Origin of the sequence: Flavobacterium agrisoli (assembly GCF_016522065.1) — a bacterium.
Lineage (GTDB): Bacteria > Bacteroidota > Bacteroidia > Flavobacteriales > Flavobacteriaceae > Flavobacterium > Flavobacterium agrisoli.
Genome location: NZ_JAEHFV010000002.1, coordinates 115343 through 230685, shown reverse-complemented (window position 1 = coordinate 230685; position 115343 = coordinate 115343). Strand labels below are relative to the sequence as shown.

The window sequence follows — 115343 nt, the reverse complement described above, 5'->3', positions numbered from 1 at the left end:
AAATAAAAGAGGCTGTAGATGAATTTAATTAAATCGGGAAAATTAAAAGGAATTCCAGCAAAAGATTTATTAAATGAGCTATAATATTCTTGCCCTTCCCTTGAAATCTATTCTAAATCATTTTTCCCACCCCACATTAAATACTCCATAATTTGTCTAAAACATTGGAACAAATAAACAGCACAATATAATAATGATATAGGTAATGTTATTACGCAAAACCATGGTAGTACCATCCAATAACAATTACCTTCATGACATGAATTTCCTGTCATAGTTTTCAACAACCATGCTCCTGTCAGCCCCATAAATGCTGGAGACAATCCTAAGCTGATAATTATTAATAGCCCAATAGGTATTAAAATTATATCCCGTTTTTTATTAATTTCAGGACCAAAAACAAGGCTCTTGACAAATTGATTTATAGTCATATTTTTAGAAAATCAAATTTCAAGAAAGATATTAATTTATCATATACACTTTGAAGATTATAAATAAGAATATAAAAAACTATAGGCAATCTTTATAATCCTATTACTTATATTTTAAAATATAAAGAATTCTCGAAACTACTTTTTAAATTGCTCTACACGCTTTGTGTATAAATTTCTACCAAAAATAAAAGTTCCTGTGATAAACCCAGCAAAAGGAGATAACTGCCAAAACAGACTTTTATTCTCTTCTAGCCCCAAAGTTGCTATTTCATAAAGCCCCATACCAATGAAAAACAAACAAACTAGAAAAAGTAAAAACTGAATTTTATAATTGATCTTAATCATGATTAATTGTTTAAAAAGCTATTTAATTAACTCTAAATATAAATGATTAAAAAGGATTTTTTTAATCCTATCATCAAAAATCCATTTCATTTTAAAAACAAACTATCTCCTCATTTCTTTAACCCATAAACAAAACCTCACCCTACTCTTTTTTCACCACTTCAAAAGGTGTCGCTGGCAAATTTTCACTCGAAAATAAGTTAGCTTTATCAGGGTTATCTGCCCAAGCATAACGCACGGCAATTGGATTTTTAATTTCAGGATGCCAAACTTTTATTTGATTATTTCTAATAATTTCAGCTTTTGCCCAAACAAAATGTTGCCCATCCTTAGAAATAGCAAATTCATGCAATTCGGATCCTTTTGAAATTTTCAATCCCTTGTCACAATCTTTAAAATCAATAGTGACATTTTCGGTTCCAAAAATGCTGCTTTTAGGAGAAGGTCCAGCAGCAACTAATTTTGTTTCGCCATAAGCCAATTTTCGGGCTTGCAAGGCCAACCTGTCGCCAACCGCTTTTTTATTTAAAGGATGAATGTCGTTCCATTCGCCTACATCAATCGTAACGGCCATGCCCGTATTGGAAATCGAAAGTGTTTGGCGTTGTGCCTCGCGTAAAGCCGCCCAATTGCTATCTGTAGGATTGGGTTTGGCCTCCATAAAATTGCTCAATTGCAAAAAAGAAACGGAAAATCACCTAGGCTCCAGTTTTTTCGCCAATCCAAAATCAGGCTGGAAAAAGCGCGTTGATATTCACTAGGATTTCCCGTATTGGATTCGCCTTGGTACCAAAGAACTCCCTTAATGCGGTAGGATAATAAAGGCGCAATCATGGCATTGTACAAGCCTTCGGGTTTCCAACGGATAAAAGTAGGTCCCGCCAAAGAAGGCATTTTAGCTCCAACATGATAGTTCCATTTTCCTTTTAAATTAATAGTATCATTGCCAATAGCTAAATAATAGGGTTTGTCTAACACAAATCCGCCTTTTCCAGTTGAGTTTATTAATCGCACGGTAATGGTGTTTTTTCCTTCTTTTAATAATGATGGTGCCACTTCGTAACGTCGGGGTGGATATTGATAACCAGTAGTTCCGATGAAATTTTCGTTTAGATACACATAATCCTGATCGACTAATCGGCCTAAGAATAATTTGGCAGGTTTACTTGCCATTGTTTTGGGAACCTCAATTTCTTTTTGAAACCAAATTACCCCATTCAAATTACCTAAACTAGTTTGCTCCGCCCAATAACCTGGAATATTCATTTCTTCTGATTGAGTGGGGAAATTCGTCAACCAAATCGGTTTGTTGTTTTGCAAACCCGCATCTTTTTGATTCAATTCGGCATACCAAGCGTCACTTTTTTTTTGCTCAGATTGCGTAATGTCTTCAATTAAAGCTTCATTTTTAAATTTTTCTGCTTCTTGAAGTGCTTCAGGAAAGGGTTGTAAGGCTTTTTTACTCATCCAAGATTCAACTGGCGAACCTCCTAAGGCAGTATTGATTAAACCAATGGGAATCGGATATTTTTCGGTGATGGCTTTTGCGAAAAAATAACCTACGGCGGTAAAATCAAGCACTTCTTTAGGTGTACATGCCATCCAATTGCCCGAATCAAAATCGGTATTTTCTTTCTTGAAATCGTATTTGTCGAGAACTAGAAATTGTCTGATATTGGTGTTAGTTGCACTCGCAATTTCCTTTCCGTATTTTTCTTTAACACGTTCCATGGGTAATTCCATGTTCGATTGTCCTGAGCATACCCAAACATCCCCAAACAAAATATCCGAAAGGGTTATAGTATTACGGCCTTTAAAAACCATTTCGTAAGGGCCACCGGCTTTTTGTTTGGGCAACAAAATCATCCAATTACCTTGAGCGTCTGCTTTGGTTTTGTAGGTTTTGGTTTTGAACTGGATTTCGACCGATTCGTTGGCAGAAGCCCAACCCCAAATTTTCAATTTGGTTTCGCGTTGTAGAACCATTCCGTTACTAATTAAACGGGGTAATTTAATTTGAGCCTGTAAGCAAATAGTCAAAAGACTAAAAACCAATAAAAGGATACCGTTGCTTTTTTTCATTCTGTTATATTTTAAAAAAATGGATTTTATTTTACCAAGATTACGGTTTCGGCCATTTTGGGAGCACCGAGTTCCAAGCTTTTTTTAACTGGACTTGAACCGCCAACGTAAATTTTAAATTCACCCGATTCGATTGTGCGTTTCCCTTCGTTTGTTACCATTTCATAATTTTTAGGGGTTAATTCAAAAGAAACATTTTGAGATTCGCCTGCTTTTAAATGTAAGCGTTGCATACCAATTAACTGAAAATTCGGCACTGCTACACTGGCTTTTATATCCGAAATATAACATTGCACCACTTCATCCGAGTTGAATTTTCCGGTATTGGAAACGGTTACTGTAATGTAGCAATTTTGTTTTTTACTGATTTTTGGGGAGGCCACTTTTATAGTATCATATTTAAATTGGGTATAACTCAAACCAAATCCAAACGGATACAAAGGCTCCTCATTCATATAACGATACGTTCGTCCCTTCATACTGTAATCTTCATAATCGGGCAGTTGTTCTAATGATTTTGGAAACGTTACGGGTAATTTTCCCGATGGTGACACATCGCCAAATAGAACATCGGCTACAGCATTTCCGCCTTCTTCGCCAGGGTACCAAACCAACAAAACAGCATCGGAAAGTAGCTGTACTTCGGCTAAATTCATTGGACTTCCGCCTGTAACTACCGTGATTATGGGTTTGGGATTGGCTTTGTCTTGGGTCGCTATTTTCTTTAATTTTTTTAGATAATCAAGCTGATTTTGCGGAATGTTGTAATCCAGTCGATCACCTGCTGTGGGCGAGGCTAACGATTCGCCTTCTTCTCCTTCTAGTAAACCCGAAATTCCCAACACGACAATGGTGGCATCGCTCTTTCCAGCATTACCACTCGCCCAATCAATGGGGTTAATTCCAGATTGATTGAACATGGTACCCATTTGATAGTGTAACTGACTCGCCGGACTTACCTTGGCGGCAATTCCTTCTAAAATGGTAACTAAATTAGCATTTATACCATGGTAATTGCCTAGTAAAACATCTATATTGGCTGCATTTGGGCCTGTAACAAAGTATTTTGACAGCTTTTTCGAAAGGGGTAATGCGCCATTATTCGAAAGTAAAACGGCGCTTTTTTGAGCTACTTCACGAGCCAAATCGCGATGAGCTTTGCTGTCAATTATTTCTGCAGCAATATTATCATTCGGATTGCTTCCTTCTGGATCGAATAATCCCAACTTAAAGCGTGTTTGTAATAAAAGGGCTAATTCAGTATTCAGTTCTTTTTCCGTAAGTAAACCTTTCTGGATAGCTTCTGGTAATGCTTCGTAAGTGCCGCCACAATTTAAGCTGATACCTCTTTTTACGGCTAAGGCAGCCGCTTCGGCTTGTGTTAAAACTAATCCATGTCCGTTTTTATTTTTAGGGGTATACAAATCACGAAGGGCGCCGCAATCACTAACGACATGGCCTTTAAAATGCCATTTTTTACGCAATATATCCGTAATTAAAAAACTACTCGAACAGCAAGGCTCGCCATTTGTACTATTGTATGCACACATTACAGCTTCTACTTTATTTTTTACTAGAGCTTCAAATGCTGGTAAATAGGTTTCTTCTAAATCTTTTGGTGACGCAGCCGCATTAAATTCATGGCGTAGTTTTTCTGGGCCACTGTGTACAGCAAAATGTTTGGCACATGCAGCGGTTTTCAAATAGTTCGGATTTTCTCCTTGTAAGCCTTTTACAAAGGAAACCCCAATAGTAGCCGTTAAAAAGGGATCTTCTCCATAAGTTTCTTGTCCACGACCCCAACGCGGATCGCGAAAAATATTAATATTGGGTGTCCAAAAAGTCAAACCAGCATATTGTTTGAAATAACCTGCTTTTTTGGTGTTATTATAAGAAGCTCGTGCTTCATCTGATATGGCGGTTGCTACTCGTTTAGCCAAATCGGCATCAAAGGTGGCTCCCAAAGCTATTGCCTGAGGAAAAACAGTAGCTGTGGTAGAACGGGCTATACCGTGTAAGGCTTCGTTCCAATAACTAAAAGGCAAAATTCCCAAATGCGGAATGGCAGGCGTATTATGCATCATTTGGGATGCTTTTTCGTCGAGATTTAAGCGCGAAATTAAATCGGCAATTCGTTCTTCAGTGTTCAATTTCGGATTTTGAAATGGAAAAGTGGGAACGACTGTATTTTCATTTTGTGCAAAAGCGATTATAGTGCACAACAAAAGGATTGCGATAGGAATTAATTTTATTTTTTTCATAAAAGGAATCTTTCAAATTGATAAAAAGTAAAATTTATTTTTTTGTTCAATTACAAAGCTATATTTTTACGCAACCGATTGCAAATAAAAATTTAGTTATTTTGTTTAAAATTATAGTATTCGTTTTTTTAGGGAAGAATGAAGGTGAAATAAATAATAAAAGCATTTAAATATTGAATTGATGAAATCTATCTTTTTCAGAAAATGGTATTTTTGGATGTGTGTTTTGAGCACATACTTTTCGTTGTACGCCCAAAAAGATTATAAATTATGGTTACAATATACACCTATAACAAATCCTGAAACTGTTGCTAACTATTGGGAAAATGTACAAAACGTGATTTCCACTGAAAATTCAGAAACCTTGAACATTGCACGTTCCGAATTAAAAGAAGGATTAAAAAGTATGTTAGGAGATCATTTTGATATATCTAAAAAAGCTGACAATATTATTGTATTAGGCTCTTTTAAATCATTAAATGAAAAGATGAAAAACCAACTAAAATATGATTTTGATAAAATTAAGAAAGACGGCTTCATTATAAAAACTTTAATTGAAAAAGATTTAAAAACCACTGTAATCACAGCAAAAAATGATATTGGGGTTTTATACGGTGTTTTTAATTTTTTGAGATTAATACAAACGAATAAATCCATTGAAAAATTAAATATAATAGATTCACCCAAAACAGATATTAGAATCTTAAACCATTGGGATAATTTAGACGGAACTGTAGAGCGAGGTTATGCAGGTTCTTCTATCTGGAATTGGCAAAAATTACCCGAATTTATTGATCAACGTTATATTGATTATGCTCGTGCAAATGCTTCGATCGGAATTAACGGAACGGTATTAAATAACGTAAATGCCAATGCCTTGATTCTCACACCGCATTATATAGAAAAAGTAGCTGCTTTAGCCGATACATTTCGGTCTTACGGAATTAAAGTGTATCTAACAGCACGCTTTTCGGCTCCTATTGAAATTGGTGGACTAAAAACGGCTGATCCATCCAATCCAGAGGTAATAAAATGGTGGAAAGAAAAAGCAAATGAGCTTTATAAAGCAATTCCTGATTTTGGTGGTTTTGTGGTAAAAGCCAATTCCGAAGGACAACCCGGGCCTCAAAATTATGGTAAAAATCATGTTGATGGCGCTAATATGTTAGCTGATGTTTTAGCTCCTCATGGCGGAATTGTAATGTGGCGCGCCTTTGTATATTCGGAGCACGATGCTAACGACAGAGCAAAACAAGCCTACTCTGAATTTGTACCTTATGATGGAAAATTTAAAGAAAATGTCTTGGTACAGGTAAAAAATGGACCCATTGATTTTCAGCCAAGAGAACCCTTTCACCCTATGTTTGGAGCCATGACTAAAACGCCGTTAATGATTGAATTTCAAATCACACAAGAATATTTAGGATTTAGTACGCATTTGGTTTTTTTACCGAAACTGTATGAAGAAGTATTACAATCGGATACTTTTTCGGAAGGTAAAGGTGCTACTGTTGCTAAAATTGTTTCGGGCAAAATTAACGATCATGTCTTAAGTGGTATGGCGGGTGTGGCTAATATTGGGAGTGATTTAAATTGGTGCGGACATCCTTTTGCGCAAGCCAATTGGTACGGGTTTGGGCGTTTGGCTTGGAATCCCGATTTGAGTGCCGATTCAATTGCAAATGAATGGCTTCGCATGACTTTTAGCAACGAGGAAAATTTTGTAAAACCAATTCAAAAACTGATGTTGCAATCACGCGAGACGGTGGTAAATTATATGACTCCACTAGGATTACACCACATCATGGCCACCAATCACCATTACGGACCAGGACCTTGGGTAAGCAACCTATCTCGACCCGAATGGAATCCAACCTATTATCATAAAGCAGATGCTAACGGTATTGGTTTTGATCGTTCGGATACAGGGAGTAGAGCAACCGCTCAATATTTTCCAGAAATAGCCAAACAATTTAATGATATAAAAAAATGTCCCGAAACCTATTTGCTTTGGTTTCATCATCTGCCTTGGGATTATGAATTAAAAAATGGGAAAACACTCTGGAATGGTTTGGCCTTGCAATACCAGCAAGGGGTTAACGAAGTTCACGACATGCAGGCGACGTGGAATAGAATGCAAGCTTATGTGGATGAAACACGTTTTAAAGAAGTACAAATGCTTTTGAAAATTCAGTATGAAGAAGCAAAATGGTGGCGGGATGCTTGTTTGTTGTATTTTCAGCAATTTTCGAAAAAAACTTTGCCAGATGGAGTTGAAAAAGCAGCTCATAACTTAAACTATTATCAATCGTTGCAATTTCCTTTTGCTCCTGGAATTTAAAAAAATCAAATTATGAAAAAACTTGCTTTTACCACTGCCGCTTTAACTTTACTGCTTTTGGGATTTATTTCGGCCTCGAAGCAGCCTTTAGATAATAATTTGAAAACGGTTTTTAAAGATGCGTTTTATATAGGCACAGCACTTAATGTGGCGCAAATCGAAGAAAAAGATAAAATAGAGGTCACATTAATTCAGAAACAATTCAACAGTATAACGGCCGAAAATTGTATGAAATCGATGTTTGTGCAACCTAAAAAAGGTGTTTTTGATTTTTCCTTATCGGATAAATTTGTAGCTTTTGGGCAAAAAAATAAAATGTTTATTCATGGACATACGTTGATATGGCACAGTCAATTAGCACCTTGGATGGAAAAAATAACCACGAAAGAAGAAATGGCCGATTTTATAAAAAACCACATTACGACTATTGTAACGCATCACAAAGGCAAAATAAATTCATGGGATGTGGTAAATGAAGCAGTAAATGATGACGGAAGTTTACGCAATTCAGTTTTTCTCAAAACAATGGGAGAATCGTATTTGCAAGAAGCTTTTCGTTTGGCAGCTGCGGCCGACCCAAATGTCGATTTGTATTATAATGATTATAGCATGACCAATCCTGCCAAAAGAGCTGGTGTTATAAAAATGGTGCAAAACATTCAGGCAAAAGGAATCAAAATTGATGGAATAGGCATGCAAGGACATTGGCAGCTTGAGTCACCTTCTATAGACGAAATAGAAACCAGTATTGTAGCTTATGCTAAGTTAGGAGTGAAAGTAGCCATAACTGAATTGGATATTTCGGTTTTACCCAATCCGTGGGAATTGCAAGGGGCTGAAATTAGCCAACGTTTTGAAAATTCGCCCAAAATGAATCCCTATCCAAAAAGCCTGCCCGATTCTATCCAAGATAAATTAGCAAAACGGTATGCACAAATTTTTCAGTTGTTTGAAAAACATAAAGACAAAATAAGCCGCGTTACATTTTGGGGAGTGCACGACCAACAATCATGGCTGAACGATTGGCCAATAAAAGGGCGTACCAATTACCCTTTATTGTTTGATATAAATTTAAAACCTAAAAAGGCGTATTTTGAAGTTTTAAAAACCAAAATTACCCAAAAATAACCCTTACAGCTTTTTTTTGTTATAAATCAACCACAATTGTTAGAAAAAAATCAAATTAAATTTCAAGATTAATAAGAATTTTACATTAAAATTGAATTTGTAAATGTTTTGAATTCAGATAATTAGTTTTTTATTTAGAATAAATTAATATAATTTTGTTTGCTAAGTTATTCAGAATTACTTTTGCGCTATCAAAAACAATTCTAAATAAAGATGAAATTATTTGTAAAAATTTTATGTTTGACATTCTTTATGTCAACAGCTACTTGGGCGCAACAAGCAGCCTCCATCATAGGTACCGTGAGTACAACAGACAACAAACAAGCTTCTTCTATTTCGGTAGTTTTAAAAGGAACTAAAATCGGAACAGTAACCAACGATGTGGGTGCTTACGAAATCAAAAACCTTAAGCCCGGAAATTATACGTTACGTGTGAGTTCGGTTGGATATGCTTCGAAAGAAAAAAATATCACCATTGTAAGCAACGAAGTGATTACTGAGAATTTTGTTTTAATTGCCACTTCAGAGCAATTAGACGAAATCGTAATTGAAGGTGCTAAAACCAATCATTTTGCAAAAAAAGAAAACGTGCAAATTTCGCGTTTACCACTTAAAAATATTGAAAATCCACAAGTTTATACCACTATTTCGGCAGAATTATTGAAAGATCAGGTGGTAACTAACTTTGATGATGCTTTGAAAAATGCACCGGGTGTTCAACCACTTTGGGCTTCAACAGGTCGTGGTTCCGATGGAGGAGCTTACTTTTCATTGCGTGGATTTGCAGTGCAACCTAGAGCACTTAACGGATTACCTGCAATTTCTAACGGAAGTTTGGATCCAGCCAATGTGGACAGAATTGAAGTTATAAAAGGACCATCGGGAACCTTGTTTGGTAGTTCGATTGTTTCTTACGGTGGTTTAATCAATATTACAACGAAAACGCCTTACGATCATTTTGGAGGTGAAGTAAATTATACAGCCGGTTCATACGGACTTAATCGTGTAACGGCCGATGTAAACACACCATTAAACGAAGATAAAACGGTAACTTTCAGAATCAATACGGCGTATCATACTGAAAATAGTTTTCAAGATGCTGGTTTTAGAAAGTCACTTTTTGTAGCACCTTCGTTATCGTACAAAGCTTCCGATAGACTTTCGTTTTTATTCAATACCGAATTTTTGAGTAGCGAATCTACGAATGCAATGCAATTGTTCTTGACTCGTTCGGCGCCATTACGCGTTCATAATATGGATGAATTGGGTTATGATAACAAACGTTCGTATACGAGCAACAACTTGTCTATTAAAACACCTTCATTTAACTTACAAGGGCAAATGTTTTATAAGATAAAGGATAACTGGACTTCGCAAACGGCGGTTTCTAGAACTTCGGCTAAATCAGAAGGATATTACAGTTATTTATTTGAAGGAACAACTTCTTTTCCTGATATTACCGAAGGTGTTGTTTTCGGGCGTTACATCAACTACCAAAACTCCACTACTTTAGCTATAGATATTCAACAAAATTTCATTGGCGATTTTAAAATTGGAAAAATGAGAAACCGAATTGTAGCCGGTGTTGATTATTTTAACCGTCAAATTATTGATAACGGAACAGGATATGTTGTAAACGGAATGGTTTATATTGGCGATGATAGCCTTCAAACAGTAAACGAAAAAGTATTCGGAATTACCAATCCGGCTCAATACATTACAACTGGTGACAGCGGAAAATTGAGTCAAGAAGCCACCGATGCTTTATTGGCAACGGCTGCCGTTAACAACAGCAAACAAAAACAAGAAGTGTACAGTGCATATGTTTCGGATGTAATTAACTTTTTACCAAATTTATCGGCTATGGCAAGTTTGCGTGTAGACCGTTTTATGAATGCACAAAATGGTGCGTATAACCAAACAGCACTTTCGCCTAAATTTGGAGTAGTGTACCAACCTATTTTAGATAAAGTGTCTCTTTTTGCCAACTACATGAACGGATTTACCAATGTTGCTCCTGGAGAAGATATTAACGGGACTACTAGAACGCCTCGTGTTTTTGATCCAGAACATGCTGATCAATTGGAGTTTGGAACTAAATTGAATTTGTTTAGCGATAAATTATATGCCACTTTTAGTTATTACGATATTAAAGTTACCGATCGTGTTTACAACATTCGTAATTCGGCAACCGATGTTACGTATTACCAAGATGGAGCGCAAGAAAATAAAGGTTTTGAAGCCGAAATTATTGCCAATCCAATTGCAGGTTTAAACATTGTGGCAGGTTATAGTTATGTAGATTCTGGAACAACTAAAGGAGATTTAAATACCATTGGTTTGCGTCCAACTAGTGCAGGAGCTTATAATTCGGCTAATCTTTGGGCAAGCTACCGTTTTCCTGAAGGTGACTTAAAAGGTTTTGGTCTTGGATTTGGAGGAAATTATGTGGGTGAAAATAAAATCACAAATAGCATTGTTACCGGAGCATTTACTTTGCCAGAATATACGGTGATCAATTCTTCTATTTTCTACGGAAATGAAAAATTCAATTTAACATTGAAAATAGATAACATTGCCAACGTAGATACTTACGATGGATGGTCGACCATTCACCCAAGAAATATGAGAGCCGCTTCAGCTAGTTTCTCTTACAAATTCTAAAAAAAAAACAAATTATTAAATCAACCCTTTCTGAGTAATCAGGAAGGGTTTTTTTGTGGAAATGACACTGAAATTCTTTGTTTTTTATTTAGAACAAATTAAAATAATTTTGGAATATTAGTCGGAACAGGCTACATTTGCACAATCCAAAACAATTCTAAATAATCGGTAAACAAATAAGAAATGGTTACAATTGCAAGCTTATTGGTTTTTATAGCGTTTTATGCCTATTACAATACATCAAAAAGAGCACCTTTGCACGAAGGTACCAATGTAGAACAATGGTTGCGAAGTAAACCAAAGCAAGCCCGACGTATAGCCTTGTGTTTTTTAGTCCTGAGTTTTACGCTTTTATTATCGCAAAAAGCAATTGGTTCTAGCAGTCTTATTTTTATGATTCAATTAATGACCATTGGAAGTTTGGTAGTGGTTTTGGCCCCTTTAAAAGTCATCAACCCTAAAATCATTGCCGGCGTTTTTACCCTTTCTCTTTTTTTAGAATTTATCTACTAACTCATGCCTGCTAATCCAAAATACTTAACGCAATCGGTAGGGGGGCGAATTCTGAAAATTTCTGCTGCTATTTTAGGAGGTTATTTCGTTTCTGTTTCTTTTCATTTGGCACTTGCTAGTTGGTTTAACCGTGAAAACATTGTAATTACCACTGCTTTTACAGGTTTTATTTTGTGGGTGGCCTTAATGATTTTGGCTTTTTTGGCCAAAAGTGGTTGGAAAATTTGGTTGTATTACCTCTTACTAACGGGTCTTTTTGCTGGACTTGCTTATTTAGGACAAATGGTTAACCCTCTTACATAAATTATGAATATCCGAAATTATAATATTTTTTTTCATACGCATACCGTTAGCGGAATCGTAATTAGTGTGGTTTTATTTGTCATTTTTTTTGCGGGTTCTTTTTCTTTTTTTAGAGATGAAATTGCGAGTTGGGAACGAGGCGAATCGGCAGTAGCCACGAACGATATTCAGCTTGATTACAATAAAGCGCTTCATGTTTTAGATACGGCTTACGATTTGCGTGGTCGCGACCTTCATATTTACCAACCCCATGCCGAGAATAAAGTCGCCATCAGTTTAGAGCCTACCAAAGATTCGCTAGCAACTAAAAAAGCACGTAGTTCTCAATTTTTATATTTAGATAATAAAACGTTTAAAACAACGACCTATGTTGAATCGTATTCCTTAGGTGAATTTTTATATCGTTTGCACTTTTTAGCGCAAATTCCGTATCCTGTAGGTTATTATACTTCTGGCTTTGTGGCGTTGTTTTTTCTGTTTGCCATTATCACAGGAGTCTTATTGCATTGGGACAAAATTGTAACTAATTTTTTTGTTTTTAGGCCTAAGGAAAAATTAAAAACCTTATGGACCGATGCGCATACCGCATTAGGGATGTTGGGATTGCCATTTCAGTTTGTATATGCTGTAACGGGTGCTTTTTTCATGATTAAGCTTTTAATCGTAGCGCCCGCAGTACTTTATTTGTATCAAGGCGATGAAGAAAAAATGTATAAAAAGCTCGAATATACAGGAGCGCACCATGAGTTTCAAAATGTTTGGAACAACCAGACAGTGAATTTGAATGATTTGGTAAATAGAACAAAACAGAAATGGAGCGATTTTGAAGTGACACAAGTTGAAGTGCAGAATTACGGCGATGCTAACATGCACGTGGTTGTAGAAGGAGCTTTGTTATATGATAAAAAATTTACAGCGGTTGGAAAAGTGGTGTATAAAGTGGCAACCAACGCTATAGTCGCCGAGAAAAATCCGATGAACCAAAATACGTATTTGGATGCCGTTAAAAATGTTTTATACCGAATTCATTTTGGCGATTACGGTGGTTATGGTTTAAAAATAATCAGTTTTGTATTGGGAATTATAAGCTGTTTCGTAATTATTTCGGGCGTTATGATTTGGCTGGTGGCTCGTGATAAAAAGAACGTTCCTGAAAAGAAAAAACGATTCAATGAGCGTGTGGTTCGGATTTATTTGGCCATTTGCTTGAGCATGTACCCTATAACGGCGTTGAGTTTCATTGTTGCCAAATGTTGTCATCCTTTAGGTCAGGATAATTTGTATCGTTTTTACTTTATTGGTTGGTTGATTCTTACGATCTTTTTTATATGGAAAAAAGACAACGCATTTACCAATTATTTTTGCTTGCTTTCCGGAAGTATTATCGGAATTTGCATTCCGTTAGTAAACGGAATTACCACAGGCAAATGGTTTTGGATTTCCTTTGCTAATCAACAATTTCAACTCTTTTTTATAGATGTTTTTTGGCTGGTTTTAGTATTAATAACTTTTGTAGTGAGTCTTAAAATTAAAGACCATGGTAATCATACAAAAAAGTAAAATCGGTTTAATCAGTATGTTTTATAATAAAAAGCTATCGTTTCAATTTGAATCGATAGCTTTTTTGTATAAAAAAATCCTCCTATTTTTGCATACGGAGGATTCTTTACAATGGTATTTTTTTTCTTTTTTCTAATTAGTTTTTTAAGTCTTTAATTACTTTAAAAGCAACGTCAACTTGTTCTTCGCCTACCAAAATTGTGAATTCGTTTGAAGTTGAAATTACTTCGTTAATGATGATTCCTTCCCAAGCCAAACGTTGGAAAATAAAATAATAAATGCCAGGAACCACTATATTTTCTTTTGGTAATTTAACTGTGATTGAAGCCAAATTATCTAATTTCTGAATTAATTTTTCGCGTGAAAAGTGTTTTTCAACCAAATGATTCACGCTACTACTTACTACAATATTGGTCTCGTTAACGCCTCTAGATGAAGTATAAAAAATATCTGATAAGGCATTGATATCCGAAATTAAATCGGCTTGTTTGTTTAAAACGGTTTCTGAAGCAGCAAAAGTGTAATCGGTAAGTTCTGATCGAACGGTGATTTCACCAATATTTTTAATGACTTTGTTGATTTTGTGATTTAATTTAAAGTCTAATTCTTCTGTCAATCTTTTCAAAGACATTACCACAGCACCTTGTTTTACCTCTTTGCCAAATTCACTTTCTAATTCGGTCATAATATTTCGAGATAACGAAGTCAAATTAATTATCCCCAAAGAGAGCGCATTGAGTAAAAAAGGTTTTGTTTTGATGTAGTTTTCTACAATCGAAGAAACAGTTTTCATGGTTTTTAATTTTTTTTTAATTTTTAAGTTTGGTTCATTTGGTTGTGATTTATTGTTATAAATCTTCGCAAAGATAAATTAAAAAACAATTTGTTACAAATATAACAATGAAAAAAAATGTTAAAAATAAAAAAAAGCATCTTCAATATGTTCAATGCTAGTACTTTCGGTGGTTTTCAAGACAGCGACGATATCAAAACGGATTTCAAAATCAATTTCCCTATCGGATACGTAGGAATTTACGGCGCTCAAAAGCTGTTTTATTTTTTTTGAATTGACAAAATCTTGCGGTAATCCAAAATCGGCACTCGAACGTGTTTTAACTTCTACTACCGCTAAAATTTCATTTTTAGAAGCTAAAATGTCAATTTCGGCTTTTTGAAAACGCCAATTTCGTTCTAAAATCTGGTAGCCATTTTGAACCAAAAAATCAACTGCAAGTTCTTCCCCTAATTTTCCTAATTCGTTATGCTCGGCCATGATTGCTTAGGGTTCAAAAGCCAACGTACTTCCTTGAGGCGTTACCGAAATAGTAACTTGGCTGCCCATAATCAGCGCACGGTTGTCTCTAATATGGCCCGCTGGAAAATTAAAAATCATGGGTATGTTGTATTTTTTGGTAATCTCATCCACAATTTCTAAAGCATCTTTTCCCCAAGGAATGTCATTATCGTTCATACGGGTCATCGATCCGACTACTATTCCCTTCAAACTTTCCAAACAACCATTTCGTTTCAAATTCATCATCATTCGGTCAATATGGTACAAATATTCGTCTAAATCTTCGATAAATAAAATCTTGTCCTGACAATCAATTGCCGATGGTGAACCTAATAAACTATACAAAATAGATAAATTACCACCAACTAATTCGCCAGTTGCAGTGCCCATTCTGTTTTTAGGATCGGGACCAATTTCATAGCTTAGTTTTTCGCCAAAAAGAGCTTTGTGCATGGAACTAATTGCTTCGGGAGTAGCACGCGGAATGGTTACTGGCATTAGGCCGTGAATGGATTGGAAGCCCATCGTATTCAAATGATTGTGTAAAACCGTTACATCGCTAAAGCCAACAATCCATTTTGGTGCTTTTTTAAATGCTGTAAAATCCAACAAATCAATCATTTTTACCGTACCGTAACCGCCTCGTACACACCAAATTGCTTTGATGTTTGGATTGTCTAATTGATGCTGAAAATCGGCAGCACGTTGCGCATCGGTTCCTGCCAATTGGTTTTGATCCAAGCCAATGGTAGAACCAATCACCACTTCAAGTCCCCAACTGTGCAACAAGTCGATAGTAGGTTGTAAATTATTATCGATGTTTTTACGAGCCGTGGCAACCAAAGCCACTGTATCGCCTTTTTTTAAATACGAAGGTGTAATCATTTTAAATTGGGTTTGCGCATGAGTAATAAAACTAAGAAAGAAAAAAACCAGCAAAAAACGGTTTAATCCTCGATTTGTTATGGTTTTGCAAGCGCTAAATTGGTAAATAAATTTCACTAATAGAGGGATGTGCTAGGTTTATATTGCGTAACAAATATAAGAATTTAACGCAAAACCGGTTCATGGAAGTTGGAATTAAGTATATTTGAATTATAAGAAATATCTTGTTTAATTATATGAGTAAAAAAGCTTTTTGTATCAGTTTGCTGTTGTTTTTAACGTGCCAGGTTTTTTGGGGACAAGAAAAGAAATTCAGAATTCATACCGTGGCTTTTTACAATTTCGAAAATTTATTCGATACCATTAACAATCCGACAGTAATGGACGATGAATGGACACCCAAAGGGAATCAAAATTGGACAGCCGAAAAATACCATCAAAAACTGCAAAACCTAGCTCGGGTATTAAGCGAAATTGGAACGCCAGAAAATTTGCAACCACCCACTTTGATTGGAGGAGCCGAAATTGAAAACAGGATGGTTTTGGAAGATTTAATTCAGCAACCGGCACTTCAAAAAAACCAATACGGAATCATACATTTTGATTCGCCCGACAATCGAGGTATCGATGTGGCTTTGTTGTATCAAAAAAAGTTTTTTCGTCCCGTTTCCTACAGTGCCGTTCCGTTGGTTATTCGAAAAGAAAATAAATTACGAAATGCAAAGGTAACGCCATTAGAAACAGAAATTGAAACGGAAAACGAACCCGAATTCGCAGAACGAATATTTACACGAGATCAATTAGTGGTAAGTGGTTTTTTAGATAACGAGCTCATTCACATCATCGTGAACCACTGGCCTTCACGTTCTGGGGGTGAACAAAAAACAAGTGCTTTTCGAGAAGCTGCGGGGATTTTAAACCGAAAAATTATCGATTCGCTACAGCGATTAGACTCAAAAGCAAAAATTATCACTATGGGCGATTTGAACGATTCTCCTTTTAATAAAAGCGTAAAAAAGGCACTAAACGCCAAAGGAAATCCAGAAGAAGTTGAACCAAATGGGTTATTTAATCCTTTTGAAAACAAAGCCAAAAAAGGCTTTGGCACCATTGCGTATCGGGATGCGTGGGACATTTTCGATCAAATTTTGGTTACAGAGACCTTGTTGCATAAAGAATATTCGGGGTATCAATTTTGGAAAGCAGGTATTTTTAGTCCGCCCTATGTTATTCAAACTAGCGGAGCTTATAAAGGATATCCCTTGCGGCACTCGGCTACCGAAGTAGGATTTAGCGACCATTTTGCCGTGTATATTTACCTTATTAAAGCGCATTTTTAGACCAGACTGCGACTGAATAGTTTTTAGTACCTTTGCAACTTTATATCCAAATTTATGATACAATCAATGACGGGTTTTGGCAAAGCAACTTTGCAATTGCCAACAAAAAAAATTACAGTTGAAGTAAAATCCTTAAACAGCAAAGGACTTGATTTAAACGTTCGAATGCCTTCTGTTTACCGTGAAATGGAGTTGGGCTTGCGTAATCAAATTGCCACGCAACTCGAACGCGGAAAAATTGATTTTGCTATTTATGTAGAAAATACTACCGAACAAACTTCGACTAAAGTAAACGGCCCGATTGTAAAAAATTACATTGCGCAACTGAAAGAAGTAACGCCAAATGCAGATGAAACCGAATTGATGAAAATGGCCGTTCGTATGCCCGATGCCTTAAAAACCGAGCGCGAAGAAATTGATGAAAATGACTGGGAAGAAATTCAAAAGACAATAGGCGAAGCCTTGCAAAATATCCAAAATTTCAGAAAAGATGAAGGCGCATCACTCGAAAAAGAATTCAATCTTCGTATTTCGAATATCCGAAAATTTATGGAAGAAGCCTTAGTGCTTGATCCTGAAAGAATTCAATCCATAAAAGAACGCTTGCAAACCGCTATTTCCGAATTGGCCGTAAATGTAGACGAAAATCGATTTGAACAAGAGTTGATTTACTATCTCGAAAAACTAGATATTACTGAAGAAAAAGTACGTCTTAATAACCATTTGGATTATTTTTTACAAACCATTACCGGAACCGAAGCAAACGGTCGAAAACTGGGATTCATTACCCAAGAAATGGGTCGCGAAATCAATACAATGGGTTCAAAATCCAATCATGCGCAAATGCAAAAATTGGTGGTAATGATGAAAGATGAACTCGAAAAAATTAAAGAACAAGTTTTAAACGTGTTATAAAATACAAGGGCTGCGTTTAGCGCTTAAAGCCAAAAGCATAAAATAATGAAAAAAGGTAAATTAATTGTTTTTTCGGCGCCATCTGGTTCTGGAAAAACCACTATAGTGCGGCATTTATTACAACAAACCGATTTGAATTTAGAATTCTCTATTTCTGCCGCCACTCGCGAAGCTAGAGGAGAAGAAATCAATGGCAAAGATTATTATTTTATTTCGTTAGAAGAATTTAAAAGCCATATAAAAAATGAGGATTTTGTTGAATGGGAAGAGGTTTACCGCGATAATTTTTACGGTACTTTAAAAAGTGAAGTCGAGCGCATTTGGGCTTTAGGAAAAAACGTAATTTTTGATATTGATGTGGCGGGAGGATTGCGAATTAAGCATAAATTTCCTGAAGAGACTTTAGCTGTTTTTGTAAAACCACCGAGTGTAGACGAACTAAAAAGACGTCTTAAAGAACGCTCTACCGAAAGTGAGGAGAAAATTAACATGCGAATTGCAAAAGCACATGTTGAGCTAGCAACCGCCCCGCAATTTGATGTTATTATCAAAAACTATGATCTGGAAATTGCTTTAGAAGAAGCGCATCAATTAGTGGCCGATTTCGTTAAAAAGTAGGGAACTGAACGAATTGACTATTGTAAAAACCAGAAAGTTTTAATCTTTAAATTACTTCATTTTTATCTATTTAAATAAAATTAATGAAAATCGGACTGTATTTTGGCACTTTTAATCCCATTCATGTTGGTCATTTAATTATTGCCAATCACATGGCCGAACATTCTGATTTAGACGAAGTTTGGATGATGGTTACGCCTCATAATCCGCTAAAAAAGAAAAATACGTTGCTAGAAGACCACCATCGTTTGGAAATGGTATATCTGGCCACACAAAATTACCCTAAAATAAAACCTTCCGATTTCGAATTTAAATTGCCTCAGCCCAATTATACGGTGAATACCTTGGTTTATTTGGAAGAAAAATATCCGCAACACGAATTTGCATTGATCATGGGGGAAGACAATTTGAAAAGCCTTCCGAAATGGAAAAATTATGAGGTTCTTTTACAAAATTATACCCTATATGTTTATCCGCGCATCACTTCAGATCTAGAAAAATCTAATTTAATCGAACATCCAAATGTGCATTTGATTGATGCGCCTATTGTAGAAATTTCGGCGACTTTTATTCGAAATAATATTAAAATCGGGAAAAACATACAACCTCTTATTCCCGAAAAGGTTTGGCAGTACATCGATCATAATTTATTTTACAAAAAATAGGTTTACAGCAAATTTTGTAATCGTTTCAGAATGAGGTTAAATGCCGATTGCAAAGCCTCATTTTTACCCGAAAGTAAAAAAATATCTTCTGCTGGCATACTGGGTGCGTTCCAAAGTAATTGCAATTTATTAGACGCAATCAAGCTTTTAGCATTGCAATGATAGGTGAGTGCCACGCCATTATGTTGACTCAAAGCGCAAAGCATTTCGTATTCATTTGGGATAATATAGTTGGGCTGTAAAGAAGGTCGTTTTTTGTTAAAAACATGCAACCAAAAAAGTTTTACATGCGGAATTCGGGCATCGTGACTAAACCATTTGAATTGATTTAAATGCGCTTCGATGGTGTACAAATCCATTCGTTGAATGTGTTTTTGTGTCATCGTAATATCCAAATTAGGCGAGGCAACCATCACTAATTTGGTACTTCCTACTTTTTTGATAAGCGTGTCAAAAGTATCAAAACGCTTGCTAACAATGGCAAAATCTATTTTTTTTGAATTTACCAGTTCAAAAAGTGCATCGTTATCATTAAAACTAAAATCTATAAAATCAAATTCCGAAAGTAAGGCACTTCCCAAACTCGAAAACAAATGTTTCGAAACTCCAACCGAAATCAACCGATTGGCATCGGAAGCTTTTGCTCTAAAACCTTGCTCCACATTTTCTAAGCGATCCAATGCATCGATGATTAAATTGTTGAGTAATTTGGCATATTCCGTTGGCTCAACTCCTTTTGATTTTCGATTGAAAAGTTTGTAACCCACATGGGCTTCTAACATTACAATTTGCTGACTAACGGCGGGTTGGCTAATGAAAAGTTCTTTTGCGGCTAACGAAAAATTCCCGTTTTTATAAACCGACTTAAAAGTCCGATACCATTCTAAATTCACCATGATATAAATATATTTATTACAAACATAATTTATTTTATTTTTACTAATATCATTAATGACGTAATTTAGCAAGAAATGTTCTGCAAAGAGCTAAAAAAGAATTTCTTATAAATGGTTTGAACAAGACAAAGCAGTTTTTGAACAAACGCAATTAAAAATATAAAAAGATGAAAAAAGTAGTATTCGTGCTTACAAGTCACGACCAATTAGGAGATACAGGAAAAAAAACAGGATTTTGGGTAGAAGAATTTGCGGCGCCCTATTATGCGCTAACCGACAATGGTTTTGAGGTTACTATAGCAAGTCCGTTGGGAGGTCAGCCACCTATTGATCCCAAAAGTGACGATCCCGATGCGGCAACCGAAGATACCAAACGTTTTGATTCGGACAAAGCTCTTCAAGAAAAACTAAAAAACACGGTAAAATTAGCCGATATAAATCAAGCAGATTTTGATGCAGTTTTTTATCCAGGTGGACATGGCCCTTTGTGGGATTTGGCAAATGATCAAAATTCGATTGCTTTAATAGAATCTTTTTATAACCATAATAAACCAGTAAGTTTTGTTTGTCATGCACCAGCAGCGCTTAAAAACGTGAAAGTTAATGGTGATTATTTAGTTTCAGGAAAAAAAGTAACTGGATTTTCTAATTCAGAAGAAGAAGCTGTTGGTCTTTTTAATGTGGTACCGTTTTTACTAGAAGATGTATTACAAGAAAAAGGCGGAATTTATTCTAAAGGAACCGATTGGGGAGTTTATGCTGTAGAAGACGGCTTGTTAATCACGGGTCAAAATCCTGCTTCATCTAAATTAGTTGCCGAAAAACTAATGGCTCAACTTAAAAACTAAATAAACATGTTAAATTTTGAATTATACAATCCGACGAATTTAATTTTCGGAAAAGGACAAATGGAAAAATTATCGTCTTTAGTGCCAGCAGGATCCAAGATTCTTTTGGCGTATGGAGGCGGAAGCATCTTTAAAAACGGCATTTACGATCAAGTAATGACTAACTTGAAGGGATTTGAAATAGTCGAATTTGGTGGGATTGAGCCAAATCCGCATTACGAAACGTTGATGAAAGCCGTTGAAATTATTCGAGCTGAGAAGATTGATTTTATTTTAGCCGTGGGTGGCGGATCGGTGATAGATGGGGTGAAATTCATATCGGCCGCTGTTCATTTTGAAGGCAATCCGATGGATATTTTGCAAAAAAGGCTTTTGATTAAAGAAAATGCCTTACCATTCGGAACTGTTTTAACTTTACCAGCAACCGGAAGTGAAATGAATTCGGGTTCGGTGGTCACTATCAAAGCGACAGAAGAAAAATTAGCTTTTGGTGGATCGGCAATGTTTCCTAAATTTTCTATTTGCGATCCTACGGTGATTGTGTCTTTACCCAAAAGACAAATTCAAAATGGAGTAGTCGATGCGTATACCCATGTTTTGGAGCAATATTTAACGTATCCGCACAACGCACTTTTGCAAGACCGTTTTGCTGAAGGTATTTTGCAAACTCTAGTTGAAGTTGGACCTGAAGTAGTCGAAAATCCTGCCGATTATACGTTGGCATCTAATTTTATGTGGTGCTGTACGATGGCGCTTAACGGACTAATTCAAAAAGGTGTTCCTAGTGATTGGGCTACACACATGATCGGTCACGAGTTAACGGCTTTGTACGGCATAGATCATGCTAGAACTTTAGCAATTATTGGCCCTAATTTGTACCGTGTGATGTTTGAAACCAAAAAAGGCAAATTAGCACAATACGGAAAAAGAATCTTTAATTTAGAAGGAACCGAAGATGAAATTGCTGAAAAAGCCATTGAAGCAACAGTGGCCTTTTTTCATAAAATGGGAATGCAAACCAAGCTTTCGGATTATACTGAAGGGTATGAAAACACAGCATCTTTTATAGTTAATCGCTTTGATGACAGAGGCTGGAAAGGCTTGGGAGAAAATCAATTGGTTACTTTGGAGAAAGTTAAAGATATTGTAGAGATGAGTTATTAGTATCGAAATAAATAAAAAAAAGAAAAGGCGTTCTCAATTAAAATTAAGGACGCCTTTTCACATTACTAAAACAAAACTAACTAACTCAATTTGCATTTTTCCATTAAAGGATTTATTCATAATGAGTTACAACGCATCTGTTTCTTATTTATTGTGCAAAATCCTAAAAAAATTAAAATTTTTATATTTTTTTTCTTAATTCTTTGCTAAGCGTCTTGTTTTATACATTTCTTCACACTCTTTTTTTGCATGATTAGCACTTAATTAAGTACTTTTGCCTTAAATTTTTAAAATAAATGAGCGAAAATTTAAAATTTGCTGTTATTGGGGGTGGAAGCTGGGCTACAGCGATTGCTAAAATGCTGTGTGTAAATATGGATGAAATTCATTGGTACATGCGAAATGATGCCGCCATAGAGCACATAATCAACCACAAACACAATCCAAATTACTTAAGTTCGGTTGAATTTGATACTTCTAAATTAAAATTAACCAACAATATAAACGAGGCTATTACCAATGCTGATTATTTGATTTTTGCCATTCCATCGGCTTTTTTAAGTGTAGAACTCGAAAAATTAGAGGTTTCTTTAGAAAATAAAATCATTTTTTCGGCCATTAAAGGAATTGTTCCCGAGACAAGTTTAATTGTGGGTGAGCATTTTCATGTGCAATACGATATTCCGTACTACAATATTGGCGTAATTACGGGGCCTTGTCATGCCGAGGAGGTGGCATTGGAGCGTTTGTCGTATTTAACGATTGCGTGTGGTGACGAAGAAAAAGCGCAAAATGTAGCCGATAGACTTTCGGGAAATTACATAAAAACCAAAATCACCGACGATATTATTGGTACTGAATACGCTGCGATGCTAAAAAATATTTATGCTGTAGCTGCCGGAATAGCGCATGGTTTGGGTTATGGTGATAATTTTCAGTCTGTTTTGATGAGTAATGCCATTCGCGAAATGAAACAATTCATCAAAAAAGTCCATAAAATGAAACGAAATATTAACGACTCGGCTTATTTAGGGGATTTATTGGTTACCGGATATTCTATTTTTTCCAGAAACCGAACTTTCGGAAATATGATTGGAAAAGGTTACACTGTAAAATCGGCCATGATGGAAATGAATATGGTCGCCGAAGGATATTATGCAACCAAAAGCGCTTACAAACTTAATCAAGGCTATGGTGCCGAAACGCCTATTATTGATGCGGTTTATGCCGTTTTATACGAAGGAAAAGAACCGAAAAAAACATTTAAAAAACTCTGTGAGTTTTTAGATTAGACAATGCTATATTTTGTTCTAAATAAAGAAGGCAACGTTTCAAAAACGTTGCCTTATCTTTTTAACTCGTATTTTTTCTAAAAAATAGTGTATCCTAATTTTAAGGAAGCCGATTTAAAATTGGAATTCCACATAGTGTATTTACTCGAAATATCTCTTTTGTTATACCATCGCGCTTCAATACTTATTTTGTCGTATAATTTGTAACCAAGCCCAAAAGTGAAGTTGTTTCCGCCAGAAAAGTCCACCATTTGTACCGTTTTATTATCGGCAGTTATGTATTTTACTGAAGAATCTCCCAAACTCATAGCAAGTACAAATCCAGCGTTTAAAAATATTTTAGAATTCGGAGAAAGGAAAAAATAATGTCTTACTCCCAAAGGAAATTCAAGGGCATTGTATTTTGCTTGAGCGGTTAATACACCCCAGCCCGAAATCCCCGTTTTGGGGTCGGTAATTTCTTGACTAAAATTTTGATAAGTGGGTTCTAAAAATAGAGACCATTTGTTTTTATTTATATTGAGGAAAAATTCGGCTTCAACTCCAAATCCAATAGTTGTTTTTTTACCAAAATCAGTATCTAATATTTCAGTCACATCATTAAAAGCTGTTAACGAAGCGTTGTTTAAATTAACTTTTACGCTTAAATTAAATTGGTCTTTTTTGTTTTGCTTTTCATAATTTATAGTTGTAGCATTTTGGCAGGTATTATACGAAATAAAAAAATCAATTAAGTTGCTTTTTTTGTACGGTAATTTAACCAAGTCATCTTGTTTAAAATCAGTACATTTTAAATTCTCCCAAAGTTGTTTTTTGTATTGATTGTTTTCAGCAACTTGATTAAAAGTGTTTTTATACCTTTTATAAATTAAGGGTTCTATTGCATTTTGATCGGTTTTAAAATAGTATTTTTTAGTGTTTCCATATTCATATAAATTGGCTTTACCTTCTACCAAAACGGTCAAAAAAACAGTTTTCTGAATAAAAACGGGATCCGCTTCTCTGGATAAAGTATTAATGTTAGTGCTTGAATTTTCAATTTGAATTGTGCTTCTTACAAATTTGGCACTGTTATAAATTCCAAATTCTGCAACCGATTTAATAGTGAGGATGTTTACTTCTTCTTTTTCTGAAATTTTATATTTAAAATCAATAGGGCTATTAATTCCTTCTGTATTTTTTATCAAACACTCGGTTTTTTTTCCTGAATTGTCAATATAATAGCCTTTTTCAAAAGAAATTTGAGCGTAGGTATGTAAGCTAAAAAAAATAGCTAAAAGGGGTAAAAGTTTTTTCATAAAATGGTTAAGGTTTTGGTTAGTGGTTATTCGAAAGGATATAATAAAATTAAAAACTCGCCAAATGTAAAAAAAATATATACGGTTTTTTAAAAATAAAAAAGAGTTTGCATTTACTATGAATACAAACTCTTTTGGCTTTTACAATGTATTTGATTACCTTACGATAACCCCCTCTTTCCATAAAATAGGTACTTCTTCGGTATTGCTTTCGGCTATGGAATTGGCTTCAAAAATAAATTTTTTGTCGTATAAAGTGTTACCAATAAAAAAGGAAACCAGGAATTCATTTTGTAAAGGCAAAAGACTTTTTTCAATCATTTCGATTTTAGCAACAGAAACGGAGGGTAATTCAGGAACTGAATGTCGTAAAACGGATGTTTTTTTCATTTCACCATTTAAAATCCCGTGTGCTTTAGAAACGATAATAACATTTTCTAATACAAAATCACTGTCGTTTACCAAATGTGCAAACCAAACTTTTTCCATGAAATCGTCGCTCCATTCTTGTACTGCGGCTATAAAAACATTTTCTACAACCGGAATGATAATATCTTTTTTCATACTATTTCTACATTTAAAAAATAAAAAGTCGAAAGTTTCAAACTGTGAAACTTTCGACTTTTTGACTATTTATAAAAATTAAATACTAGATTTAAATTGCTCTAAGAAACGAACGTCATTTTCGTAAAACATTCTAATATCGCCAATTTGGTACAACAACATTGCAATGCGTTCTACACCCATTCCAAAGGCAAAACCGTTGTATTCGTCGGGGTTTATGTCGCAATTTTTTAAAACATTTGGGTCAACCATTCCGCAACCACCAATTTCCAACCAACCGGTTCCTTTTGTAATGCGGTAATCGGTTTCGGTTTTTAATCCCCAATAAATATCAATTTCGGCACTTGGTTCGGTGAAGGGAAAATAAGACGGGCGCAAACGAATTTTTGATTTTCCAAACATTTCTTTAGTAAAATAAAGCAAAGTTTGTTTTAAGTCGGCAAACGAAACGTCTTTATCAATATACAATCCTTCTACCTGATGAAAAATGCAGTGCGAGCGTGAAGAAATAGCTTCGTTACGAAAAACACGTCCTGGAGAAATTGTACGGATAGGCGGTTTGTGATTTTCCATATAACGTACTTGTACCGATGAGGTATGCGTACGCAATAAAACATCGGGATTGGTTTGTATGAAAAAAGTATCTTGCATATCACGTGCCGGATGGTATTCGGGCAAGTTTAATGCGGTAAAATTATGCCAGTCGTCTTCAATTTCGGGACCTTCGGAAACATTAAAACCAATGTTAGCAAAAATATCGATAATTTGATTTTTTACAATCGAAATAGGATGGCGTGAACCAATTAAAACCGGTTCGGCAGCTCGGGTTAAATCGCCAAAAACACCTTTTGTTTCTTCTTTGTTTTCTAAGGCTTCTACAATGCTTTTTACTTTGTCTTCGGCAGCAGTTTTAAGAGCATTAATAACTTGGCCAAATTCTTTTTTTTGCTCGTTAGGAACGTTTTTGAACTCGGCAAAAAAGTCATTCAAAACGCCTTTTTTTCCTAAAAATTTAATGCGAAATGCTTCTAATTCTTCTTTGTTTTCGGTAGAAAAAGCCTCTGCTTCGCCAATATATTCTTTAATTTTGTCTATCATTGTCATTCCGTAATTGAGTTTACAAATTTAATTTTTTTTAGCGAGTACCGAAATCGAATTGCTAAATAGTCGGTAAACTTTAACAAACAAAAGCCGTATGGTTGTAAATTCGTTTTCTTAATCAATTAATTGGCGTTCTATAAAATAGTGTACAATAGCTTCTTTCATTAAAACCGATTGTTCTCCGGCTTTTAAAGGCGGCAACTGTTCCTTTATCTTGTAGTGCGGCCAGCCTTCTTCGTCAAAAAAATCAAATTCATAGTAGCCATAAGGTTCGAGTAATCGGCAAATGGCAATGTGCATCAAATTTAGTTTTTCGTCTTTTTTAAATTCGCGGTGTAATTTTCCAAATTCTTGTAAGCCAATTAAATAAATAATGGCATCCAAATCCAAATCTTCACCTTGCGAAAATTGATTGGATAAGATTTCGACAAGTTTTTCCCAACGTTCTTTTAATTGTATATCTCTTGACATTTTTTGTAAAATTTATTTTTAGAATATATCCTATTGGTATTCTAATAAGGTAGCCTACAAAGATAAGAAGTTGGACTTGGACTTTACCGAAGATATTTGGTTTATATTTGTTTTAAAATTTAAAGTAACAAAGGTGTTGGTTTTTGATATTATTTTAGGTGTTTTATTGGTTTACGCATTATATAAAGGCATTCGAAATGGGCTTTTTGTAGAATTAGCTTCGTTTATTTCGTTGGTAGTAGGGATTTATTTTGCTATTAAATTCTCCTATTTTTTAAAAGGTTTAATTGCCAGCCGATTTTCTTGGAATCCCAATACCATTCAGGTTGTGGCTTTTGTTTTGACTTTTATTTTGGTAGTAATCGGTATTACGCTTTTGGCAAAAATACTCACCAAAATGGCGGATTTTGCTTATTTAGGTTGGATGAATGCCTTAGGAGGTGGTTGTTTTAGGCTTTTAAAAACGATTCTGATTTTAAGCGTGCTATTTGCTGTTTTCGAAAAAATCAATTTTGACAATACCTTTGCTAAAGAAAGTACATTAGATAATTCTATTTTTTATCGTCCAATACAAAAAGTAGCGCGTTTTGTGTATCCATCAATCGAAGAATTTTATGAGCAATTGCGAAAAGAGAAAAAGCAGGAAGAACCCATTTCTTAAAGGGTTAGGGTATTTTTTTACTCGATTCGCGAACCAGAACTTCGGTGTTTAAAAACGTGATTTCCCTTACATCTTCTTTTTTGGGCGATTTGATGTTTTTCAAAATAATCTCAGCCGATGCTTTTCCCATTTTCTCTGCAGGATGGGTTATGGTCGAAATGTTAGGGTCGATAATTTGCGAAATGGGATCGTTGTTAAAACCAATTACAGCCACATCATCAGGGACTTTAAAGCCTCTTTTTTTAGCAGTTTGCACCGCACTAACCGCAATGATATCACCCGAAGCAAAAATACCGTCGGGTTTGGTTTTTAAATCAAATAAGTGATTACTGGCTTTAACGCCTTCTTCGTAGGTTACTTTTTTTAAATTGATAATTAACGATTCGTCTGTTTCTAGGCCAAAATCTTTTAAAGCTTCCAAATAACCTCTTTTGCGTTCGTTGTACAGATTGCCAAATTCGGCACCCGCTGTAATGTGTGCAATACGCTTGCAACCTTGTTCGATAAGGTGCTTGGTGGCTTTGTAACCGGCAGCATAATTGTCAATAATTACTCTAAAAGTATTGTATTCTTTAGGTACGCGGTCTACAAAAACAAGCGGAATATTATTGGCTGTAAATTGGTCAAAATGCGAAGTGTCTCGCGTTTCCATTGCTAAAGAGCTAATGACACCGCTTACCCGATTGCTATATAAAGATTTGGTTAAATTGACTTCTTCCTCGTACGAATCGTGAGATTGCATGATGATAACTTGGTAACCTGATTTTTGAGCCGTGATTTCGATGCCGCTAATTAATGAAGATAAAAAAGGTTGCGTAATAGTCGGAATTAAAACACCAATGGTTTTGGTTTTGTTCCCTCGTAATCCTGCAGCCAACGTATTGGGAACATACCCCATTTTTTCGGACATTTCCTTTACTTTTTTGATGGTTTTTTTGCTGATAGTGGGGTGGTCTTGCAACGCTCTAGAAATAGTGGAGGTAGCTAGATTTAGTTTTTCGGCAATATCGTAAATGGTAACGTCTTTATTTTCTTCCATAATTTTGTAGCATCAGTAAAGCAAAGATATTTAATTTTGTTTTACCCTAATTTAAACTTCTTTAGAAACGGTATACAACTAAAAAAGCGAGGTTAATATAAAACTAACCTCGCTTTCTTTATTAGGATTTTAAAAAAAATTATTGAGCTTTTAAAATTCTTTGAGCTTCTTTATTAAGGTCTTCATAGCTTTGTTCGCTAATGTCAATTCCAACACCTAAGATTTCTCCGCCTTTAAATGTTCCAGGAGTTGTATATTGGCTACTAACAGCATCGCCACTATCAAAACCTACACAAAGACCGTCTCCAGATAAAGTAAATTTACCAGGTTGTGTTTTCATAGGACCTTTAGCCACTTCTTTACCATCAATGTATAGGTGACCTGTACCAATTTGTTCTCCATGTTCTCCAGTTTTTTCTCTGATAAATTCAAAACCAAGAGCATGTTTACCAGGAGTTAATGTTGATGATGACACAAAAGCCTGTTCTGGTTTAATTCCTAAGAAATTATAAACATAGTGCAGTTTTTTATCTTTAATGAAAAGTGAATGTCCACCAAAACGGGATCCGTGAGCAAAAATTACCCCTGAAGCATCAGACTTAATATCTACATCACCTACAATTTTGTATGAACGACCACGTACATTTACCGCTACACCTTCTGGTACAGCAGCAGTTCCTGGATAGTATACATAACGTGTTTTTGGTTTTTCTTGAGAAGGACGTTCTGCTCCAATGATTTCCATAGCTGAACGGTCATCTAATGGTAAAACTAAATTTTTATCAGCCTCAGAAAACCAGGCATCTACTAGTTCTTTTAATTTTTCTGGATTCTTTTTAGCTAAATTATTTGCCTCAGCTCTATCAACATCAGTATTGTATAATTCCCAAACATCTTTATCAAATTTACCCGTTCCTGTTAATGGAGCGTGAACCGCTACTGCTTTCCAACCGTCTTTCCAGATTGCTCTGGTTCCTAACATAGTGTAGTACTGAATTTTCTTTTGAGTTGGGCCATCAGGTTTTGCATCAAATGAATATTTCATAGAAACTCCTGATAATGGATATTGTTCAACACCATTAAAATTAGTTGGCATTGTAATACCACAAATGTCTAAAATTGTTGGAACAATATCTGTTGAGTGGTGGTATTGATTACGTACTTCACCTCTTGCTTTAATTCCTTTAGGCCAAGAAATAATTAAAGGATCGCAAGTTCCTCCTGCATAATTACTGTAACGTTTGAACATTTTGTAAGGAGCAGAGAAAGCAGCAGCCCATCCGGTAGGGTAATGCTCATAAGTATCAGGACCTCCTAATTTGTCAATGTATTGTAAGTTTTCTGATAATTCATCTGGATATCCGTTAAAGAATTTGTTCTCGTTTACAGATCCTGTAGGAGAACCTTCTCCAGATGCTCCATTATCAGCAGCATACATAACAACAGTATTTTCAAGTTGACCTGTTTTTTCTAAATAATCAATAACACGACCTACTTGAGCATCAGTATATTCAGAGAAACCAGCATATACTTCAGCTAGTTTGGTGAATAATTTTTTCTCGTCAGCGCTTAACTTATTCCAAGGTTTAACGTAATCGTCTGGATTAGATATATTTGGAGGTAAGAAGTTGAAAGGAGTGTTTTTAGTTCCAGCTGGTAAAATCCCTTTTGAAATCATTCTTGGTAAAACCCACTCGCGGTAAGCATCATATCCAGCATCAAATTTTCCTTTATATTTTGCAATATATTCTTCTGGTGCGTGGTGTGGCGCATGGTTAGCTCCAGGGCAATACCACATATACCAAGGTTTTGAAGGGTTGGTTGCTTTTTGGTCTTTAATATATTCAATAGCTTTATCGGCTAAATCTTTTGATAAGTGATAGCCTTCTTCAGGTGAATAAGGAGCCTCAATAAAATGATTGTCTTCTACTAAATCTGGATACCATTGGTTGGTTTCTCCTCCTAAGAATCCATAATAACGATCAAAGCCCATTTGCGTTGGCCATTGTGCTTTTGAACCTCCAGAAGATACATCTTGTTCTGGAACATTATGGTTTTTACCAATCCAAAACGTACTCCAACCAGCTTGCTGTAATACTTGTCCAATTGTAGCACACTGAGCTGGGATTTGTCCGTTAGCTCCAGGGAAACCATCTGCAGTTTCGGTGATAGAAGCCATTCCGTTAATGTGGTGGTTACGTCCTGTAAGTAAAGTAGAACGTGTTGGTGAACATAATGCCGTAGTATGCCATTGGGTATAGGTCACTCCATTGTCAGCAATTTTTTGTAATGTTGGCATGTTAATGGCACCACCATAAGGAGACCAAGCTGCTTGTCCCGTATCATCATATAAAATAAATAATACGTTTGGCGCCCCTTCTGGAGCCGATTTTCTAGTGTAGGCACTCCAGTCAGATTTAGAATTTCTAATGTCGAGTTCAATAACTCCTTTGAAATTCTTTTTTACATCTTCTCTTGGATCCGCCTGGGCCTGTACTTTAGTCAGTCCTGAGGAGAGGAGAAAAAGCAAGAATAACATGCTTTTTTTAGTGTTAGTGATTTTCATAGTATTTAATTTAAAATAGTTCAGATTTATGAATTTTGATTGAAAGATTTTTATCTGTTCTTCTATAATGCTTTTTTATGAGAAAATTTTGATTTAAAAAATCAAAAAGAGACCTTAAAATTAATAATTTTTTTCTGATACCCGAGTTTTAATCGTGCATATTTACGCACAGAAAACGATTTTTTAATGTTTAAAAAAAAAATAACATTAAGATTTTGCCTTGAAAACATAATATTTTATACTTTAGCATACCGGAACAGAACAGTACAATATGTCAGCAGAAAATTTAAGTTTTCAAATTAACCATGATAGCGATTTGCCTAAATACCAGCAATTGGTAGATGCTATTCATAACGCCATAGCCGAACATGTTCTAGACAAAGGAGATGCACTACCTTCGGTAAACAGCATTTGCAAATCGACCCAGCTTTCAAGAGATACGGTTTTTAAGGCGTATACTATTTTAAAAGAACAAAATGCAATAGAATCGGTTCCAAATAAGGGTTATTTTGTGGTGGGCGAAACCCGAAAAGTGTTGTTGGTTTTGGATACTTTTAAAGCCTATAAGGAAGTTTTGTACCATTCGTTCGTCAATAATTTGCCCGATAACATTATCACCGAGGTGCAGTTTCATCATTACAACATCGATAATTTTAAAACCATTATTAATAACAGCATGGGGAAATATTATAAGTACGTGATAATGACGTTTGATAATAAAGAAATCCCCAAAATAATTTCGGTAATTCCCAACGAAAAATTGCTGTTGATTGATTGGAATATTCATGCGAAAGCAAAAAATAATGTTATTTATCAGGATTTTGGTAAATCATTTTATGAAGCGCTTCAAAAGGGTGTTTCGCTTTTTAAAAAATACAAAGCGCTGCATTTTATTTATCCCACCTATACGTTTCATCCCAAAGAAACACTGGACTATTTCAAAAAGTTTTGTACCGACAAACATTTTGACTATGCCATTTTAAAACCGGCTAAATTTTTAGAAATTCAAAAAGAAATTGCCTATATCAGTGTGAGCGATCGCATTTTAGGTCAGTTTTTAGAGCAATGTCGGGAACAGAATTTAGAACCCGGAAAAGACGTTGGTTTTTTATCGTATAACGAAACGCCAATGAAAAAATTCATTTACAAAGGTATTTCGGTAGTATCGACCGACTTTAACGAAATGGGAACTAAAGCTGCGGCTTTTATCACGCACGAAGAAACAATGCAATGTCATGTTGCCACAAAATTAATAATAAGAGAATCATTATAAGTTATGTATTATATAGGATATGATATTGGCAGTTCTTCTGTAAAAGTTGCCGTTGTAGAAGCCGAAAGTGGCAAAAAAGTAATCGTTTTGAATGAACCACAAAACGAAATGGATATTTTGGCTGTACAACCCGATTGGGCCGAACAAGATCCAGATATGTGGTGGAATTACATTTGCATTGCTACCAAGAAAGCGATTAAAGAAGCCAATATTGATGCGTCAAAAATTAGCGGTATCGGGATTTCGTATCAAATGCACGGTTTAGTAATTGTAGACCAAGTGGGCAAGCCATTGCGCAATTCGATCATTTGGTGTGATAGTAGAGCGGTTGGAATTGGTAATAAAGCATTTTCTGATTTGGGAGCCGAAAAATGCATGACGCATTTATTGAATTCTCCTGGAAATTTCACCGCCTCAAAATTGAAATGGGTAAAAGAAAATGAACCTCAAGTGTACGCTAAGATTCATAAGTATATGTTGCCAGGTGATTATATCGCTTTGAAATTATCAGGTGAGGCAACCACAACTATAAATGGACTTTCTGAAGGAATGCTCTGGGATTATAAAGAAAACAAAGTTGCCGATTGGTTGTTGGATTATTATGGAATTGATACCGATTTTACACCAAGAATAGTGGCAAATTTCACTTCTCAATGTTTGGTTAATGAACAAGCGTCTCAGGAAACCGGATTGCCTGTTGGAATCCCAGTGGTGTATAGAGCAGGGGATCAACCCAATAATGCATTATCGCTAAATGTTTTGCGTCCGGGCGAAGTAGCAGCAACAGGAGGAACTTCGGGTGTTTTTTATGCGGTGACCGAAACGAATGAAGGGAAAAGTACCCGTGTGAATAACTTTGTTCATGTGAATTCTACAGAAAACAATCCAAGAGTCGGAAAATTGTTAAACATTAACGGTGCCGGAATTCAATACCGTTGGATGCGTAACAATACCGGAAATGAATCGTATGAAGCGATGAATGAAAAAGCTTCACAAGTAGCCATTGGTTCTGATGGTTTAATTATGATTCCATTTGGAAATGGTGCCGAGCGTATGTTTAACAATCAAAATATAGGTTCACATTTTTTAAATATTAATTTCAATATACATTCTAATGCGCATTTGTACCGCGCTTCTTTGGAGGCGATTGCTTTTTCATTTGTATATGGAATGGAATGTTTAAAAGAAGATAATGCTTCCATTGGAGTCATTCGTGCGGGGAATGATAATTTGTTCCGTTCCGAGATTTTCTCCAACACGGTGGCCACTTTAATTGGTCATGAAATTGAAATTTACAATACCACTGGAGCGGTAGGAGCCGCAAGAGCTTGTGGCTTAACCGATGGCGATTTTGATAAGTTTGGTTCAAATATTACCAAAAATGATCACGTTATGACGTTTTTACCACTGCAAAACAAAGAACCGTATCAGGCGGCTTACGAAAATTGGAAAAAAGAATTAGAATTAATAATCACTCAAAAAAAATAAGAAATGATAACTTTAGGAGAAAAAGAATACTACAAAGGTATTGGTCAAATTAAATTTGAAGGAAAAGAGTCAGATAATCCTTTGGCATTTAAATATTATAATCCGGAGCAGGTAGTTGCCGGAAAAACAATGCGTGAGCACTTTAAATTTGCCATTGCCTATTGGCATACTTTCTGCGGGCAAGGAAGCGACCCATTTGGCCCTGGGACGCAACAGTTTGCTTGGGATCAATCTTCGGATTCGTATCAAGCTGCTAAAGACAAAGCAGATGCCGCTTTTGAATTTATCAGCAAAATGGGATTCGATTATTTCTGTTTTCACGATTATGATTTGATTAACGAAGGCCCCACTTTCGCTGAATCGGAAAAACGTTTGGCATTCATCACCGATTATTTGAAACAGAAAAAAGCCGAGTCTGGAATTAAATTACTTTGGGGAACTTCCAACTGTTTCTCCAATCCAAGATTCATGAACGGTGCTGCTACAAATCCAGATTTTAATGTGGTAGCAAGAGCTGGAGGACAAGTTAAATTGGCTTTGGACGCGACAATCGCTTTAGGTGGAGAAAACTACGTATTTTGGGGAGGCCGTGAAGGGTATATGTCTCTGCTTAATACGGATATGGGAAGAGAATTAGACCACATGGCGCAATTCTTAACCATGTCTAGAGACTATGCAAGAGCGCAAGGTTTTAAAGGAACTTTCTTTATTGAACCAAAACCAATGGAACCCTCTAAACACCAATACGATTTTGATTCGGCTACGGCAATTGGTTTCTTAAAAGAGTATGGTTTAGACAAAGATTTCAAAATCAATATTGAAGTAAATCACGCTACTTTGGCGCAACACACCTTCCAACACGAGTTAGAAGTGGCAGCCAAAGCCGGAATGTTAGGAAGCATTGATGCCAACAGAGGTGATTACCAAAACGGATGGGATACGGATCAGTTTCCAAATAACATTCAGGAAACAACCGAAGCGATGTTGGTATTCTTAAAAGCGGGTGGATTACAAGGCGGTGGAGTAAATTTTGATGCTAAAATCAGAAGAAATTCAACCGATTTAGAAGATGTTTTCCATGCACACATTGGTGGAGCGGATACTTTTGCTAGAGCATTATTAACAGCTGACAAAATTATTACCTCTTCGTCTTATGAAAAATTAAGAACAGAAAGGTACAGCTCATTCGATGCTGGAAAAGGAAAATCATTTGAAGAAGGAAAATTAAATTTAACCGATTTATACAACATCGCTCACGAAAATGGCGAATTGCCATTGCAAAGTGGTAAACAAGAATTGTTTGAAAATATTATCAATCAATACATTTAATAACATGTTGGTTTATTTTTATTAGTCGTGCAGAGGGTTGTTAAATGTATTTTGACAACCCTTTGTTTTTTGGAACGGCCTATTTGGCTTATTTTTACAATACTAATGAGTTAGAATTATGAACAACGTAAAAGAAATAATAATAAGCAATACAAACGGAATGAAATTGACGATTTCTACCCGCGGCGCTACCATTATCCGTTTGCAAGTCCCGAATTCGAAACAAGAACTAATCGATGTGGTGGTAGGTTTGCAAAACGCGAACCGTTATTTAGAGGAACCTTATCTTAGTACTCCGTTGTATTTGGGTTCGAGTGTGGGGCGTTATGCGGGGCGTATTTCGGGAGGTTCTTTCACAATAGAAGGCATCGCTTATCCGGTTGAACATACCAATGGTGTGCATTTACATGGTGGTAAAAACGGTCTTTCTGAAAAAAATTGGAAGGTAAAAGAGGTAACATCTAATAAAATGGTTTTGACCTGTTTTAGTCCGCATTTAGAAGAGGGTTATCCAGGCAATTTAAATGTGGGAGTGACCTATTTCATTGATGACGAAAATCGTTTAAAAATTACCTATCAAGCCACTACAGATGCGGCAACAGTTATCAATTTAACAAACCATGCGTATTTTAATTTAGAAGGTTCAGGAACAATTTTAAATCACGAATTACAAATTAATAGCGATGCAATCTTGGAGGTAGACGAGCGCTTGATACCTTCTGGTAAATTAGTTTCGGTTTCGGATACTGTTTTTGATGTTCGCAAGCCGACTACTATAAACCGACCAGCATTTCAAGGTTATGACGATACTTTTGTATTGCAAAAAGACAGTCCCATAAAGGCCTCTCTAGCATCGGCTAAAACCAATATTCGCATGAATGTATATACCAATCAGCCCGCATCGGTAGTCTATACGCCAAAAGAATTTGGAAAATTACCTTTTATAGGCGGTACAGCATTTGAGACTTTTCCGGCGATTTGTTTTGAAACACAAAATTTTCCCGATGCACCAAATCACGAAAACTTTCCTTCGGCCCTACTTATACCCGGCGAAAAATATACAAACGAAAGTATTTTCGAGTTTACTTCGTTCTAATTTTTTATTTTCTAGAAAAAGAAATTCCACAATCGGTTGTTTATTCGGTTGTGGAATTTTTGTTTTTCCTGCTGTTTTTTTAATTTAATTTGAAATTGTTTTAAGTTAAATAGCGGTTTTTTCTTGCTAAAATATGTTTTTTATGATTCTGAGATACATATTCAGGTTTAGATGTTAATAATCATTCAAAATCAACATTTTGTGTTTTTTTTAAGAATGAACCCCTTCCAATATTAAATTGTTACAAGGGGTTGTTTTTTGTCATTTATTTTTATAGAATAATCAATAATACTATTTTAAAATTATGTACTATATATTTTAAACCTATTATTTTTTACTATATAACAAAAAAAATAAACACAACCGATTGCGTGTTTTGTTATTTTATTTATATTTGTTTTAGATGAAATTAACATTTCGTTGCTTTCAGCTAACTGTTAACAACAAACCAATTAATTCAAATTTTAAATCAACTGTTTATGACAAACTTTTTATTATTTAAAAAGAAACATAAAGTAAGATTAGGGTTTTTGCTTCTAATGTTTATGTTTTATGCGCATATAAATGGTCAAACCACCACAGTCTCCGGAATTGTATCGGATAAAAATGGACCATTGCCAGGTGCTACCATTTTGCTTAAAGGTTCATCCATTTCTACCATGACTGATTTTGATGGTTCCTTCAGTTTGGCTAACGTTCCAGCAAATGGGGTGTTGAGTTTTAGTTTTGTGGGCTATAAAACAGAAAATATTAATGTAGCAGGACAAACCTCATTTCAGATAATATTAAAAGAAGATTCTCAAGCTTTGAATGAAGTGGTGGTAGTAGGTTACGGAAAAATGAAACGTAGCGATTTAACCGGTTCGGTCGCATCGGTTTCTAGTAAAGCCATATCGCAATCGGTAACAACATCGGTGGAACAAGTTTTACAAGGTCGTGCTGCCGGTGTTCAAGTACAACAAAATAGCGGGACTCCAGGAGGAGCCTCATCGGTACGTATTCGAGGAATTAGTTCGTTAACAGCTTCGAACGAACCAATTTATGTGATTGACGGCGTTATTATTGATGGGACAACAAGTAATTCAAACACCAATCCCATTGCGGCAATTAATCCCTCAGATATTGTTTCGGTAGATATTTTAAAAGATGCTTCGGCAACCGCTATTTATGGTTCTAGAGCCGCAAATGGTGTTATCATTATCACCACAAAAAGAGGTAAAAAGGGAGAGTTATCTTTAAACTTTAATAGTTTTATTGGTTGGCAAGAAATTCCTAAAAAAATTCAGTTACTGAATTTACAAGAATATGCTATTTTAAAAAATACACGCTCCGATCTGGGTATTGTAGAACGCGACAATAATTTTATTCGTCCTGATTTGCTAGGGAAAGGAACCGACTGGCAAGACGAATTGTTTACGTCGGCTCTAATGCAAAATTATTATTTGTCTGCTTCTGGCGGTTCGGAAAAAAGTACCTATTATATGGGAATTGGTTATTTAGACCAAGATGGTATTGCAGTGGGCTCTTCTTTTAAAAGAATGAATTTAACTAGCAATGTTGATTCGCAAGTAAGGGATTACTTAAAGTTAGGTTTGAATTTTGCCTTAAATAACTCAGAGCAAAAAACAACAGTTACCGATCAAGCTTTGATTTTAACGGCACTAAAACAAACGCCAAATGTGGCAGTTCGAAACGCAGACGGTTCATTTGATGGACCCGATACCGATCAATTTGTACAAAACAATCCTATCGGATTAGCGATGATTAATGATAATCACAATGAAAATATCGGAATTAGAGCCAATACTTTTGCAGAAATTACCTTTTTTAAGGGGTTAACTTTTAAAACACAATATTCTTTAGATTACGGTTTTGGGAATATTTATACTTTTAATCCTTCCTATACTTTCGGAGCCATTTCAAATGATGTTAGACTAGGTACTCGCACCAAAAGTTTCAGTAAATTTTGGAGTTGGAATAATGTGCTGAACTACACACGTGACTTCGGAAAACATTCGATTAACGCCATGTTAGGTCAAGAAATGCAAGAATCGCATTGGGAAAATTTATTTGGTTCGCGTTTGGGGTATTTAACCAATGGTGCAACCGATTTAAATGCAGGTGATGCTACTACGGCCAAAAACTCAAATGCAAGTGTAACGAGTGCCTTAAAATCCTATTTTGGTCGTTTGTTTTATTCGTTTGATGATAAATATTTACTCACCACTACACTACGTCGTGATGGTTCTTCTAAATTCCATGAAGACAATCGTTGGGGTTGGTTTCCATCAGCCGCTTTTGCTTGGAAAATGTCTAATGAGAATTTTATGAAAGAAAGTAAAGTGGTCAACGACTTGAAACTTCGTTTGGGTTGGGGAGTAGTAGGAAATCAAAATGTTCCAAATTATGCTTATACTTCTACTTATGGAGCTACAGCCACCAATTGGGGTACCGGATTATTGGCTTCTAATACCGCCAACGAAGATTTGAAATGGGAGAGTACCTATTCTAGCAATATCGGTTTGAATGCGGGGTTTTTGAATAATCGTATCGAGTTAGTAGCCGATTTTTATTATAAAAAGACCAAAGATTTATTACTGCAATTGCCTTTACCTGCTTTTGTTGGTACAACGGGTCAAGGTGCAACATCTCCACCCTGGGTTAATGTGGGCTCTCTTGAAAACAAAGGGTTTGAAATTTCTTTGAATACGGTAAATATTGAGAATAAAGATTTCAGTTGGAATTCCAATGTCGTTTTTTCAGTAAACCGAAACAAAGTATTGTCTCTAAATACCGAAACAGGTGTTTTAAATCGAACTATCCAACAAGGATCGGATGTAACGGTAGTAACCCGAACGGCAGTAGGGCAACCTATTGGGCAATTTTATGGCTACAAAGTAATTGGCCGATTTGAAAAAGCAACCGATTTTTATTACAAAGATACCGACGGGAATGTGGTGCCGACGGCTTTGCCTAAAGACATGCAAATTGGCGAAAACGGCGTATGGATAGGCGATTATATGTTTGATGATGCTAATAAAGACGGTATAATCGATGAAAAAGATTTGCAATATATTGGTAATCCGAATCCCGATTTTACTTTCGGATTTAATAATACCTTTTCATACAAAGGTTTTGATATCAGTATTTTTATTGATGGATCTTATGGCAATGATGTGGTCAATTATCAGCGACGTTGGTTAGAAAACCCACGAGAAAATACCAATTTATACAAAAGTGCTTTGGGTTATGCGCAATTAGCCTTAATTAATCCAAATGGGCCTGTTGATTACAGAAATGTTGAAATAGTAGGTGGCGATCCCTATATGCCACGAATTGCTGCTTCCTCTGCCGCCTCAACCTCTAACTATCGCTTTAGTGACAAATTTGTGGAAGACGGTTCGTTTGTTCGAGTGCGAAACATTTCTGTTGGATACAATTTACCAAAATCATTTGTTGAGAAATTTCATTTGGCTGGAGTAAAAGTGTATTCGAATATGCAAAATGTACTTACGTTTAGTAAATACACTGGTTTTGATCCAGAAATAGGGTCACTTAATCAAGACGCTCTTTTGACAGGTATTGATAACGGTCGTTACCCAACACCGCTGATTTATACTTTTGGATTAAACGTTAATTTTTAATTAGAAACATCATGAAAAATAAATATATCAAGTATAGTTTTTGGGTAATAATTCTTGCCGTACTTACAAGCAGTTGTAATGATGATTTCCTTGAAGTAACTCCCGAAGATCAAATTACAAAAGAGAATTTTTACCAAACCGAAGCCGATTTTAGTGCGGCAACGGCACCTCTTTACAACAAAGTTTGGTTTGACTTTAATGACAAATTTTATTACGGTTTGGGCGATGGTCGCGCCTATAATTTATACGCTCCTTATTCGGATTATATTTATCCCTTTGCCGATTTGACCGAAACCGGGTTAACAGGACCCTTAGTGTCGGCTTGGGGATCTTTTTATAATGTAATTCAGCAATCCAATAATGTTATCATCGGAATTAACGGTAGTACAGTTAGCGAAACAATTAAAGCCAAATATATTGCCGAAGCACGTTTTATGCGAGGAACAGCTTATTGGTATTTGGCTTCGTTATGGGGCAATGCCATTATCAGCACCAATTCAATTGATTTAGTTAAAAATCCGATAGTAAATACCAGTCCACGAAAAGATGTTTTTGAATTTGCAATTCGCGATTTAGAATATGCTGCTAAATACCTTCCGGTTTCTGCAGGACAAGCGGGGCGTTTAACCAAATACAGTGCCTACGGTATGTTGTCTCGTTTGTACTTATCTGTTTCGGGTTTAAGTGATAATCCGAATAGTGGAAACCGAAATCAAGAGTATTTAGATTTAGCCAAAAAAGCAGCCGAAAAAGTAATCAATGAAAGTCCATATATACTGATGGACGATTACGCAAATTTGTTTAAAATTGATAACAACAATAATTCCGAATCGATGTTTGCTTTGCAGTGGGTTCCCAATGGTGATTTTGGTGTAAACAATACGCAGCAAGCTTATTTTGCACTAAGTTCAGATATTACAGGTGATGATGCTGCTTGGGGTTATTGGACTCGAGCTACAAATGACATTTTATATGCCTACGAAACCAAAGATAAACGTCGTAAAGCAACTTGGATGGCAGATGATGATTTTTATCCAGAAATTAATGTTTCGAACGGAGGATATACTGTAGACCATGCCAATACATTTGTGAATGTTAAAAAAGGAGTGGTTGGGTCTACAAAAGACAATAGCAAAATATCCAAACAAAACTCTGCCTTAAATACCTATATGCTACGTTTAGCCGAAGTATATTTAAATTATGCCGAAGCTACTTTAGGTAATAACGCAAGCACGGCTGATGCTAATGCCCTTTCGTATGTAAACAAATTACGTGTAAGAGCAGGGTTAGATCCAAAAACGACTTTAACTTATGATGATATCATTCGCGAACGGCGTGTTGAGTTGTGCATGGAAGGTCAATATTGGTACGATTTAGTTCGACGTTCGTATTACAAGCAACAAGAAGTGGTTAATTATATAACAGGCCAATCAAGAGGCATTATCGTTCCTATTACTTACGATGCAGCAACCAATACTGCAGCAGTAGATCCTACCCGTGATAATGCCGCAAGAGCTATAGGGGCTATTGATGAAAGTATTTTTTTATTGCCTTATCCGGAATCGGAAGTAATTCAAAACCCTTTATTAAATGAGCCGCCTGTACCGTATGTATTTACGGAAGAAAAAATAACCGATTTATTCAATTAATTAGATTTTCAGAAAAATGAAAAAGTATATAATAAATACAACATACAGCATGGTCATTATGGCATTTTTGGTGGTGCTGGGGTCTTTGTTATTTCAGTCATGTGATAGCAATGATAGTATGGAGGGAAGACAAATAATCATTAATCGTGTCTTTTTGGAAGATGTCAATTCAGCAGTTCCTGATAGAGAAGTTTCCTTTGCCCGTTTAGGGCAGTTGCTTCGTATTGAAGGTGCTGGTTTTACGGGGTTGCGAAAAGTGTATATCAACGGTTATGCCCAATATTTCAATCCGGTTTATGTATCAGATAATTCGATGTTAGTCGCTATTTCTGCAGATACGCCAGTTATTGATGCCGACCCTAGTGTGCGCAACACGATTAAATTTGAAAACACGGCGCATGAAACTGTTTTTGATTTCGAAATTCGTTCGGGTGCTCCGGCTATCACATCGATTTCCAATACACTTCCAAAAGTGGGCGAAATTATCACGGTTTACGGTTCGGGATTAACCGAGGTGAATAAAGTAATTTTTCCTGGAAATGTAGAAGTGACAACAGGTATTGTGTATGATGAAGACGGCGAATTTTTTACTGTGACCATGCCGTCGGGTGTTTCGCCAAACGGAGGTTCTCTTTTGGTGCAAAGTGCTAATGGAGGCGTTTATTCTCCGGCATATTTTAATTGTAAAAAAGGAGTTATTCTCGATTTTGACGGAAGTGGTACTCATGGATATTGGGGCACTTCTATTAGTATGATTCAAAATACCGATATTGAATCAGCTTTGATTGGAACTGGAAATGCATCACAAGGAAAATATGTGCCCCATCGACCTTCTAGAATTGCTTCTTTTGATGCAGCAAAAAACCGGTGCTCAGAAGTTTGGACGGCAGGAAATGGAGTAGACGATTGGCGAGGGCAACTTACACCATTCATTCCAGCAACCACTCCTCTAAATCAAGTGGCTTTGCAGTTTGATATTTATGTGCCGAATGTGTGGAATAATACCGGCTTTTTAAAAATTTGTTTAATTAATAATTTTAATGGAGGCGAATGGGCTGGTGCTACGTATAACTATGTTCCGTGGATTGCTGCCGACGGCACAAAAATTCCTTTTCAAACTACAGGATGGCAAACGGTAACTATTCCGCTAAACAAATTATATAGTTTTTCCAGCGGCGATTTCACTTTTGATGATGTCTTGAAATTCCGAGAAGCGGCAACATATAAAAATTTTGGTATTTACTTTGAAAACTCGGATATCAAATTAACCAATGTTACAGGTGCGCCCACCGAAACCGTATATGCCTCTGCTGCTACTTCGGTCAGTGTATTTACGGATAATTGGCGAATCGTGTCTTTGAACACGCCGACCTATAGTGATTTTCCTGAATAAAACCACGAACGAAAATTGAGCTAATCACGAAAGTAAATGTATCCTATTAAATAAAAAAGACATGAAATTTAAAAACATATTACCAGTTATAGCTTCCTCATTGGTTTTGTTTAGCGCATGCGATGAGCAAAAAATGGAATGGGGTAAAGATCCAAGTCATGGTGAAGTAGCTTCATCGGAACTGCCTTTAGCCTTGGCTGAAAAAATTACACGCTACGAGCCTTTAAAAACGTACGCAACTTCTCCTTTGGGAGTAGGAATCGGCGTAGATTTGTATTTGAGTGATCCGGTGTACCGTGCCATTGTCAACGAAAATTTTGATGAGGTGGTTCCGGGTTATGCTATGAAACATGCTGCCATGGTAAAGTCGAACGGAACAATTGATTATACAAAAATGGATGAATTTATCTCCCAAACCAAAGCGGCTGGTTTATCGGTTTTTGGACATACATTGATTTGGCATCAAAATCAAAATGCTTCTTATTTAAACGGACTTATTGCGCCCACTATTATTCCGGGAGCAAGTGGTGCCAATTCACTTAATATTGCTGGTTTAAAAGATGGAACATTTAGCGGAGGATGGGCTCGTAACAATCCGGGTGCTGGTATTTCGGTAGTGGATGGTGCCGGATTAACAGCCACTTCTAAAGCCTTGAAACTGATTTCGAGTGCTACTTCTTCTCAAAATTATAATTTGCAACTCACCTCTCCAAATGTTTCCATCGTAACAGGACACAATTATGAAATTTCTTTTTTTATAAAATCGGAACAAGATGGAAAAGGACGTTTATCTTTTACCGGATTGGTTAATAATTACCCTTGGAAAGATTGGTTTGCAAATGGCGCTTCGTGGACCGAAGCTTTTGTCACTTCTTCGCAATGGAAACAAGTCAAAATAAAATTGGCTCCCGCTGATTTTGTAACAAGTGGCACAAGTTTTAAATTCAATTTAGATTTGGGTTATTTACCCAATGTGACCTATTATATTGATGTAAACACGTTAAATGTAGTCGATTTAGATGCGCCGGCAACGGTAGCTAATTTGGTTAGTAATGGTGATTTTGAAGGGAATACATTAAATCCGTGGAGCGGTTATGGAAACAGTTCAACACGTGCTGTTTCTGCTAATGGACAAGGTTATAATAACAAAGGATATGCAATGGTTTTAACAAATCCTACTGCAGCAAATAATTATAGTGCGCAACAGGTATATACATTTGCCTCTGCCTTAACAAAGGATAAAGAATATACTTGTACTTTTTGGGCCAAAGCAAGTGTACCGATTAGTCTTCAACTCGAATTGCAAAATGCAGCCTATAGCGGCGATTATTATTCCGGTATTACCATAGGGACATCTTGGACACAAGTTACCAGAACTTTAAAGCCAAGCACAGCCGATCGAACCAAATTTGTTTTCGATTTTGGTGAAACTGCTGCTACATTGTGGATAGACGATGTTGTAATTACCGAAGCAGGTGCTACATCTGGACCTTCGGGACCGGTAACGGTTGAGAAAACAGAAGCACAAAAAACACAAATAATCGAAGCAGCAATGACTGATTGGATTTCGAAAATGATTACACATTATAAAAATGATGTTAAAGCATGGGATGTAGTAAACGAACCCATGAAAGAAGGCGGCTCTTTACGAGATGGAGTCGTAACCGAAATGGCTAGCGATGAGTTTTACTGGGTGAAATATTTGGGTAAAGAGTATGCAGTGAAAGCCTTTAAACTGGCCCGTCAATACGGGAATGCTTCTGATAAATTGTTTATTAATGATTATAATTTAGAAAGTTCATTAGCTAAATGTGATGGTCTTATTGATTACGTAAAATACATAGAAAGTCAAGGAGCTACAGTAGACGGAATAGGAACTCAAATGCACATTTCCTTAACAACAAACAAAGATCAAATAGTACAAATGTTCCAAAAATTGGCTGCAACAGGGAAATTTATAAAAGTATCGGAGCTCGATATTCGTTTAGGAACCAAAACGCCAACAGCTGTACAAATGGCCGATCAATCAGCTATGTATCAGTTTGTAATTGATTCGTACAACCAGTATATTCCAAAAGCACAACAATACGGAATTACTATTTGGGGTGTTTCGGATAGCGAAAAAGAACACGAAAATTGGTTGCCTGATGAGTCTCCAAATCTTTGGGATGCTAGCTACCAACGCAAACATGCCTACAAAGGAGTGTCTGACGGATTAGCTGGAAAAGATGTGAGTAAAGATTTTTCTGGAGACTTAATTATTGGAGATTAAGGATCTCTAAATTAAACTGTAGTAATCATCCCTCGATTGTATTTTAGAATAAGTCGAGGGATTTTATTTTCAATCAAGTATAGGTTTAATTAGAAGGAAAACTTTAAAACCAATAGTTTTAAACGTATTTTAATAATTTACTTAGGTGACTTGAATGGTTTTTTGATGAACAGTGGAAAAGGATTTACTACTATTTTAAAGATTTAACAAACAAAAGTTGTCTTATTTTATAGGAATTGAAATACGGGTTTTTTCTAAATTTTCAGAAGAAATTCGAAGCTTAATAATGCCTTTTTGATCTTTTTTTGCCCGAACTATAACCAAAGCTAATCCGTTAAAAGCATTTCTTTCAAAGGAACTAAAAGCGGTTAAATCGGATGGATTTCCATTATCTGTCGCCACAATTTCGCCAGGACCTTCAATAGAAAAAATTAGTTTGTTTTGAGCATTCGGAACCAATCGATCTTTTTTATCCATCACTTTTACGGTAATGAAAGCCAAATCTTCTCCGTTAGCTTGAAGCGTTTTAGTATCACAACTAAGCATTATTTTATTAGGATCGTCTGTAGTCTCAATGGTTTCACTTGCCCATTTCTTGTCTTTTCTGAAACTTACAACTTCTAACTTACCGGGTTGATACACTACATCATCCCAACGCAAGCGGTACTCAAAAGCTTGCTTTTTCTTTCTACCTAAAGATTTTCCATTCAAAAATAATTCGGCTTCATCACCAGAAGTAAAAACATGTACTGGCGTTACTTTGCCTATTTGATCAGGCCAATTCCAGTGTGGTAAAATATGGGCTAGTGGCAAGTCGGGCCGCCATCTTGATTGATACAAATAAAAGCGGTCTTTTTTAAAACCAGCCAAATCAATAATGCCGCAATAAGAACTTTTAGCCGAATAATACGGGGTAGGCTCACCTAAATAATCCCAACCGCTCCAAACAAATTCACCGGCTACGAAAGGATGTTTGTCTTGTGTAGCAAATACTTTATCCGGCGAAGAACCAAACTGAGCTGTATACAATTCGTAGGCACTCACTTCTTTTGTTTTCGGATTACCACCTGTTGTATCGCTAACTGGTGCCGAATTTTCAGTTGTAACCGGAAAAATATAAGAACCTCTGCTGCTCAACGCCGAAGCGGTTTCGCTACTCACAATTATTTTGTGGGGGAAAGTTTGATGAAAAGCATCATAGAGTGGTTTGGTTCGAATGCCATTTGTTAAATGAGCATAGGCTGGTGCATTTCGAATGCCTTCGCCTTGATAATTTAAACTGATAAAATCCATTTCATTCGAAAAAGGCATATCGGGTTTGGCAAAATTTTGCGAAGCAGAAGCCGGGCGCGTGGGGTCTTCTTCATGAACGATATTGTGAAGTTTTTTTGCAATTTTTGCCCCCTCTTTATCGGTGTATTGTTCGCCAACTTCATTGCCAAAACTCCAAGCGATTACAGATGGGTGGTTACGATCCCTACGCACGAATGAACGTGTATCCGCTTCATGCCAATCATCAAAAATTAAGTGAAAATCAAGTGGCGTTTTTTTGCGTTGCCAGCTATCAAATATTTCGTTAATAACCAAAAAGCCCATTTTGTCGGTTAATTCTAAAAATTCGGGAGCAGGTGGATTATGCGCTAATCGAATAGCATTACAGCCTAATTCGCGTAAAAGTTCCAATTGTCTTTGGGCAGCTTTAACATTAAAAGCAGCACCCAAAGCACCCAAATCATGATGTTGATTGACTCCTTGAATTTTAATTTTTTCTCCGTTTACGATCAGGCCTAGGTTGGCATCAAACTCGATTTTCCGAATTCCAAATTTTGTTTCATAAGTATCAACTAAAGTGTTGTTTTGAAACAATTCGGTATAAGCTAGGTACAAATTTTGTTTTTGCTTCGGAAACACGCCCCATAATTTGGGATTTTCTAAAGTTAGTTGAACGTTACTTGTGTTATTGGTGTTTTTTTCGATTTCGAAAGTTTGGATTGGAAAAGAGTCTATTTTTTTTCCAATTTTTTTTCCATTGACATCGGTTTCATAAAGGGTCGTTTGGGCTCGAATAGTTTGTGCATTAGGGGTGTTGTTTTGCACTTTTAACTCGAAGTTTAGGATCGCTTTATTTGGACTTACTTCTGGAGTGGTAATAAAACTGCCCCAATGCGCAATATGAATGAGAGCGACTTTTGTAAGCCAAACATTTCGATACAGACCTCCACCAGGATACCAGCGTGCAGCATGATTAGGGTTGTCTAATCGAATAGCCAATTGATTCGGTTTATCGTAACGCAAATAAGGAGATAAATTCAAACGGAAAGAATTGTAGCCATAAGGCCAACCTCCAACCAAATGACCGTTGAGCCAAACCATTGCATACGACATTGCTCCATCTATATCCAGATAAATAATTTTGTTTTTATCGGAAGGATTTAATTCAATTTTTTTCCGATACCAAGCTACACCGTGGCTTGGTAATCTCCCCATGCCACCACCAACTTCTGGATTTTCTCCAGAATAAAATGGTCCCGTAATTGCCCAATCGTGAGGTAAATTGACCTCTTGCCATTGCGAATCGTTAAAATCATTTTGTACAAAGGGAAAATCCGAACCTGGGTTTCCTTCTGGGCGAAGGTGTTTTTTAGAATCTTCTTTAATGAATTCATTTGCCGTGGGTAAAATCCAATTTTTTAAGACATTTTGATTGGAAGCTACCACTATCGCTTCGGTTGGTTTTGAGTCGGCTACTTTTGCATCGTTGGTATCCTCAATTTTTGGGCGTACATCGTAAATTAAATCGTCCGGATTATCGGCATATTTCATAAACTGCCACGATTCGTTTAAAGAACTCACCTCACGGAAAATGGGCTGCGTTTTAGGCTCATTAGATTGTTGCGCCTGAATAGTAAATATATTCAAGAGCCAAATGAGAATTACAAATCCGATTTTGTGAAAGGCTGTTTTTTTCACGAAAATAAAAGTTTAGTTTGAAATTGATTTTACGCACCGTAAGGATTAATGGTTTGGATGCTACCGTCTTCGTTATGATGTAATTCGGTCATTTTCATTGAGCGCAAGTGGGTTATTCCTTCGGACAAACTCGAATCATGATAAAACAAAAACCACTTTCCCTTGACTTCACAAATTGAGTGGTGCGTTGTCCAACCTACTACTGGATTTAAAATTCGGCCTTGATAAGTAAAAGGGCCATAAGGCGAATTGCTTGTGGCATAACAAATAAAGTGGGTGTCACCAGTAGAGTAGGACAAATAGTATTTGTCTTTGAATTGATGCACCCAAGGTCCTTCAAAAAAGCGCCTTTCGTTATCACCGGCCAAGAGCGGAGCACCTTTTTCATCCAAAATTTGAATGGTTCTCGGACTTTCGGCTAACGTTTTCATATCATTAGTCAAACGCGCTACAATAGGACCTAAAGCCAATTCGTTTGGTTGCGGTTCTACATGATGTTCATCGAATATATTTTCGCGGTATTTTTGCAATTGACCACCCCAAATACCACCAAAGTACAAATAAAAAGAAGCTGTTTTTTTGTCTTCAAAAACGGCTGGATCTATGCTATAGGTGCCTTCAATAGGATTAGGTTCAGCTATAAAAGGACCAGTGGGAGAATTGCTGATGGCAACTCCTATTTTAAAAAATCCACTATAATCTTTCGCGGGGAAATACAAATAGTACATGCCGTTTTTGTAAGCTGCATCGGGTGCCCACATTTGTTTTGCTGCCCAAGGAACATCATTTACATGTAAAGCAATACCATGGTCGGTGACGTCAGATTCTGGGGATTCCATCGAAAAAACATGGTAATCTTCCATTCCAAAATGATCCCCATTATCATTAAACGAAATTCCAGCTTCGATATCATGTGAAGGATAAATATAAATTTTACCGTTAAAATAATGAGCGGATGGATCTGCGGTATATAGGTCTTTCACAAGTGGTTGCGAAATGGCTTTTTGGCGTAATGCAACAAAATCAATGTGTGCTATACTATCTTCTGGCATAATTATGTAGTTTAAAATCTGTGAGGTTATTTTCTTCTTTCATTAAGATCATTTTCAATTTGAATTTCCAATTGCTTGTTGATTTTATAGGCAAATAAAAGGACTACACCAAGCAAAAAAGGGACTGCAGGGAAAATACTAACCAAATATTTGATTCCCATAATGGCACTTTCGTTTTGCACCGCAGCGTTGGGAATGTACTTGTAGTGTCCTAAAATAGAGGTAGTGAGAGCACCACCAATGCTAAGGCCTGTTTTTAATCCGACCATCATGGCAGAAAAAATTATAGCTGTAGCACGACGGTTGTTTTTCCACTCCGAATAATCGGCAACGTCGGCAATCATCGCCCATAATATCGGAATCGTAATTCCATAAAAAAATCCGTGAAGTATTTGCGCCAAAAAAATCAAGGTAATCGATTCGGGTGCAAAAAAATAAAAGGCTATGATAAACAAAGTTGAAAGAAATAAGAACAGTCCGAAGATGTCTCTTTTCCCGTATTTGTCTGCTAATTTTTTTGAGCAGGTAATACCAATTATCATAAATATTATTCCGCCCGCATTGAATAATCCAAATCCAGCTGAAATAGGATCGTTACCAAAAACAGATAAGCCGATGCGGTCTAAAAAATATAAAACAGGAGCAACAAATGAGGTTAATTGGTCTTTATTAATGTAATTTTCAAAATAATACACATACGAACCGCCTTTCATAGCAAGTGTTATAAAAACCAATGTGGTTAATGCTAACATAATTACCCATGGACGGTTTTGTAACAAATCGGCAAGGTCTTCTTTTACACTTGATTTTTGTTCTGGTTTGGGAATGATACGTTCCTTGGTAGTTAAAAAAGTGACAATAAGCATTAGTGTTCCAACAATGGCCAGTGTGGTCATAACTTTTTCAATCCCAAGAGATTTATCACCGTTACCAGCACTTTTGATGATGGCTAACATGAAAACCTGAACAAAAAATTGCGCAAACATTACGGCAACAAATCGATAAGAAGATAAGCTATTACGCTCTTTCATATCACCTGTAATTACACCACTTAAAGCTGAATACGGTAAGTTGTTTCCGGCATAAAATAACAATAATAAAGTATAAGTTACTACAGCATATAGTAATTTACCTTGATACGAAAAGTTGGGGGTGGTAAAAGCAAGAATAGCAACTATCCCTAGCGGAATCGAAGTAAATAAGATCCAAGGCCTAAACTTTCCCCATTTGCTTTGGGTTCGGTCGGCTAAAGCCCCAATGATGGGGTTAAAAATAAAGGCAGCAATTAAACCGACTACCAACATGATAATAGAAGAATCTTGTGCAGACAAACCATAAATATCTGTATAAAAATAGGCCAAATAGGTCATAAGTGTTTGAAATACCAAATTGGCAGCTAAATCGCCTAGACTATATCCTATTTTTTCTTTTACAGATAATTTTTGAGAGCTTTGAGACATGTGTGGTAGTTTACTAGTTTAGTTTTGATGTATTACTTGTTATTTTAGGTTTTTATTATTTAAGAATGAATTTTAAATCTATTTTATTGTTAATTCAATTAAGACAATCGGTTGTGTAAATATAAGTAAAACTTTAAAAAAAACAAGAACAATCGGTTGTGTAAATTGTTTTTAAGAAAAATATGTTCTTTGGACTATTTTACAGTTGGTTTTTAAGTATTTGATAATAAAAAAGCCTGTTTCATAACGAAACAGGCTTTGCAATTTAAAATTAAATCTATAAACTAGTGATTATGCTTAGGCGTAAATCCATCCTCACTCATCTCAAGGTGTTCATAATCTGCTTTCATTTCGGCATCGTAATCCACTTTTTCGTTTTTACCCATTCTTCTTAAAATAGAATCAAACAATGAATATACAACCGGAACAATAATTAAAGTCAAGAATAATGACGAGGTCAAACCACCAATAATTACCCAAGCCAAACCGTTATTCATCTCGGCTCCAGCTCCTTTTGCAATCGCAATCGGAATCATACCAAAAATCATCGCAATGGTAGTCATCAAAATCGGACGAAGACGGGCGTGGTTTGCCTGAATCAAAGCATCATGTGTCGTCTCTCCTTCGGCTTTTCGCATGTTGGCAAAATCGACAATCATAATGGCATTCTTTGCCACCAGACCAATCAACATAATCATACCCAACATGGTAAAGATATTCAATGAATTTCCTGTCAAGGCTAGAATTACCATTACCCCGATTAATGCTAACGGAATAGAGAACAAGACCACAAACGGATAAACAAATGAATCATATAAAGAAACCATTACCAAATATACTAATACGATAGCCGCCATTAAAGCAATTCCTAAGGTACCAAAACCTTCTGTTTGGTTTTCCATATCACCACTCCAAATGTAGTTAACCCCAGCTGGTTTGGTTTTTTCGTTGTCCATAAACATGGCTGCCCATTCGTTAGCGACATCTCCTACCGGACGACCTACTACTTTCGATTTTACTTTTACAGAAGGTGCTTTATCTCTACGTTCTAACAAACTCGGACCAGAACCCATTTTTACATCGGCAAACTGACTCAAACGAATTTTTTCACCTTGAGGATTGGTAAACATTAAGTTTCTAACGTCTTCTATAGACTGTCTGCTGGCATCTCCAAAACGGATATTAATGTCATATTCATATTCACCCGCTCTAAATTTACCATCGGTATTTCCGCTGAAGGCAGTTTGCATAGTTTGTCCTACGCTAGCCAAGTTTAAACCTAAAGAAGCCATTTTATCTCTATCGATATTTACTTGAACTTCAGGGCTACCACCATCCGATGACAATTCAGCATCAACTGATCCCGGAACTTTTTTCAACAACTCCAAAATACGATTTGCTTCTTTATTCGCAGTTGCATTATCTGGACCCGTAACTACCATTTCAATTGGTGCTGCGTCCGCTCCCATTAATCCGATAGGCGCTGTTTTGAATTCAACTCCTGTGAATTTTTCTTCTAATGCTCTTTTTATCTTAGCCGATTTAATATCGGTACTTTCCGAACGCAATGATTTATCGACTAAATTTACTTGAATTTCAGATTGATACATAGTAGCTTGAGCTGCACCAAAACCTGTAGATTGCTGACCTACAGTGGTAATCATATCCACTACTTCTTTGTCATTTCTAAGATACTTTTCTACTTCTAAAGTTAATTGGTTGGTTTTCTCAACTGAAGCATCTTTAGTTAATTCCATTTGAACTAAAAACTGACCTCTATCTGTTTTAGGGAAGAATTCACCCCCAATAAATCCTCCTCCAAGTAATCCCATGGTAGTTACTATAAGAAGTAAGAATGTCAAAAATACACTCATCACTCTTCTTAAAGTAGTTTTCAAACACCATTCTAAAATTCCTGAAATCCAGTGTGTAAATACATCCAATTGTTTTTCGAACCAAAGAATAAATCTTTCAAAAGGATTTTTACCTGTTAAGTGTACCAATTTACCATATCTTGAAGACAACCAAGGAATAATAGTAAACGACGCCAATAATGAGAACATCGTAGCAATTACAACAGTTACACAGAATTGTGCCAAAATATCAGATACCAATCCAGAACTCATCGCAATTGGTAAGAACACCACCACGATTACCAAGGTAATAGCAGTTACTGTAAATCCAATTTCTGAAGCTCCGTCATAAGCTGCACGGATTCTGCTTTTACCCATCTCCATGTGACGGTAGACGTTTTCTAAAACCACAATCGCATCATCCACCAAGATACCAACTACCAATGAAAGTCCTAATAAACTCATTAAGTTTAAGGTATAGCCCATTAAATACATTCCGATTACGGTTGCGATTAATGATACTGGAATAGAAACCATTACGATGAACGCGTTTCTGACATTGTGAAGGAATAATAACATTACAACCGCCACCAAAATAATCGCCAAGAATAAATCGAAGATTACGTGATCGGCAGCTTCCAAAGTAAAGTCGGTTGTATTATCTACGATTTTTACTTTTACCGCTTGGGCTTTATAATCTGTTTCTACCTGAGCTACTGTTTTTTCAATTAACTCAGAAACCGTTACTGCATTTGCATCTGATTGCTTTTTAACCTGCATTAAGATGGTTGGTAACTGATTGTATCGTGCTACTTTTTCGGTATCTTTTTGCGAATCAAAAACGGTTGCAATATCTGAAAGGCGTACTTGTGCTCCGTTTTTATTAGAAACCACAAGATTATTCATTTCGGCAATATTTCGATATTTTCCAGCAAGACGAATCGTTGCTCTGGATGCTCTTGTTTTTAAAGCTCCCGTAGGAAAATCAAGGTTAGATGTTAAAATTGCTTGTTGTACATCGCCTATAGAAAGGCCGTATCCTTGCATTTTCTTTTCATCTAAATTCACCTGAATTTCTCTTTCCTGGCCTCCAACAAGATCAACCTGAGCCACTCCATTTACACGGGAGAATATTGGTTCAATTTTCTTATCTAATAAATCATATAATTCTTTATTATTCAATTTATCACTGGAAACACTCATAGTGATAATTGGCAAATCATCTAATGAGAATTTTTGAAGTGAAGGCGCCTCAGCATCATCAGGAAGATCTCCCAAAATGGCATTTACTTTTCTTTGCGCATCATTCATGGCGTAGTTCACGTCGGCACCAGTATTCAACTGAACCATTACGACGGATAAACTTTCATAAGAGGAAGCTTCAACTTTTTTTACATTTTCCAAAGCACCAACGGCATCTTCAATCTTACGGGTTACCGAAGTTTCTACCTCACTTGGCGAAGCTCCTGGATACACCGTCGAAATGGTTACCATGTTGGTTTCAAACTTCGGAATCAACTCATACCCCATTAGGGAGTAACTTAATAAACCGCCTAAAGTAAGAATCGTAAATAAAACGATTACTAAGGATGGTCTTTTAATCGATATTTCTGCTAACTTCATTTTTTGTTACTTTATGATGTTGATTTTAGAACCGTTTTCTAAATTGATTTGACCTGAAGTGACCACTTGTTGTCCTTCATCAAGTCCGCTTAAAATTTGAACTTTGTCTCCGTACACTTTTCCGGTTTGTACTTTTATTAAATTGGCAGTTCCGTTGTTTACTACAAATAATTGTCCTGAACTTACTCCGTTTACAAAAGCAGTTGCTGGTACGGTAAGCATGTTTTTAGTCTCAGCACCATTATTGGTTTTGAAAACAGCTGTAGCGTACATACCCGCTTTTAAATTTCCTTTATTTTGCACTTCAACTTCAACTGGGAAATTTAAGGACTCATCACTTTTAGGAGCAATGAAAGTGATTTTTCCGCTTAAAGCTTCATCAGGTAATACATTTACACTGATGTTAACTCGTTGTCCCAATGCAATTTTACCAATTTGACTTTCATCAACTAAAACCGAAAGTTTAAGGGTATTGATGTTCACGATTTCAAACAAAGGCGTTCCTGGAGCAACAACCATTCCGGGTTCCACCATTTTTTTGTTAATAGTACCGCTGATTCCCGCTTTGATTCGCGTGTCATTTACTCTAACACTTTGCGATTTTACGGCAGCTTCTGCATTTTTTAATTGTAATCTTGAGTCATCTAATTGTTGTTTGGTAACACCTCCTGTTTTATAGGCATTTTCAAAACGCTGGTTGGTAGTAATGGCGTTTTGCAAATTATTTTGAGCCTGAGTAACATCAACATCAATAGCATCTCTTTTGATGGTGGCTAAGGTTTGTCCGGCCGAAACTTTAGAGCCTTCTTTTATCATCACGCTCACAATACGTCCCGAAATTTCAGACGCTTGGTTCATTTCTTGCTTTGGTAAAAAGGTTCCGTTAGCCGAATAATCGGTATTGATATCCTCTGGAGTAACAGTGATAACATTTACGTTAATTTTATCTACTTGTTTGGCAACTTCGGCAACTTCTTGCTGTTGTTTTTCTTTATTACTTACAATTTTATATCCTGCTAAACCTACCAAAGCGGCAGCCACAATAATATATATTAAATTTTTTTTCATCTTAGTTATTTATTAATGTTTTAAGTTCTCCTTTTGATTTTATTAGTTGTACTTCGGCTAATTTGTATTCTAAAATGGCAGAGGTGTAATTGTTTTCGGCTTCGATATAGGCATTTTGTGCATCTAATAAATCGGTTAACGAAGCCAAACCTTGCATATAATTGTTCTTGGTATCTCTCATAATGGCATCTGCCAAGACTCTATTTTCTTCTTGTGATTTGATAGTACTCAAACTATTTTCAATTCGAACCAAGGCATTTTTATAATCCAAATCCAAGGCCAATTCGGTATCAATTAAATCTTGTTGTGCTGTTCTAATTTCAATATCGGCTTGGCGTACTCGAGCACGTGTTCCGAATCCGGTGAAAATAGGTACATTCAGGTTCAAGCCAATTGCCGAGAAATCCGACCAGTATACTCCTTTATCGGGTCTAGCAAACCAAGGAAATTCGGGACCTTGACCAATAAAATTATATCCGGCATTTAGCGATAAAGTTGGGTAATATTCGGCTTCAATGGATTTTTTATTAAAAACCAGTAATTCCTCTTGTTTTTTTACTACCATATATTCGTTTCGCGTTTTCATATTCGGAATTTCCGAAAGGTTTAGCGGCGTTACTTCAAATTCGCGCTGCGGAATAATAATTTCGGTAGCAATAGGCATTCCGATAAAAAACTTCAAGGTATTTTCTTGCAACTGCAAACTGTTTAAAACTTGCTGGCGTTGTGCATCAATGTTCGATAGTTTTACTGTTGTACGATCTAAATCAATTTTTTTAGCCAATCCATTATCATATTGTCCTTTAATAATATCAAGAACTTTAGCAGTGTTTACATAATTGCTATCCAAAAGATGCAAACGCAAACGTTGCACGTGAACCGAGTAAAAGTTGCTGGCTACTTTTTCAATTACTTGCTCATCAGTCAAATCTTTGTTAACTTGATAAAATTCGCGTGTGGTTTGTGCGGCTCTTAAACCAGTAAAAATAGCTTGATTAAAAATATTTTGGTTTAAGTTTACTCCCGCAGTTGAGGTCCATTTTTGTCCAAAAACGGCTTGAATAGTAGTGCCAGGTTGTCCAAATCCGGCTCCATCAATTACTTGGGTTTGTAAAATGGGATTGTAGGTTAAATTACCATTGGCAGCAATTTGTGGTAAGGCCATAGCGCGAATTTCCTGTATTTTATATTCGCTATTCTCTACCTGTAATTTTGCTTTAACAGCTTCGGCTTTGTTTTCAAGTGCATACTGTATCGCATCTTTTAAAGTAAGCACTTTCGCTTCTTGGGCAGTGGCCGTGATTCCAATGGCAAGCAGAAGCAGGGTTAGTACATTTTTCATAAATTCTCTTGTTGCAAAATAATGTTTAATTGTTTTTCTAGTTCTTGTATTCCGGTTTGAGTAGCCATGGCTCGGGTGTGGTATTCTAAGGCTAATAATTCTATTTTTCGAGCTTCGTTTTCCGATTTGGTATTTTCGTTGATGTTAAAAACCAAGGCATAATAAAAGTCGGCATAATGTTCAATTTCGATGTTTTCGCGATATAAACCTTCTGAAATTCCTTTAGAAATGTTGTTTTCGAAGCAAGTTTTACACTCCTTTATTTCCAAGTCTAAAATTCTGCGGTAAATATCGGGATAGTGTTTTTTGAGTTGGTACAAAGGCGAAGCATCCGTTGATTGAAACGTCTCTTTGAACATTTGTCTGATTTCAAAATTTTCTTTTATCGCGTTATAATTCTTCGCTACAATGGAGTTGATGATTTCCGTTACTTGTTCGTGCACCATGCGAGTGCTTTCTTCGATTAAAATTTCTTTGTTGCAAAAATATTTGTAAATCGTTTTTTTCGAAATACACATTTCGCACGCAATATCATCCATGGTAACACTTTTAAAACCTAGTTTTAAAAAGAGTTCACTTGCCTTTTCAATTATTTTATCTTTCATAATAGGTGAGAAAACCGCTCAAATTTAATTATAAATAACCATTCGGATACTTGCTTGTATGTTTTTAACAATCAGTGATTTACATCTTAAATTCGAAATTCCCGATAAAGTCAATGTCTTTTCCAAGGGTAAACCCATTTTTTTGTTTTAAAACATTATCCTGCAAACCAAAATCTTTTCGATTGATATTGCCCGTAATTTCAAAAGCTACTTTTTGCGTTCCATTATACAAGTCAGCATCAATATATTCTGCTTGCAATTCAACCACTTTGGTCACGTCTTTAATGGTTAAAGCGCCTTTAAAAAAATTGATGTTTTTGTTGATTTTTTGAAACGATGTCGACTTAAAGGTCAACACCGGAACTTCGGTAGTGTTGTAATGATGCAATAACTGTTGAAAATTTTTATCACTTTGATCCATTTGAAGCAAATCGTTTAGCGTCATCGAAAAAGACAGCGAAGCATCTTCAATGTCATTCCCGTTCAGGTTAACAAACCCGTCAAAATTAGTTTCGTTACCACCCATAAACCCAATGGTGGTGTGTCGGCTCTTCAACAATACATCCGACTGCGAGGCATTAATAGTCCATTTTGTTTTCATAAACTATGTGTTATAAATTAAAGTTTTCATTTGTTTAGTGTGCTATGTGCCATTACAAATTTAAACGCTGCAAATTTAGACAGGAAACTTTAAAAACCAAAAAAGTTTCCATGTTTTTTTAAATTTAAAATTTTGGGTAACTTTTAGATTCAAATTGTATATTTGAACGCCTAAATAAAATTATAGTTCATGCACACTATTTCTCAGTATCAGGATTCGTTTATAGCCTTTTTGAATGCCCAAATTATAGCCAAAGAACCTCAAAATTTATACAAACCCATTGACTATATTTTGAATTTGGGAGGCAAAAGAATGCGTCCGGTTTTAACCTTAATGGCAACCGAAGTTTTTGATGCGGATTATAAAAAAGGACTAGCAGCCGCTATGGCAGTCGAGGTTTTTCATAACTTTTCGTTGGTGCATGATGATATTATGGATGATGCTCCGTTGCGAAGAGGCAACCAAACGGTGCATGAAAAATGGGATTTGAATACCGGAATTCTTTCTGGCGATGCTATGCTCATTTTAGCCTATCAATATTTTGAACAATACGAACCGAATATATTTCGGGATTTGGCCAAACTTTTTAGCAAAACGGCATTAGAAGTATGCGAAGGCCAGCAATGGGATGTCGATTTTGAAACCCGAAACGACGTTACCATCGAAGAATATTTAAAAATGATCGAATTTAAAACGGCTGTTTTGGTGGCGGCAGCACTCAAAATGGGCGCGATAGTGGCCGAAACAACTGCGGAAAATGCGGACTTGATTTACGAATTTGGGCTTAATTTAGGATTGGCTTTTCAGCTTCAAGATGATTTTTTAGATGCTTTTGGTGATCCCAAAACCTTCGGAAAACAAGTGGGGGGAGATATTATGGAAAATAAAAAAACCTATTTGTACCTCAAAGCAATTGCACATGCCAAGCCGGATCAGCAGCTGCAATTAAAAGAATTGTTTAACGTTCAGTTTGAAGATAACGACGAAAAAATTGCGGTGGTAAAATCGATATTTCAAGAATCTGGAGCAGCTCAGATGACACAGCAAGCTATTGAAAGGTATACGTTGAAAGCATTTGAAACCCTCGAAAAAATGAATATTGCATCGGATAAAAAACAGGTTTTAATGGAGTTTGGGAAAAATTTGATGAAGCGTAAAGTGTAATTGGCGTTCAAGAAAAAGAAAAATATGTTTGTAGCCCCTCAAAATACCGAAGTTTTATTTCAGGAAGCTCAAAGCCTGGATTTGTACGTTAAACTGGTAGCGCAACTCAACAAAGATTTTAACTTGGCTAATGAAGGGGTTGATTTTCCGATTGCCATTAGTCCAACGGATTTGAAAATACAACTACACGAAAAAATCTACCGATTGATTCAGTATAAATTTGCCGAATATCTCAATTTGCTATACATTATTGATGTCTCCGAAGCCGAAATTAAAAAACTCGACGGTTCCGATTTAATGCAACTAGCCGAACAAGTTTCTTTTTTGATTTTAAAAAGGGAATGGCAAAAAGTGTGGTTTAGGAAGAATTTTAGCTAGGACACTAAAGTTTAAAAAAAGTTAAAAGTTTATATTGAAAGTTGGATTATCTAGTCTTTGTTGTCACTCCTAAAAATATACCCTCACAAAAGGCATATAAGGTTCGGCGTAAATGCTTTTGTTTTTATCGTATAAAACATCGTAGCGAATACCAATCGTAACATTTTTTGTTCTAAATCCAGCGCCTAAATAGAGTGCTGTGTTCCAATAATTATCCGAAAAATTCCCGCCATCCCAGTTGTAATCGGTGTTAAAGCGTGTTTGTTCTAATTCGGCCGAAAGTTGCAATTGCGGAATCGGATTAACCAATCCAATCACACTTCCTCCATAATAAATAGAGTGATAAGAATCGGTATTTACATAACCAAATAATAAACTTGCTCCAACGGCCACCACAGGATTTATATTGTAAATGGCACTAGGCGAAACAGCTATATCCGTATATCCGGAACCAAAGTTTAAACCCAAACCGCCTCCAAATTGCACTTTGTCCCAAAAGGAAGTAGTTGGTGTAGTATTATACATTGATTGCTGTGCATTGGAATTTTCTGCAAAAAGCAGAAAAGTAATGCTAAAAATATATAGGAAAACGATTGAGGGTTGATGTTTATTCATAAGAGAGGAATTTTTTAACAAATTTTTACGTAAAAGTACTTAAAAAAAAGGTTTTAATAAACGGGATTATTGTACTTTTGCCAAACTATTTTAACAAAAAGTACATTCACTTCAATATTATGGATAGGTTTTCATTTTTAAATGCGGCACATACCGAGTTTTTTGCTCAATTATACGATCAATATACAGAAAATCCTGATAGCGTAGAGCCAAGCTGGAGAAGTTTTTTTCAAGGTTTCGATTTTGGAATGACCACTTACGGGGAAGAATACGAAAATCAGGCTCCTGCTCAACAAATGGCAGAGTATGCAGCCAATGCACCAGCAGATTGCAGTTTGGTTTCTGAAAAATTGCAAAAAGAATTTAATGTTTTAAAACTTATAGACGGATACCGTACTCGAGGGCATTTGTTTACTAAAACCAACCCGGTACGCGACCGAAGAAAATCATCGCCTACTCTGGATATCGAAAACTTTGGTTTGTCAGCAGCCGATTTGGCAACCGTTTTTGATGCCGCACAGGTGGTAGGTTTGGCGCCTTGTTCGTTACAAGACATCATCAATCATCTAGAATTGGTGTATTGCCAACACATCGGTATAGAGTATATGTATATTCGTAATCCGCATGTAGTAAAATGGATTCAAGATAAATTGTCGGTTAACGCCAACCAACCTAAATTTTCTGTAGAGGAGAAAAAGGCTATTTTAAATAAATTAAATGAAGCCGTTTCTTTTGAAAATTTCTTACATACTAAATATGTAGGTCAAAAACGTTTCTCGTTAGAAGGTGGTGAAAGTATTATTCCGGCTTTAGATACGTTAATTAACAGAGCGGCCGAAAAAGGAGTAGAGCAATTTGTAATGGGTATGGCCCATCGCGGACGTTTGAACGTCTTAGCGAACATTTTTGGCAAATCGACTCAAGATATTTTTAGCGAATTTGACGGTAAAGATTACGATCAAGAATATTTTGACGGTGACGTGAAATACCACTTGGGTTTAACTGCTGATAGAGTAACGGCTACAGGTAAAAAAATCAACATCAATTTAGCACCAAACCCTTCGCACTTAGAAACGGTAGGGGCGGTTATCGAAGGAATCACACGTGCGAAACAAGATCGTCATTTCGAAGATGATTTCTCAAAAGTATTGCCAATTGCCGTTCACGGTGATGCTGCTATTGCGGGGCAAGGTATTTTGTATGAAATCGTGCAAATGGCGCAGTTAGATGGTTACAAAACGGGTGGAACAATTCATATTGTAATTAACAACCAAGTTGGTTTTACGACCAATTATTTAGATGCTCGTTCGTCTACATATTGTACCGATGTGGCTAAAGTAACGTTGTCTCCTGTATTGCACGTAAATGCCGATGATGCAGAGGCTGTTGTTCACGCCATGTCGTTTGCGTTAGATTATCGCATGGAATACGGACGTGACGTGTTCATCGACTTGTTAGGTTATAGAAAATACGGTCACAACGAAGGAGATGAGCCTCGTTTTACGCAACCGGTTTTATATAAAATTATTGCAAAACATAAAAATCCTAGAGATTTATACGCTGAAAAATTATTGACAGATGGTGTTATCGACGCTAGTTATGTAAATGGTTTAGAGGAATCTTATAAAGCGGTTTTAGAAGAAAATTTAGAAGCTTCTCGTAAAAAAGATTTAACAATTATTACGCCGTTCATGCAAAACGAATGGCAAGGTTTTGCTCAGGTGAGTAACGATACCATGTTGCAAAAATTTGATACAAGTTATTCAAAAGAAGGATTAACACAAGTGGCAAAAGCCATTTCAACTTTGCCTTCGGATAAAAAATTCATCAAAAAAATTGAAAAATTAATTAACGACCGCAAAACCATGTTCTTCGACACTAATCTTTTAGATTGGGGTATGGCCGAGCATTTAGCTTACGGATCGTTATTACAAGAAGGATTTGATGTTCGTATTTCAGGACAAGATGTTGAGAGAGGAACTTTTTCACACCGTCATGCTGTAGTAAAAGTAGAAGATTCTGAAGAAGAGGTAGTGCTTATTGACAGTCTTGAAAACAAAAAAGGAAAGTTTAATATTTTCAATTCATTCCTTTCCGAATACGGAGTATTAGGTTTTGATTATGGATATGCTTTGGCAAGTCCAAAAACCTTAACCATTTGGGAAGCGCAGTTTGGTGATTTCTCAAACGGTGCACAAATCATGATTGACCAATATATTTCTTGTGGAGAAGATAAATGGAACAACCAAAATGGTATCGTTTTATTGTTGCCTCACGGATACGAAGGGCAAGGAGCAGAACACTCTTCGGCTAGAATGGAGCGTTATTTACAACTTTGTGCAAGACACAATATGTATGTAGCTGATTGTACTACACCAGCTAACTTCTTCCACTTATTGCGTAGACAAATGAAAACCAACTTCCGCAAACCTTTGGTGGTATTCTCTCCAAAAAGTTTGTTGCGTGATCCGCGTTGTGTTTCGCCAGTGGAAGACTTAGTAAACGGAAGTTTCCAAGAAACAATTGACGATGCAACTGTAGATAAAAAAGGTGTGAAAACATTGGTTTTCTGTACAGGTAAATTCTATTACGATATTGTAGCCGAAAGAGAAAATAACGGTCGTAATGATGTAGCAGTAGTTCGTGTTGAGCAATTGTTCCCATTTCCTGCTGAGCAAATCAAAGAAATCATTGCAAAATATCCTAATGCTGATGATTATGTTTGGGCGCAAGAAGAACCTAAAAACATGGGTGCTTACAGCTTTATGTTGATGAATTTTGATTTTGTAAAATGGAGATTGGCTTCGTTAAAAGCATATTCAGCGCCGGCAGCCGGTAGTTATACCCGTGCAAAACGCCGTCATGCTGATGCTATCAGAATGGTTTTTGATAAAAATTTATTTAGATAAAAAAATGTTTCAAGTTTAAAATTTTAGGAAATACAATCCAGGAAATTTTAAACAATTAAAACTTTAAACAAAGAGAAAGATGATTTTAGAAATGAAAGTCCCATCACCAGGGGAATCAATTAAAGAAGTTGAAATTGCAACTTGGTTAGTAAAAGATGGTGATTATGTAGAAAAAGATCAAGCTATTGCCGAGGTTGATTCAGACAAAGCAACTCTTGAATTACCTGCTGAAATGAGCGGAATTATCACGCTAAAAGCAGAAGAAGGTGATACTGTAGCGGTTGGTGCAGTGGTTTGTTTAATCGATACGGATGCTGCAAAACCAGCTGGTGCTGCTGCTCCTGCTGCCGAAGCTCCAAAAGCGGAAGCGCCTAAAGCCGAAGCAAAAGTAGAGGCTCCAAAAGCGGATCCTGCTCCAGTTTCTCATGCTGCCGGAACACCTTCGCCAGCGGCTCGAAAAATACTAGATGAAAAAAATATAGCTCCTGCTACTGTTTCTGGAACAGGTAAAGGAGGTAGAATTACCAAAGATGATGCTGTAAATGCTAAAGGTGTTGCTGCAATGGGTACACCAACAGGTGGAAACAGAGGAACTGAGCGCACGAAACTTTCTATGTTGCGTCGTAAAGTAGCTGAGAGATTGGTTTCGGCTAAAAACGAAACGGCTATGTTGACTACTTTTAACGAAGTAAACATGACCCCAATTAACAACATCCGTAACGAATACAAAGATGCTTTTAAAGCAAAACACGGTGGTGTAAGTTTGGGTTTTATGTCGTTTTTTACCAAAGCGGTTACTAGGGCATTGCAATTGTACCCAGACGTAAACTCTATGATTGATGGCGATTATAAAATTGCTTACGATTTCTGTGATATTTCAATTGCCGTTTCTGGACCTAAAGGATTAATGGTACCTGTAGTTCGTAATGCTGAAAATTTAACTTTTAGAGGTGTTGAAGCTGAAATCAAACGTTTGGCGTTAAAAGCACGTGATGGTCAAATTACAGTTGATGATATGACAGGTGGTACTTTTACCATTACCAACGGTGGTGTTTTCGGAAGTATGTTATCTACGCCAATCATCAACCCTCCACAATCTGGGATTTTAGGAATGCACAACATTATCGAGCGTCCTATTGCTGTAAACGGCAAAGTGGAAATTCACCCAATGATGTATGTAGCATTATCATACGATCACCGAATCATTGATGGTCGTGAGTCTGTTGGATTTTTAGTAGCTGTAAAAGAAGCTTTAGAAAATCCAGTGGAATTGTTAATGAACAACGATCCTAAAAGAGCATTGGAACTATAATCAAATAGTTTCAAACAACATAAAAAAAACCCAAATTCGTATGAATTTGGGTTTTTTTATTGTTACAAAAAGCTGTAGTTAATTTCGATTTACTACTGTTTCTTGTTTCCAGTTTTTAACATTGGCAATTCGACTATCCGAATAGTCTACTTCGCTTAGATTGCTATCGTTCCAAAAAAACCATTTACCTGTTTTTTCGCCCATTGCGTATTGACCGAAAGCTTTTTTATTGCCATTTTCGTCATAAGCCGTCCATGCACCGTCTAATTTTCCGTCTTTGAAAAAGCCTTCTTGCTGAATTTTTCCATTTTCGTAAAAATAGGTTGCTTTTACGGTATTCCCTACTGCCTCTAATTTAGGTTTTGTCTCTTGAGCAAATACAATTCCAGAGAATAATACCGCCACTAAAATCACACATTTTCTCATATCTTTAGTATTTTGATGTTAATTGTTTCTATAACAAATATATAGAATTGTTTACATTTAAAAAACTTTAAGTTAACAATTTAGTAACATTGAATAAAAACTTAACATTGAAAATTAAACTATAAGATAAAACCAGCTGTTTTATTTGCTGGTTTCGTATTTTATAGAAGATATTTTGCTTTTTTAGTATTTGCTAATTTATTTAGAAAACACAAGTTTTTGTAATTTATTTCTTCAAAATGGCGTTTAATTGGTTTTCTAATTCTCCTGATGAAGGACGAGTTGCATTCGCATCCAAAATATTTCCGGCAGGATCTAATAGAATAAATCTCGGTATTCCCGTAATGCCCAAAGCGGTTACAAAATCGGAATTCCAATCTTTATCGGCCAATAATTGAACACCACCTAATTGTTTGTCTGTAACAAATTTTTTCCATTTGTCATGGTCTTTAGCAGCATCTATAGAAATGCTTACAAAAGTGATATTTTGACCATGAAAGGCTTCTTCGGCCTTTTTTAAATACGGAATCTCCATACGGCAAGGTCCGCACCAAGTTGCCCAAACATCTATATAAACATATTTTCCTTTTAAATCGGAAAGTTTTGTTTTGCTGCCATCATGATTTTCATATTCAAATTCTGGTGCAGGCTTTCCGGTGAAAGCATTCATTTTTCGGGTATTGTCGTATTCCATTTTAGCATATTCATTCGATTGTAACATGGCTTTTTTGTATACCTCTTTAAAATCTTTGTCATAGGAACCATTGTCAATTTCATTGATTTCTGCTGTTTGTTTTTCGGCTAAAAGCTTTTCAAATTCTTCAGGACTTTTCTTAAAAGCCGATTCTTGAAAGCGTTCATCGCGTAAAGCCGATTGTACCAAGAAGTTGTTTTCATCGGCTCCTTTTCCAGTGTACACGATAGTTTCATCAAAGGCAGAAGCGTCCATGTTTAGATTAAGATTATCGCCTGGTTTTAGGAATAGATTGGATACTTCTTTTTTATCTGAAAATTGATAAAATCCTTTTACACCTTCAAAGGTGGCTTCAAAAACCCCCTTTTTATCAATCGGAATAATCAAATTGAATTTGTTAGAACCGCGAATAATCAAAGTGTCGCTATTTCGATTTTGAATTTTGGCTGTAAAAGTGATTCTGCCGCTAGTTTGGGCAAAACTACAAAGAGAGGCAAGTAAGAACAGGTAGGTAATTTTTTTCATAGTAGCAATTTTCAAACTTTTTTAAACTTTTTAATGCTTTAAAGATATAAAAAATGGAGTAGCAAAGTCATAATATTGTGTTAGGACTAACCTATTTTAATTTTTGTGTTTACTTTTGCAACCAAGTTCTTAAAAAAGAAGAACAGCTAAAAAAAATCTAAAATTTCGAACATGTACAGAAGTCATAATTGTGGCGAACTCAACGCCTCACATTGTAATACAGAAGTTACACTTGCAGGTTGGGTGCAAAAATCACGTGATAAAGGATTTATGAATTGGGTTGATTTGCGCGATCGTTACGGAATTACGCAACTTATTTTTGATGAAAGCAGAACGGATAAAGCCGTTTTTGAAAAAGCCAAAACCTTAGGGCGCGAATTTGTTATTCAGGTAAAAGGAACGGTTATCGAACGTGAAGCCAAAAACAAAAATATTCCTACCGGGGAAATCGAAATTTTGGTGTCCGAGCTGAATATTCTTAATACAGCACTTACACCGCCTTTTACCATTGAAGATGATACCGATGGTGGAGAAGATATTCGTATGAAATACCGTTATTTGGATATTCGAAGAAATCCTGTAAAAAACAGTTTGTTGTTCCGTCACAAAGTTGCGATGGAAGTACGTAAATATCTTTCGGATTTGGATTTTTGCGAGGTAGAAACACCTTATTTAATTAAATCGACTCCGGAAGGAGCACGTGATTTCGTGGTGCCAAGTCGTATGAACGAAGGTCAATTTTATGCTTTGCCACAATCGCCACAAACGTTTAAACAATTGTTGATGGTAGGTGGTATGGATAAATATTTTCAAATTGTAAAATGTTTCCGTGATGAGGATTTGCGTGCCGACCGTCAGCCAGAATTCACGCAAATTGATTGCGAAATGGCCTTTGTGGAGCAAGAAGATGTTTTGAATGTTTTTGAAGGATTGACAAGACATTTATTAAAAGAAATTAAAGGAGTTGAAGTAGCTAAATTCCCCAGAATTACCTACGATTACGCCATGAAGACGTACGGAAATGACAAACCGGATATTCGTTTCGGAATGAAGTTTGGCGAATTAAACGAAATTGCGCAACACAAAGATTTTCCTGTTTTTAATGCAGCCGAATTGGTAGTAGGTATTGCTGTGCCAGGAGCAGGAAATTATACCCGTAAAGAAATAGATGCTTTAATTGATTGGGTTAAGCGTCCGCAAGTTGGGGCATCCGGAATGGTATATGTAAAATGTAACGAAGACGGCTCTTTTAAATCATCAGTAGATAAATTCTACGATCAGAACGATTTGGCAAATTGGGCAAAAGCAACCGAAGCAAAAGCAGGGGATATGATTTTTGTGCTTTCGGGTCCAGCAAACAAAACGCGTGCGCAACTTTCGGCACTTCGTATGGAGTTGGCAACTCGTTTAGGATTGCGTAATCCGGAAGAATTTGCACCGCTTTGGGTGGTTGATTTTCCTTTATTAGAATTGGATGAAGAAAGTGGTCGTTACCATGCCATGCACCATCCTTTTACTTCTCCTAAACCAGAAGATGTTGCTTTGTTAGAAACAGAGCCAGGAAAAGTTCGTGCCAATGCTTACGATATGGTTTTAAACGGAAACGAAATTGGAGGAGGCTCTATTCGTATACACGATAAAGCCACACAACAGTTGATGTTTAAGTATTTAGGATTTACCGAAGAAGAAGCTAAAGCGCAATTTGGTTTCTTGATGGATGCTTTCCAGTTTGGTGCGCCTCCGCATGGAGGTTTGGCGTTTGGGCTAGATCGTTTAGTGGCTATTTTGGGTGGACAAGAAACGATTCGTGACTTTATTGCTTTCCCTAAAAACAACTCGGGTCGCGACGTGATGATCGATGCACCAGCTGCAATTGATGATTCGCAATTAAAAGAATTACATATTAAAATTGACGCAGTTTAAAACTTGAAAATACTGTAAATCAATAATTTTTATAAAAATTTAACAGTTGCGTGTCTTTTGTAAGCTATAATATATTACATTTGTTTTATTATAAATTATTATTATTATTACAATGCGTACAGGTACAGTTAAATTTTTCAATGAATCAAAAGGTTACGGATTCATTACAGACGAAGAAACAGGTAAAGATATCTTCGTTCACGCTTCAGGAATTAACGCAGAAGAATTGCGTGAAGGTGACCGTGTAAGCTATGAGGAAGAAGAAGGAAGAAAAGGTAAAGTGGCTGCAAAAGTAGCCGTTATCTAAGCAATAAATATAGCATTCTATTTTTTTTGCCTACGAAAGGTAAACGCTCCGAAAATTTCGGAGCGTTTTTTTTTGCATTCTCTTAAGGTGTCTAATCTTACAAATCATTAAAATTATTTATAATGAATAAAAATTAATGAATTCTACAATTTGTAATGGACTTAAAAGGGTTTTCTATTTGTGATTTCATTACTTGAAAACTATCTTTGTGTGGTATTTTTTCACAAATAATGTAACGATTATGCAACCCGATCAAATCAATTACATCCCTATTTTTATGCAAGCCTTATTAGCAATAGGTTTCGTGGCAGGTACCATTGTGGTTTCTGGAAAATTAGGGCCTAGAAGAACTTCTGAAAAAAAAGATAAAAACTTTGAGTGCGGTGTCGAGTCTATTGGTAATGCGCGTATTCCTTTTTCTGTAAAATATTTTTTGGTAGCTATTCTTTTTGTTCTTTTTGATGTAGAAGTGATTTTTCTATATCCATGGGCAATTAATTTTAAAGAACTCGGAATCGAAGGGATGATCAAAATGATCATTTTCATGATGTTGCTATTGGTGGGGTTTTTCTATATTATCAAGAAAAAAGCATTAGAGTGGGAATAAAATCATTTTAAAATACATAAAACGCTGATTGGTATTGTTTTAGATAGTTTCAGCATAGGTTTTTATACAAAATAACTTTAACTTTATACGGACAGCAATCTTCTAAAGTTAAAACTCAAATCTAAAAAGAATATGAGTAATTCTGATGTAAAAATGGTAGCTCCGCCCGAAGGTGTTTCAGGTGAGGGTTTTTTTGCTACAAAATTAAATGATGTGGTGGGGTTAGCTAGGGCAAATTCGTTGTGGCCATTGCCGTTTGCAACCTCTTGTTGCGGAATCGAATTTATGGCAACAATGGCTTCTCATTACGATTTGGCGCGTTTTGGTTCGGAGCGTGTGAGTTTTTCTCCTCGTCAGGCAGATATGTTGTTGGTAATGGGGACTATTTCCAAAAAAATGGGGCCTATTTTAAGACAAGTCTACGAGCAAATGTCGGAGCCTCGTTGGGTTATTGCTGTTGGGGCTTGTGCGACTTCGGGAGGTGTTTTTGATACTTATTCGGTTTTACAAGGAATTGATAAAGTAATACCAGTAGATGTATACGTGCCGGGTTGTCCGCCAAGACCAGAACAAATCGTAGACGGTGTTATGAAACTGCAAGAACTGGTTAAAAGCGAATCAGTTCGTCGTAGAAGTTCGCCAGAATACCAAGAATTGCTAGCATCGTATAATATTCAATAAGATGGCATTAGAAAATCAACAAATTCAAGATAAGCTAGTTGCAGCATTCGACACGGATGTTTATAATTTCTTCCAAGATAAAGATGTTTTTACCCTTGAGGTTTCTGCAGATGTAATTACGCCAGTAATTTTATTTTTAAAAAATGATCCCGAATTACGCTTTCATTTTTTAACCGATTTATGTGGTGTTCATTATCCAGATAACGAATTAGAGCGTCAGTTTGCTATTGTGTATCATTTGCATAATTGGTATGAAAATGTACGTTTGCGAATCAAAGTCTTCATCAATGGAGAAAATCCAGAAATAAAATCAGTATCCAATATTTTTTTATGTGCCAACTGGATGGAACGTGAAACATACGATTTTTACGGAGTGAATTTTGTAGGGCATCCGCAGTTGAAACGTATTTTGAATATGGATGAAATGATTTCTTTTCCTATGCGAAAAGAATTCCCAATGGAAGACAGCGGAAGAACCGATAAGGACGATCGTTTCTTTGGTAGAACACCAAGCAATGCCTAATTTACAATTTGTAAGCATATATAAATTGTATTAAAATAAATAGTTAGTTGCTGTGCGCAATTATCAATTTTTAATTATTTAAAAATGTCAGAACTATTATTATCACCAGAGCATCGTTATGCTAAAATTATAAAGGAAAACTTAAATGAAGACGGAAGTGAGCTTTCGGTTCTTAATTTAGGCCCCACGCATCCCGCCACTCACGGTATTTTTCAGAATGTATTGCTGATGGATGGCGAGCGTATTTTAGATGCCGAGCCCACTATAGGTTACATTCACCGTGCTTTCGAAAAAATTGCCGAAAACCGTCCTTTTTACCAAATTACACCACTTACCGATCGAATGAATTATTGTTCCTCTCCTATAAATAATATGGGATGGTGGATGACAATTGAAAAAGCATTAGGTATAGAAGTGCCTAAACGAGCACAGTATTTAAGGGTGATTGTAATGGAATTGGCGCGTATTACCGATCACTTGATTTGTAATTCGATTTTGGGTGTCGATACTGGTGCTTATACCGGATTTTTATACGTTTTTCAATTTAGAGAAAAAGTATACGAAATATACGAGGAAATTTGTGGAGCCCGACTAACGACCAATATGGGGCGTATGGGAGGCTTTGAAAGAGATTGGTCGGAAACCGCTTTCAAGAAATTAGACGAATTTTTAGAAGAATTTCCTGTTGCTTGGAGAGAATTTGAAAAACTTTTCGAACGCAATCGAATTTTTATTGACAGAACAGTAAATGTCGGGGCAATCAGTGCCGAAAAAGCAATGGCTTACGGATTTACAGGTCCCAACTTAAGAGCAGCAGGTGTTGATTATGATGTGCGTGTCGCACATCCGTACTCCTCATACGAAGATTTTGAATTTACCGTTCCTGTAGGAACTTCAGGTGATACATACGATCGTTTTTGTGTGCGTAATGCCGAAGTTTGGGAGAGTTTAAGTATCATACGTCAGGCATTAGCTAAATTACCTGAAGGGCCTTACCATGCCGATGTTCCAGATTATTATTTGCCTCCAAAAGAAGATGTTTACAATTCGATGGAATCGTTGATTTACCACTTTAAAATTGTAATGGGCGAAATCCCAGTTCCGGTTGGCGAAACCTATCATGCAGTTGAAGGTGGAAATGGTGAATTGGGCTTTTATTTAATTACCGATGGAAGTCGAACTCCGTACCGCTTGCATTTCAGAAGACCTTGTTTTATTTACTACCAAGCGTATACAGAATTGATTAAAGGAGCTTTATTGTCTGATGCGATTGTAATTTTATCTAGTTTGAATGTGATTGCGGGAGAATTAGATGCATAAGATTGTAGAATTATGGAGTTCAGATTTCAGATTGAAAAATCTAAAATCTAAAATCTAAAATCTAAACTAAAAAATGGAACACAAAAGATACAAACAAGAAATAAACATTACCGAATCTTTGATGAATCGGATTAATGAATTGTTGAGTCATTATCCAGCAGATAAAAAGAAATCGGCTTTGTTGCCTGTTTTGCACGAGGTGCAAGATGCACACGACAATTGGTTGAGTTATGATTTAATGGATAAAGTGGCCGAAATTCTTGAAATTTTACCAATTGAAGTGTACGAAGTGGTAACGTTTTATACTATGTTCAACCAAAAACCAATTGGGAAATACATGTTCGAATTTTGTCAAACATCTTGTTGTTGTTTAAATGGTGCCGAAAACTTGATGGATTATACTTCGGAAAAACTAGGCATTAAAATGGGAGAAACTACTGCCGATGGTATGTTTACTATTGCCGGTGTTGAATGTTTGGGTGCTTGTGGTTATGCGCCAATGATGCAGTTGGGCGATTTTTACAAAGAACATTTAAACGAAGAAAAAATCGATCAGTTAATCGAAGACTGTAAAGCAAATAAAATAATATTACACGATAAATAAGATGTCTAGAAAAATATTATTAGATAAAATCAATGTTCCCGGAATCAAATCTTACGAGGTTTACCGCCAAAACGGAGGATATGCTTCTGTCGAAAAAGCCTTAAAAACCCTTACGCCAGATGAAGTGGTGGAAGAAGTAAAAAAATCAGGTATTCGAGGACGAGGTGGTGCGGGTTTCCCGGCCGGAATGAAATGGAGTTTTATTGATAAAAAATCAGGCAAACCAAGACATTTGGTTTGCAATGCAGATGAGTCCGAACCAGGAACATTTAAAGATCGTTATTTGATGGAATACATTCCGCATTTATTAATTGAAGGAATGATTGTTTCGAGTTTTGCCTTAGGTGCTAATTTATCGTATATCTACATTCGTGGTGAATACATGTGGGTATATAAAATTTTAGAAAGAGCCATCAACGAAGCGAAAGCTGCAGGTTGGTTGGGTAAAAATATTTTAGGTACAGGTTACGACTTAGAATTACATGTTCATTGTGGTGCTGGTGCTTACATTTGTGGAGAAGAAACGGCTTTAATCGAGTCATTAGAAGGAAAAAGGGGAAATCCTCGTATTAAACCGCCTTTTCCTGCTGTTTCGGGTTTATGGGCTAATCCGACGGTAGTTAACAATGTCGAAACCATTTCGGCAGTGCCATGGATTGTGAATAATACCGGAGACGAATATGCTAAAATTGGAGTAGGACGTTCTACAGGAACGAAATTAATTTCGGCTTCTGGCCATGTAAAAAACCAAGGGGTTTACGAAATTGAATTGGGTTTAAGTGTATACGAATTTATGAATTCGGATGAATATTTAGGAGGAATGAGCTCTAATAGACCTTTAAAGGCTTTAGTGCCAGGAGGTTCATCCGTGCCTATTTTACCTGCCGATTTGATATACAAAACCGCTAATGGTGAAGATCGTTTGATGACGTATGAATCGTTAAGTGATGGTGGATTTGCTACCGGATCAATGTTAGGTTCTGGTGGGTTTATAGTATACAACGACACCGCTTGTATTGTACGAAATACATGGAATTTCGCGCGTTTTTACCACCACGAAAGTTGCGGACAATGTACACCATGCCGCGAAGGAACCGGATGGTTGGAGAAAGTCTTGCATCGAATTGAAAACGGTCAAGGTCGAGAAGAAGACATCGAATTATTATGGAGCATCCAAAGCAAAATTGAGGGAAATACCATTTGCCCATTAGGTGACGCGGCTTCATGGCCAGTGGCTGCGGCCATTCGTCATTTTAGAGATGAATTTGAATACCATGTTCGTTTTCCAGAAAAAATTAAAAATAGAGATCACTTTGTGGCTGAGCCATTTTCTAAGGTCTTAATGTCAAAAGTCTAAAAGTCCTAATGGGAAGGTTTAATTCATTTGAAGAAATTAACTCTTGGAGAAGTTCAAGAATTTTCAATAAAAGAATTTACGAAATAACAGATAAACAAAATTTCAAAAATGATTTTGATTTAGTAAGACAGATAAGAAGAGCATCAATTTCAATTTCTTCAAATATTGCTGAAGGTTTTGAAAGAAATAGTGATAAGGAATTTGTTTATTTTTTATACATAGCTAAAGCATCTGCTGCAGAAGTAAGATCGCAATTATATCTAGCTTTGGATTTAAATTATATAACAAAAGATGAATTTGAAGAACTATTTAACGATATTTCTAACATTTCAAAATTAATAAGTGGATTTATAAAATATTTACAAAGTAGTCAAAAGCCGTAAAGTCAAAAATCACCAACTAAAATATTGAAGCCAGTGACATTAAGACATTCGACATTAGGACATTAAGACAATATAAATGAAAGTAACAATAGACGGTCAAAGCATAGAAGTAGAGCCAGGAACCACAATCCTGCAGGCTGCGCGTATGATTGGTGGCGATTTGGTACCACCAGCAATGTGTTATTATTCAAAATTAAAAGGGAGTGGAGGAAAATGCCGCTGCTGTTTAGTTGAAGTAGCAAAAGGTAGCGATGCAGACCCAAGACCAATGCCTAAATTAATGGCTTCTTGTGTAACAGGTTGCATGGATGGAATGGAAGTGAATAGTAAAAATTCGGATCGCGTTACCGAAGCTCGTAAGGCGGTTACTGAGTTCTTACTGATTAATCACCCATTAGATTGCCCTATTTGTGATCAAGCGGGTGAATGCGACTTGCAAAATTTGAGCTTTGAACACGGAAAAGCCAAAAGCCGTTTTATTGAAGAAAAAAGAACGTTTGAACCAGAAAATATTGGGCCAAACATTCAGTTGCACATGAATCGTTGTATTTTGTGCCAACGTTGTGTACAGGTGGCCGATCAATTAACCGATAAAAGGGTACACGGTGTGGTAGATAGAGGTGATCATGCCAATATTTCTACCTGTATTTCCAAAGCCATTGATAACGAATTTTCGGGTAATATGATTGATGTTTGTCCGGTGGGAGCTTTAACCGATAAAACCTTCCGTTTCAAATCGAGAGTTTGGTTTAACAAACCCTACAATGCACACCGAGATTGTGATAAATGTTGTGGAAAAACAACCGTTTGGATGTTTGGAGGCGAAATTCAACGTGTTACCGGACGAAAAGACGAATACCACGAAGTAGAAGAATTTATTTGCAACAGTTGCCGTTTTGATCATAAAAACGTTGAGGATTGGGTTATTGAAGGACCAAGAGAATTTGAAAAAGATTCAGTAATCAACCAAAATAACTACATTCGTCCGTTGCAAAAAGTAGAAATCGCGACCGAAAAAACCATTTTAATGGGTAGAGATCAAGATCGTAAAAAAATCAGTATGTCAGCTATTCCGTTAGATATTAATACCGAAAAATCGTAAAAATGGAAAGTACTTTTATCATTGAAAAAAGTGTTGTAATTGTAGCTGTTTTTGCTTTAACCATGTTAATGGCAATGTATTCTACATGGGCTGAACGTAAAGTGGCTGCCTTTTTACAAGATCGTGTAGGGCCAAACCGTGCCGGATGGGGTGGTTTATTACAACCTTTAGCCGACGGTTTAAAATTATTTTCTAAGGAGGAATTTTTTCCCAATACACCCAATAAATTCCTTTTTATTGTAGGACCCGGAATCGCAATGAGTACGGCTTTAATGACCAGTGCAGTTATTCCGTGGGGAGATCGCTTACATTTGTTTGGACGCGAAATTTACTTGCAAGCAACCGATATTAATATTGGTTTGTTGTACTTTTTTGGCGTAGTGTCAGTAGGGGTGTACGGAATCATGATTGGGGGTTGGGCTTCAAATAATAAGTTCTCTTTGATGGGGGCGGTTCGTGCTGCTTCGCAAATGGTTTCGTATGAAATTGCAATGGGATTGTCCATGATTGCTTTGTTGATGATGACCGGTACTTTATCTCTTAAAGAAATTGCGGCACAACAAGCAGGATTAAATTGGAATGTTTTTTACCAACCATTATCGTTTTTGATATTCTTAATTTGTGCCTTTGCCGAAACCAACCGTACGCCATTCGATTTACCTGAATGTGAATCGGAATTAATCGGGGGTTATCACACCGAATATTCATCCATGAAAATGGGATTCTATTTATTTGCAGAATATGCGAATATGTTCATCTCGGCTACCCTTATTTCGGTATTGTTCTTCGGAGGATACAATTATCCAGGTATGCAATGGATGGTAGACAATGTGGGAGTAAATACGGCCAATATATTAGGTATGTTAGCTTTGTTTGTAAAACTGTGCTTTTTCATCTTTTTTTACATGTGGGTGCGTTGGACAATTCCAAGATTTCGTTACGACCAATTGATGAATTTGGGTTGGAAAATTTTAATTCCGTTGTCCATTATCAATATTGTGGTTACCGGAATTGTAATTTTAAGAGCTGATATTGCTGCTTTTTTAGGATTTTAAAAAAGAGATTAAAACAGAGTATCGAGCATTTCGGGATTCAAAATAAAAAATAAAATAAATTTGAGATTGACTTTCAAATTGAAAATTATAAAGTACAAATGAGTATAGAAACGATATCATTATCGGGAAGAAAAAAAGTAGTCTCTAACAAAGAGATGACTTTTTGGGAACGCCTTTATTTAGTTGCGATAGTAAAGGGATTGTGGATTACGTTGCAGCATTTATTTAAACGAAAAGTAACGATTCATTACCCAGAACAGGTTCGGGAGCGTAGTGTTGTATACCGTGGTCAACATATGTTGAAACGCGATGAGCAAGGTCGCGAAAACTGTACTGCCTGTGGATTGTGTGCGTTATCGTGCCCAGCTGAAGCTATTACGATGAAAGCCGAAGAGCGCAAACCTGATGAAAAACACTTGTACCGCGAAGAGAAATACGCGTCTATTTACGAAATCAACATGTTGCGTTGTATTTTTTGTGGTCTGTGCGAAGAAGCTTGCCCAAAAGACGCCATTTATTTAACGATTTCAAAAGAATTAGTGCCTTCTAATTATGATCGTGAAGATTTTATTTTCGGTAAAGATCGTTTAGTGATGCCTTTAGAAATGGCAATGAAAAATGCTCAACTTAAAAACGCCAATTAATGTCAGGAATACTTATAACTTTTTGTGTATTAGCGTTCATTACTGTATTGACCGCATTTTTAACTATTTTTAGTCGCAATCCCATTCACAGTGCAATTTATTTAGTTATCTGTTTCTTTTCGATAGCAGGGCATTACTTTTTATTGAATTCGCAATTTTTAGCCGTGGTTCACATCATCGTGTATTCGGGAGCTATCATGATTTTGTTTCTCTTTACTATCATGTTGATGAATCTTAACGAAAGACACGAAGTACACCGTCCTCGTATAACTCGTTTGGGAGCAATCGTGTCCTTTGTACTAGTTTGTGTGGTGTTAATTGCAATTTTCATCAATTCAAAACCAATCGTTGGCGAATACGATGCCACGGGAGAAGACTTTCAATCCATCAATGTTTTAGGGAAAATTTTATTAAACGAATACATGGTTCCGTTTGAATTTGCGTCTATTTTGCTTTTGGTGGCCATGATCGGAACGGTGTTATTGTCTAAAAAAGAAAAATTGAAAAAATAATGGAAAACGTTTTAAATCATATTGGCATCGAAAACTACATTTTTTTAAGTGTTGTGCTTTTTTGCGTAGGCATTTTTGGAGTGTTGTACCGTCGTAACGCCATCATTGTTTTTATGTCAATCGAAATTATGTTGAATGCAGTAAATTTATTATTTGTCGCTTTTTCAACCTATCATCAAGATGCACAAGGACAAGTATTTGTTTTCTTTTCGATGGCCGTAGCGGCTGCTGAAGTTGCAGTAGGATTGGCAATTTTAGTTTCGATATTTAGAAATTTAGGTTCGATTAGTATCGATAATTTAAAAAATTTAAAAGGATAATTGGCCATGAATACCAACTTAGCTTTACTCTTAGTTTTAGCACCCCTTTCGGGATTTTTACTGAATGTTTTCTTCGGGAAAAAACTAGGGAAAACCGTTTCCGGAAGCATCGGTACACTTGCTGTAGTAGTATCTTTTGTGGCTACTATTATGTTTTTTCTTCAAATCAATCAAAATCCGCAACCCATTCAAATTTCCCTTTTTGATTGGATTCAAATCAGTACATTCAAAGTTGATTTAGGATTTTTACTCGATCAATTATCGGTCTTGTGGTTGTTGTTCGTAACAGGAATCGGGTCGTTAATTCACCTCTATTCCATTAGTTATATGCACGATGACGAGAACATGCATAAATATTTCGCCTATCTAAATCTGTTTGTATTCTTTATGATTACTTTGGTTTTAGGAAGCAATTTATTGGTGTTGTTCATCGGTTGGGAAGGTGTTGGATTGTGTTCCTACCTTTTAATCGGATTTTGGTACCAAAACCAAGAGTATAACGATGCGGCCAAAAAAGCGTTCATTATGAACCGTATTGGTGATTTAGGTTTGTTAATCGGAATCTTTATTATCGGAACGATGTTTTCGACTTTAGATTACGCCACCTTAAAAACGGCAATCGCATCTGCTACAGACTTGAACTTACCTTTATTATCAATTGCGGCCTTATGCCTTTTTATTGGAGCTTGTGGAAAATCGGCTCAAATTCCATTATACACGTGGTTACCCGATGCAATGGCAGGTCCTACGCCTGTTTCGGCTTTAATTCACGCAGCAACAATGGTAACAGCGGGAATTTTCATGATTACCCGTTTGAATTTTGTTTTCGACTTAACGCCCGATGTGCAGCAAATTATTGCCCTAATCGGTGGTGCAACGGCTATTTTTGCAGCTACAATTGGTTTGGTGCAAAATGATATTAAAAAAGTATTGGCCTATTCTACCGTTTCACAATTGGGTTTCATGTTCATTGCACTTGGTTTAGGAGCTTACGAAGTAGCTGTTTTTCACGTAATCACACATGCTTTCTTTAAGGCGTGTTTGTTCTTAGGATCTGGTTCGGTAATTCACGCGTTACATGGTGAACAAGACATGCGAAACATGGGTGGTTTGGGAAAAGTAATGCCCATTACCTTCGCTACATTTTTAGTTTCGTCGCTGGCCATTTCAGGAATTCCATTGTTTTCTGGATTTTTCTCAAAAGATGAAATTTTATTAGTGGCTTTTCAACAAAATAAAGTATTGTGGATAGTGGCTTCTGTAGCCTCGGTTTTGACGGCTTTTTATATGTTCCGACTATTGTTTTTGACTTTCTTTAATGATTTTAGAGGTACCGAAGAGCAAAAACAGCATTTACATGAAAGCCCTGCTTTAATCACTTTTCCACTTATTGTCTTGGGTCTTTTAGCTACCTTTGGAGGTCTAATTAGTTTACCTGGTAACAGTTGGCTGAATCATTATTTAGCACCTTTATTCGGAAAAGCGGAGCATGAAGCACACCATTTGGGTTCTTTAGAATATTCGTTAATGGCCTTGGCTGTTTTAGGAGGAATTGTTGGAATTACCATTGCCTATATCAAATACATCAAACGTAAAGAATTACCTGCAAGAGACGATCAGCAAGAGGGTTTTACCAAAGTATTATATCATAAATATTATATTGATGAACTGTATGACAGTCTGTTTGTAAAAACAACCAATGCGATTTCTAAGTTTTTCAAAAACAATATCGAAACCAATTTATCAGAAGTTTTCTTCGGATTTGGTGCCATTGTCGAAGAAATTGCATACCAAGGAAAAAAGATTCAAAACGGAAGCATCGGTTTGTATGTGTTTGTTTTTGTAATCGGTCTTTGTATGATTGTTTCTTATTTATTTTTAGTTTAATAATTCCACAACTATGAACGTTTCTCTTATATTAATTATCCTTTTGCTTGGTGCTTTTTCAACCTTTGTGGTTGGTAATAAATGGGCTTCAAAAGTAGCTTTGTTATTTAGTTTGGCCGCCTTAGTAGGATCAATTATTATTTTAAATCATTTTCAATTAGGCGAAAACATCAATTATAGCTGTCCTTGGATTGCACAACCACAAATTGTATTTTCGCTACAAGCCGATGGTTTGGCCTTAGCAATGGTGTTGTTAACTACCGCTCTAGTGCCTATCATTATTTTATCTTCTTTTGAAAATAAATTCGAAAATGCCAAAAGTTTTTATGCGCTAGTATTGTTCATGGCCTTTGCAATGGTGGGAACATTTTTGGCCGCCGATGGATTAGTATACTATATTTTCTGGGAATTAGCCTTAATACCAATCTATTTCATTGCTTTAATTTGGGGTAATGGAGATACCGAAGAACGCAAAAAAGCCGTTGTGAAATTTTTCATTGTAACCTTAGCGGGTTCTTTATTTATGTTAGTGGCTTTTGTGTATTTGTATAGCAAAGCAGGATCGTTTTTAATTACGGACTTGTACCAACTTCAATTATCAAATGAAGAACAAACATGGATTTTTGGTGCTTTCTTCTTAGCGTATGCCATTAAAATTCCATTGATTCCTTTTCATACTTGGCAAGCCAATGTATACCAAAAAGCACCTACTGTAGGAACCATGCTTTTATCGGGTATCATGTTAAAAATGGGATTGTATAGCGTATTGCGTTGGCAATTGCCTTTGGCTCCTGATGCGGCAAAAGAATACATGCCTATTGTAATTGCTTTAGGAATTGCGGGTGTTATTTACGGTTCTATTGTCGCCTTAAATCAGAAAGATTTGAAAAAATTATTAGCCTACTCGTCATTGGCGCACGTGGGACTAATTGCAGCAGCGGCTTATTCCTTAAATTTGGATGGTTTTCGTGGTGCTGTTTTGCAAATGATTGCCCACGGATTTGTGGTAGTAGGATTGTTTTTGGCTGCCGAAATTATTTTTAGAAGATACGAAACGCGCAATATTGCCGATTTAGGCGGAATTCGTATACAGGCGCCAAAATTTACTTCTATGTTTTTAATTTTAGTATTGGCCTCAGTAGCATTGCCATCAACATTTAACTTTGTGGGCGAGTTTACCGTTTTATACAGTTTATCTCAAATTAATATTTGGTACGCCGTTTTAGGTGGAACGACCATAATTTTAGGAGCATATTATATGTTGAAAATGTTTCAAAATGTCATGTTAGGTCCAAAAAACAGCAATGTTTTTAGAGATATTACGACAGTTGAAGGAGTTTCGTTAGTAGCAATCATTGTCATTTTATTGTTTTTTGGATGGTATCCAAAACCAATTAATGATTTGATTACACCTAGTTTAGAATCAATTTTACAAATAATTCACCAATAGTAGTTGGGAATTTCACAGAAAAAAAAGTAAAAAAATAGCCATTAGAAAGTACGTAAAACCTATTTTCTAAATCTTAAGAAAAAATGAATACATTAATTGCCATCATCGGATTAGGGGTTTTATGCCTTGTATTTGAAATTGTTAATTTAAGAAAAGCCATCATTCCTGTGAGTATTCTGGGATTGTTAGGGGTTTTAGGATTAACCATTTCAGAAATGGGTACTGCACAAAGTTATTACAATAACATGATTGCAACTTCGCAATATTCTTTGGGATTTTCCGCATTGTTTATCGTGTTGACCATTTTTTTAGTGGCCTTAAGTTTTAACTTTTACGAAAACCACCAAACTAAAATTTCCGACTTTGTTGCGATCAAGATTTTTCTTTTGGCAGGAGCTGTGGCCATGGTGTCCTTTGGTAATTTAGCAATGTTCTTTTTAGGAATCGAAGTGTTGTCTATTTCTTTATATATTTTAGCAGCAAGCGATCGTTTGAATATTAAAAGTAACGAAGCGGGTATGAAATACTTTTTGATGGGGTCTTTTGCATCGGGTATTATTTTATTCGGAATTTGCTTGATTTACGGCGCAATGGGAAGTTTTGATGTAATCGACATTAGCGAATTATCGCAGTCGGCTGAGTTACCTATTTGGTTTCCAATCGGAATTGTATTGCTAACCGTGGGAATGTTTTTTAAAGTAGCGGCTGTTCCTTTTCATTTTTGGGCTCCCGATGTTTACGAGGGTTCACCAGCTTTAACCACCGCTTTAATGAGTACATTGGCAAAAGTAGTCGCTATTGCCACTCTGTTTAAATTACTGCAAATTTTAAATGCCGATTTATCGGACAACTTCAAATTAATCATCGTTATCATTTCTATGGCTTCCATGACAGTGGGTAATATTATGGCACTCCGCCAAGTCAATGTAAAACGAATGTTGGCTTACTCAGGAATCTCCCACGCTGGATTTATGATTATGACTTTGTTGACAATTCCAACTTCAGGAGGAACGTTATTGTATTACGCTACCGCTTACGGTTTATCTGGAATCGCTGCTTTTAGTGTGATTTTATATGTTTGTAAAAATACCCCATACAATGAAGATATTACCAATTTCCACGGTTTAGGAAAAACAAATCCACTATTGGCTGGGGTCTTAACAGCCGCGATGTTATCTATGGCCGGTATTCCAATTTTCTCAGGTTTCTTTGCAAAATTATTTTTGTTTAATCAAACCATCGAGGCCGGTTATATGGCTTTGGTTATTGTAGCAATTGTCAATTCAATTATTAGTGTGGGCTATTATTTCAAATTAATTTTAGCAATGTACACCAAAGAACCTAACGAAAAAAGAACGTCAACCCCAATTTTAATTTACGGTGTGGCTATTGTTTCAATTCTTTTGAACATTATTTTAGGATTAAATCCTTCTTTGGTTTTGGATATTATAAAATAATAAGTATAAATTTTACGAAACCGCCTCAACACCATTGAAGGCGGTTTTTTTATATCTTTAAAATTGAAATCTGGACAAAATTCAAAAAATATGGAAAATGATTCCCTGTATACTTTAAAATATCCCATTGGAATATTTATAGCTCCCGAAGCATATACTAGCTCCTATCTTGAAAATAAAATTAATAGCCTCGCTGAATTTCCGGATTTACTAGAAAAAGAAACGGCGCTATTAACAGCTGAACAATTAGATACACCTTATAGACCCGACGGCTGGACGATTAGGCAAGTTGTTCATCATTGTGCAGAAAGCCACATGAATTGCTTCATCAGATTAAAATGGACTTTGACAGAAAACACTCCCGTTATTAAAGCTTACAACGAAGCCAATTGGGCGGCTCTTGAGGATGATTGTACATTGCCTATAGCTCCTTCAATTCAGTTACTAAAAGGGCTGCATCAAAGAATCGTTTATTTGATGAAAAACTTCACTGAAAAAGATTTAGAAAGAGCATTTATTCATCCAGAAGACAACAATCAGTATGCTATTAAAGAGATCATAGGCAAATATGCATGGCATAGCGCCCATCATTTGGCACACATAACGGAACTCAAAAAAAGAAAAAAGTGGAAGTAATAATGAATTCATGATAACAACTCTTATGGCTTGCTTGCAATACTTCCATAAAAAAAGTATCGCCTTAAATCTTAATACGCAAATCACAGCTTTAGATAAAAATTTCTATATTTGAATCACAAAAAAACAAAAAACATGGAATTTAAATCAAAAAACCCCTTTTTAAGTAACAAGCGTTTTTCTAAAAATGCTGTTGGTGAAAAAGTGCATCATGCTCAAATAATAGACTATGACCAAGAAATGTCATTGTCGGGAACCATTAACAAAAGTATTTTGTTATTCTTGATTTTAACAGCGGCCGCTATGGTAACATGGTGGATGGCTTTTAACGGAATGAATATTCTATTACCAGCAATTGGGGGAGCTATTATGGGATTAATTTTAGTAATAGTTTCGGCGTTTAAACCACAATATTCGGGCTATTTAGCACCTGGTTATGCCTTGTTTGAAGGCTTATTCATAGGTGGCATTTCGGCCATTTTTGAAGCCATGTATCCTGGAATTGTCTTGCAAGCCGTGGGTTGTACTTTGGTTACCTTTATGGTTTGTTTGGGCTTGTACAAATACCAAATTGTAAAAGTAAATGAACAATTTAAATCGGTTGTAATAGCAGCTACATTGGCCATTGCTACGTATTATTTAATTTCGTGGTTGTTTTCTTTATTTACGAGCTACACGCCAGTACATTACGGGAATTCGATGGCAAGTATCGGAATTAGCGTGTTCGTGATTATTGTAGCAGCTCTTAATTTGTTTTTGGACTTTGACCAAATCGAAAAAGGAGTGCAACAACGCATGCCTAAATTCATGGAGTGGTATGGCGCTATGGGACTCATGGTTACCTTAGTTTGGTTATACATTGAGTTTTTGCGCTTATTATCCAAATTAGCAAGCAGAGATTAATTTCGTTATAATGATAAAATTGAACCTCCTCTTTTGGAGGTTTTTTTATACGCATACTTTTCAAATTTTACTCTTCACTTCTCGCCTCTTAAAAATTAAACTTCAACTGCACTGCGACTGCTTTTTTTCGTTCCGAATCGGTATTGAGATTCGAAAGGCTTATACCTAATAAACGCACCGAATCCTTCATGCGCTCTTGGTACAAAAGTTCTTTTACCGTTTCCAGAATCAAACTTTTATCAGCTACAAAATAAGGCAAGGTTTTACTTCGGGTTTGCAAACTAAAATCACTGTATTTGATTTTTAAAGTAACTGTTTTTCCGGCTACTTTATGACGTTGTAAGCGTTTTTCCAATTGTTGTGCTATCTTTTCCAATTGCTCCAACATGAAGATTTCCGACGACAGATTGCTTTCAAAAGTATGCTCGGCAGCAACCGATTTGGCTATGCGTTGCGACTTTACTTCGCTATTGTGAATGCCTCGGACAACATGGTAATAATAGCGGCCGGATTTGCCAAAGTGTTTTTCTAGAAATTCTTCCGACTTCAATTTTAAATCAGCACCGGTAAAAATGCCCAGTTGATACATTTTTTCGGTGGTTACTTTTCCTACGCCATAAAATTTACGTATCGGTAATGCTTCTAAAAACGGAATCACTTCTTCGGGCCCTACTGTTTTTTGGCCGTTGGGTTTGTGGTAATCCGAAGCTATTTTGGCAACGAATTTATTGACCGAAATTCCTGCCGAAGCTGTGAGTCCAATTTCGGTAAAAATGCGATCCCGAATTTCTTGCGCCAATAAACTGGCACTGGGGTTTCCTTTTTTGTTTTGGGTAACATCCAAATAGGCTTCGTCTAAAGATAACGGCTCGATCAAATCGGTGTAATCATGAAAAATACGGTGAATTTTTTTTGAAATTTCTTTGTAGCGATCAAAACGCGGTCGAACAAAAATCAAATCGGGACAATTTCGTTTGGCCTTTACACCCGATAACGCGCTTCTTACGCCAAATTTTCGAGCTTCATAACTCGCGGCAGCCACAACACCACGTGCCTCAGATCCGCCCACGGCAATGGGTTTTCCGCGTAATTCGGGATTGTCCATTTGCTCTACCGATGCATAAAAAGCATCCATGTCAATATGAATAATTTTGCGGAAAGTAACAGACTCATTCATAATGCAAATGTAAAACGATACGACTTAACTTGGTAAATTGAAAAAAAAAAATTCTGAAGCTGAATAAACAATCTGATAAAGAGTGATTAAAATTCAATTAGAATTAGATCCAATTCTTCAATTTTAGAATATCCTTTATCGGCAGTGACCAAAGGAATATTATAGAGTATCGAGGTTGCTGCAATGAACGCATCGGGAAGTTTAATGCTATATTTTCGCTTGAGTTGGATGGTTTGCTCTTTTATAGAAGCATTTAATTCGATTAAAAAACAATCCTGTATTAGTTGCTGCAGTTTGATTTCGTCTGATGAAGTAATTCCAGGAAATCCCAATAATTCAATTTCGGAAATAAAAGACATGCCAAAATTGTACTCCAAAAAAGGCGCTATAATTTTATTTCCTTCATGAAGATAAATAAGAAAATTAGTATCGGCAATAAAATCAATCTTCATTTGCTCGAATCGAAATTTGATAGGTCAGACCGTCAATATTTCGTTTAAGTTTCCCAAAATGTTTGGTAAGATTGCCTTTTTTAGCGGACTTTTTTAATTTGTCGCTAAGGATTTTTGCCGTATTTTTCATGTTTGTTTGATCAATAACAACTGTCATAACGAAATCTTTTGTATCAAATATACGAAATCTTTTGATACCTGTATGGAATGGATTTTTGCTTACAATTCCCTAACAAGTAATTTTAAGACTTCAGCAAAAGTGCATTTAAAAACAGCGCATGATCCAAATTTTAAATGCCAAAATGTTTAGAAAACACTAGTAAAGAAGTGTGACTTACACTTTTTCTTTTATTTTTGTAAAAAGCACCTCTAAATTTACAAAATGAGAACATTGGTTATAGGCGACATTCACGGAGGGCTATTGGCATTAGAGCAAGCGCTTCAAAGAGCAGCAGTTACCACTAAAGATACTTTGATTTTTTTGGGCGATTATGTAGACGGTTGGAGTCAGTCGCCGCAAGTGTTAGACAAATTAATCGAATTGCAAACCATACAAAAATGCATTTGCATCCGAGGCAATCACGATGAGTTGTTGTTGCAATGGATGAAAGACGGTAAAGATAATGCGCAATGGTACGATCATGGGGGCGAAGCTACCGTTTTGGCTTACGAAAAACTAAATCAAACCCACAAAAACATACACATTCGGTTTTTAGAGTCGCTAGAAGATTATTATTTAGATGACAAAAATAGGTTGTTTGTACATGCTGGTTTTACCAATATGAACGGAGTGAATTATGAATATTTTTCAAAATTGTTTTATTGGGACCGAACGCTTTGGGAAACCGCCTTGGCACTAGAACCGAGTATGTTGCCTAGCGATCCATTTTATCCAAAACGATTAACCTTATATCCTGAGGTTTACATTGGGCATACGCCTGTTTCGCGTATCAACCAAACGGTGCCGGTCAACAAAGCTTGCGTGTGGAATGTTGATACGGGTGCAGCCTTTAAAGGCCCACTAACTATTATGGATGTTGATACAAAAGAATTTTGGCAAAGTGATCCTTTAAACGAATTGTATCCGAATGAAAGGGGTCGGAATTAGAATAAAAAACCTACTTTTGCAGCCATAACAAAAATTAAATAATGAAAAAATTAACTACTTTATTGCTCGTTTTGGCTACAAGTTTTACGTACGCCCAAACGGCTTTTTCGGGAAAAGGGGATAAAAAAATCAACATTGGAGCTAATATTCAAGATGGAGGTTCTGGAATTCAGGGTTCTGCCGATTTTGGTTTAGGCGAGAATTTCTCCTTCGGTTTTGTGGCAAATTATTTGTTAGGTGCTGATGATTATTTTGGAGAAAAACCCGATTTTGGTGATCGTTTTGACGCCAAAGTACGAGTAAACGCTAATTTAAGTTCGGTTTTAAACATTTCGGATGCGTTTGATTTGTATCCGGGATTGAGCTTAGGCTTGAGAAATTTTGGTGGTCATGTGGGAGCACGTTATTTCTTTACGGATGGTTTTGGTTTGTTTAGCGAAATTGGTTTTCCGATTGCACGTTATGATAACGATCCTTACGGACCAAAATACCTTAACAACCAATTTACCTTTGCAGTGGGCGCCTCTTTTAATTTGAATTAAAAAAAAGAAAATCGCATAAAAAATCCCAAATTTCTACAGAGAGATTTGGGATTTTTTTATGTTAGTTTGCATGAAGCAGTAGTAAGGAAAGTCGATTCTACTTCAAATACAAACAATGGTTATAATAATCAATAATACCTTGTCCCGCTAGCAAAACGTCGGCACCAATAATGCCATGAACGGCTTTTACTTTATGCAAACGCAATGCCTCGTTGACATGCGACATGTCAAAAACAACCAATAAATACGATTCTTGTATCCAACGACCAATTTGTAATGTATTTTGACTCGAAATTTGTGTATCCATGCCCGAACCACCGGCTCCCGAAGCCTTGTCTTTCGAATCGGTTACCTCTAAATGGAAGCGCTCAATAGCCTCATAACCCACGCAAGTGTTGGAAGCTCCCGTGTCTAAAATAAAATTACCCAAAACGCCATTTAACCGAACGCGAACAACCAAATGATTCGTGGCGATAATTTTAAATTTGATCTTTTTGTATTTTTCTTGCTTTAAAATAGTATGCAGGTTCTTCATAATAGGGGTTTGCCTTTCAAATGTAAGTTAAAAATTCTAGACGATGCCATTTCAAAATAGTAACTTTGCAAGCAAATTTTCAAATTGTGATGAAGCCCTTTTCTATTACCGATACCCATACACACTTGTACAGCAGTGAGTTTAACGAAGACCGAACCGAAATGATTCAACGAGCTATAAAAGCAGGCGTGAACCGTTTTTTTATTCCGGCGATCGATTCCGAAACCACACAAAGCATGTATGAGTTAGAAAAAGAATTTCCTGAAAATGTGTTTTTAATGATGGGATTGCACCCTACGCATGTTAAAGAAAATTACGAATTTGAATTGCAACATGTAGCATCCGAATTACAAAAACGCAAATTTTATGCCATTGGCGAAATTGGTATCGATTTGTATTGGGATAAAAGCACTTTAGCCATACAGCAAAAAGCATTCAGAGCGCAAATTCAATTGGCCAAGCAATACCAGTTACCAATTGTAATTCATTGCCGCGATGCATTTGACGAAGTTTTTGAGGTGTTAGAGTCGGAAAAATCGCCCGAATTATTCGGTATTTTTCATTGTTTTTCGGGAACATTAGCGCAGGCAAAACAAGCGCTTTCCTATAATATGAAATTAGGAATTGGTGGTGTAGTTACCTTTAAAAACGGAAAAATAGATCAATTTTTAAATCAAATAGATTTGAAAGAAATTGTGCTCGAAACCGATGCACCTTATCTGGCTCCGGCTCCTTTTAGAGGCAAACGAAATGAAAGCAGTTACCTAACCAAAGTAGTAACAAAATTAGCCGAAATTTATGGGGTTTCCGAAGCCGAAATTGCCCAAGTAACAACCGAAAATTCAAAAACTGTTTTTGGTATTTAATCGGTTTATGCCGTTTTTTTGGATTTTTTTTTGTTCATTTGTCCACTTTAAAGAAGTATTATAATGCATAAATACGATGCCATTAGGCCTTATCACGATTTAGAAATTAATGCGGTTTTACAAAGCGCTGCTAATCATCCGATGATGAAAGCCATGATGAACTTTTCTTTTCCTGAACTCTCTGAGGAGGAATGGAAAGAACAGCTCAAAAAAACCCATTCTATTCGCGATTTCCAATGCAATTTCATCTACCAAACCATTCAAAAAGTACTCGAAAAAAGTTCGGAAGGACTAACTACTTCGGGTTTTGAAAAGTTAGATCCCGCAGAGGCTTACTTGTTTATTTCAAACCACCGCGATATTTTATTGGATACGACCTTGTTAAATGTGTGTTTGTTCGAACACAATTTGGTCATGACAGCTTCGGCCATTGGAGACAATTTGGTTAAAAAACCATTTTTACACGTTTTGGCCAAGTTAAACCGAAATTTCTTGGTACAACGAGGATTGTCGCCAAGAGAAATGTTGCAGAGTTCCAAATTATTATCCGAATATATGGGGCATTTATTGTTTCATGAAAACCGTTCGGTTTGGATTGCCCAACGCGAAGGAAGAACTAAAGATGGTAACGACGAAACCAATCCAGGTGTTTTAAAAATGATTGGAATGGCTTCGGATGAACCTAATTTGATGGATTACTTCAAAAAATTAAAAATTGTTCCCGTTTCGATTTCCTATGAGTACGACCCAACCGATGCCATGAAAATGCCTCAGTTAATGGCCGAAGCCAATAACGAAGTGTATGTGAAAGATAAAAACGAAGATTTCATGAATATCATCAGTGGTATTATGGGACCTAAGAAAAAAATTCACATGAAAGTCGGTAAGGTTTTGGATACCGAAATCGATGCGATTGTAGCCGATAACGACAACGTAAACAAACAAATTCAGGCCTTAGCGCAGGTAATTGACGATTCTATTATCCAAAATTACCAATTATGGCCGACCAATTATATTGCCTACGATATTAAATTCAATACCAACAAATTTGCGCACAAATACCAAGAAAAAGAGCGTTTGTTATTTGAACGTCGTATGGAAATGCGAATTGATACTTCAAACGATACCGCTGTGCAAGGATTTTTGGCCATGTATGCGAACCCGGTAGTGAATAAATTAAAATATACTGATGAGCTCTAAATCCAAAATACTTTTACTCTACACCGGTGGTACCATTGGAATGGTAAAAGATTTTGAAACCGGAGCTTTAAAAACCTTCAATTTTAGCGAATTACTCAAGCAAATTCCGGAGTTGCTGCAATTGGATTGCGAGATTGAAACCTTATCGTTTGAAAAACCAATCGACTCATCGGATATGAATCCGGACGAATGGGTAAAGATGGTACGCATCATCGAGAAAGAATACCAGCGTTTTGATGGTTTTGTGATTTTACACGGTTCCGATACCATGTCCTATACGGCGTCAGCACTGAGTTTCATGCTTGAAAATTTACAAAAGCCGGTAATTTTAACCGGTTCGCAATTGCCTATTGGCGACTTGCGTACCGATGCGAAAGAGAATTTAATTACGGCCATTCAAATAGCCTCTTTAAGAGAAAACGGGCAAGCGGTGATGCAAGAAGTGGGACTTTATTTTGAATACAAATTGTACCGAGGTAACCGCACAACCAAAATCAGTGCCGAACATTTTAATGCGTTCGCCTCGACCAATTACCCGCATTTAATCGAATCGGGAGTGAATTTAACGGTGTTCAAATCCTTGTTTTTAACGCACAATAACTCCGACAAAAACCTTAAAATTCATACGCAACTAGAAAATCGAGTGGCGGTGATAAAGCTTTTTCCAGGAATCAGTTCGGCTTTTTTAAGCGCGATTTTTGCAATGCCAGATTTAAAAGGAGTAGTTTTGGAAACCTATGGATCAGGCAATGCGCCCACACAACCGTGGTTTTTAAAACAACTCGAAACAGCCATTTCCAACGGCATACACATCGTGAATGTTACCCAATGTTCGGGTGGTAGTGTGGTGATGGGCAAGTACGAAACCAGTACCGATTTAAAGAAAATTGGAGTCATTTCCGGTAAAGACATGACCACCGAAGCAGCCGTTACCAAATTGATGTTTTTGTTGGGTTGTAAAGAACCTGTTGCCCATTTTAAAACAGTTTTTGAAACGCCAATCCGAGGGGAAGTTTCGGAAGATTAGTGACTTTTATGTGGTACGCTGCAATTGGCTCCTTCTTTGTAAAACGGAATTTCTTTTGCCTGATTTTCTTGTCGTTGGTAGTACAAGTAAACCGCTACCGAAACCAAACAAATAACACCTTGCACCGCAACCGTAGTACGGGTTCCCCAAAAATGCGAAACATAACCCGCTAACAAACTCCCAACCGGAATCATACCCTGATAGGCCATCATATAAAAACTGATACTACGCGAACGCATGTGGCTCAAACTAGTCGATTGAATGTAAATATTAACCGATGAAGTTTGTCCCATCATTCCAATTCCGCTCAACATCATACAAAATAAAGCCAGCAGTAAACTTTTAGAAAAGGCCAATACAATAATGCTAATTCCCATTAAAACCGTTGCACCAAGCAAGATGGTGGTGATTTTTTCAGTCGATTTTAAATTCGCTAAAAAGATAGCCGAAACGATACAACCAATTCCGGCGGCACTTTCAAACCAACTAAACGTTTGGGCATTTCCGCTAAAAATATCTTTGGCAAAAACAGGCATTAAGGTATTAAAAGAAATGACAAACAAACTACTGCAAGCCAACATCAACAGCATTTTTCCCATGTCGTGTTCTTTTTTTACATAATCAAAACCTTCATGAAAATCACGTAGCATGTTGAGTTTTTGAGTAACCGGTTCGTAAGGTTTGATGCGCATTAACGAAAGGGAAATCAAAACCGGAATGTAACTCAAAAAATTACCAATAAAACACACATCTTCGCCATATTGATGCAAAATGATTCCGGCCAAAGCAGGCCCGGCAATTCGAGCAAAATTGGTCAAAGTTGAGTTAAGGGCAACGGCATTAGGTAAATCGGCTTTGTCGTCTACAATATCAATCATCATCGTTTGGCGACAGGTCATATCAAAAGCATTGATAATACCTTGAATGAGTGATAAAAGCAGGATGAAATTGATGTTGTAAATTTTTAAATAGATCAAAAGGGCTAAGGCTCCCGCTTGCAACATGGCCAACGATTGTAAAATCATCATGCTTTTGTGACGGTTATAGCGACCAATAATGCTTCCGGCAATTGGAGCCAAAAACAAACTCGGAATCATGCTTAAAAAAGTGGCCAGTCCGAGTAAAAACACCGATCCGGTAATACTGTACACCATCCAACTTACTGCGGTTTTTTGCAACCACGTTCCAATAACGGAAATGGATTGTCCATAAAAAAACAATTTAAAATTGCGTGATCGTAAGGCTTTAAACATAATACTTTTTCTTTGATGCAAAGTTCGGAAATTGTAAATCATTAAAAAAATTACTAATTTTACTTATAATGATTACTTAAACTTATTAATATGGAGCTGTTTCAACTGCGTTATTTTGTAAAATTAGCTGAAGTATTGCATTTCACTCAAGCCGCCGAGGCCTGTTTTGTCTCGCAATCGGGTTTATCGCAGCAGATAAAAAAATTGGAAGAAGAATTGGGTTTGCCGCTTTTTTTACGAATTGGAAAAAAAGTACAACTTACCGAAGCAGGCTCCGTTTTTTTAGACCATGCCCGACGCGTTTTGGATAATGTAGAACGAGGTGTGCAAGCTGTAGACGACCTGAATGACTTAATTGGTGGCGAATTGCGAATTGGTGTTACCTATATTTTTGGGCTGCTTGTTTTACCTGTGGTTGAACTTTTTGCTCAGCAATACCCCAATCTCAAAATGATTGTCGAATATGGCGCCACCGAACCGTTGCAAAACAAACTCTTGCAAAACGAATTGGACATGGTGTTGGTGATTTCCAACAACGAAATGGATACGACCATGCATAAAATTCCGCTCTTCACTTCCAAACTGGTGATGGCAGTTTCTAAAAAAAATGAACTGGCGCAACACAGCTCCTTTCCGTTTAAAAAATTACATAAGATGCGGTTGATTTTGCCTTCACACGGGTTCAATTCTAGAGAATTTTTGGATGATTTGTTTAGTAAAAATGGGATTCAGCCCAAAATTTCAATCGAGCTCAATGCCATACATGCTTTATTGCAATTGGTCGAAAACAGCAATTGGGCCACAATTGTCACCGAAAAAGCCCTAAAAGGCTGGGACAACCTGCAAGCCATCGAACTAACTGGAGTAACGACCGAACGCAAATCGTACATTATCACCATCGAAAACGAATACCAAAAAAAAGCCATAGGTCTGTTTATAGATGCCTTCCGAAATCTGATAGCAACTTAAAAAATGATGCCTAAATAGTTTTTTTAAGTGATTTTTTTTTGTGTTCTTTGCACCCCAACAAAGAGAGGTGTCCGAGTGGTTGAAGGAGCAAGCCTGGAAAGTTTGTATGTGGGTAACTGCATCGAGGGTTCGAATCCCTTCCTCTCTGCAATTAAAATCTCAAAGAGAACCAAAACCCCGTAAATCTTATGATTTACGGGGTTTTTTGGTTTTTGGAACTTTCAAAAAGAACATTCTTTGTCAAATTTCAAGGTGCAAAATCGAGACCCTAGAAAAGTAGCAAATTAGGGTCTCGCTAAATTAAATGTAATGCGTGCTGAGCTACTGATTTTACAAGGGTTGCAAACCAGTTACTAGCATTACTTTTTAATGAACATCTTGCTAAATGATAAGCCTTACTATAACTTATTTGTATAATTAAAAGGATATCAATATGAGAGTAAAAACCACATTGCATTTTTTCTCGTGAATAACATAGCAGAATTTAAAAAGAAAAAGGCTGCCCTAAAAAAGACAGCCTTCCTATTTAAAGTAAATGCGTAATTAAAATGTGTAGTTGACTTAATACGGATTTGAAGTGGTGGTAGTTCTAATCAATTTTGGATTTACAAACTCATAAATTCCAGCAGGAGATTGTTCTCGTCCATAACCAGAACCTTTTGTTCCTCCAAATGGCAACTCAGGGCTTATACCCGTTAAGTGGTTGATGTAAACCATTCCCGTTACAATTTGTCTAGCCACATTTTGAGCTCTTTTTTCGTTGCCACTAAAAACACTACCTCCAAGTCCAAAATCAGTGGCATTGGCTAGTTGAATGGCTTCTTCTTCATTTTTTACACGGTAAAACATAAATACGGGACCAAATATTTCTTCATTATAGGCAGAATTATCGGGTGTAATGTTAGTCAATAAAGTAGGTTCCATAAAGGCACCTTCTCGATCAATTCTTTTTCCGCCTAATACAATAGTAGCGCCTTCTTTTGCTGCTTTTTCGACTTGTTTAATAACATTTTCAACTGCTTTTTCACTGCTCAAAGGTGCGAGAGTAGTTTCGGGATCCATCGGATCTCCTGCTTTAATTTTTTTAAATTCCTCCTTAACTTTTTCTAAGAAAGTATCCGCAATTGCTTCCTCAACAATTATTCTCTTAGGAGAAGTACAAACTTGTCCAGAATTCCACATTCTTCCTATTACAGCGGCAGTAGCGGCTTCCTGAATATTAGCATCGTCTAAAACAATAAAGGCATCACTTCCACCAAGTTCTAATGTGGATTTTTTAATATATTTCCCTGCCTCTGCCGCTATAGCAGACCCTGCTGGTTCACTTCCTGTTAAGGTAACTGCTTTTATCCTCTTATCGGCTACAAGTTCGCTTGCTTTTTTGCCAGGGATAAAAAGATTTTGGTAAACCCCTTTAGGAGCACCTGCTTCCTTAAAAATGTTTTCCATCTCTTCTGCACATTGCGGAACATTCGATGCATGTTTCATCAATATGGTGTTACCCGCCATCACATTCGGTGCGGCCGATCTTGTAATTTGATAAAAGGGAAAATTCCAAGGTTGCACGCTTAATAATACGCCCAATGGTTCGTAACTTAAAAAGGCAGATCCTATAGGTGTTTCAAGAGGTTGATCGGCAAGAAATTTTTCGCCATTATCAGCGTAGTAATCAAAGATGTTGGCTGATATTTCTACCTCAGCAATAGCATCTTTATGCAATTTACCCATTTCTAGGGTAACTAAAGCTCCCAATTCAACCTTTCTTTCTCTCATAATATTGGCCACTTTTTTCAATAGGTTTTTCCTATCAGAAAAGGCACTTTTTTTCCATAATTTAAATGCGTCGTCTGCATTTTGAATTTTAGTATCCAGAACAGCATCATCCATGATATCAAATTGCTTAGTTGTTTTATTTGTAAATGGATTGACCGTTTTAACCGAAGATTCTTTAATTGTATTTTCCATAATAATCTTATTTATTTAAGTAATACTATAAAGTTACCCATTGTAAAATGAACAAATCACATTAGGTTGTTAATACTGTGTTAGTGGATGTTAAATTAATAGAACGTTTCATCGAATAAAATTTGCCACTGCTTGAAGAGGATACTGCAATAGAAGAAGCCTATGCTGCATTTAGGATAGAAGAGCAGCAAAAAGCCTTTAATCAATTTGTAGTCGATGAAAAGTTAAATGCCGACAAACTAAAAAAATTAACCGAAGATTATTTATTCGCCCAACGCATTCCAACCAAACAAGAAGCAGTTGACGTTTTAGAAAACCAACCTTCAATGTTGCAAAGAGCTAAAGTCGGTGATTACATTTTAAGTAAATTCCTTACTTTTATCGATATTTTTTTTAATGATTAATAAGAAGTAAATAAAACTACCGTAATAGGCCCTATTCCTAATCCGATAATGCGGATTTGTTATCCATTCCCACAAGTTATGCTACTAAATTTTAACAATTAACTTACTAGCAAAATCGACCTTTTAAACTCGAAGCCGAAAGAGTCTTACCCAAAGTTGAATCATTAGCGATGCTGTTTTCGAGAGAGAATTGCTATAAATTGAAAATTAACTTTATGGTTTGTAAGAATCTGTAAATAAGAAAACTAGGAGTGTAAATTGCTGATTTATGTTATATATATAATATAAAAGTATAATTGTATAAAGATATAATTTGAGTCCAACCGTAATTTTGAAAAATACTAATTAAAAAAAGAAAAGTTATGAAATCGATGAAATCAAAAATAGCAATTATGGCACTAATAGTGGGTTGTTTGGCATCTTGCAAAAACAACGAAACAGTGGAACCCGTTTCAACCACCGATGAGGATATGATGACCAAAACGGATACTGCGTATGTGGTTCCCGCAGATTCTACCGTAATAGATTCTACTACAATGGTAAATCCTTAAAAGCTTAATAATTAAAAGTAATTCCAAATGTTTTTGGAGCTCTAAATTATTAATTCACGAGCCTGTGCCTTTGAGGTACAGGTTTTTTTATACTCTTTCGAAATACATGATACTAAATTAATAAATTTTAATACGAGCTACCCTTCGAACGCGTAAGGCCTAAACTTACAGCAATGTATCAAAACCCACAATTCTGAGCGTAGCGAGTACAAACCCTTCGCTACTTCGAACTAGTAAAAATATAAAAATGCCTGATGTAATAAAAAAGGATAATTGTATAAATGATTAGGTGTGTATACCCGCTAGATTTGTAATAAATAATTGAATATTAATAAATTAAAAATACAAAAAAGATGGAAAATGTAAACAACAGTGAAGGAACAAAGCGTCCGCTTTTAACAGGAATGTTTGCCGATAGAGATAGCACAGAAAGAGCATACAACTCATTATCTGAAAGAGGTTATACGAAAGACGATATCAACTTAATCATGTCCGACGAAACCAGAGAAAAATATTATTCTGATAAAAATGACGATTCCGAATTAGGAACCAAAGCAGCCGAAGGCGCTGGAACAGGTTCTGCAATTGGAGGAACTATTGGAGCAATAGTGGGTGTTATTGCCGCTTTAGGAACCAGCGTTATTATTCCAGGTCTTGGAATTATTGTAGCGGGTCCTTTAGCAGCTGGTTTGGCCGGCGCTGGAGCAGGAGGAATTACCGGCGGAATTATTGGTGCACTTGTCGGTTCGGGTATCCCTGAAGACAGAGCAAAAATTTATGAAAACGGAATCAAAGAAGGCCATGTTGTTTTAGGTGTAAATCCGAGAAATGAAGAGGATGCGGAATACCTAGCAGAAAATTGGAGAGCCAATCAAGCGAAAGACATTTATCGCTAACAAATAATTTTTATGAATACCCTAAAGCCGATTATTGTAATAGTCGGCTTTTTCATTTGTGGTAAGCCCGCTTTAAAGAACAAAAATTCGTAGTTCACAAGAATAATTCGTAATCTTCCATGTTTGTTTTATTTCGTAAAAACCGTAATAGTCAACGTCCAATTTAAACATTCAAAATGCTGAAGTCCTTACTAACAGCAATACATATAGCTCAAATCTAAAATCCAATTACTGAAATCTCATCCTACAAACAGATACAAGAATTTCTTTGAAAACATAGTGCTTTGCGCCCTGGGCGAATGTAGTAGAATTACATTTTTAGCGTTATTTTTGTTTAACCTAGAATACAGTTTCTAAACCGCAAACCACTTATAATCGCAAGAATGGTTTGCCATAACTTAAAAAAAGAGTCAATCCAATGAAAAAGACCTATTTCGTAATAGTCCGTTTTGAAATACAACAAGAGCAATTTCAAACCTTAGTTTCGCTAATTAAAGAATTTTTTGAAAAAGAAGTCAGCTCTTGTCCCGGTTTTATAGCATCACAAATTCTAATTAATGAAGATAAAACAAAAGTGGTCAATTACGCTACTTGGGATTCCAAAGAAAAATTTGAGAAATTCGCGGACGAAATTGCTTCAAAATCAGAAATTTCAAAAAAAATAGGAGCCTTTAAACCCGTAAGAGAAACATTTTCGGAGTTCGAATATTTACCCAAAGCAAAATAAGATACAATCATCGCAATAGTCTTTAGCTTATAGCAACGTAAGTTTTCAAAACCAATTTCCTTGAGAAATTATGAAATTTGTATTATTTCATATTCAGTAAGTTATGTCTATATAGGCGGCTACGGCCACACAAAGCTTGTTTCAGAAAACAAAATGGTGTGTGGGAAGCATAAGAGGGTATGCTTTTAGATGCCATAAAAGCTATCAAGTGGTTCGACTGTCTTCTACTTCTCATCGTTCCAATAGGGACTTTCGCTTGGCTTAGATAATTAGATTGCTTTCACTTAACTCTTCCAGATGCTATTTGTAGCCATAATTTACAATTTTAAAGTATATTCGTAAGGAACTAAAAGTATTGTAAGAGCGACCGAAGGTTTAGTGCAATCAATAAAAACGATTTTGGGCACTTGGCTTAATAGTAAGTTGATTTTGTATTTGTTGCGATAGTTATCCGCATTGGCAAATGAAAATAATGGGCTTATTTTAGCAAAACCTCTGTTGTCGTTGCAAATTAGCGCAAACTTTAACAGATAAACGATGGGTCTAATATATTGATCTATGAAAGAAAACGTAGCAATCCTATATCAGACAAAAACCCCACCCGAACGTAACGGAATTATTAAACCAATGAAACCAGGTGGATATTCCGACAGTGGAGCGGATATAGCATATTCTCTAAAAAGGCAGGGCATCAATATTATAACTCCTGTTGAAGATTCTCAAATCGAGCAAGATTTAGATTGGGTTTTCCCCGATACCACTAACGGCATAAAAATGGCCATTGAAAAAGGTGCTTCTACTATTTGGCTTAATACCGTTTTATATAAAGGTCACCCGATTGAGGATTTTATTAATAAAGGAATGTCGGTTGTGGGACAAATTCCAGAAAACGTTGACTTGTATGACGATAAATGGGTGACAAATAAGTTGTTAAAAGCAAACGATTTACCCATACCAAAATCGATTAGTATTACCCATGATAATATAATGAAATACAAATTAGACTTCCCTTTTCCAGTTGTGGCAAAACCCATTCGGGGCAGAGGAAGTCAGGGAGTTTGCGTAGTGAAAAACAAAGAGGAATTAGCATTAATTCTCAACAATATGTTTAATTCTCACAGTTATGGAGAAGCGCTGTATGTGGAAGAATTTTTGTCGGGACAAGAAGTTACCATAACTATAATGCCACCAGGAAAATACATCATTGGAGGCGAAATTACCACAAAAAACAACTATTGGAGTTTGCCACCTGTTAAGCGTTTCAATCATGAAAACGGAATTGCGCCGTTCAACGGAAAAGTGGCTGTTGTAAACAACAGCGAAGTGCTAACAAACCTCGAACTACGGCAGGAAGAAATTCAACAACTTTGCCTACAATGTGAAGTAGCATCAAAGATAGTAAATGCCAAGGCACCTATTCGAATAGATTGTAGAGCCAACGCAAAGGGAAAATACTTTTTGTTTGACCTGAATATGAAACCTAACATGACAGGTGCTTCCCGCCCACATAAGCAAAACCAAGATAGTTTAACGGTTTTATCTGCTCGAAAAATTGGTTGGACTTTTGACGACTTAGTCCTTAATATGCTTGGCCAAAAGTGGAAAATATAAAAACAACCGCTAACAGCTAAGCACGCATTGCCCTCCTTGAACCGACCACCCAAGCGAACATGAACCCACCCTAAGATTCATCATTAAAGAAACTTTTTCCGATATTTAAATTAATATAGAAGTAAACCCCAAGCCTACGGCCTATTGCTTAAAGCCTATAGCCAAAAAATACATGCCAACAAAAAGTTGCGTAATTTTACAAAACTAAAAAAAGGAATCATGAAAAAGCTGCAAAATAAAACCGCTATAATAACAGGCTCTTCCAGAGGTTTAGGAAAAAAAACGGCTATCGAATTAGCCAAAAACGGAGCGAATGTAATAATCAATTACCATTCAAATAAAGCAGAAGCAGAAGCAACCGTGACCGAAATCGTTTCAAACGGAGGTCAAGGACTAGCCATTCAGGCCGATGTAAGCCAAAGTGCTGCGGTCGAATTGCTTTTCGAAAAAGCGATCAGCCATTTTGGAAAAGTAGACATTCTAATTAATAACGCCGGAATCATAAAAAACAAATTGCTGAAAGATTTTACCGAAGAAGATTTTGATTCACAGTTTTCGGTAAATGTAAAAAGCGTTTTTTTGACAATGAAAACCGCAGCCGAAAAATTAGAAACAAACGGCCGAATCATCAACATTTCTAGTTCTACGGTGCGGTTAATGATGCCGACTTACTCCATTTATTCGGCCACTAAATCGGCCGTAGATCAAATGACAAAAGTTTTTGCAAAAGAAATGGGCAGTAAAAATATCACCGTTAATTCGGTTCTAGCTGGCCCAATGAATACCGAATTGTTTCTAGAAGGCAAATCGGAAGAACTAATCAGCAAAATTGCGAGTTTCTCGGCCTTTAACCGAATTGGCGAAGTAGAGGATGTTATCCCTGTTATTTTGTTTTTGTGTAGCGACGAATCGCAATGGGTTACAGGTCAGAATATTGGCGTAAACGGAGGAATGGCGTAAAAATGGGTTTTCTGAATGAAAAAACACCTCGATTAACCATGGTAAATACAGGATAAAAAACAGTAAAAAATGAAAAAAACAAACCAATATCATTTACGATTACAACAAATTCACACCCTCAAAGACGACTTAAAAACCGATACACCCATTGAAATTGAATTTGAAAATCACGACGAAATTTTTAGCATTATCAACAGGATAAAAGACAAAAACCTCTTTAACAACGACCAACAATCGGTAGAATTTGCCATTGGCCTAAAATTGTTTACCGAAGTCATGCTCAAAAACCGAGACAACGAACTTTTTTCAGAACTCGCACCCGAAATCAAAAAGTTTATGGAGAAATTAAAAAAGAGGTAAGTAAGTCGGAAGTCGAAAGTCAAAGGTCGAAAGCGTATGGCCTATAGCTTAAAGCCTACAGCCTAATGCTTACAACAACTAGCTTATTTTTTAAAACCAATTCTATAAACAGTAAAGAATTTCGGTTAAATTGCATATCGATTTTCAGACTGATCTTACTAATTTGAGATATTGGCGTGAAAAAATAAGTGCTATGTGCTAGTTGGCAGTAATTTTGAAAAACCGAAACGAAATTGATGAAATCAAAAATTAAAACTTACAGATTACTAACATTTAAGTTCTTTTTGAAAACGCTATTTGTTTTATTTTTAGTTTTATGTTTGATTTTAATTATAACGGGAATAATCAAAAGTTTAGCAGGATTTTGGAATAATAATTATAAATCAGGATATGCAGGAATAGTTTTGTTGCTTATTTCTTTATACTTATTTTATAATTTGGGCTTGACAATTTATTTATACGTGAAATATCTATTACACGAAAGAAATACAAAAATCCAGATAGATTTTGAAAATGAAACAATTACAATGTTTAAAAATTCAAAATATTATGTTTTAGATTCTCAAAGCTTAAAATCGATTGAATTTTATCTGTCAACAAAACATTATAAAAATTTATTAGGTAATTATGGATATACAAAATTAAATACTAATGATGGTAAAGAATTTATAATTACGAATTTTATACTTAATTACAGACTTATAGAAAATATGTTCTGCAATGTAAAAAAAATTAAAAAGCTTGATGAAGTCATATACCTCCCATAAAAAAAACTACCGCCAACACACGCTACAAGCGATTTGGGCATTCGGCTTAATTGAAAAATGGTCTTGTATTTGGATGCCGATAGCTATCGGCAATGGTAAATACGAAAACATGGCTTAATTTAGTCTCAAACCCGCTGTAGTACCAAGACGTTAGGCGTGATTGTAGAACGACCGTAATCAATAGATAAAAAATTAATGGCAGAGAAATTCCCAACAATAAACAGTACACTTTCACCAAACGAACTGGGTAAACTTATTCAACAAAAATATGGGTTGAGTGACAAAACCGAATGTAGCATATTTCGACTTGCAATGAACCATCTATATATTGTTCAAGACGGTAAAAATAAATTCGTTTTTAGAGTTTACACACATCATTGGCGGACAAAATTAGAAATTGAAGAAGAATTAAGACTTTTAACTCATTTAAAAGAAAGCGACCGACAAGTTGCATTTCCAATTGCAGACAAATCCAACAAATTAATTCAAGAAATTGAAGCACCAGAAGGAAAAAGATATGGTGTTTTATTTTCGTTTGCCAAAGGCTCAAAGACAGCAAAATTCACAGAACAAACAAGTTTCTTAATAGGACAATCATTAGCCAAAGTTCATCAATCGACAGAAAATTTTGAACTAACAAGAACGTCTTACAATGCTGAAAATTTGCTTAAAAATTCAGTTATAAAAACAAGGGAGTTCTACAGTAAAAACATTGACGAAATTGAATTTTTAGAAAAACTGTCTGTTTTCTTAACAGACAAAATAGAAAATATTGACAAACGTAAATTAAGGTATGGAAGTATTCATCTTGATGTTTGGTTTGACAATCTGCACATTGATGATGAAATAGGAATAACTTTTTTTGACTTCGATTTTTGTGGAAATGGGTTTTTATGTTTCGACATTTCTTATTTTCTGTTTCAGTTGCTTGCAACAAATTTAAATGAGGAAGAATATCAAATAAAGGCAGACAACTTCATAAAAGGTTACGAAACCGTTACAGAAATAAGTAAGGAAGAAAAAGACTTCATAAATTATGGTTGTTTAGCAATTATGACTTACTACATTAGTGTTCAGTGCGACAGATTTAACTATTGGACAAATATTTTCCTAAATGAAGACCATTTAAAAAGAATGGTTGGAAATTTGAAAAGGTGGATTAAATATAACAAAATTGAAATAAACACGATTGGAAAAAAAGTACACGGCCAACAATAGTTAGGTAAAATGATTGGTTTTGTACTGAATCGAAGATTCGGTTTTCTAACAAACATTAATGCCAAATTGAAAGTAAGTACCTTGAAATCCGCCACATCGCCAAGCCGAAAAACGTTTACATAAACACGCCACCACCCAACATTGCGGAAAATCAGAATAAATGATACTTCTAAATTTGTTTTTAGTACTTTTATTGAAAATAGTAAAAATGAATTTGATTGAAAGTCATACAAAAGATATTTTTACTTTATGCAAATCGCATAAAGTAAAATCGTTATATGCTTTTGGTTCAGTTTTAACGGATAAATTTAATCCCGAAAGTGATATTGATTTAATTGTTGAATTTCAGGAATTAGATGTTCTGGATTATGGAGATAATTATTACGATTTGAAATTTTCATTAGAAAATATTTTTAAAAGAAGTGTTGACTTACTTGAAGAAAAAGCAATAAAAAACCCCTTTTTTAGAAAATCTATAAATCAGAAAAAACAATTGATTTATGGACAATAATATTAAAACGTGGCTTTATGATATTTTAAGTTCAATCAATGAAATAGAAAGTTATTATGTTGATATGCCAAAGACATTTCAAGTCTATCAAAATGATGTACGAACTAAAAGAGCAGTTGAGCGAAATATTGAAATAATCGGTGAAGCTATGAACCGAATTTTGAAACTTGACACTGAAATTGTAATTTCTAACTCTAGAAAAATTGTCGATGTTAGAAATAGAATTATTCACGGATATGATTCAGTTTCTGATGATGTGATTTGGGGAATTGTAATTAAAAATTTGCCCGTTTTACAAAAAGAAGTGGAAAAATTACTTGGTGAATAATAAAGTACTTCTGCCAACACTAATATGGCGCCATTTGCGAATTTAGTAACATTACCCTTTTTTACCGCAACTTCATTTCACCGAAAAAAACATTTACGTAATCCCAACGATCACAAGCACAAAAAAAGAACAGCCATTTTACCAAACCACATAGTTATAATATTACCAATTGCCATTTGTCATAAAGTTGTTCCTCTTTCCATTATTCCAAATAATTTTATTAAATGACATACATAGATAGAGCATGGATAGAGCATGGATAAAGCATGGATAAAGCATGGATAGTGTATGAAAAAGTTCCTAAAACGATATGCCTAAAAAACCGCTTTTGAAACTACAAACAAAACACACCGCTCACATTTCTATCGTACTTTCTTTAATAAAATACCTAAGTTTGTAAAAAAGGAAGCAATGAACATCCTATTAGTAGAAGACGACAAACGAATAAGTGACTTTGTAGTGAAGGGTCTGCAAGAAAACGGCTTTACGATTCAGTTATGTACCAATGGCGTAAAAGCGCGCGAAATGCTATTTGCATCCGAATGGGATTTGGTTTTAATGGATATCATGTTGCCCGATATTAGCGGAGTAGAATTGGTGAAATTAGTACGTTTCAAAAAAAAAGCCGTGCCAATTATCATGTTAAGCGCCTTGGGCGAACCCGATGATAAAGTAGAAGCCCTCGATGCAGGCGCCGATGATTATTTGGTAAAACCCTTTCATTTTAAAGAACTCATATCCCGAATAAACGCCTTGGCCCGACGCACTAAGTTCAATCAAGATAAACAGGCCAATACCTACACTTGTGGCAGCATCACCCTCAACGCCGACGAACACAAAGTAACCCAAAACAACTCCACTGTCGACTTATCGCCTAGAGAATACAAACTCCTGTTGTTTTTGATGGAAAATAAAAACAAAGTCATGTCTAGAACTCAAATTTTAGGCGCGGTTTGGGGCATAAATTACGATACCAATACCAATGTGGTCGATGTGTATGTTTCATATCTCCGAAACAAAATGAATCTGGAATCCTCGGTTTTACAAACTATCGTCGGAACGGGTTATATGTTAAAAGACCATTAAAAATGAAAATTCGCAACCGACTTACTTTATTATCTTCGGTGACTTTTAGTCTCGTTTTTATTACGGCGGCAATAATTATTTATGTGGCTTTTTACCAAAGTTCGCAGAAGCGAATTTTTGATAATTTACAGCGCATTTGCTTGCTTTCGGCAATTTATTACCTCGAAAAAGACGAATTACCCATTACCGAACATATTCAGATTAGAGAACAATACAACGAGAATATTCAGGATGTTTTGGTGGGAATTTACAACGAAAACAATCAAGTGCAATACGGTTCACATTTGAGCTTTAACAGTATTACACCTCAAATACTCAAACAAGTTCGAAAGGATAAAAAAATAAAATTCGAATCAAAAAACCATTTCTACTTTGGTATTTTTTATCAAGATAATCAAGGCGATTTTGTGGTTTTTGTACAGGCCAATGACCAAGAATTTAAAACCCAAAACCACCAATTAATGGTTATTATGGCAGTCGTATTGCTACTAGGATTGTTGGTTATTTACCTGCTGAGTTTCTTTTTGTCTAAAGTGGCTTATAAACCGGTTCACGACATTGTCAAACAAGTCAATGCCATCGAAGCCTCGTCTTTAGATCAAACAATGGTCAATTTAAATACCAAAGATGAATTGCAATATTTGACCGAGAGTTACAATAATTTGCTGCAGCGTTTGGCCAACACTTTCAAGATGCAAAAAAATTTCATCAATTATGTTTCGCACGAATTCAAAACGCCTTTGGCTTCTATTACCGGCCATTTGGAAGTGTTTGGTCAAAAGGAACGGAGCTCGGCCGAATACCACGAAACCTCACAAAAAGTATTGCAAAATGTGCAGGAAATTGAAGAAATTTTAAACACTTTACTACTCGTTTCTGGACTTAAAACCGAAACTGGACAAAAGGAAATTTTTAGAGTAGATGAATTAATTTGGGATATAACCGATAAATTGGCCAATAACAACCAACTCGAAGCCGGGCGACTGAAAGTTGTTTTCGATATTAAGCAAGAAAGCAAACTCACCGTAAAAGGGAATGAATCCGAAATTGCTATTGCCGTATACAATATAGTAGAAAATGCCATTAAATATTCTGAAAAATCCATCGAAATTCAGCTGCTGTTAGATCAGGAAAAGGTACAACTTAAAATTACCGATTCGGGTCGCGGTATCAATAACGAAGATTTGGAACACATTAAAGAAACTTTTTTCAGAGGAAGCAATGTGGGCAAGGTGCAAGGAACCGGTTTGGGACTTTCGCTAGCGGCTATTTTATTGGCCAAAAACAACATCGATTTTAAAATTACTTCTGTCGAAAACGAAGGAACAACGGTTACGCTTACTTTCGCAAAACTCTAATCGAATTCTAATTCGTTCTCATCAATTTCTAATGTAACTTAAAGAAGGGCTTAATACCCACACACTAGTTTTGCTTTTAATTAAATAGCAAACTTTTGAAACGATTCGTTATACCTTTTGTAGTTCTGTTTTCTTATGTAAGTCACGCCCAAAATTCGGTGTTGGATACTTTACGGTTAAAACGGAATGACGCCGAAATCTTGTTGTTGCAAAACAATTTGGGTTTGTTGGCCGAAAAACTAAATATCGACATTGCCCAAGCGCAAATTATTCAGGCAAAAGTCTGGCCCAATCCCACTTTATCTGTCAACGAATTTAATTTGTGGAGTAATGCTACCTCCGAACAATTACCCGTTTTATGGGGGAATTATGGAAGAAATCAGGAATTTGGAGCCAGCATTGAACAGTTGTTGTATACCGCTGGCAAAAGAAAAAAAATGATTGCCATCGAAAAAGTGGGCGCTGCAATGGCCGAGGAATATTACAAAAATGTGCTTCGGAATCTTAAAACCGAATTCCGAAACAACCTTTCGTTGCTGCAATTCAACCAATCCAAAAAAGCAATTTATCAAAACCAATTGGAAGCCGTTTCCAATTTGATACGGGCTTATTCCAAACAAATGCAGTTAGGAACCATTAGTCAAGCTGAGTTTATTCGGCTTAAAGCTACCGAATTATCTTTTTTAAACGAAATAAGTACCATCGAAATAGACCAAAATGCATTGCAAAACGAAATGCGAAAATTGCTTCAATTGCCGGCTTATACCTATATCGAAATTGTCGGTAACGGATTAGTTCCCGACTTGGAATCCATTAAAAAATTTGATCTTCAAAAAAGTGTAGAACAATTGGTTCAAAATCGGCCCGATGTACAATTGGCTAGTTTAAACACGCAATACCATTCTAAAAAATTAGACTACGAAAAAGCCCTACGCACACCCGATGTTACAGTAGAAGCCTCGTACGACCGAGGTGGAAATATCATGAACAATTTCGTAGGCTTCGGGTTTTCGATTGACCTTCCTTTTTTTGATCGAAACAAAGGCAATATTTCGGCGGCAAAATGGGCTGTGGATCAAAGTAAATTGAATAACGAAGCGCAAATTAATAGTGCCAAATCGGAAATCATCATGGCGTATCAAAATTTTGAAATCGTGAAAAAACGTTACGAAAATGTAGACGAGAATTACGAAGAGAACTTAGATCAAATCCTAGCTAGTTATTACACCAATTTTCAAAAAAGAAACATCAGTTTACTGATTTATCTGGATTTTGTTGAAGCATATTTAAACAATAAAACCATTTTATTGGAAACAAAAAAAGAATTAAATGATCGTTTAGAAATGCTTAAAAATGTGAGCGGTCAAGAACTAAATTAATCAACATGAAACAACATTTTGTAGTCCACTTATCTCTTTTAGTACTCCTTTTTGGTTGTGCTCAAAAACAAGAAGAAACAGCCAAAACCGTACCTGCTTTTTGTATAACGCCCGAATTAAAAAAACAAATCACCATAGAAACCGTGCAAAAAAGAGCCGTTTCCGAGAGTTTTGCCTTAACTGGGAATATTGAATACAATGCCGACGATGTGGTGCAATTTTCGAGTTTGGTGAGTGGTTTAATAACCAACACTTTTTTTTCGTTAGGCGATTATGTCAAAAAAGGACAGGTTTTAGCCGAAATAAAAAGCAGCGAATTAAACAGTTTGCAAGCCGAACAAAAAACGTTGCAAGCGCAAATTGGCGTGGCAAAACGCAAGTTACAAACTACTCAGGTTTTGTTTGAAGATAAAATAGCTTCCGAATCAGAATTGGTAGAAGCGCAAAGCAATTTGGATGTGTTGGTGGCTTCTTTGCATAATGTGCAACAAAATTTAGCCTTGTACAGTGCAAGCTCCGAGAAATCGGTTTTTCAAATCAAAGCGCCGGTTGCTGGGTTTATTGTATCCAAAAACATGAGTCCCGGCATGCAAATTAACAACGAAGAGATTCCGCTTTTCACCATTTCAAATCTTTCTAAAGTTTGGGTGATGGCCAATGTGTATGCTACTAATTTAAAAGATGTACACGAAGGAATGCAGGTGCAAATTACCATTCCGGCTTATCCAAACACTATTTTTAGCGGAAAAATCACCAAGCTTTCGCAGGTTTTTGAATCGGATGAACATGTTTTAAAAGCCCGAATTGTAATGGATAATGCTAATTTAAATTTAAAACCCGGATTAACGGCCGATGTACGCATTGCTAAAAAAAGCAGTACAACCGAGTTGGCATCGGTGCCTACGAGTGCCTTGATTTTTGACAACAACCAAAATTATATACTCATTTACAAAGACGATTGCCGTTTAGAATGTCGAAAAATTGACCTCAAAGTAAAAAATGCTGATTTTTTGTATTTCGAAAATGGTGTTAGCGAAGGCGAAAAAGTAATTACCAAAAATCATTTACTGATTTACGAACAGCTAAAAAACAACAGCTTGACGGCTTCTAAATAATGTCCGTTTTTAAAAATTGATTATGCAAAAATTAGTTCAAAATATCGTTTCCTTTTCACTAAAAAATTCGCTAATAATATTCTTTTTAACAGCAGCACTTTTGGTGGCGGGTGTAGTTAGTTATATAAAAACACCCATCGAAGCTTTTCCAGATGTAACCAACACACGAGCACGAATCATTACGCAATGGCCAGGTCGTAGTGCCGAAGAGGTCGAAAAATTCATCACCTTACCCATCACCAAAGCCATGAATACAATTCCGAAAAAAGCGGAGGTACGTTCCATTTCGCTGTTCGGATTGTCGGTGGTGACCGTTTTATTTGAGGATGAGGTAGCAGATTTTTATGCGCAACAATACGCTTCTAACCGATTGCATAATATTGAATTGCCAGAAGGGAGTGATGCTGAAATTGACCCACCATCTGGGGCAACGGGCGAAATTTTCAGATACGTTATCAAAAGCGATTTGCCGATAAAAGAAGTTACGGCTTTACAAGATTGGGTTATCGAACGCGAATTGGTTTCGGTTCCTGGAGTGGCCGATGTTGTGAGCTTTGGTGGCGAAGAAAAAACCTTCGAAATTAAAATCAACCCCACCGAATTGAGCAATTACGATTTATCGGCTTTAGATGTTTTCGAAGCTGTTTCCAAAAGCAACATCAACGTTGGGGGCGATGTCATTCAGCGTGGCAATCAAGCGTATGTAGTGCGTGGAGTTGGATTGATTGATAAGGTTGACGATATTGGCAATATTTTAATCAAAACGGTCAAAAACACCCCCATATTGGTTAAACATGTTGCCGAAGTTTCCATTTCTGCAAAACCGCGTTTGGGACAGGCTGGTTTGGATCAAGACAGCGATGTAGTCGAAGGAATTGTAATCATGCTGCGAGGCGAAAATCCAGGCGATGTAATTCAAAAATTACGCGAAAGAGTAATCGAATTAAACGAAAGAATTCTGCCCTCGAATGTACAAATTGTGCCTTTTATCGACCGTACCGAATTGGTGAATCACACCGTGCATACCGTTAGCAAAAACTTAGTTGAAGGTGTTTTATTGGTGTCTTTAATCGTATTTATCTTTTTATACAATTGGCGTACCACGGTAATTGTGGCATCGGTTATTCCGCTAGCTTTTTTGTTTGCCATCATCATGTTGCGCATTCAAGGACTGCCTGCCAATTTAATTTCGATGGGAGCTTTAGACTTCGGTTTGCTGCTCGAAGGAACCCTTGTAATTGTAGAGCAGGTTTTTGTTTCGCTCGAAACTAAAGCGCATCAAATTGGCATGGAACGGTTCAATAAAATGTCTAAAATGGGACTTATAAAAAAGAGTGTTGGCAGTGTGGCAACTTACATCTTTTTTGCTTTAATCATTTTAATTGTAGCCCTTTTACCGATTTTTTCTTTCCAAAAAGTCGAAGGAAAAATGTTCTCGCCTTTGGCTTTTACATTAGGATATGCCTTATTAGGGTCGCTAATTTTATGCTTGACTTACGTGCCAGCCATGTGCAAAGTCTTGCTAACGAAAAATATTGTAGAGAAAGAAAATAGGATTACTCGTTTTTTTAGAGAAAATTTATTCCAATTGTTTTTGTTTAGCACGGCCAAAAGAAAATGGACAATTGGTTTGTTTTTAGCTTTACTTCTTCTTTGTATGGGAAGATTTGCTTTTTACGGTTCCGAATTTATTCCGAAATTGAACGAAGGGGCTATTTACCTTCGAGCGACTTTGCCCAACAGTATTAATCTCGATGAGTCGGTTCGGTTAACGCAAGAAATGAAAAAATCCATTCGCGATTTTGACGAAGTAAAGTTTATTTTGTCGCAAACCGGCAGACCCAATGACGGAACTGATCCTACCGGTTTTTTTAATATCGAATTTCACATCGAATTAAAACCCGAATCGGATTGGAAAAGAAAAATCAGTAAAAACGAACTCATAGCCGAGATAAAAGAAAAGCTAGAAATTTATCCCGGAATTAATTTCGGATTCAGTCAGCCTATTCAAGATAATGTCGAAGAATACGTGGCTGGAGTAAAAAGTCCGTTGGTGATTAAAATTTTTGGAAACGATTTGTTTGAATTAGAAGCCATGGCTCAAAAAGTAGCTAACTGTATCGAAAAAGTACGCGGTATAGAAGATGTAAACGTGTACAAAAATATCGGTTTACCCGAACTCCGAATTCAATTGCACGACGAAAAAATGGCCCGTTACGCCATCACCACTGCCGACGCACAGGCAGTAATTGCAATGGCCATTGGAGGGCAGGCGGCTTCTACATTTTACGACCAAGAAAAAATGTTTGACATCCGCATTCGCTTTCAAAAAGAATATCGGAATTCTAAAGAAAAAATTGAAAGTATTTTGATTCCGACTACCGATGGAAAACGAATTCCGTTAAAAGAAATCGCTACGATTGATTACCAAACGGGACCGACTTTTATTTACAGAGAAGGCAACAGTCGATATATTGCCATTGGCTTTAATATCGAAGGAAGGGATTTAGGCAGTACCATTGTTGAGGCCAAAAAAAAGGTAGAAGCCGAAGTGCATTTGCCGAAAGAAAACGTAATGAAATGGGCCGGTGAGTTTGAAAGTAAAGAACGCGCCACCAAACAATTGGCGTTAATTGTTCCGGTAGTTTTGGTGCTCATTTTGTTTTTGCTGTATTTTAATTTTGGTAATTTTAAGGATACACTTATTGCTGTAAGTACCATGCCGTATGCCTTTATTGGAGGGTTTATATCGCTTTGGGTTACGGGTACTGTTTTTGGAATTTCGGCCGGTATCGGATTTATAATTTTGTTTGGAGTAAGTGCTATCGATAGCATTGTGTTAATCGGAATTATCAAAGAAAATCTAAAGAAAAAAATGCCGTTAAAAGAAGCCATTTCAAATGGTGTCTATAACCGAATTAGACCTATTGTGATGATTGCATTAATGGGTTCTTTGGGACTTTTGCCTGCGGCGCTCTCCACCGGAATGGGCTCTGAAATTCAAAAGCCGTTGGCCATTATGATTGTGGGCGGATTATTGGTTTGTATGATTTTATCGTTAACCGTTTTGCCGCAAGTGTTTTATTTAAGTTATAAAAACAAACAGAAATAACACTAGAACGATTTTTAGTTTACAGCTACTAGAACTTTTTTGTGGAGCTTTTCCTTTATTCAAAATGAATATAATATGACGGTTTTATTTTTTACGCTCGCGGTGCTTGTAGGCGCAGTCGTAGCAGGTTTTGTTGGTTCTTTGTCGGGCTTAGGTGGTGGTATAGTGATTATTCCGCTATTGACATTGTTGTTAGGAGTGGATATTCATTATGCCATCGGCGCGGCATTGGTTTCGGTAGTGGCTACTTCAACCGGTGCTGCTGCGGCTTATGTTAAAGAAGGAATAGCCAACATACGATTGGGTATCTTTTTAGAAATTTCCACCACTTTAGGTGCTATTGTGGGTGCCCTGCTTTCGGCAGTTTTACCAACTTCATTTATTGCAATTGTATTTGGTTTAACCCTTTTGTTTTCGGCATTTAATTCGCTCAGAAGAAAACAAGAACGCATTATTTTGGAGTCGAGTTTAATGGCTCAAAAACTACAACTAGCCGCAACGTATCAAGATCACAAAGGGAAACACATTCCGTATGGCGTTCAAAATGTTGTGGGCGGTTTCACTATGATGGGAGTGGCTGGCATGATGTCGGGTTTGTTGGGGATTGGTTCTGGTGCTTTTAAAGTAATTGCGATGGATACCATTATGAAAATTCCGTTTAAGGTATCCACAACCACCAGTAATTTTATGATGGGCGTAACGGCAATGGCCAGTGCGCTTATTTACATTCAAAAAGGGTATGTGGTACCCGCTATTTGCATGCCAGTAGTTATAGGTGTTTTGTTAGGTGCGTTACTCGGAACCAGGGTTTTGCTAAAAACAGATACACAAAAGCTAAAGGTGTTTTTTGCCGTCTTAATTATGTTCTTGGCTTTAAACATGATTTACAACGGATTTACAGGAAAAATATAAATAGTATGGAATACGAACAACAGAATAAATCACAACTCATTATTGGTAATTTACTTCGATTTGGAGTTTGGTCAGCTTTGGCGGTTACCTTTTTGGGAGGGGTTTTGTATTTGATACAACACGGCAACGAATATGAAAATTATGCCGTTTTTAAAGAGGTAGATTCTAGTATGGTGCGTATCTTTTCAACTTTTTTTTCGGGATTGTGGCAGGGTGAAGCTGAGGCTATCTTGTTTTTAGGAATAGTGTTGCTTTTTTCCATTCCCTTATTGCGATTGGCTATTTCGTTACTGCTTTTTTATTTGCAAAAAGATTTTTTATATGTCGGAATTACTTTAGCGGTAATCCTTATTATTGGTTGCAGTATGGCACTCGGATATGCGCATTAAACGATAAATAAAGTAGTCCTAGTTATAATTTTAAATCGAATTTAAGTAAAATTTTCCTTGTTTTAGGGAGAAAAATCCATGCAGGATAGAGCAGGACGGTGAGTAGGTTTCATATTGTTAATTTGGCATAACTAACTTATAACCAAATTTCTATGAAAAAACCTGCTTTTGCTCTTAAGCATCTGCTTAAGGCAGTATTGCTGTGTGGTGTAACCAGCCTAACACAACAAATTAGTGCCCAACAAACTTTAGCTTTTCCAGAGGCCACAGGCTTCGGTAGGTACACAACAGGAGCCCGAGGCGCGACCAATCCTCAAGTGTATTTAGTGACCAATTTAAACGACAGTGGTGCCGGATCCTTTCGAGATGCGGTGAGCCAGCCCGGTCGTTTTGTGATTTTTAAGGTGGGAGGTATCATTAATTTACAATCGCAAATTGTGGTTTCTCCCAATACCACTATTGCGGGACAAACCGCTACAGGCGAGGGAATTGTACTTTTAGGACCTCGCGTTACTTTTACAGGCGCCAGTAATACCATTGCACGCTATTTGCGAATTCGATATGGTGGAACTTCGCAAAATCAAGATGCTTCGGGGCTTTCTAACGGAGCCAATATGATTTTTGATCACATGACTTTTACCTGGGGAACCGATGAGGTTTTCTCTATAAACTGGGATAACAAAGGGTTGAGTCCAGATAATATTACCATTCAGAATTCCATTATAGGTCAAGGGTTACACCGCCACAATCATTCGGCAGGAGGCTTAATTCAACCTGCAGACGGAAAAGTGAGTTTAATTGGTAATTTGTACATCTGCAATAAAACCCGCAACAACAAAATAAAAGGCATCAACGAGTTTGTAAACAATGTGGTGTACAATTGGGGAAATTATGGGAATACATACGGCCATACCGAATCGGGTGATGCTTATATTATGGGAGGTGACTCGGCTGGTCGTTCGGATGTAAACATCATTAATAATTATTTTATTGGAGGGCCCAATACTAGTTCGACAGTTTCGACTCCTTTTAACAGAGGAAATGATAATTTTTCGTTGTATGGTGCAGGCAATTTCTTTGATAATAATAAAGATGGTGTTTTAAACGGTACTGAAGTTCCACAAGATTTAACGGGTTATCCAACGGGCGATATAGCCACGCTTTTGTCCACTCCTTATGATTATCCAATGAAGGCACCATCCTTGTCGGCTCAAGCAGCCTTTGATCAAATTGTGGCCAGTGTGGGCGCTTCTTATCCCCGAAGAGACCAAGTCGATCAATTGATGGTTAACGATTTGATGTCTAAAGGCACCACAGCAACGTATGTGTACGTACAATCGGATTTAACTTCAAAATTCGGATTTAGTAATGGAGGAGCAGGCCATGTATATGGAGCACCAGCACCTTTGGATACCGATAACGACGGAATGCCGGATAGTTGGGAAGACGCAAACGGACTCAATAAAAATGTAAATGACGCTGTAAATGTAAGTGCCACTCAGGCTCCTTATTTGAATATTGAAGTGTATATTAATGGGTTGACTTCTCAAACGCCAACCGATTTTATTATTCCCCCAACCGATATTACGTTTAGCAATTCAGTGTCAAATGAAACGCCTCCTTCGAGTTCGTTTACCGTCAATTGGGGAGATAATGCAACCAACGAAACTAATTATGTGCTAGAACGTTCTACAAACGGTACCGATTTTACCATAATAGCCACCTTAAATGCGAATATGGAGCGTTATGATGAAACCGGGCTAACACCCAACACCCAATATTACTATCGTGTAAAAGCTATTAACGCCACCGAAAGTTCGGTTTACACCAAAACAGCAACCATTACTACGGCTCCCATCCCTACTGCACCAGCTAAAACCACAACACCTTTTCCTGCAACAGCGAATACAAATGTAGAGTTATCAAATGGGACTACCGTTTTAAAATGGAGCGGAAGCGCCAATACCACCTCCTATTCAGTTTATTTCGGAACCGATGCTGCACACTTAAATAAATTGGCAGATGTACCGTATGTGGCTAATGCATCGTATTCAGTTTCGAATGTATTGGCTGCGACCAATTATTTTTGGCGTGTAGATGCAACGAACGAAAAAGGAACTGCTACCGGAGATGTGTGGACATTTAGCACCCTAACACCGGCTTTGGTAGGACATTGGCCTTTTCAGGAAACGGCTTTGCAAGGGGAACAAATTGCCGATGTTTCGGCTAATGCTAACAACGGACTTTTGGATGTGGCTTACGATAACGAAACTACAAGAGTATCCGGAAAAGTAAACAATGCAATCAGTTTTATCAATGGTCCGACAAACACACCGATGGTTAAAATCCCGAATCAGGAGTATCTTTTTTTTGATACTAATTCGTTTACCCTTTCTTTTTGGATGAAAGCCGATGCAAGTTTATTACCCGCATCGTCTTCTATTAGCGCCTATATTTTATGCAAAGGTTCCATGACAAAAAACACAACTACTGGTGCCACTGGAAAGCGATTTAACCTAGAAGTAAAAGGTGGACTTTTGCGTTTTGCAATTGATGATGATAAAACCAAAAAGGAGTTGACTACTGCAGTAACGCCTTATTTTTCGGGTAATTGGGTTCATGTGGTGTTGATGCGTGACATGATTAATCGAAAACTAAAATTATACACCAATGGTTCTTTTACCGCCGAGTTAGACGAATCGGCCGTGACCGGAATCGGGGAACCTACAGACCTAGTTATTGGCAACATTGGCGAATTGGAATTAGCAGCAGGAACTACTCCAGCTCCTTACAAAGGATTATTTGATGAGTTAAAAATCTACAATTATCCTTTAGAAGCTCCTCAAATTCAGGCGCTTTTTGCAGATGTTTTATTGAGCAATACTAAATTTACGGATAAAGCCGA

At 36.4% G+C, this 115343-nt stretch carries 103 protein-coding genes and 1 tRNA gene (1 of these 104 cut by a window edge); 72 read left to right on the top strand and 32 right to left on the bottom strand.

From position 1 onward, the window contains the following. Nucleotides 1-107: 107 nt before the first annotated feature. The 5 genes from I5M07_RS06090 to I5M07_RS06075 all read right to left on the bottom strand — a co-directional run bounded on the left by I5M07_RS06090 (nucleotide 108) and on the right by I5M07_RS06075 (nucleotide 5122). Nucleotides 108-431 carry a hypothetical protein gene (locus I5M07_RS06090; protein WP_200105330.1) on the bottom strand — a complete coding sequence of 108 codons (324 nt, stop codon included), beginning with the start codon at nucleotides 429-431 and terminating at the stop codon, nucleotides 108-110. A gap of 138 nt (nucleotides 432-569) precedes the next feature. Next, entirely contained in the window at nucleotides 570-779 is a 210-nt protein-coding gene (locus tag I5M07_RS06085; protein WP_200105329.1) for a hypothetical protein, read from the bottom strand. A 142-nt stretch (nucleotides 780-921) separates the two neighbouring features. Continuing rightward, nucleotides 922-1440 carry a hypothetical protein gene (locus I5M07_RS15985; RefSeq protein ID WP_233621973.1) on the bottom strand — a complete coding sequence of 173 codons (519 nt, stop codon included), beginning with the start codon at nucleotides 1438-1440 and terminating at the stop codon, nucleotides 922-924. Nucleotides 1441-1448: 8 nt separating this feature from the next. Further along, nucleotides 1449-2861 carry a sialate O-acetylesterase gene (locus tag I5M07_RS06080; RefSeq protein ID WP_233621971.1) on the bottom strand — a complete coding sequence of 471 codons (1413 nt, stop codon included), beginning with the start codon at nucleotides 2859-2861 and terminating at the stop codon, nucleotides 1449-1451. Between the two features lie 26 nt (nucleotides 2862-2887). Continuing rightward, nucleotides 2888-5122, bottom strand: a complete 2235-nt coding sequence (locus I5M07_RS06075; RefSeq protein ID WP_200105328.1) for a glycoside hydrolase family 3 C-terminal domain-containing protein — start codon at nucleotides 5120-5122, stop codon at nucleotides 2888-2890. 181 nt (nucleotides 5123-5303) lie between these two features. Between I5M07_RS06075 and I5M07_RS06070 the strand changes: the two genes are divergently transcribed. The 6 genes from I5M07_RS06070 to I5M07_RS06045 all read left to right on the top strand — a co-directional run bounded on the left by I5M07_RS06070 (nucleotide 5304) and on the right by I5M07_RS06045 (nucleotide 13631). Next, nucleotides 5304-7463 (top strand): alpha-glucuronidase family glycosyl hydrolase, encoded by a 2160-nt coding sequence (locus I5M07_RS06070; RefSeq protein ID WP_200105327.1) that lies wholly within the window; start codon nucleotides 5304-5306, stop codon nucleotides 7461-7463. A 12-nt stretch (nucleotides 7464-7475) separates the two neighbouring features. Beyond that, nucleotides 7476-8591, top strand: coding sequence for an endo-1,4-beta-xylanase (locus tag I5M07_RS06065; RefSeq protein WP_200105326.1), 1116 nt, complete (start codon nucleotides 7476-7478; stop codon nucleotides 8589-8591). Between the two features lie 213 nt (nucleotides 8592-8804). Then, nucleotides 8805-11255 (top strand): TonB-dependent receptor, encoded by a 2451-nt coding sequence (locus I5M07_RS06060; protein ID WP_200105325.1) that lies wholly within the window; start codon nucleotides 8805-8807, stop codon nucleotides 11253-11255. Nucleotides 11256-11438: 183 nt separating this feature from the next. Next, entirely contained in the window at nucleotides 11439-11768 is a 330-nt protein-coding gene (locus I5M07_RS06055; protein WP_200105324.1) for a hypothetical protein, read from the top strand. Between the two features lie 3 nt (nucleotides 11769-11771). After that, nucleotides 11772-12071, top strand: a complete 300-nt coding sequence (locus I5M07_RS06050; protein WP_200105323.1) for a hypothetical protein — start codon at nucleotides 11772-11774, stop codon at nucleotides 12069-12071. 3 nt (nucleotides 12072-12074) lie between these two features. Further along, nucleotides 12075-13631: a PepSY-associated TM helix domain-containing protein gene (locus I5M07_RS06045; protein WP_200105322.1), complete on the top strand. Its 1557-nt coding sequence runs from the start codon at nucleotides 12075-12077 to the stop codon at nucleotides 13629-13631. 136 nt (nucleotides 13632-13767) lie between these two features. Here the strand turns inward: I5M07_RS06045 and I5M07_RS06040 are convergent, their stop codons facing one another. The 3 genes from I5M07_RS06040 to I5M07_RS06030 all read right to left on the bottom strand — a co-directional run bounded on the left by I5M07_RS06040 (nucleotide 13768) and on the right by I5M07_RS06030 (nucleotide 15810). After that, entirely contained in the window at nucleotides 13768-14424 is a 657-nt protein-coding gene (locus tag I5M07_RS06040) for an aspartate kinase (RefSeq protein ID WP_200105321.1), read from the bottom strand. Nucleotides 14425-14544: 120 nt separating this feature from the next. Then, on the bottom strand, nucleotides 14545-14904 hold the full coding sequence (locus I5M07_RS06035) for a YraN family protein (RefSeq protein WP_200105320.1): 360 nt from the start codon (nucleotides 14902-14904) through the stop codon (nucleotides 14545-14547). Nucleotides 14905-14910: 6 nt separating this feature from the next. Next, nucleotides 14911-15810 carry a S66 peptidase family protein gene (locus tag I5M07_RS06030; RefSeq protein WP_200105319.1) on the bottom strand — a complete coding sequence of 300 codons (900 nt, stop codon included), beginning with the start codon at nucleotides 15808-15810 and terminating at the stop codon, nucleotides 14911-14913. A 236-nt stretch (nucleotides 15811-16046) separates the two neighbouring features. On the opposite strand from I5M07_RS06030, the gene I5M07_RS06025 reads away from it, so the two are divergent. The 4 genes from I5M07_RS06025 (at nucleotide 16047) to nadD (ending at nucleotide 19348) form a co-directional block, all read left to right on the top strand. Then, nucleotides 16047-17150, top strand: a complete 1104-nt coding sequence (locus I5M07_RS06025; protein WP_200105318.1) for an endonuclease/exonuclease/phosphatase family protein — start codon at nucleotides 16047-16049, stop codon at nucleotides 17148-17150. A gap of 54 nt (nucleotides 17151-17204) precedes the next feature. Then, nucleotides 17205-18065, top strand: a complete 861-nt coding sequence (locus I5M07_RS06020) for a YicC/YloC family endoribonuclease (RefSeq protein ID WP_200105317.1) — start codon at nucleotides 17205-17207, stop codon at nucleotides 18063-18065. A 45-nt stretch (nucleotides 18066-18110) separates the two neighbouring features. Further along, the gene (gmk, locus tag I5M07_RS06015; RefSeq protein WP_200105316.1) at nucleotides 18111-18683 is read left to right on the top strand and encodes a guanylate kinase; all 573 of its coding nucleotides are present in this window, start codon (nucleotides 18111-18113) and stop codon (nucleotides 18681-18683) included. Nucleotides 18684-18766: 83 nt separating this feature from the next. Beyond that, the gene (gene nadD, locus I5M07_RS06010; protein WP_200105315.1) at nucleotides 18767-19348 is read left to right on the top strand and encodes a nicotinate (nicotinamide) nucleotide adenylyltransferase; all 582 of its coding nucleotides are present in this window, start codon (nucleotides 18767-18769) and stop codon (nucleotides 19346-19348) included. A gap of 2 nt (nucleotides 19349-19350) precedes the next feature. Here nadD and I5M07_RS06005 read toward each other — a convergent pair whose 3' ends face one another. After that, on the bottom strand, nucleotides 19351-20244 hold the full coding sequence (locus I5M07_RS06005; protein ID WP_200105314.1) for a LysR family transcriptional regulator: 894 nt from the start codon (nucleotides 20242-20244) through the stop codon (nucleotides 19351-19353). Between the two features lie 167 nt (nucleotides 20245-20411). Between I5M07_RS06005 and I5M07_RS06000 the strand changes: the two genes are divergently transcribed. The 3 genes from I5M07_RS06000 (at nucleotide 20412) to I5M07_RS05990 (ending at nucleotide 23548) form a co-directional block, all read left to right on the top strand. Next, on the top strand, nucleotides 20412-21092 hold the full coding sequence (locus I5M07_RS06000; protein ID WP_200105313.1) for a type 1 glutamine amidotransferase domain-containing protein: 681 nt from the start codon (nucleotides 20412-20414) through the stop codon (nucleotides 21090-21092). 6 nt (nucleotides 21093-21098) lie between these two features. Beyond that, nucleotides 21099-22256 carry an iron-containing alcohol dehydrogenase gene (locus I5M07_RS05995; RefSeq protein WP_200105312.1) on the top strand — a complete coding sequence of 386 codons (1158 nt, stop codon included), beginning with the start codon at nucleotides 21099-21101 and terminating at the stop codon, nucleotides 22254-22256. Between the two features lie 296 nt (nucleotides 22257-22552). Further along, on the top strand, nucleotides 22553-23548 hold the full coding sequence (locus I5M07_RS05990) for an NAD(P)H-dependent glycerol-3-phosphate dehydrogenase (protein WP_200105311.1): 996 nt from the start codon (nucleotides 22553-22555) through the stop codon (nucleotides 23546-23548). A gap of 77 nt (nucleotides 23549-23625) precedes the next feature. On the opposite strand, the gene I5M07_RS05985 is transcribed toward I5M07_RS05990, so the two are convergent. The 4 genes from I5M07_RS05985 to I5M07_RS05970 form a co-directional block, all read right to left on the bottom strand. Continuing rightward, nucleotides 23626-24846: an outer membrane beta-barrel protein gene (locus I5M07_RS05985; RefSeq protein WP_200105310.1), complete on the bottom strand. Its 1221-nt coding sequence runs from the start codon at nucleotides 24844-24846 to the stop codon at nucleotides 23626-23628. 156 nt (nucleotides 24847-25002) lie between these two features. Continuing rightward, a complete protein-coding gene (locus tag I5M07_RS05980; RefSeq protein ID WP_200105309.1) occupies nucleotides 25003-25410 on the bottom strand; it encodes a hypothetical protein in 408 nt (135 codons plus the stop codon). Between the two features lie 78 nt (nucleotides 25411-25488). Then, entirely contained in the window at nucleotides 25489-26508 is a 1020-nt protein-coding gene (pheS, locus tag I5M07_RS05975; RefSeq protein ID WP_200105308.1) for a phenylalanine--tRNA ligase subunit alpha, read from the bottom strand. A 117-nt stretch (nucleotides 26509-26625) separates the two neighbouring features. Further along, nucleotides 26626-26982, bottom strand: coding sequence for a hypothetical protein (locus tag I5M07_RS05970; protein ID WP_200105307.1), 357 nt, complete (start codon nucleotides 26980-26982; stop codon nucleotides 26626-26628). Nucleotides 26983-27058: 76 nt separating this feature from the next. Here I5M07_RS05970 and I5M07_RS05965 point away from each other — a divergent pair, with 76 nt between their 5' ends. After that, nucleotides 27059-27643 (top strand): CvpA family protein, encoded by a 585-nt coding sequence (locus I5M07_RS05965; protein WP_233621968.1) that lies wholly within the window; start codon nucleotides 27059-27061, stop codon nucleotides 27641-27643. A gap of 4 nt (nucleotides 27644-27647) precedes the next feature. Here I5M07_RS05965 and I5M07_RS05960 read toward each other — a convergent pair whose 3' ends face one another. Both I5M07_RS05960 and I5M07_RS05955 read right to left on the bottom strand, forming a co-directional pair. Then, the gene (locus I5M07_RS05960) at nucleotides 27648-28682 is read right to left on the bottom strand and encodes a LacI family DNA-binding transcriptional regulator (RefSeq protein ID WP_200105306.1); all 1035 of its coding nucleotides are present in this window, start codon (nucleotides 28680-28682) and stop codon (nucleotides 27648-27650) included. Nucleotides 28683-28821: 139 nt separating this feature from the next. Next, nucleotides 28822-31248, bottom strand: coding sequence for an arylsulfatase (locus tag I5M07_RS05955; RefSeq protein ID WP_233621966.1), 2427 nt, complete (start codon nucleotides 31246-31248; stop codon nucleotides 28822-28824). Between the two features lie 271 nt (nucleotides 31249-31519). Here I5M07_RS05955 and I5M07_RS05950 point away from each other — a divergent pair, with 271 nt between their 5' ends. The 8 genes from I5M07_RS05950 to I5M07_RS05915 all read left to right on the top strand — a co-directional run bounded on the left by I5M07_RS05950 (nucleotide 31520) and on the right by I5M07_RS05915 (nucleotide 45392). Then, nucleotides 31520-32521: a GntR family transcriptional regulator gene (locus tag I5M07_RS05950; protein WP_200105305.1), complete on the top strand. Its 1002-nt coding sequence runs from the start codon at nucleotides 31520-31522 to the stop codon at nucleotides 32519-32521. Nucleotides 32522-32524: 3 nt separating this feature from the next. After that, nucleotides 32525-34009, top strand: a complete 1485-nt coding sequence (locus I5M07_RS05945) for a xylulokinase (RefSeq protein ID WP_200105304.1) — start codon at nucleotides 32525-32527, stop codon at nucleotides 34007-34009. 3 nt (nucleotides 34010-34012) lie between these two features. After that, complete coding sequence (gene xylA / locus I5M07_RS05940) at nucleotides 34013-35338, top strand: xylose isomerase (RefSeq protein WP_200105303.1); 1326 nt, start codon at nucleotides 34013-34015, stop codon at nucleotides 35336-35338. A 118-nt stretch (nucleotides 35339-35456) separates the two neighbouring features. Continuing rightward, nucleotides 35457-36434, top strand: coding sequence for an aldose epimerase family protein (locus I5M07_RS05935; RefSeq protein WP_200105302.1), 978 nt, complete (start codon nucleotides 35457-35459; stop codon nucleotides 36432-36434). 479 nt (nucleotides 36435-36913) lie between these two features. Continuing rightward, nucleotides 36914-40078 (top strand): SusC/RagA family TonB-linked outer membrane protein, encoded by a 3165-nt coding sequence (locus tag I5M07_RS05930; RefSeq protein WP_200105301.1) that lies wholly within the window; start codon nucleotides 36914-36916, stop codon nucleotides 40076-40078. A gap of 11 nt (nucleotides 40079-40089) precedes the next feature. Then, nucleotides 40090-41727 carry a RagB/SusD family nutrient uptake outer membrane protein gene (locus I5M07_RS05925; RefSeq protein ID WP_200105300.1) on the top strand — a complete coding sequence of 546 codons (1638 nt, stop codon included), beginning with the start codon at nucleotides 40090-40092 and terminating at the stop codon, nucleotides 41725-41727. Nucleotides 41728-41743: 16 nt separating this feature from the next. Then, the gene (locus tag I5M07_RS05920; protein WP_200105299.1) at nucleotides 41744-43120 is read left to right on the top strand and encodes a glycan-binding surface protein; all 1377 of its coding nucleotides are present in this window, start codon (nucleotides 41744-41746) and stop codon (nucleotides 43118-43120) included. A 61-nt stretch (nucleotides 43121-43181) separates the two neighbouring features. After that, a complete protein-coding gene (locus I5M07_RS05915; protein WP_200105298.1) occupies nucleotides 43182-45392 on the top strand; it encodes an endo-1,4-beta-xylanase in 2211 nt (736 codons plus the stop codon). Nucleotides 45393-45614: 222 nt separating this feature from the next. Here the strand turns inward: I5M07_RS05915 and galB are convergent, their stop codons facing one another. From galB to I5M07_RS05875, 8 genes are all read right to left on the bottom strand, one after another. Further along, on the bottom strand, nucleotides 45615-48362 hold the full coding sequence (gene galB, locus I5M07_RS05910; protein ID WP_317191312.1) for a beta-galactosidase GalB: 2748 nt from the start codon (nucleotides 48360-48362) through the stop codon (nucleotides 45615-45617). Between the two features lie 29 nt (nucleotides 48363-48391). Beyond that, entirely contained in the window at nucleotides 48392-49414 is a 1023-nt protein-coding gene (locus I5M07_RS05905; RefSeq protein ID WP_200105297.1) for a glycoside hydrolase family 43 protein, read from the bottom strand. A gap of 26 nt (nucleotides 49415-49440) precedes the next feature. Continuing rightward, complete coding sequence (locus tag I5M07_RS05900; RefSeq protein ID WP_200105296.1) at nucleotides 49441-50874, bottom strand: MFS transporter; 1434 nt, start codon at nucleotides 50872-50874, stop codon at nucleotides 49441-49443. Between the two features lie 284 nt (nucleotides 50875-51158). Further along, complete coding sequence (locus I5M07_RS05895; RefSeq protein WP_200105295.1) at nucleotides 51159-54350, bottom strand: efflux RND transporter permease subunit; 3192 nt, start codon at nucleotides 54348-54350, stop codon at nucleotides 51159-51161. Between the two features lie 6 nt (nucleotides 54351-54356). Continuing rightward, nucleotides 54357-55418, bottom strand: a complete 1062-nt coding sequence (locus tag I5M07_RS05890; RefSeq protein WP_200105294.1) for an efflux RND transporter periplasmic adaptor subunit — start codon at nucleotides 55416-55418, stop codon at nucleotides 54357-54359. A gap of 1 nt (nucleotide 55419) precedes the next feature. Further along, nucleotides 55420-56760: a TolC family protein gene (locus tag I5M07_RS05885; protein ID WP_200105293.1), complete on the bottom strand. Its 1341-nt coding sequence runs from the start codon at nucleotides 56758-56760 to the stop codon at nucleotides 55420-55422. Further along, nucleotides 56757-57365 carry a TetR/AcrR family transcriptional regulator gene (locus tag I5M07_RS05880; RefSeq protein ID WP_200105292.1) on the bottom strand — a complete coding sequence of 203 codons (609 nt, stop codon included), beginning with the start codon at nucleotides 57363-57365 and terminating at the stop codon, nucleotides 56757-56759. The genes I5M07_RS05885 and I5M07_RS05880 overlap by 4 nt, the downstream gene beginning before the upstream one ends. Nucleotides 57366-57444: 79 nt before the next feature. Next, nucleotides 57445-57966: a YceI family protein gene (locus tag I5M07_RS05875; RefSeq protein WP_200105291.1), complete on the bottom strand. Its 522-nt coding sequence runs from the start codon at nucleotides 57964-57966 to the stop codon at nucleotides 57445-57447. 189 nt (nucleotides 57967-58155) lie between these two features. Here I5M07_RS05875 and I5M07_RS05870 point away from each other — a divergent pair, with 189 nt between their 5' ends. Both I5M07_RS05870 and I5M07_RS05865 read left to right on the top strand, forming a co-directional pair. Then, entirely contained in the window at nucleotides 58156-59130 is a 975-nt protein-coding gene (locus I5M07_RS05870; protein ID WP_200105290.1) for a polyprenyl synthetase family protein, read from the top strand. A 24-nt stretch (nucleotides 59131-59154) separates the two neighbouring features. Further along, the gene (locus tag I5M07_RS05865) at nucleotides 59155-59508 is read left to right on the top strand and encodes a hypothetical protein (RefSeq protein WP_200105289.1); all 354 of its coding nucleotides are present in this window, start codon (nucleotides 59155-59157) and stop codon (nucleotides 59506-59508) included. 69 nt (nucleotides 59509-59577) lie between these two features. Here the strand turns inward: I5M07_RS05865 and I5M07_RS05860 are convergent, their stop codons facing one another. After that, the gene (locus tag I5M07_RS05860; protein ID WP_200105288.1) at nucleotides 59578-60123 is read right to left on the bottom strand and encodes a hypothetical protein; all 546 of its coding nucleotides are present in this window, start codon (nucleotides 60121-60123) and stop codon (nucleotides 59578-59580) included. 119 nt (nucleotides 60124-60242) lie between these two features. Between I5M07_RS05860 and I5M07_RS05855 the strand changes: the two genes are divergently transcribed. Beyond that, nucleotides 60243-63032: a 2-oxoglutarate dehydrogenase E1 component gene (locus I5M07_RS05855; RefSeq protein WP_200105287.1), complete on the top strand. Its 2790-nt coding sequence runs from the start codon at nucleotides 60243-60245 to the stop codon at nucleotides 63030-63032. A 79-nt stretch (nucleotides 63033-63111) separates the two neighbouring features. Next, nucleotides 63112-64344 (top strand): 2-oxoglutarate dehydrogenase complex dihydrolipoyllysine-residue succinyltransferase, encoded by a 1233-nt coding sequence (gene odhB / locus I5M07_RS05850; protein ID WP_200105286.1) that lies wholly within the window; start codon nucleotides 63112-63114, stop codon nucleotides 64342-64344. A gap of 78 nt (nucleotides 64345-64422) precedes the next feature. Here the strand turns inward: odhB and I5M07_RS05845 are convergent, their stop codons facing one another. Together I5M07_RS05845 and I5M07_RS05840 are read right to left on the bottom strand one after the other, a co-directional pair. After that, nucleotides 64423-64770 carry a toxin-antitoxin system YwqK family antitoxin gene (locus I5M07_RS05845; protein ID WP_200105285.1) on the bottom strand — a complete coding sequence of 116 codons (348 nt, stop codon included), beginning with the start codon at nucleotides 64768-64770 and terminating at the stop codon, nucleotides 64423-64425. 226 nt (nucleotides 64771-64996) lie between these two features. Then, complete coding sequence (locus I5M07_RS05840) at nucleotides 64997-65989, bottom strand: TlpA family protein disulfide reductase (protein ID WP_200105284.1); 993 nt, start codon at nucleotides 65987-65989, stop codon at nucleotides 64997-64999. Between the two features lie 171 nt (nucleotides 65990-66160). Here I5M07_RS05840 and aspS point away from each other — a divergent pair, with 171 nt between their 5' ends. The 19 genes from aspS to I5M07_RS05745 all read left to right on the top strand — a co-directional run bounded on the left by aspS (nucleotide 66161) and on the right by I5M07_RS05745 (nucleotide 83660). Further along, a complete protein-coding gene (gene aspS, locus I5M07_RS05835) occupies nucleotides 66161-67912 on the top strand; it encodes an aspartate--tRNA ligase (protein ID WP_200105283.1) in 1752 nt (583 codons plus the stop codon). Between the two features lie 112 nt (nucleotides 67913-68024). Next, nucleotides 68025-68219: a cold-shock protein gene (locus I5M07_RS05830; protein ID WP_007137066.1), complete on the top strand. Its 195-nt coding sequence runs from the start codon at nucleotides 68025-68027 to the stop codon at nucleotides 68217-68219. A 241-nt stretch (nucleotides 68220-68460) separates the two neighbouring features. Continuing rightward, nucleotides 68461-68826, top strand: coding sequence for an NADH-quinone oxidoreductase subunit A (locus I5M07_RS05825; RefSeq protein ID WP_200105282.1), 366 nt, complete (start codon nucleotides 68461-68463; stop codon nucleotides 68824-68826). A gap of 132 nt (nucleotides 68827-68958) precedes the next feature. After that, nucleotides 68959-69507, top strand: a complete 549-nt coding sequence (locus I5M07_RS05820; protein ID WP_200105281.1) for an NADH-quinone oxidoreductase subunit B — start codon at nucleotides 68959-68961, stop codon at nucleotides 69505-69507. 1 nt (nucleotide 69508) lies between these two features. Further along, nucleotides 69509-70030, top strand: a complete 522-nt coding sequence (locus tag I5M07_RS05815) for an NADH-quinone oxidoreductase subunit C (protein ID WP_200105280.1) — start codon at nucleotides 69509-69511, stop codon at nucleotides 70028-70030. Between the two features lie 84 nt (nucleotides 70031-70114). Further along, entirely contained in the window at nucleotides 70115-71350 is a 1236-nt protein-coding gene (locus I5M07_RS05810; RefSeq protein WP_200105279.1) for an NADH-quinone oxidoreductase subunit D, read from the top strand. A 73-nt stretch (nucleotides 71351-71423) separates the two neighbouring features. Then, nucleotides 71424-71954: a complex I 24 kDa subunit family protein gene (locus I5M07_RS05805; protein WP_200105278.1), complete on the top strand. Its 531-nt coding sequence runs from the start codon at nucleotides 71424-71426 to the stop codon at nucleotides 71952-71954. Nucleotide 71955: 1 nt separating this feature from the next. Beyond that, nucleotides 71956-73311 carry an NADH-quinone oxidoreductase subunit NuoF gene (gene nuoF / locus I5M07_RS05800; RefSeq protein WP_200105277.1) on the top strand — a complete coding sequence of 452 codons (1356 nt, stop codon included), beginning with the start codon at nucleotides 71956-71958 and terminating at the stop codon, nucleotides 73309-73311. An 8-nt stretch (nucleotides 73312-73319) separates the two neighbouring features. Then, complete coding sequence (locus tag I5M07_RS05795) at nucleotides 73320-73694, top strand: four helix bundle protein (RefSeq protein WP_200105276.1); 375 nt, start codon at nucleotides 73320-73322, stop codon at nucleotides 73692-73694. 76 nt (nucleotides 73695-73770) lie between these two features. Beyond that, nucleotides 73771-74796: a 2Fe-2S iron-sulfur cluster-binding protein gene (locus I5M07_RS05790; RefSeq protein WP_200105275.1), complete on the top strand. Its 1026-nt coding sequence runs from the start codon at nucleotides 73771-73773 to the stop codon at nucleotides 74794-74796. Nucleotides 74797-74798: 2 nt separating this feature from the next. Beyond that, nucleotides 74799-75851, top strand: a complete 1053-nt coding sequence (gene nuoH / locus I5M07_RS05785) for an NADH-quinone oxidoreductase subunit NuoH (RefSeq protein WP_200105274.1) — start codon at nucleotides 74799-74801, stop codon at nucleotides 75849-75851. 98 nt (nucleotides 75852-75949) lie between these two features. Further along, a complete protein-coding gene (locus tag I5M07_RS05780; RefSeq protein ID WP_200105273.1) occupies nucleotides 75950-76495 on the top strand; it encodes a NuoI/complex I 23 kDa subunit family protein in 546 nt (181 codons plus the stop codon). Then, nucleotides 76495-77007, top strand: a complete 513-nt coding sequence (locus tag I5M07_RS05775) for an NADH-quinone oxidoreductase subunit J family protein (RefSeq protein ID WP_200105272.1) — start codon at nucleotides 76495-76497, stop codon at nucleotides 77005-77007. The genes I5M07_RS05780 and I5M07_RS05775 overlap by 1 nt, the downstream gene beginning before the upstream one ends. Next, the gene (nuoK, locus tag I5M07_RS05770; RefSeq protein ID WP_066312537.1) at nucleotides 77007-77327 is read left to right on the top strand and encodes an NADH-quinone oxidoreductase subunit NuoK; all 321 of its coding nucleotides are present in this window, start codon (nucleotides 77007-77009) and stop codon (nucleotides 77325-77327) included. The genes I5M07_RS05775 and nuoK overlap by 1 nt, the downstream gene beginning before the upstream one ends. 6 nt (nucleotides 77328-77333) lie before the next feature. Continuing rightward, the gene (nuoL, locus tag I5M07_RS05765) at nucleotides 77334-79214 is read left to right on the top strand and encodes an NADH-quinone oxidoreductase subunit L (protein ID WP_200105271.1); all 1881 of its coding nucleotides are present in this window, start codon (nucleotides 77334-77336) and stop codon (nucleotides 79212-79214) included. A gap of 13 nt (nucleotides 79215-79227) precedes the next feature. Then, a complete protein-coding gene (locus I5M07_RS05760) occupies nucleotides 79228-80664 on the top strand; it encodes a complex I subunit 4 family protein (RefSeq protein ID WP_200105270.1) in 1437 nt (478 codons plus the stop codon). Between the two features lie 83 nt (nucleotides 80665-80747). Further along, nucleotides 80748-82121, top strand: a complete 1374-nt coding sequence (locus I5M07_RS05755; RefSeq protein ID WP_200105269.1) for an NADH-quinone oxidoreductase subunit N — start codon at nucleotides 80748-80750, stop codon at nucleotides 82119-82121. A 90-nt stretch (nucleotides 82122-82211) separates the two neighbouring features. Next, on the top strand, nucleotides 82212-82757 hold the full coding sequence (locus I5M07_RS05750) for a YfiT family bacillithiol transferase (protein ID WP_200105268.1): 546 nt from the start codon (nucleotides 82212-82214) through the stop codon (nucleotides 82755-82757). A gap of 135 nt (nucleotides 82758-82892) precedes the next feature. Next, entirely contained in the window at nucleotides 82893-83660 is a 768-nt protein-coding gene (locus I5M07_RS05745) for a Bax inhibitor-1/YccA family protein (protein ID WP_200105267.1), read from the top strand. 88 nt (nucleotides 83661-83748) lie between these two features. Here I5M07_RS05745 and dinB read toward each other — a convergent pair whose 3' ends face one another. The 3 genes from dinB to I5M07_RS05730 form a co-directional block, all read right to left on the bottom strand. Then, nucleotides 83749-84837: a DNA polymerase IV gene (gene dinB, locus I5M07_RS05740; RefSeq protein WP_200105266.1), complete on the bottom strand. Its 1089-nt coding sequence runs from the start codon at nucleotides 84835-84837 to the stop codon at nucleotides 83749-83751. 86 nt (nucleotides 84838-84923) lie between these two features. Continuing rightward, nucleotides 84924-85289, bottom strand: coding sequence for a type II toxin-antitoxin system VapC family toxin (locus I5M07_RS05735; RefSeq protein ID WP_200105265.1), 366 nt, complete (start codon nucleotides 85287-85289; stop codon nucleotides 84924-84926). Then, nucleotides 85279-85446: a hypothetical protein gene (locus I5M07_RS05730; RefSeq protein WP_200105264.1), complete on the bottom strand. Its 168-nt coding sequence runs from the start codon at nucleotides 85444-85446 to the stop codon at nucleotides 85279-85281. Before I5M07_RS05730 ends, I5M07_RS05735 begins: the two co-directional genes overlap by 11 nt. A gap of 225 nt (nucleotides 85447-85671) precedes the next feature. Between I5M07_RS05730 and I5M07_RS05725 the strand changes: the two genes are divergently transcribed. Beyond that, nucleotides 85672-86397, top strand: a complete 726-nt coding sequence (locus tag I5M07_RS05725) for a metallophosphoesterase family protein (protein ID WP_200105263.1) — start codon at nucleotides 85672-85674, stop codon at nucleotides 86395-86397. Nucleotides 86398-86438: 41 nt separating this feature from the next. Beyond that, nucleotides 86439-86939 (top strand): DUF6646 family protein, encoded by a 501-nt coding sequence (locus I5M07_RS05720; RefSeq protein WP_200105262.1) that lies wholly within the window; start codon nucleotides 86439-86441, stop codon nucleotides 86937-86939. A 97-nt stretch (nucleotides 86940-87036) separates the two neighbouring features. On the opposite strand, the gene I5M07_RS05715 is transcribed toward I5M07_RS05720, so the two are convergent. Next, the gene (locus I5M07_RS05715) at nucleotides 87037-87474 is read right to left on the bottom strand and encodes a retropepsin-like aspartic protease (protein WP_200105261.1); all 438 of its coding nucleotides are present in this window, start codon (nucleotides 87472-87474) and stop codon (nucleotides 87037-87039) included. Between the two features lie 89 nt (nucleotides 87475-87563). Here I5M07_RS05715 and I5M07_RS05710 point away from each other — a divergent pair, with 89 nt between their 5' ends. From I5M07_RS05710 to I5M07_RS05700, 3 genes are all read left to right on the top strand, one after another. Beyond that, nucleotides 87564-88340 carry a TatD family hydrolase gene (locus I5M07_RS05710; protein ID WP_200105765.1) on the top strand — a complete coding sequence of 259 codons (777 nt, stop codon included), beginning with the start codon at nucleotides 87564-87566 and terminating at the stop codon, nucleotides 88338-88340. A gap of 63 nt (nucleotides 88341-88403) precedes the next feature. Continuing rightward, nucleotides 88404-89540, top strand: coding sequence for a 1-acyl-sn-glycerol-3-phosphate acyltransferase (locus I5M07_RS05705; RefSeq protein ID WP_200105260.1), 1137 nt, complete (start codon nucleotides 88404-88406; stop codon nucleotides 89538-89540). After that, nucleotides 89530-90567, top strand: a complete 1038-nt coding sequence (locus tag I5M07_RS05700) for an asparaginase (protein WP_200105259.1) — start codon at nucleotides 89530-89532, stop codon at nucleotides 90565-90567. The genes I5M07_RS05705 and I5M07_RS05700 overlap by 11 nt, the downstream gene beginning before the upstream one ends. Here I5M07_RS05700 and I5M07_RS05695 read toward each other — a convergent pair. Continuing rightward, on the bottom strand, nucleotides 90564-91820 hold the full coding sequence (locus I5M07_RS05695; protein WP_200105258.1) for an MFS transporter: 1257 nt from the start codon (nucleotides 91818-91820) through the stop codon (nucleotides 90564-90566). The genes I5M07_RS05700 and I5M07_RS05695 overlap by 4 nt on opposite strands. A gap of 90 nt (nucleotides 91821-91910) precedes the next feature. Between I5M07_RS05695 and I5M07_RS05690 the strand changes: the two genes are divergently transcribed. Next, nucleotides 91911-92789 carry a LysR substrate-binding domain-containing protein gene (locus tag I5M07_RS05690; protein WP_200105257.1) on the top strand — a complete coding sequence of 293 codons (879 nt, stop codon included), beginning with the start codon at nucleotides 91911-91913 and terminating at the stop codon, nucleotides 92787-92789. A gap of 61 nt (nucleotides 92790-92850) precedes the next feature. Then, nucleotides 92851-92937: transfer RNA gene (locus I5M07_RS05685), tRNA-Ser, on the top strand. 413 nt (nucleotides 92938-93350) lie between these two features. Here I5M07_RS05685 and I5M07_RS05680 read toward each other — a convergent pair. Beyond that, the gene (locus I5M07_RS05680) at nucleotides 93351-94754 is read right to left on the bottom strand and encodes an NAD-dependent succinate-semialdehyde dehydrogenase (RefSeq protein WP_200105256.1); all 1404 of its coding nucleotides are present in this window, start codon (nucleotides 94752-94754) and stop codon (nucleotides 93351-93353) included. Between the two features lie 122 nt (nucleotides 94755-94876). Here I5M07_RS05680 and I5M07_RS05675 point away from each other — a divergent pair, with 122 nt between their 5' ends. The 20 genes from I5M07_RS05675 to I5M07_RS05580 form a co-directional block, all read left to right on the top strand. Continuing rightward, nucleotides 94877-95158, top strand: coding sequence for a type I restriction endonuclease subunit R, EcoR124 family (locus I5M07_RS05675; RefSeq protein ID WP_200105255.1), 282 nt, complete (start codon nucleotides 94877-94879; stop codon nucleotides 95156-95158). A 392-nt stretch (nucleotides 95159-95550) separates the two neighbouring features. Continuing rightward, nucleotides 95551-95709 (top strand): hypothetical protein, encoded by a 159-nt coding sequence (locus I5M07_RS05670; RefSeq protein ID WP_200105254.1) that lies wholly within the window; start codon nucleotides 95551-95553, stop codon nucleotides 95707-95709. A 353-nt stretch (nucleotides 95710-96062) separates the two neighbouring features. After that, nucleotides 96063-96605: a hypothetical protein gene (locus I5M07_RS05665; RefSeq protein ID WP_200105253.1), complete on the top strand. Its 543-nt coding sequence runs from the start codon at nucleotides 96063-96065 to the stop codon at nucleotides 96603-96605. 418 nt (nucleotides 96606-97023) lie between these two features. Beyond that, nucleotides 97024-97332 carry an antibiotic biosynthesis monooxygenase family protein gene (locus I5M07_RS05660; protein WP_200105252.1) on the top strand — a complete coding sequence of 103 codons (309 nt, stop codon included), beginning with the start codon at nucleotides 97024-97026 and terminating at the stop codon, nucleotides 97330-97332. Nucleotides 97333-97890: 558 nt separating this feature from the next. After that, a complete protein-coding gene (locus I5M07_RS05655; RefSeq protein WP_200105251.1) occupies nucleotides 97891-98943 on the top strand; it encodes an ATP-grasp domain-containing protein in 1053 nt (350 codons plus the stop codon). Nucleotides 98944-99162: 219 nt separating this feature from the next. Then, entirely contained in the window at nucleotides 99163-99903 is a 741-nt protein-coding gene (locus I5M07_RS05650; RefSeq protein WP_200105250.1) for an SDR family oxidoreductase, read from the top strand. 69 nt (nucleotides 99904-99972) lie between these two features. Continuing rightward, nucleotides 99973-100263 (top strand): DUF3861 domain-containing protein, encoded by a 291-nt coding sequence (locus tag I5M07_RS05645; RefSeq protein WP_200105249.1) that lies wholly within the window; start codon nucleotides 99973-99975, stop codon nucleotides 100261-100263. 236 nt (nucleotides 100264-100499) lie between these two features. After that, nucleotides 100500-101030 (top strand): hypothetical protein, encoded by a 531-nt coding sequence (locus I5M07_RS05640; protein WP_200105248.1) that lies wholly within the window; start codon nucleotides 100500-100502, stop codon nucleotides 101028-101030. Next, complete coding sequence (locus I5M07_RS05635; protein ID WP_200105247.1) at nucleotides 101008-101148, top strand: hypothetical protein; 141 nt, start codon at nucleotides 101008-101010, stop codon at nucleotides 101146-101148. Before I5M07_RS05640 ends, I5M07_RS05635 begins: the two co-directional genes overlap by 23 nt. 77 nt (nucleotides 101149-101225) lie before the next feature. After that, nucleotides 101226-102248, top strand: coding sequence for a phosphotransferase (locus I5M07_RS05630; protein WP_200105246.1), 1023 nt, complete (start codon nucleotides 101226-101228; stop codon nucleotides 102246-102248). 208 nt (nucleotides 102249-102456) lie between these two features. Beyond that, the gene (locus I5M07_RS05625; RefSeq protein ID WP_200105245.1) at nucleotides 102457-102759 is read left to right on the top strand and encodes a nucleotidyltransferase family protein; all 303 of its coding nucleotides are present in this window, start codon (nucleotides 102457-102459) and stop codon (nucleotides 102757-102759) included. Continuing rightward, nucleotides 102749-103087 carry a HepT-like ribonuclease domain-containing protein gene (locus I5M07_RS05620; protein WP_200105244.1) on the top strand — a complete coding sequence of 113 codons (339 nt, stop codon included), beginning with the start codon at nucleotides 102749-102751 and terminating at the stop codon, nucleotides 103085-103087. The genes I5M07_RS05625 and I5M07_RS05620 overlap by 11 nt, the downstream gene beginning before the upstream one ends. 411 nt (nucleotides 103088-103498) lie before the next feature. After that, nucleotides 103499-104173 carry a response regulator transcription factor gene (locus tag I5M07_RS05615; protein ID WP_200105243.1) on the top strand — a complete coding sequence of 225 codons (675 nt, stop codon included), beginning with the start codon at nucleotides 103499-103501 and terminating at the stop codon, nucleotides 104171-104173. A gap of 2 nt (nucleotides 104174-104175) precedes the next feature. Beyond that, a complete protein-coding gene (locus tag I5M07_RS05610) occupies nucleotides 104176-105531 on the top strand; it encodes a sensor histidine kinase (protein ID WP_200105242.1) in 1356 nt (451 codons plus the stop codon). A 95-nt stretch (nucleotides 105532-105626) separates the two neighbouring features. Beyond that, complete coding sequence (locus I5M07_RS05605) at nucleotides 105627-106910, top strand: TolC family protein (RefSeq protein ID WP_200105241.1); 1284 nt, start codon at nucleotides 105627-105629, stop codon at nucleotides 106908-106910. 5 nt (nucleotides 106911-106915) lie between these two features. After that, nucleotides 106916-108025, top strand: coding sequence for an efflux RND transporter periplasmic adaptor subunit (locus I5M07_RS05600; protein WP_200105240.1), 1110 nt, complete (start codon nucleotides 106916-106918; stop codon nucleotides 108023-108025). A gap of 22 nt (nucleotides 108026-108047) precedes the next feature. Next, nucleotides 108048-111137 (top strand): efflux RND transporter permease subunit, encoded by a 3090-nt coding sequence (locus I5M07_RS05595; protein WP_200105239.1) that lies wholly within the window; start codon nucleotides 108048-108050, stop codon nucleotides 111135-111137. A 75-nt stretch (nucleotides 111138-111212) separates the two neighbouring features. Further along, the gene (locus I5M07_RS05590; protein ID WP_200105238.1) at nucleotides 111213-112049 is read left to right on the top strand and encodes a sulfite exporter TauE/SafE family protein; all 837 of its coding nucleotides are present in this window, start codon (nucleotides 111213-111215) and stop codon (nucleotides 112047-112049) included. 5 nt (nucleotides 112050-112054) lie between these two features. Further along, nucleotides 112055-112438: a DUF1634 domain-containing protein gene (locus tag I5M07_RS05585; protein ID WP_200105237.1), complete on the top strand. Its 384-nt coding sequence runs from the start codon at nucleotides 112055-112057 to the stop codon at nucleotides 112436-112438. Between the two features lie 152 nt (nucleotides 112439-112590). Beyond that, nucleotides 112591-115343, top strand: partial view of a LamG-like jellyroll fold domain-containing protein gene (locus I5M07_RS05580; RefSeq protein WP_200105236.1) — the 5' portion only. Its footprint extends 247 nt past the window's final position; the window shows 2753 of its 3000 coding nt (coding positions 1-2753); its start codon is at nucleotides 112591-112593; its stop codon lies beyond the right edge, outside the window.

Coding starts and splice junctions, on each gene's coding strand:
- I5M07_RS05895 (WP_200105295.1), bottom strand. CDS start 54,350: ATGAAGTTAGCAGAAATATCGATTAAAAGACCATCCTTAGTAATCGTT.
- I5M07_RS06030 (WP_200105319.1), bottom strand. CDS start 15,810: ATGATTACACCTTCGTATTTAAAAAAAGGCGATACAGTGGCTTTGGTT.
- I5M07_RS05905 (WP_200105297.1), bottom strand. CDS start 49,414: ATGCCAGAAGATAGTATAGCACACATTGATTTTGTTGCATTACGCCAA.
- I5M07_RS05645 (WP_200105249.1), top strand. CDS start 99,973: ATGAAAAAAACAAACCAATATCATTTACGATTACAACAAATTCACACC.
- I5M07_RS06000 (WP_200105313.1), top strand. CDS start 20,412: ATGAAAAAAGTAGTATTCGTGCTTACAAGTCACGACCAATTAGGAGAT.
- I5M07_RS05610 (WP_200105242.1), top strand. CDS start 104,176: ATGAAAATTCGCAACCGACTTACTTTATTATCTTCGGTGACTTTTAGT.
- I5M07_RS05890 (WP_200105294.1), bottom strand. CDS start 55,418: ATGAAAAAAAATTTAATATATATTATTGTGGCTGCCGCTTTGGTAGGT.
- I5M07_RS05590 (WP_200105238.1), top strand. CDS start 111,213: ATGACGGTTTTATTTTTTACGCTCGCGGTGCTTGTAGGCGCAGTCGTA.
- I5M07_RS05875 (WP_200105291.1), bottom strand. CDS start 57,966: ATGAAAACAAAATGGACTATTAATGCCTCGCAGTCGGATGTATTGTTG.
- I5M07_RS05885 (WP_200105293.1), bottom strand. CDS start 56,760: ATGAAAAATGTACTAACCCTGCTTCTGCTTGCCATTGGAATCACGGCC.
- I5M07_RS05920 (WP_200105299.1), top strand. CDS start 41,744: ATGAAAAAGTATATAATAAATACAACATACAGCATGGTCATTATGGCA.
- I5M07_RS05585 (WP_200105237.1), top strand. CDS start 112,055: ATGGAATACGAACAACAGAATAAATCACAACTCATTATTGGTAATTTA.
- I5M07_RS05680 (WP_200105256.1), bottom strand. CDS start 94,754: ATGGAAAATACAATTAAAGAATCTTCGGTTAAAACGGTCAATCCATTT.
- I5M07_RS05650 (WP_200105250.1), top strand. CDS start 99,163: ATGAAAAAGCTGCAAAATAAAACCGCTATAATAACAGGCTCTTCCAGA.
- I5M07_RS05655 (WP_200105251.1), top strand. CDS start 97,891: ATGAAAGAAAACGTAGCAATCCTATATCAGACAAAAACCCCACCCGAA.
- I5M07_RS05830 (WP_007137066.1), top strand. CDS start 68,025: ATGCGTACAGGTACAGTTAAATTTTTCAATGAATCAAAAGGTTACGGA.
- I5M07_RS05840 (WP_200105284.1), bottom strand. CDS start 65,989: ATGAAAAAAATTACCTACCTGTTCTTACTTGCCTCTCTTTGTAGTTTT.
- I5M07_RS15985 (WP_233621973.1), bottom strand. CDS start 1,440: ATGGAGGCCAAACCCAATCCTACAGATAGCAATTGGGCGGCTTTACGC.
- odhB (WP_200105286.1), top strand. CDS start 63,112: ATGATTTTAGAAATGAAAGTCCCATCACCAGGGGAATCAATTAAAGAA.
- I5M07_RS05715 (WP_200105261.1), bottom strand. CDS start 87,474: ATGAAGAACCTGCATACTATTTTAAAGCAAGAAAAATACAAAAAGATC.
- I5M07_RS05935 (WP_200105302.1), top strand. CDS start 35,457: ATGAACAACGTAAAAGAAATAATAATAAGCAATACAAACGGAATGAAA.
- I5M07_RS05725 (WP_200105263.1), top strand. CDS start 85,672: ATGAGAACATTGGTTATAGGCGACATTCACGGAGGGCTATTGGCATTA.
- aspS (WP_200105283.1), top strand. CDS start 66,161: ATGTACAGAAGTCATAATTGTGGCGAACTCAACGCCTCACATTGTAAT.
- I5M07_RS06080 (WP_233621971.1), bottom strand. CDS start 2,861: ATGAAAAAAAGCAACGGTATCCTTTTATTGGTTTTTAGTCTTTTGACT.
- I5M07_RS05960 (WP_200105306.1), bottom strand. CDS start 28,682: ATGGAAGAAAATAAAGACGTTACCATTTACGATATTGCCGAAAAACTA.
- I5M07_RS05600 (WP_200105240.1), top strand. CDS start 106,916: ATGAAACAACATTTTGTAGTCCACTTATCTCTTTTAGTACTCCTTTTT.
- I5M07_RS05820 (WP_200105281.1), top strand. CDS start 68,959: ATGAGTAATTCTGATGTAAAAATGGTAGCTCCGCCCGAAGGTGTTTCA.
- I5M07_RS05915 (WP_200105298.1), top strand. CDS start 43,182: ATGAAATTTAAAAACATATTACCAGTTATAGCTTCCTCATTGGTTTTG.
- I5M07_RS05710 (WP_200105765.1), top strand. CDS start 87,564: ATGAAGCCCTTTTCTATTACCGATACCCATACACACTTGTACAGCAGT.
- I5M07_RS05630 (WP_200105246.1), top strand. CDS start 101,226: ATGGCAGAGAAATTCCCAACAATAAACAGTACACTTTCACCAAACGAA.
- I5M07_RS06020 (WP_200105317.1), top strand. CDS start 17,205: ATGATACAATCAATGACGGGTTTTGGCAAAGCAACTTTGCAATTGCCA.
- I5M07_RS05665 (WP_200105253.1), top strand. CDS start 96,063: ATGGAAAATGTAAACAACAGTGAAGGAACAAAGCGTCCGCTTTTAACA.
- I5M07_RS05980 (WP_200105309.1), bottom strand. CDS start 25,410: ATGAAAAAAGATATTATCATTCCGGTTGTAGAAAATGTTTTTATAGCC.
- I5M07_RS05970 (WP_200105307.1), bottom strand. CDS start 26,982: ATGTCAAGAGATATACAATTAAAAGAACGTTGGGAAAAACTTGTCGAA.
- I5M07_RS05855 (WP_200105287.1), top strand. CDS start 60,243: ATGGATAGGTTTTCATTTTTAAATGCGGCACATACCGAGTTTTTTGCT.
- I5M07_RS06050 (WP_200105323.1), top strand. CDS start 11,772: ATGCCTGCTAATCCAAAATACTTAACGCAATCGGTAGGGGGGCGAATT.
- I5M07_RS05865 (WP_200105289.1), top strand. CDS start 59,155: ATGTTTGTAGCCCCTCAAAATACCGAAGTTTTATTTCAGGAAGCTCAA.
- I5M07_RS05745 (WP_200105267.1), top strand. CDS start 82,893: ATGGAATTTAAATCAAAAAACCCCTTTTTAAGTAACAAGCGTTTTTCT.
- I5M07_RS05755 (WP_200105269.1), top strand. CDS start 80,748: ATGAATACATTAATTGCCATCATCGGATTAGGGGTTTTATGCCTTGTA.
- gmk (WP_200105316.1), top strand. CDS start 18,111: ATGAAAAAAGGTAAATTAATTGTTTTTTCGGCGCCATCTGGTTCTGGA.
- I5M07_RS05700 (WP_200105259.1), top strand. CDS start 89,530: ATGAGCTCTAAATCCAAAATACTTTTACTCTACACCGGTGGTACCATT.
- I5M07_RS05945 (WP_200105304.1), top strand. CDS start 32,525: ATGTATTATATAGGATATGATATTGGCAGTTCTTCTGTAAAAGTTGCC.
- I5M07_RS05775 (WP_200105272.1), top strand. CDS start 76,495: ATGTCAGGAATACTTATAACTTTTTGTGTATTAGCGTTCATTACTGTA.
- I5M07_RS06075 (WP_200105328.1), bottom strand. CDS start 5,122: ATGAAAAAAATAAAATTAATTCCTATCGCAATCCTTTTGTTGTGCACT.
- I5M07_RS05620 (WP_200105244.1), top strand. CDS start 102,749: ATGGACAATAATATTAAAACGTGGCTTTATGATATTTTAAGTTCAATC.
- I5M07_RS06005 (WP_200105314.1), bottom strand. CDS start 20,244: ATGGTGAATTTAGAATGGTATCGGACTTTTAAGTCGGTTTATAAAAAC.
- I5M07_RS06055 (WP_200105324.1), top strand. CDS start 11,439: ATGGTTACAATTGCAAGCTTATTGGTTTTTATAGCGTTTTATGCCTAT.
- I5M07_RS06090 (WP_200105330.1), bottom strand. CDS start 431: ATGACTATAAATCAATTTGTCAAGAGCCTTGTTTTTGGTCCTGAAATT.
- I5M07_RS06070 (WP_200105327.1), top strand. CDS start 5,304: ATGAAATCTATCTTTTTCAGAAAATGGTATTTTTGGATGTGTGTTTTG.
- I5M07_RS05750 (WP_200105268.1), top strand. CDS start 82,212: ATGGAAAATGATTCCCTGTATACTTTAAAATATCCCATTGGAATATTT.
- I5M07_RS05955 (WP_233621966.1), bottom strand. CDS start 31,248: ATGAAAATCACTAACACTAAAAAAAGCATGTTATTCTTGCTTTTTCTC.
- I5M07_RS06035 (WP_200105320.1), bottom strand. CDS start 14,904: ATGGCCGAGCATAACGAATTAGGAAAATTAGGGGAAGAACTTGCAGTT.
- I5M07_RS05860 (WP_200105288.1), bottom strand. CDS start 60,123: ATGAATAAACATCAACCCTCAATCGTTTTCCTATATATTTTTAGCATT.
- I5M07_RS05625 (WP_200105245.1), top strand. CDS start 102,457: ATGAATTTGATTGAAAGTCATACAAAAGATATTTTTACTTTATGCAAA.
- I5M07_RS06040 (WP_200105321.1), bottom strand. CDS start 14,424: ATGAAAACTGTTTCTTCGATTGTAGAAAACTACATCAAAACAAAACCT.
- nuoF (WP_200105277.1), top strand. CDS start 71,956: ATGTCTAGAAAAATATTATTAGATAAAATCAATGTTCCCGGAATCAAA.
- I5M07_RS05780 (WP_200105273.1), top strand. CDS start 75,950: ATGAGTATAGAAACGATATCATTATCGGGAAGAAAAAAAGTAGTCTCT.
- I5M07_RS05900 (WP_200105296.1), bottom strand. CDS start 50,874: ATGTCTCAAAGCTCTCAAAAATTATCTGTAAAAGAAAAAATAGGATAT.
- I5M07_RS05695 (WP_200105258.1), bottom strand. CDS start 91,820: ATGTTTAAAGCCTTACGATCACGCAATTTTAAATTGTTTTTTTATGGA.
- I5M07_RS05615 (WP_200105243.1), top strand. CDS start 103,499: ATGAACATCCTATTAGTAGAAGACGACAAACGAATAAGTGACTTTGTA.
- I5M07_RS06045 (WP_200105322.1), top strand. CDS start 12,075: ATGAATATCCGAAATTATAATATTTTTTTTCATACGCATACCGTTAGC.
- I5M07_RS05805 (WP_200105278.1), top strand. CDS start 71,424: ATGGAACACAAAAGATACAAACAAGAAATAAACATTACCGAATCTTTG.
- I5M07_RS06060 (WP_200105325.1), top strand. CDS start 8,805: ATGAAATTATTTGTAAAAATTTTATGTTTGACATTCTTTATGTCAACA.
- I5M07_RS05595 (WP_200105239.1), top strand. CDS start 108,048: ATGCAAAAATTAGTTCAAAATATCGTTTCCTTTTCACTAAAAAATTCG.
- I5M07_RS05985 (WP_200105310.1), bottom strand. CDS start 24,846: ATGAAAAAACTTTTACCCCTTTTAGCTATTTTTTTTAGCTTACATACC.
- I5M07_RS05640 (WP_200105248.1), top strand. CDS start 100,500: ATGAAATCAAAAATTAAAACTTACAGATTACTAACATTTAAGTTCTTT.
- I5M07_RS05790 (WP_200105275.1), top strand. CDS start 73,771: ATGAAAGTAACAATAGACGGTCAAAGCATAGAAGTAGAGCCAGGAACC.
- I5M07_RS05670 (WP_200105254.1), top strand. CDS start 95,551: ATGGCACTAATAGTGGGTTGTTTGGCATCTTGCAAAAACAACGAAACA.
- I5M07_RS05825 (WP_200105282.1), top strand. CDS start 68,461: ATGCAACCCGATCAAATCAATTACATCCCTATTTTTATGCAAGCCTTA.
- I5M07_RS05705 (WP_200105260.1), top strand. CDS start 88,404: ATGCATAAATACGATGCCATTAGGCCTTATCACGATTTAGAAATTAAT.
- I5M07_RS05690 (WP_200105257.1), top strand. CDS start 91,911: ATGGAGCTGTTTCAACTGCGTTATTTTGTAAAATTAGCTGAAGTATTG.
- I5M07_RS06025 (WP_200105318.1), top strand. CDS start 16,047: ATGAGTAAAAAAGCTTTTTGTATCAGTTTGCTGTTGTTTTTAACGTGC.
- I5M07_RS05730 (WP_200105264.1), bottom strand. CDS start 85,446: ATGACAGTTGTTATTGATCAAACAAACATGAAAAATACGGCAAAAATC.
- dinB (WP_200105266.1), bottom strand. CDS start 84,837: ATGAATGAGTCTGTTACTTTCCGCAAAATTATTCATATTGACATGGAT.
- I5M07_RS05810 (WP_200105279.1), top strand. CDS start 70,115: ATGTCAGAACTATTATTATCACCAGAGCATCGTTATGCTAAAATTATA.
- nuoL (WP_200105271.1), top strand. CDS start 77,334: ATGAATACCAACTTAGCTTTACTCTTAGTTTTAGCACCCCTTTCGGGA.
- xylA (WP_200105303.1), top strand. CDS start 34,013: ATGATAACTTTAGGAGAAAAAGAATACTACAAAGGTATTGGTCAAATT.
- I5M07_RS05995 (WP_200105312.1), top strand. CDS start 21,099: ATGTTAAATTTTGAATTATACAATCCGACGAATTTAATTTTCGGAAAA.
- I5M07_RS05950 (WP_200105305.1), top strand. CDS start 31,520: ATGTCAGCAGAAAATTTAAGTTTTCAAATTAACCATGATAGCGATTTG.
- nadD (WP_200105315.1), top strand. CDS start 18,767: ATGAAAATCGGACTGTATTTTGGCACTTTTAATCCCATTCATGTTGGT.
- I5M07_RS05760 (WP_200105270.1), top strand. CDS start 79,228: ATGAACGTTTCTCTTATATTAATTATCCTTTTGCTTGGTGCTTTTTCA.
- I5M07_RS05815 (WP_200105280.1), top strand. CDS start 69,509: ATGGCATTAGAAAATCAACAAATTCAAGATAAGCTAGTTGCAGCATTC.
- I5M07_RS05660 (WP_200105252.1), top strand. CDS start 97,024: ATGAAAAAGACCTATTTCGTAATAGTCCGTTTTGAAATACAACAAGAG.
- I5M07_RS05735 (WP_200105265.1), bottom strand. CDS start 85,289: ATGAAGATTGATTTTATTGCCGATACTAATTTTCTTATTTATCTTCAT.
- I5M07_RS05795 (WP_200105276.1), top strand. CDS start 73,320: ATGGGAAGGTTTAATTCATTTGAAGAAATTAACTCTTGGAGAAGTTCA.
- I5M07_RS05720 (WP_200105262.1), top strand. CDS start 86,439: ATGAAAAAATTAACTACTTTATTGCTCGTTTTGGCTACAAGTTTTACG.
- I5M07_RS05930 (WP_200105301.1), top strand. CDS start 36,914: ATGACAAACTTTTTATTATTTAAAAAGAAACATAAAGTAAGATTAGGG.
- nuoH (WP_200105274.1), top strand. CDS start 74,799: ATGGAAAGTACTTTTATCATTGAAAAAAGTGTTGTAATTGTAGCTGTT.
- I5M07_RS06065 (WP_200105326.1), top strand. CDS start 7,476: ATGAAAAAACTTGCTTTTACCACTGCCGCTTTAACTTTACTGCTTTTG.
- I5M07_RS05635 (WP_200105247.1), top strand. CDS start 101,008: ATGAAGTCATATACCTCCCATAAAAAAAACTACCGCCAACACACGCTA.
- I5M07_RS05880 (WP_200105292.1), bottom strand. CDS start 57,365: ATGAAAGATAAAATAATTGAAAAGGCAAGTGAACTCTTTTTAAAACTA.
- nuoK (WP_066312537.1), top strand. CDS start 77,007: ATGGAAAACGTTTTAAATCATATTGGCATCGAAAACTACATTTTTTTA.
- I5M07_RS05845 (WP_200105285.1), bottom strand. CDS start 64,770: ATGAGAAAATGTGTGATTTTAGTGGCGGTATTATTCTCTGGAATTGTA.
- I5M07_RS05925 (WP_200105300.1), top strand. CDS start 40,090: ATGAAAAATAAATATATCAAGTATAGTTTTTGGGTAATAATTCTTGCC.
- I5M07_RS05870 (WP_200105290.1), top strand. CDS start 58,156: ATGCACACTATTTCTCAGTATCAGGATTCGTTTATAGCCTTTTTGAAT.
- I5M07_RS06085 (WP_200105329.1), bottom strand. CDS start 779: ATGATTAAGATCAATTATAAAATTCAGTTTTTACTTTTTCTAGTTTGT.
- I5M07_RS05990 (WP_200105311.1), top strand. CDS start 22,553: ATGAGCGAAAATTTAAAATTTGCTGTTATTGGGGGTGGAAGCTGGGCT.
- pheS (WP_200105308.1), bottom strand. CDS start 26,508: ATGATAGACAAAATTAAAGAATATATTGGCGAAGCAGAGGCTTTTTCT.